At 50.1% G+C, this 115,343-nt stretch carries 112 protein-coding genes and 1 other annotated feature (2 of these 113 only partly in view); of the genes, 61 read left to right on the top strand and 51 right to left on the bottom strand.

The genetic code is table 11. The features are described 5' to 3' along the window. A protein-coding gene (locus tag BJP58_RS19070; RefSeq protein WP_194540173.1) for an SMI1/KNR4 family protein crosses the window boundary here: on the top strand, window positions 1–500 show its 3' portion. The gene continues 373 nt to the left of window position 1, outside the view; only the last 500 of its 873 coding nucleotides appear in the window; its start codon lies beyond the left edge, outside the window; the stop codon is at window positions 498–500. Window positions 501–576: 76 nt separating this feature from the next. On the opposite strand, the gene BJP58_RS19065 is transcribed toward BJP58_RS19070, so the two are convergent. Further along, window positions 577–939, bottom strand: a complete 363-nt coding sequence (locus tag BJP58_RS19065; RefSeq protein WP_194540172.1) for a helix-turn-helix domain-containing protein — start codon at window positions 937–939, stop codon at window positions 577–579. A gap of 328 nt (window positions 940–1,267) precedes the next feature. On the opposite strand from BJP58_RS19065, the gene BJP58_RS19060 reads away from it, so the two are divergent. The 3 genes from BJP58_RS19060 to BJP58_RS19050 all read left to right on the top strand — a co-directional run bounded on the left by BJP58_RS19060 (window position 1,268) and on the right by BJP58_RS19050 (window position 4,879). Beyond that, window positions 1,268–2,008, top strand: coding sequence for a Bax inhibitor-1/YccA family protein (locus BJP58_RS19060; RefSeq protein WP_194540171.1), 741 nt, complete (start codon window positions 1,268–1,270; stop codon window positions 2,006–2,008). A gap of 192 nt (window positions 2,009–2,200) precedes the next feature. Beyond that, window positions 2,201–3,679, top strand: coding sequence for a protein adenylyltransferase SelO (locus BJP58_RS19055; RefSeq protein ID WP_194540170.1), 1,479 nt, complete (start codon window positions 2,201–2,203; stop codon window positions 3,677–3,679). Between the two features lie 210 nt (window positions 3,680–3,889). Further along, window positions 3,890–4,879 (top strand): phosphotransferase family protein, encoded by a 990-nt coding sequence (locus BJP58_RS19050; RefSeq protein WP_194540169.1) that lies wholly within the window; start codon window positions 3,890–3,892, stop codon window positions 4,877–4,879. Window positions 4,880–4,929: 50 nt separating this feature from the next. Here the strand turns inward: BJP58_RS19050 and BJP58_RS19045 are convergent, their stop codons facing one another. Together BJP58_RS19045 and BJP58_RS19040 are read right to left on the bottom strand one after the other, a co-directional pair. Then, entirely contained in the window at window positions 4,930–5,778 is an 849-nt protein-coding gene (locus BJP58_RS19045; RefSeq protein WP_194540168.1) for an SDR family NAD(P)-dependent oxidoreductase, read from the bottom strand. 17 nt (window positions 5,779–5,795) lie between these two features. Continuing rightward, on the bottom strand, window positions 5,796–6,191 hold the full coding sequence (locus BJP58_RS19040; protein ID WP_194540167.1) for a MerR family transcriptional regulator: 396 nt from the start codon (window positions 6,189–6,191) through the stop codon (window positions 5,796–5,798). Between the two features lie 213 nt (window positions 6,192–6,404). Between BJP58_RS19040 and BJP58_RS19035 the strand changes: the two genes are divergently transcribed. Together BJP58_RS19035 and BJP58_RS19030 are read left to right on the top strand one after the other, a co-directional pair. Beyond that, complete coding sequence (locus tag BJP58_RS19035) at window positions 6,405–7,541, top strand: VanZ family protein (protein WP_194540166.1); 1,137 nt, start codon at window positions 6,405–6,407, stop codon at window positions 7,539–7,541. A gap of 128 nt (window positions 7,542–7,669) precedes the next feature. Further along, the gene (locus BJP58_RS19030) at window positions 7,670–8,197 is read left to right on the top strand and encodes a DinB family protein (protein WP_194540165.1); all 528 of its coding nucleotides are present in this window, start codon (window positions 7,670–7,672) and stop codon (window positions 8,195–8,197) included. Window positions 8,198–8,388: 191 nt separating this feature from the next. Here the strand turns inward: BJP58_RS19030 and BJP58_RS19025 are convergent, their stop codons facing one another. From BJP58_RS19025 to BJP58_RS19010, 4 genes are all read right to left on the bottom strand, one after another. After that, complete coding sequence (locus BJP58_RS19025) at window positions 8,389–9,552, bottom strand: glycoside hydrolase family 18 protein (RefSeq protein WP_194540164.1); 1,164 nt, start codon at window positions 9,550–9,552, stop codon at window positions 8,389–8,391. A gap of 6 nt (window positions 9,553–9,558) precedes the next feature. Beyond that, complete coding sequence (locus tag BJP58_RS19020) at window positions 9,559–10,650, bottom strand: acyltransferase (protein ID WP_194540163.1); 1,092 nt, start codon at window positions 10,648–10,650, stop codon at window positions 9,559–9,561. 30 nt (window positions 10,651–10,680) lie between these two features. Next, window positions 10,681–12,033, bottom strand: coding sequence for a glycosyltransferase family 2 protein (locus BJP58_RS19015; RefSeq protein WP_194540162.1), 1,353 nt, complete (start codon window positions 12,031–12,033; stop codon window positions 10,681–10,683). A gap of 488 nt (window positions 12,034–12,521) precedes the next feature. Next, window positions 12,522–13,436, bottom strand: coding sequence for a phosphatidate cytidylyltransferase (locus BJP58_RS19010; RefSeq protein ID WP_194540161.1), 915 nt, complete (start codon window positions 13,434–13,436; stop codon window positions 12,522–12,524). Window positions 13,437–13,542: 106 nt separating this feature from the next. Between BJP58_RS19010 and BJP58_RS19005 the strand changes: the two genes are divergently transcribed. The 6 genes from BJP58_RS19005 (at window position 13,543) to BJP58_RS18980 (ending at window position 17,857) form a co-directional block, all read left to right on the top strand. Then, window positions 13,543–14,079, top strand: coding sequence for a hypothetical protein (locus BJP58_RS19005; RefSeq protein WP_071220582.1), 537 nt, complete (start codon window positions 13,543–13,545; stop codon window positions 14,077–14,079). A gap of 300 nt (window positions 14,080–14,379) precedes the next feature. Further along, window positions 14,380–15,129: a class I SAM-dependent methyltransferase gene (locus tag BJP58_RS19000; protein WP_194540160.1), complete on the top strand. Its 750-nt coding sequence runs from the start codon at window positions 14,380–14,382 to the stop codon at window positions 15,127–15,129. A gap of 79 nt (window positions 15,130–15,208) precedes the next feature. Continuing rightward, complete coding sequence (locus tag BJP58_RS18995) at window positions 15,209–16,156, top strand: helix-turn-helix transcriptional regulator (RefSeq protein WP_194540159.1); 948 nt, start codon at window positions 15,209–15,211, stop codon at window positions 16,154–16,156. Window positions 16,157–16,219: 63 nt separating this feature from the next. Beyond that, entirely contained in the window at window positions 16,220–16,762 is a 543-nt protein-coding gene (locus BJP58_RS18990; protein ID WP_194540158.1) for a DinB family protein, read from the top strand. Continuing rightward, window positions 16,759–17,253, top strand: a complete 495-nt coding sequence (locus tag BJP58_RS18985) for an EVE domain-containing protein (protein WP_233354692.1) — start codon at window positions 16,759–16,761, stop codon at window positions 17,251–17,253. Before BJP58_RS18990 ends, BJP58_RS18985 begins: the two co-directional genes overlap by 4 nt. A gap of 103 nt (window positions 17,254–17,356) precedes the next feature. Next, window positions 17,357–17,857 carry a cupin domain-containing protein gene (locus tag BJP58_RS18980; RefSeq protein ID WP_194540157.1) on the top strand — a complete coding sequence of 167 codons (501 nt, stop codon included), beginning with the start codon at window positions 17,357–17,359 and terminating at the stop codon, window positions 17,855–17,857. A 130-nt stretch (window positions 17,858–17,987) separates the two neighbouring features. Here BJP58_RS18980 and BJP58_RS18975 read toward each other — a convergent pair whose 3' ends face one another. Beyond that, entirely contained in the window at window positions 17,988–18,332 is a 345-nt protein-coding gene (locus BJP58_RS18975; RefSeq protein ID WP_194540156.1) for a DoxX family protein, read from the bottom strand. 115 nt (window positions 18,333–18,447) lie between these two features. Here BJP58_RS18975 and BJP58_RS18970 point away from each other — a divergent pair, with 115 nt between their 5' ends. Continuing rightward, window positions 18,448–19,146, top strand: coding sequence for a Crp/Fnr family transcriptional regulator (locus tag BJP58_RS18970; RefSeq protein ID WP_194540155.1), 699 nt, complete (start codon window positions 18,448–18,450; stop codon window positions 19,144–19,146). A 119-nt stretch (window positions 19,147–19,265) separates the two neighbouring features. After that, the gene (locus tag BJP58_RS18965) at window positions 19,266–20,282 is read left to right on the top strand and encodes an SDR family oxidoreductase (protein WP_194540154.1); all 1,017 of its coding nucleotides are present in this window, start codon (window positions 19,266–19,268) and stop codon (window positions 20,280–20,282) included. Window positions 20,283–20,373: 91 nt separating this feature from the next. On the opposite strand, the gene BJP58_RS18960 is transcribed toward BJP58_RS18965, so the two are convergent. Together BJP58_RS18960 and BJP58_RS18955 are read right to left on the bottom strand one after the other, a co-directional pair. Beyond that, on the bottom strand, window positions 20,374–21,183 hold the full coding sequence (locus tag BJP58_RS18960; protein WP_194540153.1) for an ABC transporter permease subunit: 810 nt from the start codon (window positions 21,181–21,183) through the stop codon (window positions 20,374–20,376). Beyond that, window positions 21,180–22,067, bottom strand: a complete 888-nt coding sequence (locus BJP58_RS18955; RefSeq protein ID WP_194540152.1) for an ABC transporter ATP-binding protein — start codon at window positions 22,065–22,067, stop codon at window positions 21,180–21,182. Before BJP58_RS18955 ends, BJP58_RS18960 begins: the two co-directional genes overlap by 4 nt. A 163-nt stretch (window positions 22,068–22,230) precedes the next feature. On the opposite strand from BJP58_RS18955, the gene BJP58_RS18950 reads away from it, so the two are divergent. Together BJP58_RS18950 and BJP58_RS18945 are read left to right on the top strand one after the other, a co-directional pair. Further along, window positions 22,231–22,824 (top strand): TetR/AcrR family transcriptional regulator, encoded by a 594-nt coding sequence (locus BJP58_RS18950; RefSeq protein ID WP_194540151.1) that lies wholly within the window; start codon window positions 22,231–22,233, stop codon window positions 22,822–22,824. A gap of 265 nt (window positions 22,825–23,089) precedes the next feature. After that, entirely contained in the window at window positions 23,090–23,803 is a 714-nt protein-coding gene (locus BJP58_RS18945; RefSeq protein WP_194540150.1) for a sulfite exporter TauE/SafE family protein, read from the top strand. A 28-nt stretch (window positions 23,804–23,831) separates the two neighbouring features. Here the strand turns inward: BJP58_RS18945 and BJP58_RS18940 are convergent, their stop codons facing one another. From BJP58_RS18940 to BJP58_RS18925, 4 genes are all read right to left on the bottom strand, one after another. Next, window positions 23,832–24,941 carry a glycosyl hydrolase family 8 gene (locus BJP58_RS18940; protein ID WP_194540149.1) on the bottom strand — a complete coding sequence of 370 codons (1,110 nt, stop codon included), beginning with the start codon at window positions 24,939–24,941 and terminating at the stop codon, window positions 23,832–23,834. A 166-nt stretch (window positions 24,942–25,107) separates the two neighbouring features. Next, complete coding sequence (locus BJP58_RS18935) at window positions 25,108–26,403, bottom strand: polysaccharide deacetylase family protein (protein WP_194540148.1); 1,296 nt, start codon at window positions 26,401–26,403, stop codon at window positions 25,108–25,110. Between the two features lie 38 nt (window positions 26,404–26,441). After that, on the bottom strand, window positions 26,442–27,182 hold the full coding sequence (locus BJP58_RS18930; RefSeq protein WP_194540147.1) for a hypothetical protein: 741 nt from the start codon (window positions 27,180–27,182) through the stop codon (window positions 26,442–26,444). A gap of 154 nt (window positions 27,183–27,336) precedes the next feature. After that, on the bottom strand, window positions 27,337–28,323 hold the full coding sequence (locus tag BJP58_RS18925) for a glycerophosphodiester phosphodiesterase family protein (protein ID WP_194540146.1): 987 nt from the start codon (window positions 28,321–28,323) through the stop codon (window positions 27,337–27,339). 192 nt (window positions 28,324–28,515) lie between these two features. Between BJP58_RS18925 and BJP58_RS18920 the strand changes: the two genes are divergently transcribed. Together BJP58_RS18920 and BJP58_RS18915 are read left to right on the top strand one after the other, a co-directional pair. Continuing rightward, window positions 28,516–29,211 (top strand): FHA domain-containing protein, encoded by a 696-nt coding sequence (locus BJP58_RS18920; RefSeq protein WP_233354691.1) that lies wholly within the window; start codon window positions 28,516–28,518, stop codon window positions 29,209–29,211. Window positions 29,212–29,358: 147 nt separating this feature from the next. Continuing rightward, window positions 29,359–31,032, top strand: a complete 1,674-nt coding sequence (locus BJP58_RS18915; RefSeq protein WP_336245424.1) for a glycoside hydrolase family 9 protein — start codon at window positions 29,359–29,361, stop codon at window positions 31,030–31,032. 75 nt (window positions 31,033–31,107) lie between these two features. Here BJP58_RS18915 and BJP58_RS18910 read toward each other — a convergent pair whose 3' ends face one another. Next, a complete protein-coding gene (locus tag BJP58_RS18910; RefSeq protein ID WP_194540145.1) occupies window positions 31,108–31,566 on the bottom strand; it encodes a hypothetical protein in 459 nt (152 codons plus the stop codon). A gap of 372 nt (window positions 31,567–31,938) precedes the next feature. Between BJP58_RS18910 and BJP58_RS18905 the strand changes: the two genes are divergently transcribed. The 5 genes from BJP58_RS18905 to greA all read left to right on the top strand — a co-directional run bounded on the left by BJP58_RS18905 (window position 31,939) and on the right by greA (window position 37,931). After that, window positions 31,939–33,372 (top strand): PTS mannitol transporter subunit IIBC, encoded by a 1,434-nt coding sequence (locus tag BJP58_RS18905; protein WP_194540144.1) that lies wholly within the window; start codon window positions 31,939–31,941, stop codon window positions 33,370–33,372. 74 nt (window positions 33,373–33,446) lie between these two features. After that, the gene (locus tag BJP58_RS18900) at window positions 33,447–35,516 is read left to right on the top strand and encodes a BglG family transcription antiterminator (RefSeq protein WP_194544988.1); all 2,070 of its coding nucleotides are present in this window, start codon (window positions 33,447–33,449) and stop codon (window positions 35,514–35,516) included. Between the two features lie 16 nt (window positions 35,517–35,532). Continuing rightward, a complete protein-coding gene (locus BJP58_RS18895; protein ID WP_071220559.1) occupies window positions 35,533–35,973 on the top strand; it encodes a PTS mannitol transporter subunit IIA in 441 nt (146 codons plus the stop codon). Next, window positions 35,970–37,139 carry a mannitol-1-phosphate 5-dehydrogenase gene (locus BJP58_RS18890; protein WP_194540143.1) on the top strand — a complete coding sequence of 390 codons (1,170 nt, stop codon included), beginning with the start codon at window positions 35,970–35,972 and terminating at the stop codon, window positions 37,137–37,139. The genes BJP58_RS18895 and BJP58_RS18890 overlap by 4 nt, the downstream gene beginning before the upstream one ends. Before the next feature lie 315 nt (window positions 37,140–37,454). After that, complete coding sequence (gene greA / locus BJP58_RS18885) at window positions 37,455–37,931, top strand: transcription elongation factor GreA (protein WP_071220557.1); 477 nt, start codon at window positions 37,455–37,457, stop codon at window positions 37,929–37,931. 122 nt (window positions 37,932–38,053) lie between these two features. On the opposite strand, the gene BJP58_RS18880 is transcribed toward greA, so the two are convergent. Beyond that, window positions 38,054–39,259: an MFS transporter gene (locus BJP58_RS18880; protein WP_194544987.1), complete on the bottom strand. Its 1,206-nt coding sequence runs from the start codon at window positions 39,257–39,259 to the stop codon at window positions 38,054–38,056. A gap of 669 nt (window positions 39,260–39,928) precedes the next feature. Further along, window positions 39,929–40,240, bottom strand: coding sequence for a hypothetical protein (locus tag BJP58_RS18875; protein WP_194540142.1), 312 nt, complete (start codon window positions 40,238–40,240; stop codon window positions 39,929–39,931). 152 nt (window positions 40,241–40,392) lie between these two features. Here BJP58_RS18875 and BJP58_RS18870 point away from each other — a divergent pair, with 152 nt between their 5' ends. The 5 genes from BJP58_RS18870 to BJP58_RS18850 all read left to right on the top strand — a co-directional run bounded on the left by BJP58_RS18870 (window position 40,393) and on the right by BJP58_RS18850 (window position 43,737). Further along, window positions 40,393–40,749 carry a nucleotide excision repair endonuclease gene (locus tag BJP58_RS18870; RefSeq protein ID WP_194540141.1) on the top strand — a complete coding sequence of 119 codons (357 nt, stop codon included), beginning with the start codon at window positions 40,393–40,395 and terminating at the stop codon, window positions 40,747–40,749. Window positions 40,750–41,013: 264 nt separating this feature from the next. Further along, window positions 41,014–41,349, top strand: a complete 336-nt coding sequence (locus BJP58_RS18865) for an ArsR/SmtB family transcription factor (protein ID WP_194540140.1) — start codon at window positions 41,014–41,016, stop codon at window positions 41,347–41,349. A 25-nt stretch (window positions 41,350–41,374) separates the two neighbouring features. Then, a complete protein-coding gene (locus BJP58_RS18860; RefSeq protein ID WP_194540139.1) occupies window positions 41,375–41,884 on the top strand; it encodes an SRPBCC domain-containing protein in 510 nt (169 codons plus the stop codon). 263 nt (window positions 41,885–42,147) lie between these two features. Beyond that, a complete protein-coding gene (locus BJP58_RS18855; RefSeq protein WP_071220550.1) occupies window positions 42,148–43,209 on the top strand; it encodes an LLM class flavin-dependent oxidoreductase in 1,062 nt (353 codons plus the stop codon). A gap of 93 nt (window positions 43,210–43,302) precedes the next feature. Then, a complete protein-coding gene (locus tag BJP58_RS18850) occupies window positions 43,303–43,737 on the top strand; it encodes a hypothetical protein (protein WP_233354690.1) in 435 nt (144 codons plus the stop codon). Between the two features lie 16 nt (window positions 43,738–43,753). On the opposite strand, the gene BJP58_RS18845 is transcribed toward BJP58_RS18850, so the two are convergent. The 3 genes from BJP58_RS18845 to BJP58_RS18835 form a co-directional block, all read right to left on the bottom strand. After that, window positions 43,754–44,497, bottom strand: coding sequence for a zf-HC2 domain-containing protein (locus BJP58_RS18845; protein ID WP_194540138.1), 744 nt, complete (start codon window positions 44,495–44,497; stop codon window positions 43,754–43,756). Then, the gene (locus BJP58_RS18840) at window positions 44,494–44,982 is read right to left on the bottom strand and encodes an RNA polymerase sigma factor (RefSeq protein ID WP_194540137.1); all 489 of its coding nucleotides are present in this window, start codon (window positions 44,980–44,982) and stop codon (window positions 44,494–44,496) included. The genes BJP58_RS18845 and BJP58_RS18840 overlap by 4 nt, the downstream gene beginning before the upstream one ends. An 80-nt stretch (window positions 44,983–45,062) precedes the next feature. After that, a complete protein-coding gene (locus BJP58_RS18835) occupies window positions 45,063–45,761 on the bottom strand; it encodes a Crp/Fnr family transcriptional regulator (protein WP_194540136.1) in 699 nt (232 codons plus the stop codon). A 101-nt stretch (window positions 45,762–45,862) separates the two neighbouring features. On the opposite strand from BJP58_RS18835, the gene BJP58_RS18830 reads away from it, so the two are divergent. From BJP58_RS18830 to BJP58_RS18815, 4 genes are all read left to right on the top strand, one after another. Then, window positions 45,863–46,636: an HAD-IIB family hydrolase gene (locus BJP58_RS18830; RefSeq protein WP_194540135.1), complete on the top strand. Its 774-nt coding sequence runs from the start codon at window positions 45,863–45,865 to the stop codon at window positions 46,634–46,636. A 137-nt stretch (window positions 46,637–46,773) separates the two neighbouring features. Next, window positions 46,774–47,364 (top strand): TetR/AcrR family transcriptional regulator, encoded by a 591-nt coding sequence (locus tag BJP58_RS18825; RefSeq protein ID WP_194540134.1) that lies wholly within the window; start codon window positions 46,774–46,776, stop codon window positions 47,362–47,364. Between the two features lie 93 nt (window positions 47,365–47,457). Further along, complete coding sequence (locus BJP58_RS18820) at window positions 47,458–48,822, top strand: MFS transporter (RefSeq protein WP_194540133.1); 1,365 nt, start codon at window positions 47,458–47,460, stop codon at window positions 48,820–48,822. 42 nt (window positions 48,823–48,864) lie between these two features. Next, a complete protein-coding gene (locus BJP58_RS18815; protein ID WP_113057900.1) occupies window positions 48,865–49,479 on the top strand; it encodes an FMN-dependent NADH-azoreductase in 615 nt (204 codons plus the stop codon). A gap of 147 nt (window positions 49,480–49,626) precedes the next feature. Here BJP58_RS18815 and BJP58_RS18810 read toward each other — a convergent pair whose 3' ends face one another. The 3 genes from BJP58_RS18810 to BJP58_RS18800 all read right to left on the bottom strand — a co-directional run bounded on the left by BJP58_RS18810 (window position 49,627) and on the right by BJP58_RS18800 (window position 52,375). Continuing rightward, window positions 49,627–50,595, bottom strand: a complete 969-nt coding sequence (locus BJP58_RS18810) for a DUF5643 domain-containing protein (protein ID WP_194540132.1) — start codon at window positions 50,593–50,595, stop codon at window positions 49,627–49,629. 69 nt (window positions 50,596–50,664) lie between these two features. Further along, window positions 50,665–51,852: a DUF4179 domain-containing protein gene (locus BJP58_RS18805; protein ID WP_194540131.1), complete on the bottom strand. Its 1,188-nt coding sequence runs from the start codon at window positions 51,850–51,852 to the stop codon at window positions 50,665–50,667. Further along, window positions 51,839–52,375: a sigma-70 family RNA polymerase sigma factor gene (locus BJP58_RS18800; RefSeq protein ID WP_233355148.1), complete on the bottom strand. Its 537-nt coding sequence runs from the start codon at window positions 52,373–52,375 to the stop codon at window positions 51,839–51,841. The genes BJP58_RS18805 and BJP58_RS18800 overlap by 14 nt, the downstream gene beginning before the upstream one ends. 297 nt (window positions 52,376–52,672) lie before the next feature. Between BJP58_RS18800 and BJP58_RS18795 the strand changes: the two genes are divergently transcribed. Next, complete coding sequence (locus BJP58_RS18795) at window positions 52,673–53,158, top strand: DinB family protein (protein WP_194540129.1); 486 nt, start codon at window positions 52,673–52,675, stop codon at window positions 53,156–53,158. Window positions 53,159–53,305: 147 nt separating this feature from the next. Here BJP58_RS18795 and BJP58_RS18790 read toward each other — a convergent pair whose 3' ends face one another. The 4 genes from BJP58_RS18790 to BJP58_RS18775 all read right to left on the bottom strand — a co-directional run bounded on the left by BJP58_RS18790 (window position 53,306) and on the right by BJP58_RS18775 (window position 57,796). Further along, the gene (locus BJP58_RS18790; RefSeq protein WP_194540128.1) at window positions 53,306–55,255 is read right to left on the bottom strand and encodes an FtsX-like permease family protein; all 1,950 of its coding nucleotides are present in this window, start codon (window positions 55,253–55,255) and stop codon (window positions 53,306–53,308) included. Then, on the bottom strand, window positions 55,245–56,006 hold the full coding sequence (locus BJP58_RS18785) for an ABC transporter ATP-binding protein (RefSeq protein WP_009591195.1): 762 nt from the start codon (window positions 56,004–56,006) through the stop codon (window positions 55,245–55,247). The genes BJP58_RS18790 and BJP58_RS18785 overlap by 11 nt, the downstream gene beginning before the upstream one ends. Window positions 56,007–56,105: 99 nt before the next feature. After that, window positions 56,106–57,110 (bottom strand): sensor histidine kinase, encoded by a 1,005-nt coding sequence (locus tag BJP58_RS18780; protein WP_194540127.1) that lies wholly within the window; start codon window positions 57,108–57,110, stop codon window positions 56,106–56,108. Then, window positions 57,107–57,796, bottom strand: a complete 690-nt coding sequence (locus BJP58_RS18775) for a response regulator transcription factor (protein ID WP_194544985.1) — start codon at window positions 57,794–57,796, stop codon at window positions 57,107–57,109. The genes BJP58_RS18780 and BJP58_RS18775 overlap by 4 nt, the downstream gene beginning before the upstream one ends. Window positions 57,797–58,045: 249 nt before the next feature. Between BJP58_RS18775 and BJP58_RS18770 the strand changes: the two genes are divergently transcribed. From BJP58_RS18770 to BJP58_RS33940, 10 genes are all read left to right on the top strand, one after another. Next, on the top strand, window positions 58,046–59,557 hold the full coding sequence (locus BJP58_RS18770; RefSeq protein ID WP_233354689.1) for a copper amine oxidase N-terminal domain-containing protein: 1,512 nt from the start codon (window positions 58,046–58,048) through the stop codon (window positions 59,555–59,557). A 264-nt stretch (window positions 59,558–59,821) separates the two neighbouring features. Then, window positions 59,822–60,775 carry a DMT family transporter gene (locus BJP58_RS18765; protein ID WP_194540125.1) on the top strand — a complete coding sequence of 318 codons (954 nt, stop codon included), beginning with the start codon at window positions 59,822–59,824 and terminating at the stop codon, window positions 60,773–60,775. 131 nt (window positions 60,776–60,906) lie between these two features. Next, entirely contained in the window at window positions 60,907–64,521 is a 3,615-nt protein-coding gene (locus BJP58_RS18760; protein WP_194540124.1) for an LPXTG cell wall anchor domain-containing protein, read from the top strand. Between the two features lie 84 nt (window positions 64,522–64,605). Further along, window positions 64,606–65,250, top strand: a complete 645-nt coding sequence (locus BJP58_RS18755; RefSeq protein WP_194540123.1) for a class D sortase — start codon at window positions 64,606–64,608, stop codon at window positions 65,248–65,250. 136 nt (window positions 65,251–65,386) lie between these two features. Continuing rightward, entirely contained in the window at window positions 65,387–65,629 is a 243-nt protein-coding gene (locus BJP58_RS18750; RefSeq protein ID WP_071220536.1) for a helix-turn-helix domain-containing protein, read from the top strand. Between the two features lie 4 nt (window positions 65,630–65,633). Continuing rightward, window positions 65,634–66,152, top strand: a complete 519-nt coding sequence (def, locus tag BJP58_RS18745; RefSeq protein WP_194540122.1) for a peptide deformylase — start codon at window positions 65,634–65,636, stop codon at window positions 66,150–66,152. Between the two features lie 233 nt (window positions 66,153–66,385). Next, entirely contained in the window at window positions 66,386–67,363 is a 978-nt protein-coding gene (locus tag BJP58_RS18740) for a ring-cleaving dioxygenase (RefSeq protein WP_194540121.1), read from the top strand. A 210-nt stretch (window positions 67,364–67,573) separates the two neighbouring features. Then, complete coding sequence (locus tag BJP58_RS18735) at window positions 67,574–68,053, top strand: GNAT family N-acetyltransferase (protein WP_194540120.1); 480 nt, start codon at window positions 67,574–67,576, stop codon at window positions 68,051–68,053. Further along, entirely contained in the window at window positions 68,053–68,550 is a 498-nt protein-coding gene (locus tag BJP58_RS18730; RefSeq protein ID WP_194540119.1) for a phage tail protein, read from the top strand. The genes BJP58_RS18735 and BJP58_RS18730 overlap by 1 nt, the downstream gene beginning before the upstream one ends. A gap of 351 nt (window positions 68,551–68,901) precedes the next feature. Then, window positions 68,902–69,876 (top strand): hypothetical protein, encoded by a 975-nt coding sequence (locus tag BJP58_RS33940; RefSeq protein ID WP_194540118.1) that lies wholly within the window; start codon window positions 68,902–68,904, stop codon window positions 69,874–69,876. Between the two features lie 67 nt (window positions 69,877–69,943). On the opposite strand, the gene BJP58_RS18720 is transcribed toward BJP58_RS33940, so the two are convergent. Further along, window positions 69,944–70,348, bottom strand: a complete 405-nt coding sequence (locus BJP58_RS18720) for a YybH family protein (RefSeq protein ID WP_194540117.1) — start codon at window positions 70,346–70,348, stop codon at window positions 69,944–69,946. A 129-nt stretch (window positions 70,349–70,477) separates the two neighbouring features. Here BJP58_RS18720 and BJP58_RS18715 point away from each other — a divergent pair, with 129 nt between their 5' ends. Beyond that, entirely contained in the window at window positions 70,478–70,816 is a 339-nt protein-coding gene (locus BJP58_RS18715) for a winged helix-turn-helix transcriptional regulator (RefSeq protein WP_194540116.1), read from the top strand. Window positions 70,817–70,944: 128 nt separating this feature from the next. Further along, window positions 70,945–72,495, top strand: coding sequence for a BCCT family transporter (locus BJP58_RS18710; protein ID WP_194540115.1), 1,551 nt, complete (start codon window positions 70,945–70,947; stop codon window positions 72,493–72,495). 715 nt (window positions 72,496–73,210) lie between these two features. Here BJP58_RS18710 and BJP58_RS18705 read toward each other — a convergent pair. The 4 genes from BJP58_RS18705 to BJP58_RS18690 all read right to left on the bottom strand — a co-directional run bounded on the left by BJP58_RS18705 (window position 73,211) and on the right by BJP58_RS18690 (window position 77,071). Continuing rightward, window positions 73,211–74,221 carry a FecCD family ABC transporter permease gene (locus tag BJP58_RS18705; RefSeq protein WP_194540114.1) on the bottom strand — a complete coding sequence of 337 codons (1,011 nt, stop codon included), beginning with the start codon at window positions 74,219–74,221 and terminating at the stop codon, window positions 73,211–73,213. Continuing rightward, window positions 74,218–75,228 (bottom strand): FecCD family ABC transporter permease, encoded by a 1,011-nt coding sequence (locus BJP58_RS18700; protein WP_071220526.1) that lies wholly within the window; start codon window positions 75,226–75,228, stop codon window positions 74,218–74,220. Before BJP58_RS18700 ends, BJP58_RS18705 begins: the two co-directional genes overlap by 4 nt. 69 nt (window positions 75,229–75,297) lie before the next feature. Next, complete coding sequence (locus BJP58_RS18695; RefSeq protein ID WP_194540113.1) at window positions 75,298–76,275, bottom strand: iron-hydroxamate ABC transporter substrate-binding protein; 978 nt, start codon at window positions 76,273–76,275, stop codon at window positions 75,298–75,300. Next, window positions 76,199–77,071 (bottom strand): ABC transporter ATP-binding protein, encoded by an 873-nt coding sequence (locus tag BJP58_RS18690; protein WP_071220524.1) that lies wholly within the window; start codon window positions 77,069–77,071, stop codon window positions 76,199–76,201. The genes BJP58_RS18695 and BJP58_RS18690 overlap by 77 nt, the downstream gene beginning before the upstream one ends. A gap of 324 nt (window positions 77,072–77,395) precedes the next feature. On the opposite strand from BJP58_RS18690, the gene BJP58_RS18685 reads away from it, so the two are divergent. Next, complete coding sequence (locus BJP58_RS18685) at window positions 77,396–78,445, top strand: NAD(P)/FAD-dependent oxidoreductase (protein ID WP_071220523.1); 1,050 nt, start codon at window positions 77,396–77,398, stop codon at window positions 78,443–78,445. Between the two features lie 81 nt (window positions 78,446–78,526). On the opposite strand, the gene BJP58_RS18680 is transcribed toward BJP58_RS18685, so the two are convergent. Continuing rightward, window positions 78,527–79,138 carry a TetR/AcrR family transcriptional regulator gene (locus BJP58_RS18680; protein WP_194540112.1) on the bottom strand — a complete coding sequence of 204 codons (612 nt, stop codon included), beginning with the start codon at window positions 79,136–79,138 and terminating at the stop codon, window positions 78,527–78,529. A gap of 172 nt (window positions 79,139–79,310) precedes the next feature. Between BJP58_RS18680 and BJP58_RS18675 the strand changes: the two genes are divergently transcribed. From BJP58_RS18675 to BJP58_RS18650, 6 genes are all read left to right on the top strand, one after another. Continuing rightward, window positions 79,311–80,489 (top strand): YhgE/Pip domain-containing protein, encoded by a 1,179-nt coding sequence (locus BJP58_RS18675; RefSeq protein WP_194540111.1) that lies wholly within the window; start codon window positions 79,311–79,313, stop codon window positions 80,487–80,489. Window positions 80,490–80,990: 501 nt separating this feature from the next. After that, on the top strand, window positions 80,991–81,644 hold the full coding sequence (locus BJP58_RS18670; RefSeq protein ID WP_071220520.1) for a response regulator: 654 nt from the start codon (window positions 80,991–80,993) through the stop codon (window positions 81,642–81,644). A gap of 47 nt (window positions 81,645–81,691) precedes the next feature. After that, the gene (locus tag BJP58_RS18665) at window positions 81,692–82,765 is read left to right on the top strand and encodes a sensor histidine kinase (protein WP_194544984.1); all 1,074 of its coding nucleotides are present in this window, start codon (window positions 81,692–81,694) and stop codon (window positions 82,763–82,765) included. 207 nt (window positions 82,766–82,972) lie between these two features. Then, window positions 82,973–83,908, top strand: coding sequence for an ABC transporter ATP-binding protein (locus BJP58_RS18660; protein ID WP_194540110.1), 936 nt, complete (start codon window positions 82,973–82,975; stop codon window positions 83,906–83,908). Window positions 83,909–83,937: 29 nt separating this feature from the next. Then, on the top strand, window positions 83,938–85,056 hold the full coding sequence (locus tag BJP58_RS18655; protein ID WP_194540109.1) for an ABC transporter permease: 1,119 nt from the start codon (window positions 83,938–83,940) through the stop codon (window positions 85,054–85,056). Further along, a complete protein-coding gene (locus BJP58_RS18650; RefSeq protein WP_194540108.1) occupies window positions 85,056–86,207 on the top strand; it encodes an ABC transporter permease in 1,152 nt (383 codons plus the stop codon). The genes BJP58_RS18655 and BJP58_RS18650 overlap by 1 nt, the downstream gene beginning before the upstream one ends. 74 nt (window positions 86,208–86,281) lie before the next feature. Here BJP58_RS18650 and trpS read toward each other — a convergent pair whose 3' ends face one another. Continuing rightward, the gene (trpS, locus tag BJP58_RS18645; RefSeq protein ID WP_194540107.1) at window positions 86,282–87,265 is read right to left on the bottom strand and encodes a tryptophan--tRNA ligase; all 984 of its coding nucleotides are present in this window, start codon (window positions 87,263–87,265) and stop codon (window positions 86,282–86,284) included. Between the two features lie 50 nt (window positions 87,266–87,315). Next, window positions 87,316–87,594 (bottom strand) — a binding site (T-box leader). Window positions 87,595–87,860: 266 nt separating this feature from the next. Here trpS and BJP58_RS18640 point away from each other — a divergent pair. After that, window positions 87,861–89,435, top strand: a complete 1,575-nt coding sequence (locus tag BJP58_RS18640; RefSeq protein ID WP_194540106.1) for a sigma-70 family RNA polymerase sigma factor — start codon at window positions 87,861–87,863, stop codon at window positions 89,433–89,435. Between the two features lie 162 nt (window positions 89,436–89,597). On the opposite strand, the gene BJP58_RS18635 is transcribed toward BJP58_RS18640, so the two are convergent. After that, window positions 89,598–90,362, bottom strand: coding sequence for an SDR family oxidoreductase (locus tag BJP58_RS18635; RefSeq protein ID WP_194540105.1), 765 nt, complete (start codon window positions 90,360–90,362; stop codon window positions 89,598–89,600). A 191-nt stretch (window positions 90,363–90,553) separates the two neighbouring features. Continuing rightward, a complete protein-coding gene (locus tag BJP58_RS18630; protein ID WP_194540104.1) occupies window positions 90,554–91,432 on the bottom strand; it encodes a MerR family transcriptional regulator in 879 nt (292 codons plus the stop codon). 183 nt (window positions 91,433–91,615) lie between these two features. Between BJP58_RS18630 and BJP58_RS33685 the strand changes: the two genes are divergently transcribed. The 4 genes from BJP58_RS33685 to BJP58_RS18615 all read left to right on the top strand — a co-directional run bounded on the left by BJP58_RS33685 (window position 91,616) and on the right by BJP58_RS18615 (window position 93,732). Continuing rightward, the gene (locus tag BJP58_RS33685) at window positions 91,616–91,888 is read left to right on the top strand and encodes an SgcJ/EcaC family oxidoreductase (RefSeq protein WP_233354688.1); all 273 of its coding nucleotides are present in this window, start codon (window positions 91,616–91,618) and stop codon (window positions 91,886–91,888) included. Window positions 91,889–91,900: 12 nt separating this feature from the next. Then, window positions 91,901–92,071: a hypothetical protein gene (locus BJP58_RS33680; RefSeq protein WP_233354687.1), complete on the top strand. Its 171-nt coding sequence runs from the start codon at window positions 91,901–91,903 to the stop codon at window positions 92,069–92,071. Between the two features lie 23 nt (window positions 92,072–92,094). Next, on the top strand, window positions 92,095–92,901 hold the full coding sequence (locus BJP58_RS18620; RefSeq protein ID WP_194540103.1) for a phosphotransferase family protein: 807 nt from the start codon (window positions 92,095–92,097) through the stop codon (window positions 92,899–92,901). A 138-nt stretch (window positions 92,902–93,039) separates the two neighbouring features. After that, window positions 93,040–93,732 carry a hypothetical protein gene (locus tag BJP58_RS18615; RefSeq protein WP_194540102.1) on the top strand — a complete coding sequence of 231 codons (693 nt, stop codon included), beginning with the start codon at window positions 93,040–93,042 and terminating at the stop codon, window positions 93,730–93,732. On the opposite strand, the gene BJP58_RS18610 is transcribed toward BJP58_RS18615, so the two are convergent. The 5 genes from BJP58_RS18610 to BJP58_RS18590 all read right to left on the bottom strand — a co-directional run bounded on the left by BJP58_RS18610 (window position 93,727) and on the right by BJP58_RS18590 (window position 99,396). After that, window positions 93,727–94,815 (bottom strand): DUF418 domain-containing protein, encoded by a 1,089-nt coding sequence (locus BJP58_RS18610; RefSeq protein WP_194540101.1) that lies wholly within the window; start codon window positions 94,813–94,815, stop codon window positions 93,727–93,729. The genes BJP58_RS18615 and BJP58_RS18610 overlap by 6 nt on opposite strands. 3 nt (window positions 94,816–94,818) lie before the next feature. Beyond that, complete coding sequence (locus BJP58_RS18605; RefSeq protein ID WP_194540100.1) at window positions 94,819–96,750, bottom strand: FtsX-like permease family protein; 1,932 nt, start codon at window positions 96,748–96,750, stop codon at window positions 94,819–94,821. Next, window positions 96,725–97,495, bottom strand: a complete 771-nt coding sequence (locus tag BJP58_RS18600; RefSeq protein WP_071220513.1) for an ABC transporter ATP-binding protein — start codon at window positions 97,493–97,495, stop codon at window positions 96,725–96,727. The genes BJP58_RS18605 and BJP58_RS18600 overlap by 26 nt, the downstream gene beginning before the upstream one ends. A 192-nt stretch (window positions 97,496–97,687) precedes the next feature. Beyond that, on the bottom strand, window positions 97,688–98,698 hold the full coding sequence (locus tag BJP58_RS18595) for a sensor histidine kinase (RefSeq protein WP_194540099.1): 1,011 nt from the start codon (window positions 98,696–98,698) through the stop codon (window positions 97,688–97,690). Next, a complete protein-coding gene (locus BJP58_RS18590; RefSeq protein WP_194540098.1) occupies window positions 98,695–99,396 on the bottom strand; it encodes a response regulator transcription factor in 702 nt (233 codons plus the stop codon). The genes BJP58_RS18595 and BJP58_RS18590 overlap by 4 nt, the downstream gene beginning before the upstream one ends. Before the next feature lie 195 nt (window positions 99,397–99,591). Here BJP58_RS18590 and BJP58_RS18585 point away from each other — a divergent pair, with 195 nt between their 5' ends. Then, a complete protein-coding gene (locus BJP58_RS18585; RefSeq protein WP_194540097.1) occupies window positions 99,592–101,007 on the top strand; it encodes a hypothetical protein in 1,416 nt (471 codons plus the stop codon). A gap of 48 nt (window positions 101,008–101,055) precedes the next feature. On the opposite strand, the gene BJP58_RS18580 is transcribed toward BJP58_RS18585, so the two are convergent. The 5 genes from BJP58_RS18580 to BJP58_RS18560 all read right to left on the bottom strand — a co-directional run bounded on the left by BJP58_RS18580 (window position 101,056) and on the right by BJP58_RS18560 (window position 108,609). Next, the gene (locus BJP58_RS18580; RefSeq protein WP_194540096.1) at window positions 101,056–102,261 is read right to left on the bottom strand and encodes a Ger(x)C family spore germination protein; all 1,206 of its coding nucleotides are present in this window, start codon (window positions 102,259–102,261) and stop codon (window positions 101,056–101,058) included. Next, window positions 102,258–103,364, bottom strand: a complete 1,107-nt coding sequence (locus BJP58_RS18575; RefSeq protein WP_194540095.1) for a spore germination protein — start codon at window positions 103,362–103,364, stop codon at window positions 102,258–102,260. The genes BJP58_RS18580 and BJP58_RS18575 overlap by 4 nt, the downstream gene beginning before the upstream one ends. 30 nt (window positions 103,365–103,394) lie before the next feature. Then, a complete protein-coding gene (locus BJP58_RS18570; RefSeq protein ID WP_194540094.1) occupies window positions 103,395–104,870 on the bottom strand; it encodes a spore germination protein in 1,476 nt (491 codons plus the stop codon). A gap of 416 nt (window positions 104,871–105,286) precedes the next feature. Beyond that, window positions 105,287–107,479, bottom strand: a complete 2,193-nt coding sequence (locus tag BJP58_RS18565; RefSeq protein ID WP_194540093.1) for a GH92 family glycosyl hydrolase — start codon at window positions 107,477–107,479, stop codon at window positions 105,287–105,289. A gap of 35 nt (window positions 107,480–107,514) precedes the next feature. Beyond that, window positions 107,515–108,609, bottom strand: coding sequence for a GntR family transcriptional regulator (locus tag BJP58_RS18560; protein WP_194540092.1), 1,095 nt, complete (start codon window positions 108,607–108,609; stop codon window positions 107,515–107,517). Window positions 108,610–108,976: 367 nt separating this feature from the next. On the opposite strand from BJP58_RS18560, the gene BJP58_RS18555 reads away from it, so the two are divergent. Both BJP58_RS18555 and BJP58_RS18550 read left to right on the top strand, forming a co-directional pair. Beyond that, entirely contained in the window at window positions 108,977–109,456 is a 480-nt protein-coding gene (locus BJP58_RS18555) for a MarR family winged helix-turn-helix transcriptional regulator (protein WP_194540091.1), read from the top strand. Window positions 109,457–109,658: 202 nt separating this feature from the next. Continuing rightward, window positions 109,659–110,189, top strand: coding sequence for a cysteine hydrolase family protein (locus BJP58_RS18550; protein ID WP_194540090.1), 531 nt, complete (start codon window positions 109,659–109,661; stop codon window positions 110,187–110,189). Window positions 110,190–110,260: 71 nt separating this feature from the next. On the opposite strand, the gene BJP58_RS18545 is transcribed toward BJP58_RS18550, so the two are convergent. The 3 genes from BJP58_RS18545 to BJP58_RS18535 form a co-directional block, all read right to left on the bottom strand. Then, entirely contained in the window at window positions 110,261–111,064 is an 804-nt protein-coding gene (locus tag BJP58_RS18545; protein ID WP_194540089.1) for an alkaline phosphatase family protein, read from the bottom strand. 101 nt (window positions 111,065–111,165) lie between these two features. Further along, window positions 111,166–112,017, bottom strand: a complete 852-nt coding sequence (locus BJP58_RS18540) for a DMT family transporter (protein ID WP_194540088.1) — start codon at window positions 112,015–112,017, stop codon at window positions 111,166–111,168. Continuing rightward, window positions 112,017–112,790, bottom strand: coding sequence for a DeoR/GlpR family DNA-binding transcription regulator (locus BJP58_RS18535; protein ID WP_194540087.1), 774 nt, complete (start codon window positions 112,788–112,790; stop codon window positions 112,017–112,019). Before BJP58_RS18535 ends, BJP58_RS18540 begins: the two co-directional genes overlap by 1 nt. Before the next feature lie 192 nt (window positions 112,791–112,982). Between BJP58_RS18535 and BJP58_RS18530 the strand changes: the two genes are divergently transcribed. Continuing rightward, on the top strand, window positions 112,983–113,942 hold the full coding sequence (locus tag BJP58_RS18530; protein WP_194544983.1) for a metallophosphoesterase family protein: 960 nt from the start codon (window positions 112,983–112,985) through the stop codon (window positions 113,940–113,942). Between the two features lie 93 nt (window positions 113,943–114,035). Here the strand turns inward: BJP58_RS18530 and BJP58_RS18525 are convergent, their stop codons facing one another. Together BJP58_RS18525 and BJP58_RS18520 are read right to left on the bottom strand one after the other, a co-directional pair. Then, window positions 114,036–114,632 (bottom strand): TetR/AcrR family transcriptional regulator, encoded by a 597-nt coding sequence (locus tag BJP58_RS18525; protein ID WP_194544982.1) that lies wholly within the window; start codon window positions 114,630–114,632, stop codon window positions 114,036–114,038. A gap of 57 nt (window positions 114,633–114,689) precedes the next feature. Continuing rightward, window positions 114,690–115,343: the final stretch of an FAD-dependent oxidoreductase gene (locus BJP58_RS18520; protein WP_194540086.1), read on the bottom strand. Its footprint extends 828 nt past the window's final position; only the last 654 of its 1,482 coding nucleotides appear in the window; its start codon lies beyond the right edge, outside the window; the stop codon is at window positions 114,690–114,692.

Here is a 115,343-nt window from a genome sequence, read left to right as displayed (position 1 = left end):
ATGCGGTGTCTTATACGGACCCCGATGTGCTGAATTTCTGGGATGATGGCGCGCTTGAGGCAGACCAATACGTGTCGGCTCCGCCTACGGATGAATTGATTGAATCCGTGGAGGAAGCACTGGTCTTCAAACTTCCCGCCTCTTATATCCAAGCAATGAAATTACATAATGGCGGGATTCCCCGCAACCGGAAGTTTCCTATCGGAGATGGAGCCCAGGATTATATTGAAATTACAGGTATTTTGGGCATTGGACGAGAGAAGAAAAAATCATTGTGCGGAAGCTTGGGCAGCCGCTATATGATAGAGCATGGCGGATATCCTGAGATTGGTGTGGTCATTTGCGATTGTCCTTCCCAGTCCGAGGTCGTGATGCTGGACTACCGTTCATCCGGAAATGACGGGGAGCCTGAAGTCATCCATGTGGACAAGGCTAATGATTACAAAATAACCCGCCTTGCTGCGAATTTCGAGGCTTTCGTTGGCGGCTTGAAACAATAACATAAGCATAAAATGAATGAAGCATCTCCTACCGTGGGAGATGCTTTTTCTTTGTATATGTAAAGATGGGGGTTGATTAGTTCTCCCGATGATCCAGTGTATCCACGATGTCTTTAAGTACACGAAAGAGCAGCTTGCTTTCAGACAATGTACGAGAATAAAGCAGCGAGCTGATGGATTCTAGGACCTCTGCCTTCTCACTTGCGGTATCCAGACTATCTGTCTCGTGGAACTGGAACATAGCTGCTGACGATACTCCTAATCCCTCGATGATCTTTTCCAGTGTTTCAATGGATATATTTCGTTCCCCGCGTTCTACCGTTCCTATGTAAGAGGCGTTTATCCCAGCCTTTTCTGCTAGTTCCTCCTGGTCATTCCCTGTTTTTTTCTGAGCTGCTTGATTCGTTCGCCTATCATTTTTAGGAGCATCTTTAACCACCTCTATTTCAGATTAAAGAAGTAGTATGGCAACAAACAGAATATAATATTCAATATTTTATTGTAAATAGTGCTTATATACACTAAGAGTATGGATGTTTGCGGGAACAAAAAGGAAGTTCGATGCGTAGCACAAAAAAGACTAATGGTGTGGATTGCAGAAGAAGATCTTCATGATTTTCAGATCTATGGATTTTATCAGCTTCATCAATAGAGTTATTGAATTGATCCCAATTCCAATTCACCCGTGATGCTATATTTTTTGTATCCCAAAATATTCCAACCTATGCTAAAATGGATACAAAAAAGAAAGTTAGGGAGGCATTTAATTGATAGGGCGCAGTGGAAATCCAACACTAAACGAAGAAACATTTGAGAAGAGTGGGTATTACAACGGCCAGGAAACGATGACGATTGGCGGAACGGTGAATAAATCGTTCATGCTGCTCGCGCTGCTGATCGGGGCAGCGGTCATTTCATGGGCTATGTATTTTAACGGGTATGATGTATTCCCGTTCATGATCGGGGGAGCGATAGGCGGCTTTGTTCTGGCACTGATCATCAGCTTTGTGCCGAAGGCAGCCCCTTACTTGGCACCGATCTATGCGATCGTGGAGGGGTTTTTCCTCGGTGCATTATCGGCTCATTATGAATATCTGTATTATGGAATTACATTACAAGCGGCTTTACTGACAATGTGCATATTCCTCGGTATGCTGCTCGCTTATAAAACAGGTCTGATCCGGGCAACCGCAGGCTTCAAAAAGGGTATTATCGCAGCAACCATCGGCGTTGCACTTGTATACCTGTTTAGCTTCGTTCTGGGCATGTTCGGTGTGGCGGTGCCTTACCTGCATGACAGCACCCCGATCGGCATCGGAATTTCGGTTGTCATCATCATTATTGCAGCCCTGAATTTCATACTCGATTTTAACTTTATCGAAGAGGGAGCACAGCAAGGTGCACCCAAATATATGGAATGGTACGGCTCTTTCGGTTTGTTGGTTACACTCGTGTGGTTGTATATCGAAATTATCCGGTTGCTGGCGAAGCTGGCGAATCGGGATTAATATCTGGATGGGTACGGTCAACATCGCTGTCGGGGCATTCTCGACAGCGATTTTTTTTAAGATATCAGAAAGGATATGGCCTTTGAAACAGTCGAATAATAAATTTCCTTCAGTAAACCCTACAAAGAGCGACTTGTGTTTAAATAATAAGTAGATACTGTCATCATCATACTGCTTGAAGAAGGAGATCCCATGACCAATAAGAAAGCCATGATCGATATAGGTTGGAACTTTGAGAACAGTTATGCCAAGCTGCCGGAGTCCTTTTTTACAAAACAAGATCCCACGCCTGTGCGCTCACCGGAGCTGATAATCCTTAATGAGCCGTTGGCGGCATCTCTGGGTTTAAACGCCGAGGGGCTGAAGAGCCCAGAGGGTGCAGCGATGCTCGCAGGCAACGAGATACCCGAGGGGGCATCACCGCTCGCACAGGCTTATGCCGGGCACCAATTCGGTTATTTTACGATGCTGGGCGACGGCCGTGCGATTCTGTTGGGTGAACAAATCACGCCGCAGGATGAGCGTATGGATATTCAGCTTAAAGGCTCGGGCCGGACCCCGTACTCCCGTGGAGGAGATGGTCGGGCGGCTCTGGGTCCGATGCTGCGCGAATATATCATCAGCGAGGCCATGCATGCGCTGGGGATACCGACTACCCGCAGCCTGGCGGTGGTGTCCACCGGCCAGCCTGTCACTCGTGAGAGGGAGCTGCCGGGTGCGATTCTGACCCGCGTGGCCTCGAGTCATGTGAGAGTGGGCACATTTCAATACGTAAGGGGAGCGGGTACAACCGAGGATCTGCGGATTCTGGCAGACTACACCCTGCAGCGGCATTACCCGGAGGCTGACGTTGGTTACGGTGCCAACCGATATCTTGTCCTGCTTCAGGAGGTCATCAAGCGTCAGGCCGCTCTAATCGCCAAGTGGCAGCTCGTCGGATTTATCCATGGGGTGATGAACACCGATAATATGACCCTCAGCGGCGAAACGATTGATTATGGCCCTTGTGCCTTCATGGATAACTTTGACCCGAATACGGTATTCAGCTCCATCGATTCACAAGGCCGCTATGCCTATGTGAACCAGCCGTATATTGCGGCTTGGAATCTCGCAAGATTGGCCGAATCCCTGCTGCCACTGCTACATGAAGAAGAGGAACAGGCCGTCAAGCTGGCCGAGGGTGCGATTGGGAGTTTTACCGATCTGTATCACGAGCAGTGGCTTGCAGGCATGAGAGCCAAGCTGGGGATCTTCCAAGAAGAGGAGGATGACGAATCCCTGATCGAAGACCTCCTTAAGATGATGAAAAATCACCAGGCGGATTATACCAATACCTTTCGTGCGTTAACGTTTGACAAGCTGGAGGATACGCCTCTAAACGGCACCCCCGAATTGGCTTCCTGGTATGAGCGATGGCAGGCGAGACTTGGCAGCCAGCAGGAATCGAAGGAACAATCCCATCAATTAATGCGCAGCAGCAATCCTGCGGTCATTCCCCGGAACCATCGGGTGGAGGAAGCGCTGGAAGCAGCGGAGCAGGAGGGGGACTACAGCGTGATGGAGCAGCTGCTTCATGCGCTGTCCGATCCATATGCGCATTCGCCGGAACAAGCGGAATATGCTATCGTGCCGGAGTTGTCGCGTCCTTACCGAACCTTCTGCGGCACGTAAGAATAGCGGAACGTTCCAATAGCGAGCATGAATCGGGTACTATCACAAAAGCCCTTGGACCGGTGTCCAAGGGCTATTCATCGTATGGCTATTTTATTCGAGACCTTATTCAACATCATAGCAGAGCCGAAAGAAACAGTCTATATTTTTGCCCGGAAATGCCATAGAGTGGGGAAGCCGGCAAAACCAAATGAAATGGAGCGTGGTCTCATGAGTTGGACTTGTCACCTCGATGAAACAGATGTACAGGAGTATGTCGGAAAGGTTTTGGGTACCGGTTATGTTGTGGCGGATGTCACGAGGATGCATGGCGGGGCGCAAAAGGTTGTCTATAAGATCCAGTGTCAAAACGGATTCTCCTGCGTGTTGTATGTGTGGGACTTGACGAAGAATTATTTTCAGGAAGAAATAGGGAACGAAAGTGTGCATGAACGATCCTTTGGCGGGCATTCGTTCGAAATCAATAACAGATGGTTAAAGGAGCATGGTATTTCGACGCCTGCTCTATATAATCTTCACACGGAACGGGAGCGATACCCGTTTGACTATGCATTAGTCGAATATATGGAGGGACAGAAGGCGGAAGCCTACTTTCAGCATCCGGATCAACGGGTTCGGGATGAGGTCTTTGAACGGGTGGGCAACATGATCGCACGCATGCATGCAAATCACAGGCAAAACTATGGTAAGCCTGATCAAAGCTGGAATCAACGGGAGCGATGCCATCTTGTGCAGTTGGAAAACGCTAGGGAACAGCTGTCCTACATCATCCTTCATAACGAGAGTATCCGGAACAATCACGACAGGCTGCTCGCTATATTGCATGAGCTTGAATCCAGGATCGATTCCCGTCGGCGTTATGGCTTTATCCACGGCGAGTTGGGCCCTGACCATATTCTGGTTACAGACCGTTTAGAGCCCTGTCTCATTGATATTGAAGGTGCGCAATACTTTGACATCGAGCATGAGCATACGTTTCTTGAGCTGCGATTCGGGAAGCATTACCCTTACTTCCACCAAACCGGGCTTGATTTGAATCGGATGTTGTTTTACCGTCTGCATCACTATATCTCATTAACCTCGGGCGGCTTGAAGCTGCTTCACCGTGGATTCCCGGATCAGGCATTTGCTTCAAATTTGGCTGATTATCACGCACGCAACACGATCCGTTTCATCGAGGAATGGCAGCAAACCCGTTAACAGGTCCTTCATGAGATGGGTTGAACACCATTAACTCTGCTGCATGGGTTTTAAGAAAGGGCGGTAAACTCCTGCCTATAGATCCGCTCTACCATGCCAAGCACCTCCGTACTTTGGCTCGAGAATTTCAAAGGCGTTACTTTCCCCTTGTTGAGAAAGACTCCCGTCGATTGTGGGGAACTGCCTATCGCTGCTTCATACAGACGTGAAGCTCCCTCACTGGGATGAGAGAAGAACAGGTGGCGGATCGGGATCATAAATTTTGGCATTCCGGCGTTGTTGGTGATGGTTGTTTTATTTGCTCCCGGACAGACACTCCGGATCATAATGCCATCCTTCTGTATGGAATTGGCGATCTCCTGAGTCCACAGCGATAGCGCTAATTTACTTGCAGCGTAAGGTCCAACCAGCTTTTTGAACACGGTAGGGGAAGCCAACGTAGTGTAATCGAACCGTTTGAGATACAGCAGCGCATTGGAGGACGTATTGATTACCGTTTTGAAGCTGCCTCTCGCTAGGAGCTCTTTCATTTCCATCAAGATGATATAAGGCACCACGGAGTTTACTTCAAAATGCATCTCGCGCCCTTGTTTGGAGTAGGATAATTGGCCAAAGGAAACACCTGCGTTATTAAACAGCAGGTCGATATGCTCCTCGTGTTTCTTGATCTGATTCAGCGAGGTTTGGAGATCCGTGAAATCCGACAAATCGGCCGTGTATATTCTCAGCTGCTGCGACATAATGCAGTCTTGTACAAGGGAATCACCGGATGGAAAGGCAGAACGGATCAAAGCGAGGACTTGCCAGCCTTCGGATAACAATCGCTTGGTTAGCTCCAAGCCAATGCCGGAGCTTGCACCCGTGATCAAGGCGACTCGATTATTTCTTTTATGTGTCATGTGTCATTCTCCTATACTTAAGATTCTTCACTGGTCGCCCTATCGGGATTTAGCAGGGACTGATTATGGATCAACTTGTCGTCGATGAACCGCAGAATGCGCTGCAGGTCCGAAATTTGCTCGGTAATTTTCTGACGGTAATTCTGGAGCATGGCGTTCAGCTCCGGAACGGATTGAATATTTTCCTTAAAGGGAAGATGCACATAGGCTTTCATATCCTCCAGTGACATTCCTGTCTTCTTCAGGCATGTGATGAGTTCCATAATTTCGGCATCCTCTATGTGATATACACGATGGCCATTATCTTTCCTTGCGGGAGGAGGAAGGAGACCGATCTTCTCGTAATGGCGAATGGCATCCTCAGTCAAGCCGGTTCGTTTAGATACTTGTTTGATGGAATATGTGTCTCCCATGTTGGCACCTCTTTCTGCAGCAGCGCTTGGTTTGCCCTATTATCGTACAACTTGGTGTTAACACCAAGTCAATATCGATTTTTATTCACAGATCAAATCATTTACGTCTCTGTGCCCTTTGATGAACTGGATTATAAAGTATGGCCAGATCAATCTTTTGGAAATACTTATATAAACACTAAAGACTAGCTGCTTCTAGAAAGGGAGAATGAAATGCAAGCCTATGTAATGCCTGTTTTCATTGCTTTATCCATTTGTTTTGTATTAGCATCCTTTCTGACGCTCCCTTGGGCGGTTTATCAGTATCGTAAACATGGGTACTTTAGCTTTTGGAGAACATTACTTATCTTAAGTTTTATCTTTTATGGATTAAGTGCTTTCTTCTTAGTGATTTTTCCACTCCCCAGCGCTCGGAATAATTGTGCTTCAATGGATCCCGGCACGATTTTTACTCAATATCGCCCTTTTCAATTTATACGGGATATTCAACGCGAAAGCGGATTTCATTGGACGGCCCCTTCGAGTTATATCCATTTGTTAACAACGCGGGCCTTTTATCAAATGTTTTTTAATGTTTTGCTTTTGTTTCCATTAGGTGTGTTTCTGAGGTATTTTTTTAAGGGGAAAGCGAAATGGTTTCATGCTGCTCTTATTGGCTTTGGGGTTTCGCTTTTCTTTGAAATAACCCAACGAACCGCTTTGTTTGGCTTTTATGAATGCCCCTACCGTATATTTGATGTAGATGATTTGTTGACGAATACGGTTGGGACTTTACTTGGCTTTATACTCGCCCCCATGTTTTTGGTGTTAATACCATCGCGGGAAACGCTTAGTGAGCAAAGCCACTTCTTTCACAACCAGAGAAAAGCAACCTTTGGTGCCCAGCTCATGGAGGTTCTTCTAAATATTATGATTGCCAGAGTGATAACCGGCTTTATATTCGGGTTGCTGAAGGGTCCAGGATTACTTGTTGACGAGATCATCTTTGCCATTGTTTTCTTTGTGTTAATGGTCGTTATCCCTGTGATTTGGAAAGGAAATACGGTGGGTTCTAAGATCGTTCGCATGAGATTACTTCCGGAAAAGGGGAATTGGATAGGATGTTTGAGTCGACGTTACGCCATTGTCTATTTGCCTTTATTGTGTTCAGCTTTATCGGAGATATTTTCTAATCATATGGGTGAAGATCTTCTAGCCAACCTTTTTGCAATTGGAGTGGCTTTCCTTACAGGACTGTTATGGTTCTTTATCTTCTGCCATATCGTAATTAGATGGATCAAAAAGGACAAAACTCTTTACTTTAATCGATACAGTCACATAGAGGCTGTTAGAATTACGGGCGAAAAGTGATCAATGTAAAAATAGGATACGAATTCATGTGGAACTAAGAATAAGTCGATTACGTTATTAAATCGAGACGATTCCGGTTTCTATAGGAAGTGGCATGGTGAATACGGAACGGATGGGAGCTGAGGGTTATGAATTTTGATATCAAGGAAGCCGTTGAGATTCTGGAGCGAACCCCCGTCACCTTGGAGCACATGTTATCCGGTTTATCGGATGGGTGGCTTAGGAGCCATGAAGGGGATGGCACCTGGAATGCCATGGAAGTGATTGAGCACCTAATCGAAGGTGAGCGGACCAATTGGATACCGCGGCTGGAGTTTATGCTGCAGGAAGGGGAGGGCAAGCCGTTTCCGCCCTTTGACCGTTACGCTCACTTAAACGAACCTGGAGGGGGATCTATCGATCAAAAGCTGCATGCATTTAAGGTTATCCGTGCTCAAAACCTGGTTAAACTAAAGGATCTAATGGAATCCGGGCCTAATCTCGAACGGACGGGCCTGCACCCGGCATTCGGTGTGGTGAAGTTGAGAGAGCTGCTGTCGACGTGGGTGGTGCACGATTTAACGCATACCTCTCAAATCGTGCGGGTGTTGGCCGAGCGTTACCGAGATGACGTGGGGCCTTGGATCGAGTATCTGGGAATCCTGAAGAGACGATAATATGATTGGCAGGCAAGCTCTTAAAACGACCGTATTAGGCACTCGAGGGAGTCTGATAGAAAATATTAAAAAGCCGATGATCCGCATTCGACTGCGATGATCATCGGCTTTTTGCGGTAGGGGTGTGGTGACGCCAGGCGCATACCCCAGTAAGGATGCTGTCCAGGATAGCTTAGAAAAGGTTTTGAATGTTACCGCTTGTCGTCTTGCTGTCTCTCATTCAAATGCTCCGTCAGATACTTCACGATGCCATCCTCCGCGTCCTGAGAGTACTGCCAGACCATCGCTCCTCCGAGATTCTTACTCTGGATGTAGGCCACCTTCTCCTTCAAGGCTTCTTGATCCTCGTAACTGATGAAGGTATGGCCGTCATAGAGGTAGGCGGCCTTCGCTTTGTTGTCGTAATAACGCGTGAAGCCGTTTTTGTTCAGGTAGGCTTTCTCGATCTGCTTATAATTGAGGTTCACCTTGTCGATGTCGATGGGCGTTCCGGGAGCGAAGAGTCCGTCTTTGGTGCCCTTGGCTTCTTTCACGTTTTTCCAGCCGTACGAATAAGCAGGGACGCCAAGCAGCAGCTTCTGGCTGTCGATATCATGGTCCAGGTACATCGAGATAATTCCATCAATGGAATGCTTGGATTTCCCCTGGCTGTCCACATACAGATTGGAGTTAAAGCCGGTGGTGTCGGACCACTTGCCTGTCAGGTCGTAGGTCATGACGTTGATGTAATCCACGTATTTCTCCACTTTTTTGACCTCGACGTTTTGGAAATACCAGTCCTGGGTTCCGGAGGCAAACGTCAGCAGATATTTCTTGTTCTTGTGAGGCAGCCTGTACAGCTTCTCGCGCAGCTCCTTCATCAGACTGGTGAAATTCTTCGTATCCTCCGGGCGCGCTTTCTGCGTATTCCAGGCATGAAACGCCGGATACTCCCAGTCGATATCCACGCCGTCCAGATCCAGCTCCTTGACCAGGTTGATGATGCTCTCGGTGAAGAGGTACCGGTTGCCGTCCAGCGAAGCGTCGGAGAAGCCGTCTGCGCCGTAACCACCTATAGCCAGGACCATTTGGGTCTTCGGATTCGCCGCTTTCAACTGCTTGATGTTTTCTTTGATCTGGTTGTTGGTTGTGCTGTCTTCATGGAAATAGAGATCCGTTCCCTTAATCTTGGCAAAAGCGATAAACGCGATGTCCACGCCTTTCTCCGATAACTTGATGTGTCGGTAATCCTGCCAGGCTTCCACGTAGACTGCCGTGATTTTCCGGTCCTCCGCGGCGGAGATCTGATAGAAATAGAGACCCATACCGACAAGCAGCACCACAATGAATATTTTCGTATATATCGTTATCCGCATCGTTCTTTAACCTCGCCCGCCGAATAGAATGTAGGTTGCCGTCTTGCTTAGGTTCAGCACCTTGACGGTGATGTAGCTGATGGCGAAGATGATGGAGATATTCACGATCAGACTGAGGGAGGCTTCCAGAAACGTGGCCTCGATCTCGGTTCGGCCGGATAACATCATCTCGACCAGCAGGTGAATCAGATAGATGCTGAAGCTCGCCCGGGAGACCGAGCTGATCAATTTCTGGATTTTATGGTTCACTTGATTGCTGATTCGGGCTTCCTTCTCCTTAAAGAAGATAAACAAACCGACAGCCATGAAGAAGGTGGTGACGGAATAGTTGCCGTAGAACATCTCATCCAGGACACCGCTGCGCAGCGAGACAAAATAGGTGGCCACCGGCGTGATGAAAAACGAGATGATGCCCAGATTGTATAGAATGCTCTTGGTTTTGAGCGGCAGCTCAAAGTGGAAGAGATAGTACCCTAGGATAAAATAGCCGAGGAAGCCCATGAAGAACGGGATGTTCATGATGGGAATGTTGATGTATTGATCCGTTGCACGAAATACGGCATCCGAGATGAAGCGATAGGCGATACTGACGATGAACCAGAGGAGCAGATAATACCGGAGATCCTTCTCGCTGCAGGATTTGATAAATTTGCTCATCAGCGGCACCGTCATGTAGATGGCAATAATGGCGTACAGGAACCACAGATGCACATAATTCCGGTCGGTCAGCAGCCGATACCCGAAGTCAACAACGAACTCATAGGCATTCAGCTTGCTTCGCATCAGATAGTATTGATTGTACAAGCCATAGATGAGCGACCAGGTCAGAAGGGGAATGAGCAGCGGTACGACGCGCTTTGCATAGAACTCCCGGTAGGATGTAATCTTCGTGCGCAGGATCATCGCCCCGCTGATCATGAAGAAGACCGGCACGGCGAAGCGGGATATGGAGTTGAACCCGTTGCTGATCCACCAGGAGGAGGAATGGAAATCATTCGTGCTGGTCAGTACCTCCGCTGTGTAGTGCAGGATGATGACGGCAACAATGGATAGGATTCTTAGGATATCGACATAGATAATTCTTTTATTGGGAACCATGCTGTTTCAGGCAGCCTCCTTCACCATAAGTTAATTCGATCCTGCGGCGATGTTCTGGCTGATGGCGGCCACGCCTTTGCGCTCCACGAAGCCCCAGCCTTCATCATTGTCAAAATATTTGAATGTCCCCGCAATGTTAATGTACAACAGCAAATTTCGGTAGGTTAACAGCTCCGCTTGGCTGAACAAGAACATCTTCATATAATCGGAAAATGTATAGGTACTGCCATATTTACGGCATAAGTACAGGGCGATTATGATCTGTGCCGCATTCAGCAGCACGCTCATCAGCAGGAAGATGATGGCATGCAGGAGGTTTCCGCCAACGATCAGGGTCTGCCCCAGATAAAAAATCGTAGTAAACGCGGAGAGTGTCCCCAGCATAAATCCGTCAATCGCAAAGAACAGGCTCACGCTGACGCTGAATTTTCGGGACAGCCTGGACCAATAGATGAGGATGCAGTCAATAAAGGCCTTTTGCCAGCGGATGCGCTGCTTATAGAAGTTGGGTAGATTCTCCGGACATTCGGTGTAGCATACCGCTTCGGGAGCGTAGACGAGTTTTTTCTTCAACTGATTGGCTTTGATGTACTCGTGGATTTTCAGCGTAATGTCGATATCCTCCCCGACCGTGCTGCGGAAGCCCTCAACATGAACGAGAACGTCTTTATAGAAGGCGCCAAACGCGCCTGAAATCACCACGATGGAATTAAAATACGATTGCGTGAGTTTGCGGACGTAGAAGCCGTGCGTATAATTGATGATCTGGCTCTTGATGAGCCCTCTTCCGCGAAACTTCTCAACGATGGCCCCGTTCTTGTCCCGCGCGGCGCCCTGTACAATTTTGACGGTACCGCCCAGCGCAATGATGTCGTTATCGTGAAAATATTGATTCACATACTTGAGCGAGTCGGCTTCCAGCATGCTGTCCGCATCCAGGGTGATGACGATATCGGAGGCGGCATGATCGATTCCGGCATTCAGCGAATCCGCTTTTCCGCCATTCATCTTATCGATAACGTAAATATGGCGGTAGCGATTCGAGCGATAGAATCCTTTTATCGGCTTGTAGTTCAGCTTGCTGTCGGCCGATCTGGTACTCGGCTCCAAATCCAGAAGCTCGTCTAGGGCGGATAAGGTTCCGTCCTTGGAGCCGTCGTTGATGATCATGATCTCATAGTTGCTGTAGCGCAAGCCCGCCATGGCATCGATGCAATTTCGAATCGTCAGCTCCTCGTTGTAAGCGGGGACGAGCACAGAGATTGATTTTTCGGCGAGATCGGGATTTAGCTTCTTCACCTTGCTGCACAGCAGCGGGATGAAGGTATACAGGGTTTGAAACACGAGAAATACGCCGGCTAATCCATAAAAAAAGTACTGCAAACTCCTCACTCCTCTCTTCTTCGTCTCTCTTTGTGATGAAGACCAGTATGGTGCGCCTACTCTATTGGACTTTAGATTAGGTATGCGCTTTTTCTATAACAAGCAATGTCAAGGGGGAAAATCCAGGTATTAAGGGATAATATAATCCAATTAAAACCTTTCATTCCATATAAACCCATATAACACTCTATGTAATAAACTATCGTAATGGACTCCTAAATGTAAAACCGCTCTATAGAGCAAGAAAACGAATACATAGATGCTTTTCGAGAGCAGTCTCTCTTTTGGTTCCACTTTCTATATTTTAGGCGGATAAAGCGATTTGGCAGGGGGTGCCCATGGATTCTGGAACAAGGATTCAGGGGGATTCGCACTAATAGGATTTCATGCATTGTAAAAAGCCATAACCAAGTTGAGCCTAGCTCGCGTGGTTATGGCTTCTAAAGGTTGTATCGCCCCGTGCTGCACCTGAGGGTTGTCTGACACTTCTACATAAAGTCGTAAAAGTAACGGATGAAATGAAAAAAGATTGGTGAGGTATAGGTCAGGCTGTCGACCCGGCTCAGATAGCTTTTCTTCAAGGCATCGAACCGCCCGTCATCCCCGATTAACAAATCGCGCTTCAGCACCGAAACCGTCAAGCTGCCGAAGAATCCGGCGAGGCTGATCAGCATACCGGACAGAAGGCCAAACGTCGGGCTAAGCGGCGTCAGATAGGGATAGATGAGATAGGAGCTTGCGGTGGTTGCGATAAACGCGCAGGCAAAGCCTTCCCAGGTCAGATTCGGGTTCGAGGTGGGCACGATTCTCCTTCTCCCAAAATAGAGTGAAGCGATTGTGTGCACCACATCGTTTAGCTGCGTTAAGACGACGAGAAACAGCACCAGCCCTGCTCCATACTGAGGCGTGGCGAATTGGAAATAGGCCAGGTGGCTGAGACCGAACACCATGAGCATCAGACCCCATTGGGTGGAGCTGACGCTACGCATAAAGCCGACGGTGCCTTTGTTAATCAACCGCGGAAGCGGCAGCACCAGGAATACATAGATCGGAATAAACACGATAAACATCCCGTACCATTCGATGTAGATCCAATAGAATTGGACGGGTATGGTTAAATACGCCCATAGAAACAAACGACGATCGGCTTTTCGTGTTTTGATCATCGAGAAATATTCTTTGAGCGTAAAGAAGGTTAACACCATAAGGGATAGCAGGGAAACCACAGGATTCAGAAGCGTGGCCAAGCAGAAGATGACCAGCATGCCCCACCAGGTTTTGATGCGAAATCCGACTTCCGTATAGTCGATATTCGGCTGCGTCTTGCTCATCACATAATAGAGCAGCTGGATGACCGACAAGACGGAGAATATTAGAATTAAGGTTAAAAGCGAGCTGTCCATATGCCTATCATCACCAACTTATCACGGGTATCATTCTTGTTCTACTAAAGGAATCATATGTTATTATGAAGGAATAATTCAATACGGATAAGGGGAAATTTCGTAAATGGTAGAGGATCAATCGGTCTTTATATTGCTTACCAATACCGGAACGCTCTTTACGAAAGTCATTCAGGGCTACACGAGGGCGCCTTACAACCATGCTTCGATCTCCTTTAATCGGGAGCTGTCGGAGCTATATAGCTTCGGGAGAAAGAATCCGAACAATCCTCTGAACGGCGGGTTCGTGAAGGAGGATTTGAAGACGGGAACGTTCAGTAAATATCCCAACACGACGTGCGTCATCTATGAGCTTCAGGTATCGGAACGCGACATCGCGAAGATGAAGCGGGTTCTGCAGGCTTTTATCCGAAAGGACAAAAAGTATTTTTATAATATATTGGGCGTCCTGGGCATCGCGCTAAAGGAACCGATCGAATTCAGCAACTCCTACTTTTGTTCGCAATTCGTGGCGGAGATTCTGCAGCGGTCCGGAGTCAGGCTATGGGATAAGCTGCCGGCCTTGGTGACGCCGGACGATTTCCGTCAAAGCGAGCGCCTGCAACTGATCTATGAAGGGAAACTGAGCGAGTATGAGCCTTAGATACAACTGCGCCGGCAGGTTCGGCAACGACAATTACGACTCAGCTTGACAGACGTCCGTTCCAGTCCTGCAATCCCAGAGAACCCCGGTTTGCCTGCCCAGGTGAATGTGGGGTTATCTGTATTGCAAGTGCTCGCACGAGAGTTTCGCCCATCTGGTTAGGCTGTTAGACAATAAATGCTGGCTAATAAGCGAGTGTTGCTATAAAATGGAATTAAAAATGAAATAAGGTTTCATCTAGTGGAACAATAATGTCATTGTCTGGATTTCACTTAGATCTTGGATGGGAGCGTGGTTAGGATGAACAGCAAGGAACGGTTTTCGAGTCGCGTCGATTCGTATACGAAGTATCGCCCGAGTTATCCGCAAGAGGTCATGGATTATTTGTTTGATACGGTAGGATTGGACGGCGAGATCGCCGATATTGGCGCCGGGACGGGGATTTTCTCGAAGCTGCTGCTGAAGCGGGGAAGTTGCGTGACCGCTGTGGAGCCGAATCAGGCGATGCGGGAAGCTGCCGAGTCGGACCTTGAAGGCGAACCCGGCTTTCGAATGGTCTCGGGTTCAGCCGAAGTGACGGGACTGCCTGATCAATCAGTGGATCATATCGTGAGCGCCCAGGCCTTTCATTGGTTTGACCGTGATGCCGCCCAAACGGAGTTCCGGCGGATCCTGAGACCGGGCGGAAAGGTTGCGCTGATATGGAATTCCAGGCTCACGCAGGGAACGCCGTTCCTGGAAGCGTATGAGCAGCTGCTCCTTACCTATGGCACCGATTATCAGGAAGTGGATCAGAAGAACATTTCGCGTGAAACGCTGGCTGCTTTTTTTCGGGGAGGGGACATGAGGGAGGCGAAGTTCTTCAATCGGCAGACATTTGATTACGAGGGATTGTGCGGCCGCTTGCACTCGTCATCTTACGCTCCGCTGCTGGGACATCCGAACCACGATCCAATGATGAACGAACTGCGCGCGATATTTGAACGGAATGAGCAGGCTGGCTGCGTGTTTTTTGATTATGAGACAAAGGTGTACTGGGGAGAGGTGTGAGCTGTCCTTCTTGCTCGGTTTCGCTGTTTGCAGAATAATAGAGCACCGGCTTTAATAATGGAACGGGAGGTACAGCAGCATGAACAAGACAGACCGGATGCTGGCTATCGTGCTTGAGCTGCAGCAGCGAAAGGTTGTTCGGGCCGAAGATTTGGCATCTATATTCGAGACGAGTGTCCGGACCATCTACCGGGATATTCAGGCCCTTAGCGAATCGGGCGTACCCGTGATGGGAGCTCCCGGGCAAGGATACTCATTAATGGAGGGATATTTCCTTCCGCCTGTCATGTTCACGGTGGAAGAGGCTGTGACTCTGCTCATTGGAACGGATTTCGTCGAACAACGCTTTGACCCGGAATATGGTCTGAAGGCTCGGACTTCGAGTAAGAAGATAGAGTCCATTCTGCCGGAGCCTGTCCGCGCAGATGCTTCGCGGGTTCGGAAGACCATGCGGCTGCTCTCACCGGGCAACAGGGTAAGTTTAGGAGAAGAGAAGGATTATGTTGAAATCGTTCGCCGAGCCATCCTGCAGGAGCGTAAGGTCGAATTCAATTATGTGAAAAAAATGCCCGATTCTAACGGCAACAGGAAGAGTTTTCGCTCGGCAGCTCCTTATGGTCTAGCGTTTCTCCAAGGCGCATGGACACTAATTGCATGGTGTGACCTGCGGCAGGGAATCCGCCATTTTAGGCTGTCCCGCATGAAGGAATTGAAGGTCCTTGAGGAGCGTTTTGAGATGCCGCCGAATTTTGACTTGGAAGACTATCGACCTTCGGATGACCGTAACCTGCGGGTGCAAGTTCTGGCAAATCCCGATATTGCGGATCGAGTTAAGGAATCCGACAATTATTACATGGAGACATTAGAAGAATGCGAGGACGGATTGCTTGTGAGCTTCCGCGTTCGCCGGCTGGAGGAGATCCTGCAGTGGGTGCTCGGCTGGGGATCGAATGTCGTCGTCCTTGAGCCGGAATCCTTCCGTGACCGGATCCGCGATGAAGCGGAAAAGATGTTAAAACGCTACTGACATGACGTTGTCAGTAGCGTTTTTGTATATTCGGTACAAAGACGATGTAAGGGAGTGGTTGATATGAATACAACGGAAGCATTGCAGCGGTTTGAAGAGACGGTGCAGGTGTATCTACAGGAGCTGGATGGTTTCAGCATGGAGGAATTAAAGTACAGACAAGCAGAGGACGAGTGGTCGATCGGGCAAATGTATCAGCACTTGATTCAATCCGCGTTATCCATGCATCTGCGAAATATTGAGTTATGTTTAAACCCGATTGAGGATGCAGCAGTCTCTTCAGCGGGAAAAACGGAAGTAGGTATGGCGATATTCGAACAGGGCAGTTTCCCTCCCATCCGTATTCAGGTTCCGCCGTCTCCTCAATATACCCCGGAGCAGCCTGCAACGAAAGAGCAGTTGATTCGAGGTTTGGATACTGTCGTCCAACGAATGAGACAAACCGAGCCAATGCTTGGAGAGGCATCCCTGCAGCATACCGTTCCCCATCCGAGTTTCGGAGGATTGCATGCCCTAGAGTGGTTTTTGCTCATCGAGATGCATTATCGGCATCATGTCCGGCAGCTGGACCGATTGAAACAGACTTTAGAGCAGCAGCATGGATGATGGGATATCAGGACGTGGTTACACGATTAGGAGATCGAACCCGTTATTGGATTGGAGTAGTATCCGAATCGCATGTGAAATTGGGGGTGGAAGGGGGATTTGCCCAGCTATGTCACGGTAAATCGGCTCCGCTGCGGCGTATGCGCAAAGGAGATTGGCTGATCTATTATTCTCCGCGCACCGAGATGAAGTCTGGGGAGGCGCTTCAAGCATTCACCGCAGTCGGCCAGGTTGTGAATGATCAAGTCTATGAGTATCCAATGACGGCATCATTCGTCCCTTGCCGCCGGGATATCCGGTATGTTCCAGGTCAGCAAGTGAAAATAGCCTGCCTATTGGACCAGCTTAGCTTTACGCGAGGGAATCGAAATTGGGGGTATGCCTTTCGTTATGGGCATTTCGAGATCAAACGAGAGGATTTTCTGATGATTGCGGAGGCAATGTTGGGCGGCTCGGACATGATACAAAAAAGAGCGATAAAATCGCTTTGACCATTTGTCATCGTGCCTATTTTTGAACAACTCGGTTTGAAAACGGCTCGCCCCGGGTACTGGTACTACGAGTGCATCAATGAGTAGAAAGGAGCGGATGACCGTGGAGGTACATGTCAGATCATTTTTCGTGAAAGACGATGGAGAGGTTCCCAATAATCCCGATCTGCCGGTCATTGTGTACAATGGAGTATTCGCGGATGACCCGAGCGGCCTGGAGGCTGCCTTTAACCGGCATCATTGGAGCGGGAGCTGGGCAGGTGGCGTATACGATTACCATCATTATCACAGCAACACGCACGAAGTCCTGGGTGTGCGGTCCGGAAGCGCGACCGTCCTGGTGGGCGGTGATGCGGGAGAACGGCTGGAGCTTGCCACAGGCGATGTGATTGTTTTGCCGGCAGGCACTGCACATATGAAACTCACCAGCACCCCTGATTTTGAGGTGATTGGTGCTTATCCCGAAGGGAATACCCCGAATATGAGGGAGCGGAACCCGACGGATCGGGCGCAGGCGATCAACGAAATCCGAAGCGTGCCTGTTCCGGATCTGGATCCTGTCTTTGGAGAGGAAGGGCCACTGCTGCATAAATGGGTGAAATAAAAGAATGAATCGATATATAGGGAAAAGAGGAAGAGGCTTGCACACGTCTGTTTGCAGACAGCATGTGCAGCCTCTTTTTACGGTGCAGATTACAGAAAGTTTTATACGGCTGCTTTCTTATTCGGAGCGACTACTGAAGTAAAAGGGTAACTGACAACATAAGCATGAGCAGAGCATTCAGAGCCATGAACGGTTTATGCCTGGCCCGAATCAGATGGGCATGAATGGCTCCCACCATTAGAACCGTAAATAGAGAAGCAGCGTAGAGCTTGTTCTCTGGAATCCAGAATGCTGATATCATAAAGACAATCCCCGCTGACTCCAGACCGGCAACAACGAACATCCCCCAGAGGGGGTATCGGTATTCGCTCCAGTGCTGCACCATCGAGCCGGTGCGGAGAAATTTGAACGACGCGGAAAGTGCAAACATACCAATCAATACACATTGAAATAAAATTACCCAAAGTGGTTCCATATCATCCACACTCCTTTGTTTTCTCTAGCGGCTCATCCTGTCGAGGATTAGTTTACACGCCACAAAACATTGGAGTATGTAGTCCAGAATACATAGCGAAAGGGCGAAACATGACATGGAGATGATTAAATATCTATCCCGGCTGGATCTGTTTCATGGACTTAGCGAAGAAGAGCTGCTGCAATTGAACCATGTGACGCCACTTGAAATCCGTAACAAAGGAACCGTGGTGGCCTCTCCTCATATGGAGCCGAAGGTACTGTACATCGTAAAATCCGGAAAGGTGCGGCTTTATAAGCTGACGGCAGGAGGGAAGGAGCTGACGCTAGATATTTTGGGCGCGGGGCATCTGTTTGGGGAAATGACATCCTTTCATACGGGATCTGCCATGTTTGCCGTCACGATGGAAGACTCCGTCATTTGTGAAATCGAGAGCCGTCAATTCCGAAAGGTGATCAGCGAACAGCCGGATCTGGCATTCAAGTACATTGAGCTCGTAACTGGCAGGCTCAAAGAGATGGAAGAACTGCTGGAGTATATGGCTTACGGGAGCGTGCGACAACGTCTGCTATTCTTGCTGCACAAGCTGGCCGCCAAATTCTCACCAGATTCGAAGGCTGCAGGGGAATGGGCCCCGCTAGAGATCGAGCTTACCCATCAGGAGCTGGCGACCATGACAGGCAGCATACGAGAAACCGTAACGCCGATACTCAATCAGCTGGTATCTGAAGGCGTATTGCGTAAAGAAGGGGCACGTAAACCTTACTCGATACATAGGAGTCGTTTGGAGGCTGCATTGGCGGTGTGCAAATAACTAACCTGCTGCTGGCCAACCCTTTTTGGAAATTGTAATGGCAACCGTGCCCATGCTATCGTAAAGGTTAGAAGGTCAAGTTGCAGGTCTTCTCATTATTGCTAGCGGAGGTGCAGTTTATGAAAGCGTTGTTTATTGGAGGAACCGGAACGATCAGCTCGGCGATTACGAAGCAGCTGCTGGAACAGGGATGCGAGCTATACCTGCTCAACCGAGGGAACCGAAACGACACATTGCCCGAGGGCGCACATATTTTGCAGGCCGATATTCATGACGAAGACCAAGTGGCGAAACTTATTGAGCCGCTCGATTTTGATATTGTGGCCGACTTTATAGCCTTCGAACCGGCCCATCTGGAGAGAGATTATCGTCTGTTCAACGGAAAAACCAAGCAGTTTATATTCATCAGCTCCGCTTCCGCTTATCAGACGCCACTATCCGATTATCGCATTACGGAAGGCACGCCTTTATCCAATCCATACTGGGCCTATTCCAGAAATAAAATCGCTTGCGAAGATTATCTGATGAAGCAGTATCGGGAACATGGCTTCCCGGTAACTATCGTAAGGCCTAGCCATACGTATGATGAGCGGTCCATTCCACTCGGCGTGCACGGCAGCCAAGGAAGCTGGCAGGTTGTGAAGCGGATGCTGGAGAATAAACCGGTCATTATTCACGGGGATGGGACGTCTCTGTGGACGTTGACGCACAACAGCGATTTTGCAAAAGGATTCATCGGTCTGATGGGCAACATTCATGCCATCGGGGAGTCGGTGCATATTACCTCTGACGAGTCGCTCACCTGGAATCAGATCTACCAAATCATTGCGGATGCCCTGGGCGTACAGCTGAATGCGGTGCACGTGTCTTCGGAATTCTTGGATGCAACCAGCACGCAGGACTTTAGAGGTTCATTGTTGGGGGACAAAGCGAATACCGTTGTGTTTGATAACGCCAAGCTCAAGCGGCTTGTCCCTGAATTCGTGGCAACCACCCGGGCGGATCAAGGAATCAGGCAAACGGTGAACTATATCTTGTCCCATCCAGAACATCAACGGGAAGATGAAGAGTTTGATGTGTGGTGTGACAAGGTTGTTTCGGCGTTGGAGAAGGCGAAGTCGATCATAACGGGGTAGGTGGGTTTTGGAAGAGGACGAATGGAATATATAAGAGAGGGCACCCGATCCGGGTGCCCTCTATGTTTACTTAGCTATCAACCTGAATGGATTACAACGGCAAATCGCGTTTTCGAAATAACACGACAGCCAGGCCGAATGCGATCAGGCCGATGGCGGCAAGCACAAGGGAGGTTACCATGAAATCCCCCGTTCCATTTACGATTTCCCCGGGCTGATATAAGGAGAAGAGGGTAAGGTTGCGCATCCATTCAATCTTATCGCTGAATTTACTGATCAAATCCAGACTGAAGAACCCGAATGTAATCAACCCGGAGATACTCCGTGCCTTCTTCTCGTCATTACACAGCGAGGACACGAGAAAACAGATGCTGGAGATGGCAAAAAAGAGCAGGAACGCCGCTGCGTTCATCTGGATGAATCGGGCGGTATTGAATTCGTAGGAATCCCCCAGCAGCCAAGCGTATCCGGCGAATCCGGCCAATGTCGTGACCGCCAGGATAAGGAAGAGCCCGCTTGTCATAACCATGGCTTGCGTTAGCGCCACTTTCCCTCTTGTTGTCGGGGCCGACAGCAAATAGCCCATCGAGCCTTGATCGACCAATTTGGCCATTAGCTGGGTCGTCAGCTGAACGCAGACGATAGCCAGGATGAGCACCAGAATTAATCCGTAATATTCCCCGGAGATGAAAGCTTCGGCTGTACCGAAGCCATTAAGCCCGAAGGCTTTTCCGACGCCCTCCGGCATCGACGCGACCAGATCGTCGATGGCTCCTGTGTTCTTGGCGATGCTGGGATATAACCAGAACATCAGGAGAATATAAAAAGCGGACCCGAACGCATAATTCATCAAGCTTTTCATATTTACTTTCATCATCTGTTTATATAAGGTGACATTCATTTCGATATCCCCTTCCGATCATAATAATTCATGAAAATATCCTCGAGGTTCTGGGTGAAGACATCGATGCTGCGCACAGGGTATTTGCCCGTCTCTTGGATAAACTGATCGTAATTGCCCTGGACGGCTACGCTCACCCGAGTGCCTTCATAGGATTCGACAAGCAGCCCTGAACTCCGAAAAGCCTCGGCATCGCTTGAATGCACGAAGTTGACCTCGAACAGCTTCCGCTGCATGGATTGCAGTTCGTGAATGTCCTTGACAGCAATAATGACCCCGTCCTTGATAATCGCGGCTCGGTCACAGGTTCTCTCGATTTCCTGAAAGCTGTGGGATGACATCAAGAATGTTGTGCCGCGGGCTTTCTCCTCAAGAACAATCTCAATAAACACCTTCTGCATCAGCGGATCGAGTCCCGAAGTGGGCTCATCCAGAATAATGACCTTCGGACCATGCATGAAGGCGGCGACGATCCCGACCTTTTGTTTCATTCCCTTGGACATTTTATGAATCGGGGTCTGTACATCGAATTGCAGGCGATCGATCAATTGATTCCGCTTGGACAAGTCCCGAATTCCCTGCATATCGGCCATGAAATCCAGAAAGGTCTTTCCGGTCATTCCTTCGATAAAGGAAATTTCACCTGGGAGGTAACCCACGTCCGATTGGAACTTTCCTTGTTCTCTCCAGGTATCCAGCCCATTTACCTTGACGTATCCCTGATCCGGCTTCATAAAACCCATGATGTGCCGGATGGTCGTTGATTTTCCGGCGCCATTCGGCCCTAAAAAACCAAAAACCTCGCCCGGCTCCACCGAAAACGAAACATCGAAGATGCCCCTTCCGTTGGAAAATGTCTTCGTCAAATGCTGAACGGTTAACATACCGCCACCTCCGTAATAATTGGAGAAATGAAATATTATTGATCAGATATTTCATATGTTATAATATACCTAGCTTGTGGCTTCGTCAATGATTTAATGAAATTAATTTACGTATAAATTTCATAAATTACACAATTAATCTTAAGAGTTAGGATGAAGGGAAATGAACGGTTTTGAGAAAAGGGCGAATCTGATCAAAGAGAAGATTATGAGAACCACCTTGGAACTGGTGCGCACCTCGGAGCTAAAGCGAATTCGGATTGCCGACATATCCAAGGCAGCCAAGGTGTCGCAGGTGACGATCTATAATTACTTCGGCAGCAAGGAGGAGCTGCTGCGCGAGGTTTTTCGCAATTATTTTGATAAGGCGATCCGGGATTTTGAGGAATATATGAGCGAAGGCCATTCTTTGAAGGAGAAGATCGAGCACATTATTTTTCTGGAGAAGGAATCCTACAGTGATTTCCCGCCCGCATTGATTAAAGAGTTGTTGATCGATGACGAAGAATTGGCCCGTTATATGGAAGAGCAGTACAGGAACAAAGCCATTCCGCTCACCATCCAGATTATTGAGGAGGGCAAGGCCAGCGGTGAGATTTCACCGGAGGTATCGACGGAACACGTTCTGGCTTTTATCCAGCTGTACATGAATCAATATGAATCGATTCTGGCTATGGCCCAGCAAAGTGATGATATGGACGGCTTCCTGGAGGGAATGGTTCATATGTTCTTCTACGGTGTCTGCGGAAAGGCTTAATCCTCGGTTACCGAATTATTGATACTGGCCAGCAGATATAAGATGCCCATATTGCATATCATCGTGTAAACGTAGTAACAACAACCCTCCAAACCTGGAGGGTTGTTCGCATCTAACCAAGGCACGTGTCTTACATTTGGTGCACAACATGCACAAATTAAGTACCCCGACTTACCCGTGCCGATGATTCCATTATGTTACAATGGTAGGATGGGGTTGCCTCAAATAGGAGTCTCCCGCAATACGTGAAGAAAGCAGGTGCAGCGTGGATATTATACTGTTTGCGGTCATTATTTTCGTGGCGTCCATTCTTCAGACCAGCACCGGATTTGGGTTCTCTATCCTGGCTACGCCGTTTCTGCTGCTCTTATTCCAGCCTAACGAGGCTATTCAGATTAATTTAATTCTTTCTCTTGTCATCTCGGCTGCTCTAATCGCGAGGATACGCAAGGACATCGATTATGGCATCCTCAAGCGATTGGTGATCGGAAGTGCGGCAGGACTCCCTCTCGGCATCGTTATTTTTTCGTTTATCGATATTCGTTATCTGAAGTTAGGCGTTAGTCTGATTATATTGGCATTAACCGTCATGCTGATGCTAAAATTCAGAATCCGTCAGAGCCATGGCAGGGATCTGGCGGTAGGGGGGCTCTCAGGCTCTCTAACGACCAGCATTGGAATGCCGGGTCCGCCCCTGCTGTTATATTTCTCGGGCACCGACACGCAGAAGGCAAAGCTCAGAGGGACGACACTCGCCTTCTATTTGTTCATCTACTCCCTGAGTTTGATCATTCAGGTGATCGTGGCGGGAACGAGCAAGACCGTCTGGGTATCGAGCGGAATTGCGCTTCCCCTGGTGTTCGTCGGGCTGTTGATCGGACAGCGACTATTCATTGTCATTAACCAGAGAGTATTCCAGATATTCACCTATATCATTTTGATCTTTACGGGTGTGTATATGCTCATCGAGAGTCTGTAAAGAGACCAAAGATTGCAGCGACGACGGATTATTTCACGGTTGGTTCTAGCAGCGTCTCCGCGAGCAGAGGAAACAGGTTATCAAAAGCATGCGTATTCCCATCAAACACATACCCTCCCGGATAAGCGGGATCTTGGCCTCGGAGTTGGATCATTCGATCATGCAGCTCCCGAGCCCAAGGGAGGTCATTCGTTTTTGACGCCAGGATAATAGCCAGTCCGTAGACGGCAGGTGACTCATATGCCGCGTCAGGTTTTCTTGTCTTCCGGTTGAAGCGCCCTGCCAGCTGCTGATTCTTCTGGAATTCTCCCTTCAAGAATTGTATGAGCTCCTTCGGCGGATGATCCATCTCCGCCAGATGGATGCCAACGATCAGCTGGTCGATTAGATTGACCGATGCGTCATACTCATATTGACCGGAGCGGATTTGATAGGTTTTGGGATAGAAGATGCCGTCAGAAGGCATGTGGGAGAGCAGGTCCTGATACTGTTTATACTCCTGACGGGACAGGATTCCGTTATTCTGCATTTCGCGCAGTGCCGATATGTCAGCGTAGACCAGGCTTAACACGGCTGCCGATGCATTCCGTTCAAAATCATGATAATCCACGAAATATCCTTGGGTTTGGGCAGGTGCTTGCAATGATGAGCCGATCTCCTTCGCCAATTGAAGGTATTCGTCCCGGTCCCAGAGTTTGTACGCCTTCAGCAGGGCATCGAGGATTCGGAGATCATCGCCTAGGGCATTGGTCGTTACCTCGGATTGACCGTCTGGTCTGAGCTTCCACCGGATATAAGTTTCCTGACCCTTATGGAGGAAGTAGGTTGTAAGAAGCTGGGCGCTATCATCGAACCGGGCTCGATCGCCGGATAAGACAGCATACTGCATCCAAAGTCCGAGCGACTCGGATAACGCTTCTCTACCGGCAACGATGTCCGGGTTCTGGGAAGAAGCGGGCTTGAGATAGGTAGCAATGGTACCGTTATCGTTGGTCATATGCTCTTCAATAAACGCTGCTGTCACGTCGGGGTTCTCCTTGCTATGGATGATAGCGTAGGCGATGAAGACGACGCCGATTAGAGCAAGAAGGGCGATGATCGCAAGAATGGCCTTCTTGCGGGAAATCCGGGTTGTCATAGGTTCACCTCGAACATACTATTCTACGCTTGCGTTCCTAAAGCCTTTAAGAAGACCGAACGAATAAATTTAGCTTCTGAGGCCCCATCGTTCGTTTATCCATAAAAATGCCGTACCCGATGTTTGCAGAACAACGGATACGGCATTCTCTTAAAGGATAGGTTCGCTATTGCAAACTGACGATCGTGAGTCCCTGATCCTGCAGGTGCTTAATAATCTTCGGCAAGGCGTCCACAACCGCCTGCGATTCATGCAGGAGGATGATGGAGCCGGAAGCTTCGATGTGCTGGACATACTCGAGGATTTTATCCTCGTCGCGGGTCAGCCAATCCTCGGGATCCCGGTTCCAGAGCACCATCTTACTGCCTTGCTGTTGGCTTAACGCCTCGGTCCGATCGTCAAAGGCACCGTAGGGCGGACGGAAGAGTACCAGCTTCTCGTCGGTAATATGCTCGATGAGGTCGGACACGCGGGTCAACTCTGCCTGCTGCTGTTCATAGGTAAGGCTTGTCAGCTGGCTATGAGTCATGGAATGGCTGCCGACAGAGTATCCGTTCGCATGGATGGCCCTGACATAGTCGGGATGTTTTTTTACATTGGTGCCAACAAAGAAGAACGTTCCGCCAACCTCGTGTTTTTTTAAGACATTCATAATATCGATAGAGTGCTTGGATGGCCCATCATCAAATGTAAGGGCTACATACCCTTTGGGCAGGCTAAACGAGATGAACTCCTCCAGCTCCAGCTGTGGAATGGAAGCAGAGGGTTTGTTATCCTTCGGTTTACTCTCCTTCGGTCTGCTCTCCGCTGCTTCCTCCTTTGAGGCTGCCACGGGTTTCGCGATGATGGCGCTCCGGTTCTCGGCAAGCAATTGGATAACGGTCTCTGCTTCCGCAGTGGCCGTTACTGCAGAATAAGGCTTAATGTCACCGGGATACGAGTAATTAAATGAACTTAATAATACAACAAAAATCAAGCTCATCATGATGGCGCTTACCAGCTTAAGCGGAAGATGGCGCCGTTTCCTTGCGAAACGATTGGTTTTCAGGTCCCCTTCGGCGGCTGGCATCTCTTCGGGCTGATCCGCTTCGGATCGATGCGTGGAGAGGAAAGGCAGCGTATGCAAGTCATCTGCATGCCGGATCTTCTTGATTGACTCTAATTCGTTCCTGAACGGAACGGAGCAGGCAAATGAAAACCGCTCACTATGTTCACGATATGTACGCGTAATGGAACCTATGTATTGCTGTTTGTTTGCATCCCATGCGGTATGTAAGGATATTCGGTGTTTATGAACCCCATCGAACTCCGTCACGGCTGCTATATTCGCTATGGTCTCGTTATCGGTTAACCATAATGGCTCCGCCGATTCTATTAGGGATAGCTTGATTCGTAGACCGAATGTTTCGGTATCCCTCTCGATCGCCAGCAGCTCTATGATTCTGCCGTAGGATTCTGACATGATGGCCCCCCTTTCTCTAGCTGTTCATGCGGGTAAGATTATTCCGATGGTGTATTGGAAGCCGTGGTTTTCGGTGAGAAGGAGAAGGACATCTTCTCGGTAAAATCATTGATGGTCTGCATCAGCTTGGCTTTATCATCCAGGATATTCTGGTATTGCTCCGCGTACTTCTGGTTGGCAATCTCCAGCTCCCGGACCTTCTCTTCAAGCGAGTTGATCTTGAGCATGTTCTGATATTGGGTGTTGTTAGACTCCTCATAGAGCTTGTTGTACTTGGCGGTCTCGGTTTCGAGCTGATTGGAGAGCTTCTCATACGCCAGGTTCGACGTTAACTGGTATTCCTTGTAATCCTCCAGCAGCTGATCGTAGGCCATCTGTTTGTTCGTCAGCACGTTCTCGAGTTCGCGGATTTCCTTGTTCTTCTCCTGAACCAGCTGATCTCTTTTGATCTGCTCATGCTTATACCGGTTGATCGTCTCGTTCGCGGTAAAGAGCTGATCCTCCAGGCCTCTATTCTTATAGGCCAGCAGCTGCCGTTCCTTCAGCATGTTCTCGATCGAAACAATGACATCAAGGCCGATCTTGTCCTGATTATCCTTGGAGAATAGAGGTTTGTTTCCTTCTGCAGCGGGCAGTTCTGGCTCCGCGGAATAAGCCGCCTCTTCTTCTGCCGTTGCAGCAATATCCTCTTGTTCGGTACTGTTCTTCTCGGGCTGGTTCTGGTTCGAGCGGGCACTCTTAAACCACGCCATTCCTTTTTTCTCTGTTTCCCTGGCCAAAATATCAACTCCTATATATTCAATGATTCTAGTATGAAATTAGGCTAAAAGACCCCTATTAATAATAATCGGTAAAAACGTCCCAAAAACTTTGCCCTACACCCCGTGAAAATAAAAAAAGCCCCGCAGCGGGGCGGAGGGGCTTTCCCTTCGATTATTCATTCTTCTTGATGGTCAGCTCCGGGGCGATAACGTCGACCCGATTCGTCCAAATGCCGCCGCTGTAGCCTTCCGGCAGTCGCTCCAAATCCGATACGGAGTCGAACCCTTCCGACCAGCCGCCATCCCCGGCGACGAGGATGACCCGTGTATTGATGCTGTCCATCCGGTTCAGGAATTTATCCGGCCATCCCCACAGGTAACGGGCGTATTTCTCCGGGATATGCAGCTGGGTGTTGCGGCAGACCGATGGGAGGTAACCGCTCCAGCCGGCTCCGGCGTAGGATGCCAGACAGCTCTTCAGCGTGCCCATCGACATGACGCGTAGGGAGGGGAGCTGTGATTTTAATGCTTGGATCGGTTCGTCATCCCCATATACGGTCAGCTGGCTGAGACGCTTCATCGGCAGTCCGGACAGATACTCTGCCAGGAGTTTTCCCTCTTCGGGGTCGGTGCTTTTGATATGGATCAGGAATGAACCGTCAGGAAATGCCTCTAATACCTCGTCTAACGACGGAATCAGCCCGACTCCTTTTCCCCGAAAAGGATATGTGGCTCCCTGATCGGCGGTGTAACCATACCCGATGTCTATGTTTTTTAGCTGCTCCATGGTATAATCCTTGACCGAGCCCTCCACGTTGGTGCGGCATTCCAGGATCCAGTCGTGGAACACGGCGAACTGTCCGTCCTTGGTTGGCTTGATATCCAACTCGACGATATCGGCGCCTGCTTCGAATGCGGCTTTCATGGACGGGATGGTGTTCTCCAGGTAAGCATGCTCCGGCACATAGATGCGGGAGGCGGTGCAAGTGTCAGCTTGAATGCCTTCCATCGAGAAGGTTTGGCCAAGCCCCCGATGCGCCAGCAGCAGCGGCTCGGCGTCACGGTCTTTGGTGAACAGGGATGTATTATTAACAAACAGAAATACAAACAACACGAGAAAAAACAGTATGATTTTCTTCCATCTTTTTAGTTTTCGCATGATCCAATCCCCCAAAATCGTATACAATATGCAGTAGTAGATTTATATTTATCTCTATCTAAGTTCTCTATATTAAATCCTTCTTCCATAAATCTTAGTGATTTTGGGCGCATACTCAATAGCTGGATCATAACAATTGCATAATAGCGAACTGATAAACACAATGAGCAGCATATAAGAACGGGAGGGAGCATGATGGACAAATCCTCCTTTTTGATGGTGGAGCGGGGGAATCCCTACGAACGTGGGGACGTTATAGCTTTGACCAAACCCATAACGGTGCTTGGCCGCAAGGGCCAGCATTTTGATCCGGATATCGCGTTTGATAATATCTTTGTGTCCCGGCGGCATGCAGCGCTGCTGTATCGAAACGGGAAGTTCAGCATTAAGGATCTGAACAGCAAGCATGGTACCTTCGTCAATCAGGAACGGTTGGCTCCCCATGACGAAATTCCCCTCCAGCATGGAGATACCATTGTACTCGCTGGAGATCTGATCGTGTTGTCCTTCTCCATCCTCAGCATGGATGAGACGATGGACATTACACCGCTTATCAAACAGCTGGCTGCAGTCGAGGCTTCAGGCGGGCTTAGGTTGAATCCGTTCAAGCAGGAGCTGGTATACGGCGAGGATGTGTACGCTTTTTCGGAAAAAGAGTACAAATGCATGGAGCTGCTGATCAACCACCAAGGGCAGTTTGTGTCCAAGGATCAGCTCAAGGCATACGTTTGGCCCGAGCGAAGCTACGGAACGGATGAAGTGCCCGATGTGAGCTCGGAGGAGTTGAATGCACTGATTTATCGGGTCCGTAAGAAGACGAGAGACGTTCTGGACATTGAGAGCATCCGTGGAAAAGGTTATATTTTGCAGACGCAAGCCGATGGCTAAACGTGATTGTGAGAGCTCAAATGAAACAAAGATGAATACACACCAGACAAGCTCTTCCTCATGGGCAGGAAGGGCTTTCTTCATTTTGCATTGCATTTTATAGAGCGGATGAGAGGGGATTGGCAATCGTTATCGAAGTTGTAAAGCGTGGAAGTTTCGAAACGACAATCGGAAAGGGATGAACAGGGGAGCATGAACAATGAGCATGGACAGCATAACAGCATTGCGGTCAACCAGCTAGGCTATCGCAGCCAGGATGCCAAGGTTGCCGTCATTGCCGGTCAGGGTGGACGGTTTCATATCGTCCATGCGTTGAATGGCGAGGTGGTTTGGCAGGGCCATACATCACCCGCCATCGAGGATGTGGCCAGCGGGCAGACGGTAAGCCGGGGGGATTTCACCGCATGGGCAGTGCCCGGCACGTATCGAATTGAGACGGAATATGGGCAAGCGTCGATGCCTTTTGTCATAGCTGACGAGGTATACGAGGATGCGCATCGCGCATTGTTGAAAGCGTTTTATTATTTCCGCTGCGGGACGAAACTGGATGAGCTGCATGCCGGACCCTGGCAACACGGAGCCTGTCATCTTACGCCCGCCATCGTCCATGGAGACGAATCGCGGCAGGTGGATGCCTGGGGAGGATGGCATGATGCCGGTGACTATGGCAAGTATGTCGTTCCCGGTGCCAAAGCGGTAGCCGACCTGCTACTGGCTTTTGAGTTTAATCCAGAGGCGTTCTCGCAGCAGCTGCCACTGCCGGAAAGCGACGGCCGCATGCCGGATGTGCTTCATGAATGCCGGTATGAGCTGGAATGGATGCAGCGTTTGCAGGAGGAGGAATCGGGAGGTGTGTTCCATAAACTCACGACCCTGCGGTTTCCGGCGGGAGATGTTATGCCGGAGGACGATACGGCTCCGCTGTATCTGTCACCGATCTCTGCAACGGCAACCGGTTGTTTTGCCGGAGTCATGGCGATGTCATCGCGGATCTATTCCCCCTATGATGAAGCCTTCGCCGCAAGCTGTCTGCAGGTAGCAGAACGTGCTTGGACATGGCTGGAGGCGCATCCCAACATGCCGGGATTCCGCAATCCGCCAGATATCGCTACAGGTGAATACGGCGACGGCCAGGATGCGGATGAACGGTACTGGGCCGCGGCAGAGTTATACCGCGCAACGGGCGAGGCGCGGTACCATGAGGCTTTTCAAGCATTAGCCAGGCAGGACTCATTCGGGAAATACGAATTGGGTTGGGCGGACATGGGCGGCTATGGAACCTTCGCCTATCTGATGTCGGAGCGGGAAGAGGAGCCCGCACTGGCACGGGAACTGATGGCGGGTCTGCTTCAGCGTGCGGATGAACTTGCCGCTGTCAGTGATCGGGACGGTTATGGGATCTCGCTGCTGCCGGATCAATATATTTGGGGCAGCAATATGGTGGTATTGAATCACGCGATGCTTCTGCTGGTGGCGGGAAGACTGTCAGGTTCCGAAGATTATGATCGGCATGTTCACGAGCATATCCACTATGTGTTCGGGGCTAACGTCACGGGGATGAGTTATGTGACCGGGTATGGGACAAAGCCCATCCTGCACCCCCATCATCGTCCTTCCGAAGGCGATGGCGTGGAGGAGCCGGTGCCGGGCCTCGTCTCCGGCGGACCGAACAAGGGGCTTCACGATGACTATGCGCGTGAGCACTTGGCAGGCAAGGCGCCCGCAGCATCTTTTGCCGATGTGATGGAGAGCTATTCTACCAACGAGGTGGCCATCTATTGGAACTCGCCGGCTGTGTTCGTGTTATCTCATTTTGTATAGAAGAATAAAGGATGCTGAAGCAAAAGAAGCGCCGAGAGATGCTCGACGTTTCTTTTTTGTATCGGCCGTTCATGGCTAGCGTCTTGATCGCCCCTTCACCAGCGGATGCAGCATCGTGGCAACAATGCCTGAGATGATGCCAACCACCGTACCCGTCACGACGCTGCTGATGAAGGCGAAGGCTCTGGTCAGAAAGCTGCCCGCTGTTGCGGGTAGATCCGCCAGATTGCCGCCCAGAGCCGGCGGCGTTTCGAATGTCACATTCCACAAGAGCTGATGGGTAATGCCCAAGAGCAATCCATAGACGGCGCCGATGACCATTAAGGGAACAAAAGGATGTTTAACGCTATGCCGCTTACCAAGAACATAAAGAATCCAGACGATCGGGGGAATAAAGACAAGCAGCCGATTGATGAACCCGTGGGGATCAACCCATTGTAAATCATGGGCAATGACACGGGGTACACCGAGCAAAGCTAACAGCATGATAGTGAACATCGATAGTCCGATGTGGTTTCTTGCTTGTGTGTTCATTTGGTGGGAAAACCTCCATCGTTTAAGTTCGGATTCACAATGTTATCCGTTATGAGGTTTAGTTTACCGAAGGATTGTTGTGAACTTATGACGGAGATGTACGTGACCCGAGAAATTACCACGCTTCGGCTTGAAAGTTTGGAATATTGAGGATCAATGGACAGGCTTGCCCTACGAATGAAACCGCGGTGCGGCGGTATTTTCATAAAAACGACATGATCCTTTTAAAAGTTGTCAACAATATTCTTGACGAAACCCGCTTTTCCTTTCGTTGAGCCTTTTGCCAGGCTGACTTAACATAGAGATGTCAGATGAAAGCGACACACAACTACATTCCGTTTTATTTTCAAATATGACTAGGAGGTCTATACGATGTCCAACGAGACAAATACAAACGCTTCCAAAGGCATTCGCTTAAAGGTACAGCAGCTCGGCCGTCTCCTAAGCGGTATGGTGATGCCGAATATCGGTGCGTTTATTGCTTGGGGTCTGATTACGGCTCTGTTCATCCCGACCGGTTGGTTCCCGAATGAGAATCTGGGAGCGCTGGTTGACCCGATGATCAAGTACCTGCTCCCGCTCTTGATCGGTTACACGGGCGGGCAGATGATCCATGGCAAGCGCGGTGCGGTGATCGGTGCGGTTACCACGGTCGGCGTTATCGTCGGGGCGGAGATTCCGATGTTCCTCGGCGCGATGATCGTCGGTCCGCTGGCTGCATGGGTATTAAAGCAGTTCGACAAGCTGATTGAAGGCAAAATCAAATCCGGCTTCGAAATGTTGGTGAATAACTTCTCGCTCGGGATCATTGGCGGCGCGCTGACATTGGTTGCATACACCGGAATCGGGCCGCTTGTACAAGGGATTACCCAAGCGTTGTCAGCCGGTGTTGACGTATTGGTCAATGCGAATCTGCTGCCGCTGGTCAACATTATCGTTGAGCCTGCAAAAGTATTGTTCCTTAACAATGCGATCAACCACGGGATCTTCAGTCCGATCGCCACAGAGGAGTCGGCGCGGATCGGTCAGTCGGTCCTGTATATGCTGGAGTCGAATCCTGGCCCGGGACTGGGCATTCTTCTCGCCTATTGGTTCTTCGGACGCGGCTCTGCCAAGTCTTCCGCACCGGGGGCAGTTGTCATTCACTTCCTGGGCGGTATTCATGAGATCTACTTCCCGTATATTCTGATGAAGCCGGTTCTGATCTTGGCTGCCATCGCGGGTGGCGTTGCCGGAACATTCACCTTCCAGATTCTTGGTGCCGGTTTGGTGGGCCCAGCGTCGCCGGGCAGCATCATTGCTTACTTCGCCATGGCGCCTAAAGGCGGCTTGATATCGGTCCTGGCCGGTGTTCTTGTTGCAACGATTGTCTCCTTTGCTGTAGCGGCATTACTGCTCAAAACAGGCAAAAAGACCGACGAAGAGCCGAATCTTGAAGAAGCTTCCGCCAAGATGAGAGAAATGAAAACCGGCGGCATGAATGATCAGGTCGCTCCTGCTTCGGCGGCTGTAGCTAATCTGGACAAAGAGAATGTGAACAAAATCGTGTTTGCTTGCGATGCCGGCATGGGCTCCAGTGCGATGGGCGCTTCGGTATTAAGAAAGAAATTGCAGCAGGCGGGCGTCGATATTACGGTTGTGAACTCGGCGGTAAGTGAAATACCCGATGACGCGGATATCGTCATTACCCAGAAGACACTCACCGAGCGGGCCATCGCGAAGAATCCGAACGCGGAGCATATCTCCATCGACAACTTCTTGAAGAGTCCGAGATATGATGAGCTGGTGGAACGACTCAAAGACTAACATAAGCCTAAAACCATATGACACGCTGGCGTAGCAACGCCGGCGTTGTCTTTCATTTCATGAAGAAGGGGGCCATGCGTCTGAGACACATCACTGCCCGCCAACGACAAATCCTTCTGCTCCTGATGAGCAGGAACGAGGGCATGACGGCTGCAGAAATAGCCGCTGAGGTCGGGGTCAGCGTCAGGACGGTTCACCGGGAAATGGAGGAGATTGAGAAGGAATTGCAGGGCACAGGCGTTCTGCTTCATAAAAAGTCGGGCACGGGCATCCGGCTGGAAGAGGAGACGCCTGAGGACATGGCTCAGCTGCGGAAACGCCTGCTTACAGGGAAGCCGGCCGATTATTCCGTGGAGGAGCGCAAAATCCTCATGCTCTGCGCCCTGCTTGAGGCGAATGAACCCGTCAAACTGTTTGCTTTGGCCCATAGTTTAAAGGTCACCGTGCCGACCATCAGTAATGACCTGGATGAGCTGGAGCCATGGATGAAGCGGTTTAACCTTACCCTAATTCGCCGGAGAGGCTATGGTATCGAGATTGAAGGATCGGAAGGCGTAAGGCGGTCGGCGATTTGTCGGCTTGTCGAGGAATATTTGGATTACTCCGATCTTGTCGGGGATGGATATGGGAATCATAACGAGCCGGTGACCGCACGTCTGCTCTCCATGATTGATAAACCAGTGCTGCTGGATGTAGAGAAATGTTTATGGGATATGAACTGGGATTGGACGGAGGGGCTTAGCGAAGGTGCATATACCGCGATGCTCATAGCGTTATCGGTTTCCGTAAACAGGATCAAGCAGGGGCGGAGCATTGAGACAACGGATATTACGGCATATGGTAAATCCTCCTCGTCGGTGGAGGAGGCACAGGATTTTGCGAGTCGTCTAGGCCAAATCTTGAAGATAGATATTCACGATCCTGAAATGAAATATATTGCTCATTTATTCGAATCAGCGAAGGACATGTCCGAGATCAGCGAACTGGCTCACACGGATGTAGAGATGGTGGAAATCGCTCAGCGTCTTATCGAACGGGTTCAGGGGCGCACAGGCATTCCGTTCCAGGAAGACCGCACGCTGCGGGCAGGTCTGGTGGAGCACATCGGGGCTGCCATGAAACGGATTCGGGAAGGGACCCGGATCCGGAATCCCTTGCTGAGCCCGATTCGGAAGGATTATGAGGAGCTGTTCGGAATCGTCCGTCGTTCAGTTGATGACATGAAGCTGGACATGATGGTCCCGGATGAAGAAATCGGGTTTCTGGTTATGCATTTCGGTGCTTCCAGCGAACGGCTGAACCAGCTGGGACATCATCTGAAGGCCATCCTGGTATGTTCCAGCGGTCTTAGCTCCTCTAGGCTTCTCGGGACCCGGCTGAATAAGGAGATGCCGCAGATTGAGGTGCTCGGCAACGTCTCGTGGTATGAAGCGGCCCGGATACCGAAGGAGCAATATGACCTTATTATTTCGACTATTGATCTTCCGCTGCCGAAGGATCGGTATGTGAGATTAAGTCCGCTGCTCACGGCGGATGATAAAGAGGCGCTGCTGCAATTTATCCAGAGCACATCCCTGAAAACGGCTGCGGGCATGGCTGCCAGTAAGCGCATCGAGGAAGAGCGTAAGGTTGCATCATTCGAGCGTCTGCGCATGCAGGCAGCCCTGATGAACGAGATTGTATCGCTACTGGATGGCTTTCATGTGTACCACCTGGATAATCGGCAGGATGATTTGCAGGGCACCTTGAGCGAAGCTTTGACTAAGGTGGTTGAGCGCGGGGCTGTTCGTGATGCGGAGAAGGTGAAGGAGCGTTTGCTTGAGCGCGAACGGATGGGTACCCAGCTCATTCCGGATACGACGCTGGCCTTGTTCCATACGCGCAGCCGCCATATTACCTGGCCGTCGCTAACCTTGTTCCGGCTGACGCATCGAGCGCCGCTGGAGGACGGGGCGGAGGCGGGTGTCATACTGCTGATGCTGGCACCGAAGCAGCTTCCGAAGGAGAGCTTGGAGGTGCTCAGTGAAATTAGCGCCATGCTGCTTCACTCCGAGCTGATTGAGCTGATGGAGCGGGGCAGCGAGGAAGAAATCCGATCCTATTTAGCAGAAGAGCTTCAGCATTTTTTCAATCACAGACCATAGAAAGAAGGAGACCAACATGAGTAACATACTGTCCAAAGATAAAGTCGTACTGAACGCAAAGGCTGATAGCAAGAGCGAAGCCATCCGCATGGCGGGGAATCTGCTAGTGCAGGCAGGCCATGTATCCGAAGATTACGTAGATAAAATGCTGGAACGCGAAGAGATTGCCTCCACTTATATGGGCGGAGGACTCGCGATTCCCCACGGCACCAAAGAGGCTAAAGGCATGGTAATCTCAACGGGACTGTCCATCGTTCGCTTCCCGGAAGGGGTAGATTTCGGAGGAGATGAGCCGGCGTTTATTGTCATTGGTATCGCGGCTGCCGGTGGTGACCACATGGAGATTCTGACGAATGTGGCTATGATCTTCACGGACGATGAGAGCATTGAGAAGGTGATGAACGCTTCCAGCGAAGAGGAGATTCTGGCCATCTTCGAAGGAGGAATGGGCGCATGAAAGCAGTCCATTTTGGAGCAGGGAACATCGGACGCGGTTTTATAGGGCTCTTGCTGTCACAAGCCGGTTACGAGGTTTGTTTTATCGACGTGAACGAAGAGTTGGTGTCGGAGCTGAAAGTGCGCGGGGAGTATCCCGTAACCTTGGCCAGCGAAGGACAGGAGACCACGATCGTTAAAGGCATCACGGCACTCCATAGCGCCTCGGAGCCGGAAGCTGCTGCACGTGCAGTAGCGGAAGCGGATCTCGTGACAACAGCGGTAGGCGTGAACATACTGAAGTTCATCGCCGGTACCATTGCCGAGGGGCTGAAGCTCCGGCTGCAAGCGGAGTCGGCCGCCCCCCTTCATATTATTGCATGCGAGAATGCCATCGGCGGCAGCACGCAGCTGAAAGAGCACGTCTACGGGAAACTTGATGATGAGACGAAGCAGAAGGCTGATCAGCGGGTTGCTTTTCCGGATGCGGCCGTAGACCGGATTGTGCCGCTGCAGCAGCATGAGGACCGTCTGAAGGTCGTGGTGGAGCCGTTCTATGAGTGGGCGGTGGACCGCTCGCAGATGTTTAAGGACTATATCCCTGTGGAGGGCATTCACTATGTGGATCGCCTGGAGCCGTATATTGAACGGAAGCTGTTCACGGTAAATACCGGACACTGCTCAGCAGCGTACGTGGGCTTTCTTAAGGGCTACGAGACGATCCAGGACGCCATGAAGGACGAAGAGGTAGCGAGTCATGTCCGCGCGGTACTGGAGGAGACGGGAGCTGCGCTCGTGCATAAACACGGCTTTAATCCTTCCGAGCATGGAGCGTATATCGATACCATTCTGGAGCGGTTCCGCAATCCGGCGCTGACCGACGAGGTGTCCCGCGTCGGCCGCTCCCCGATCCGGAAGCTGTCCCCGGGCGACCGTCTGGTGTCGCCAGCCATGCTGGCTTTCGAAAGCGGGCTTGCGTACAAGAGCTTGGCGAAATCCATGGCAGCGGCTCTGATGTTCGATGTTCCGGAAGATCCGGAGAGTGTGGAGCTGCAAGCATCCGTCCGGGATATCGGTGCAAGCGACACGGCTTCCCAATATACCGGAATTGCCGGTGAGCATCCGATCATGGGTGAGCTGATGGAGCAGTATGATGCGATGAAGGCTGATATCGAAGCGGGTTCGTAAGGTATTGGCGGTGAATATCATAGCCGACGGATGCATGTGCCGATAGGCGCGGCATTCCATCTATCATGCATAGCCCCTGGTTCTCCTTGCGGAGAAATCAGGGGCTATTATGGTTCTCTTTAGGGTATATAACGATCTTGATTTGTTCAAAATAATCCATCATATATAACTGTCCAAGTGGTTCAATTCGGGTAGCGGCCCGCCAGTGGTTTTAACTACCAAATATTCCATCCATCGATTTTCAGAAAGTTTTCGCTTATTTTCGAAATAAAGAGTACACTAGAAGTAAGAAATTAAAAAGTGGATGTGATGAACATGGCAGAAGAACTGATCTTGACCCAGGAGGGCTATGATAAACTCCAGGAAGAACTTGATGACCTCAAGTATGTGAAACGCAAAGAGTTAGCGGAACGGATCAAGCTCGCGATCAGCTATGGTGACTTGAAGGAGAATAGCGAGTACCATTCGGCCAAGAACGACCAGGCGTTTATGGAAACGCGCATCATCATCCTGGAAAAAACACTCAACAACGCCCGGATTGTCGACGCCAATCAAGTGAGCTCGAAAACGGTGAATGTTGGTTCGAATGTCGTTCTGAACGACATCGAGTTTGCGGAGAAGCTTGAATATCAAGTCGTAGGACCGGCAGAAGCAGACGTATTGAACAATAAAGTCTCCTATGAAAGTCCACTTGGTAAAGCGCTAATGGGCAAAGCAGTAGGCGATCAGGTCAACGTGGATGCGCCGATGGGTATCGTTAAGTACGAGCTGCTGGAGATCAAAGCTCTGTAATCGCAGAAGAATCAACGAAAATATAAATATAAGGCGTAACCGGGGTGCAATGGCCGGTTACGCCTTTTCAACATGGTTCGTGCCTCGTGTGGCAACGAGAGTTTTGTATCTATCGGGACAGACTAAGCATTAACCGTTACGGCCTTGCGTTCATACATATAACAAGCTGCTCCCAGAATGAAGGCGAGTCCCACCAAACCAGCGCCCACCCAAGGCAGGGCCGTTAAGCTTAGATGGGTAATGACCAACCCTCCGATAAAGGCCCCTGCTGCATTTCCGAGATTGCCCGCAGAGTGGGTTGCCGTAGAGGCGAGAGCGGGAGCGGACTGGGCCAGACTCATGACTCGCACCTGCATTCCCGGCATAACGGCGAAAGAGGCAGCTCCCCACAACACGATGGTCAGCACGGCGGTGACCGGGTTATGGATCGTCACGGTGAGGATGGTCAGAATGACAGCTGTCGCAAAATAAACACCCAGAATGGAGGGCAGCAGCTTCCAGTCGGCCAGCCTGCCGCCGATGATATTACCGACGGTTACGCCGATACCGAACAGGATCAGAATCCAGGTGACGCTCGGTTCGGCAAAGCCGGTGATCTTAATCAGCAGCGGCGCGATATAAGTGAAGACGGCGAACAGGCCGGCGTTGCCAAGCGCCCCAATCAGCAGGAAGAGAAGGAGTTGTGGCCTGATAAGGGCTGTAATTTGCTGCGTGATGCTTGACGCTTGTTCCTGCCGTAGCTTCGGAATGAAGATCAGGATGCCGATCAATGCCAACACCCCCATAACGGCAATTGCGGCGAATGAAGCGCGCCAGCCCATCGTCTGGCCGATGAAGGTGCCGATCGGAACTCCGATGATATTGGCTATCGTTAATCCGGCCATCATGACGGATACCGCCCCGGCACGCTTGTCCGGCCGCACGAGGTTCGAAGCAATGACGGCTCCCACGCCGAAGAAAGTACCGTGCGTCAGCGCGGTCAGCATTCGGGCACCCATAAGAACGGCATAGCTCGGAGCAAAGACCGAAATGCCGTTACCCAGAATAAATAGGCCCATGAGCAGCAGGAGCAGCTTTTTTTGCGGTATTTGGTGGGTTAGAACCGTTAGAATAGGGGCTCCTACGGCTACCCCAAGGGCGTACATTGTAATCAGCTGCCCGGCCGATGCAATGCTGACATTCAGGTCATCTGCAACATTCGGGAGTATTCCCATGATGACAAATTCCGTCATGCCAATAGCAAAAGCGCCAACGGTTAAAGACAGTATAGAGATGGGAAAGGGCTCTTTGGCGCTTTGTTTCCCAGTGGCGTGCTGCGATAGTTCCATGGTGTTCAAGTCAACCTTTCTGCTGTGTTTATTAATGGTATATCCCAATCTTCATTATCGGATTTAAAGAGGGACTGTTACATATTATTTAATGTTGCCGGAGGATAATCAAGAACTTTATTTTTTTGGGAAAATGGGAACCCTGAAGAGGAAGCCTCTGTTAAGGGAAGCTTGTCCATGATGCAAGAGCAGCTCGAGAGCGCCGCAGGGGCACTCTCTTGATGAGCAGGTGGATCACCGGGGTCATTGATCGTACCTGCTGACTTCAGCCCTTGATGATGATAAGGGTTAGTAACAGGTAAACGACTCGATCCTTCTTAAATCGAATCCCGAGAAGACCCATCTTCTTCCCGTCCATCGGAAACCGGCGACTGAGGTGCGGCCGACGAAGGTCGGAAAAAACCAGAAGCCAGGCCCAAATCTCGGCCAAATATAGGTGAAGCGAAACAAACATCCTGTGATCGCTCCCGGGTCAACGGCAAAGACACTGGCCAAAGGTTGTTGGGGGATCGTGGTTGGAGGTGGGGATAAGGGTCCTTGCTGTGGTCCCTGAGGTCCTTGCGGCGGCATAAATGCCATATTGGGTTCACTCCTTAATCGGGTTTATATAGGTTGGCAATTGCTCTTGAAGCTGCAAACTAAGGCAAGCATGGATACAGTCCCCAAATTCTAGGTATACAGCAGCGTAATGACAAGCAATTCGAAGAGAACTAAGGGGAGAATGACATTATTATAGTAACCGGGACCGAAGCCGCGCTGGTTTTCGTACCCGGACAGACTCAAGTACAGAACTCCCTTCTCGCAATGCATGATCGTTCCTTCAAAAACATCACCGTCGAGCGTTTCGACACGAACCAGCTGATTCGCATGCTGCCCGCATAGATGGTGAATATGATCGCGAACCGATTTGATGTTGTGCGTCATGTTGGGTTCGGCTTGATATAAGGTTTGTTCCTGGTGTCCGGAATGTTGAATGCTCATATAAAAAAGACCCCCATCGTTATTAGTCATACCTAGTTTCCATCCTATGCGGATGCCCAGAGAAGGGTGATTTTGAATTTCCCGCATGGGCAAATTAGCAGATTAGTGATACGATTTAGATCAATATATGATTGAGGAAGTGAGCGTTAGTCGTGATCAATATAACCATTCCCAAGGTGGACGTTACCATTACCAAGCAGGCTGCTCCGGAGTTGAGCCACATTTACGGATTTACAGATTTTCACCTGATTCCAAGAGATCGGGGCGGGATCTTCATGTTCTACAACAGCAAGGAGGAGCTCCTGTTCGTTGGCAAAGCAAGAAAGCTCAGACCGCGGATCAAGAAGCATTTCGAAGATAGCGTCTCTCCGATCAAGGAGCATCGGGATGAGGTTACAAGAATCGAGGTCTGCGTCATTGAAGACGCCGTTCACAGAGAGATCTATGAGACCTATATCATTAATGAATTCAAGGCCAAATATAATATAGACAAGGTGTTCTTTAAGTAAGGAAGGATAAATGACAAGAAGCAATAGACGTGGTCGAGTAAAAGACCCGCGTTTATTGCTTTTTTTTGTGTTGTGAAAAAAAATCAAAAAATAACTTAAATATTCCTTTACAGGAATATTCCTATCGTGGTATATTGTTATCAGGAAATACGGCACACCAATAAATCAGCAAAAAAAAGAGGTGATGATGGTGACGTGGACAGAGAGAACTGACAATCACCGTACACGCTATAGCAGCGGGTCTGTACCCGTCATCACTACAAGATGGAACTAACAACATTTAACGCTTTGGCCGAACCGAACCGTTTTCGTATTGTGAGTCTCCTGCTGAAGGGTTCTTTAACGGTAGGAGAAATCGCTGAACGTCTTGACATTCGGCAGCCACAAGCCTCCAAGCATCTGAAGGTGCTGCTGGAAGCCGGCTTGGTAGAGGTAAGGGCGGAGGCCAACCGGCGGAGCTACAAGCTGCGGTCGGAGCCGTTTCAGGAATTGGACCATTGGCTTGATAATTACCGGAGCATATGGAACGAGCGCTTTGACAACTTGGATAAATACTTGGAGACACTGCAATCGGAAGGAACAGGTAAGAAACAGGATTAACACCTAATATGAGGAGGAATTTATAATGACAAACCAAATGATTACGCGGGTTGAAGGGCAAGTACTTGTATTGGAACGTGTATTTAATGCACCAAGAGAACTGGTATACAAGGTATTTACGGATGGAGAGCATCTGAAGCAATGGTGGGGGCCTCGCGGATGGGAGGTTACCGTATCCAACATGGATTTCCGTCCAGGCGGCTCGTGGCATTACTGCATGAAGTGTTTGGATAAGAACCAGGGCGATTTCTACGGAATGGAATCCTGGGGCAAATCGGTGTACCAGGAGATCGAAGAGCCGGAGAAAATTGTCCTTATCGATTATTTCTCCGATGCGGAAGGTACCATTGCAGAGGGAATGCCTGCTCCTATTTCTACGATGACCTTTGTGGAGCAGGATGGGAAGACCAAGCTGATCAACCGGGCAGTGTACGATTCTCCGGAGGCTCTTAAAACCGTGCTGGATATGGGGATGGAAGAGGGCGTAACGCAAACCTGGGATCGTCTAGAGGAATACTTGGCAGCCAAACAATAAGTTAGTCTCACTTACAATGTTAAAAGGTATAATGAATGGCCGGAATCCGCGTGGATCCCGGCCATTCTTGTATTATTTATGCATGGAATCCGTTGAATTCGAGTTATCAGTTAACTTGTAACTTGAAAAACCCGAGCTAAAAGTTCAATATAAAGATAATTGAATGATAGATAACGATGTTGACTGCCCGATGGCATGAAACAACGATAACCTTTTTTGCCACGGTTCTGCCTCGCGGCAAAGCATAATAGGAGGAAATTATGATGGAGATTGGGGTTAGCTCGTTCGTAGAGACTTGGCCGGATGTAAAGACAGGCGAAGTGATAAGCCACGCTCAGCGGCTGCGTGAGGTTGTTGAGGAAATCGTCCTGGCTGATCAGGTGGGATTGGATGTATATGGGGTAGGTGAGCATCATCGTAAGGATTATGCGGCATCATCGCCTGCGGTTGTGCTCGCCGCGGCTGCGTCCCAGACGAAGTGGATTCGGCTGACGAGTGCGGTTACGGTGCTGTCCTCCGCTGATCCGGTGCGGGTGTTTCAGGATTTTGCCACCTTGGATGCCATCTCGAACGGGCGTGCCGAGATTATGGCGGGCAGAGGTTCATTCATCGAATCATTCCCGTTATTCGGCTACGATCTGAGCCATTATGATGAGCTGTTCGAGGAGAAGCTGGAGCTGCTGCTCAAAATCCGCGAGTCGGAAAAAGTAACCTGGCAGGGCGGGCATCGCCCTGCGATTCATAACTTAGGCGTCTATCCGCGCCCGGTTCAGAATCCGCTACCGGTATGGATTGGCAGCGGAGGCAATTCGGAATCGGTTGTACGCGCTGGCCTGCTCGGTCTGCCGCTGGTACTGGCGATTATCGGCGGAAGTCCCCTGCAGTTCGCGCCGCTGGTTAAGCTGTATAAAGAGGCGGCCGCTCACGCGGGACATGATGTATCAAAGCTGCCGATCGGCTCGCATTCCCATGGATTTATTGCGGAAGATACGGAGATGGCAGCGGACAAGTTCTTCCCATCTACCCAAGCCAGCATGAATGTATTGGGACGGGAGCGGGGCTGGGGATTCTATGACCGCGCAAGATTCGATGCGGCTCGAAGCTTCGAAGGTGCGCTCTATGTCGGAGACCCGGAGACGGTCGCCCAAAAAATCATTCATCTGCGCAAGCATGTGGGCATTACCCGCTTCATGCTTCACGTGCCCGTGGGAACAATGCCTCACGACGAAGTCATGAGAGCCATTGAACTGCTGGGAACCGAAGTCGCCCCTCGGGTGCGCAAGGAAATCGACCGCTGGGAAGCCGCGGGTGAACCTGCGGAGTAAGCTGGAGCACTTTGATTCATATGGAATGGAATTACACGGAACTTTTTTCGGCCCGCATCGTTTATGACATAAACGGACAAGGCGGTGTACACCTTGCGGGTTGCCAGATATTTTGTGCTGTGGTTCGTATTTATATTGCTATTTACCGGTGCGATCGTAGGCATGGAGTATATCGAAGGATATAAGATTGCAACGACGGAATATTACGGCCTTCGTAATTTGGGGTTCGTGTTGGTGATCATCCCGATCTTACTGTCATCGCTCGTATATCCGGTGATCGTGCTTCCGTTATCGTGGCTAATCGGCAGCATGCGATGGGTTAGAGCTTCACTTCTCCTGTATGCTCTGCTGTATGCCGTGATGTGGGCCGGGGTGGGGGGGGTCCTGTTCTACGAATGCTATGATGCTCGATTCATACAGGAATATGAACTCCATGTCAGTACCGCCGTTATTCTGTTCGGTACGTTCGGCTTGGTCTACGCATGGATCGAGTGGAGATTATTGCGTAGATCCGTTACGACGGTTTAAAGGTCAAGAGACCGCTTCAGGGCCCAGATGGCTGCCCTGGCGGTCTCTTGTTTTCATTCTCATCACTTTTAAACTGCAACTCGACGGACTCGCTTGCCGGAGGCAGCTCCATGCCTTGTTCCCAGATCAGAATTCGGTCGTCGGGCGTTCCCAGGTAGAGGGCCTTGATTTGAACACCATCGCCAAAGCTCTTCTCATAGGCATTCCGCTCTTTAATATCGTTGAAATAGTACATGTTAGAAAGTCCCAGATCCGCGAACTTTTTGGACTTGATAATGGGGCGCTTGGGTGTGATGTACAAATTTCCGTTAGCATCGGAGTGACCGCTAGCCTGATTGACGTTGAAACCGTCGGTCATCTTCACATGATAGACAATGCGTCCATCCTTCAGCTGGCTAATATCGGATACTTGCATAACGCGGGTAGGTACGTTGGTAATGTTCCATTTGAACAGGCCTACATATACCAGGAACAGGAGTCCAACGGCTAGACAAGTGAGCAACAAACCTTTGGTAAACGCGATCCACTTGGTGCGCGACCATTGGGCGGCAACTTGCCGCAATCCGGCTCCCTCATCACGGTTTTGATCAATCGTTTGGGCTGGCAGCGGCATAGGGGAGCTTATGTGGCTTAGCACTTCCCGGCAATCCGGGCAATCGGCCAAATGCTCTTCTACCAGGGCCTTGGTGTCTGCGCTGCACACATGATCATAGTACAAGGGCAGCAAATCCTGAATAATATCACATGAAACTCGGCTCACGGTCGATTCTCCTCCTTGTACAGGCTTTGAATTTTTTGCTTGGCTCGAAAGAAGGTGACTCTTGCCCAGCTTTCGTTTTTTTCGAACAGCTGGCTGATTTCGCCAAAAGACAACTCTCCGAACACCCGCAGCGTGAACACCTCTTTATACGGCTCGTCCATCAAGTGCAGAATCTGGTGGATTCGGAAAGCCTCTGCTTTATCGACGGTTTGCCATTCGATATCCAGACCGCTGCTGTGCTCGACCTGCGAAGCCGGCTCATACCGCTTTTGTTTTTCAAGATAGGAGAAGTATGTATGTTTAGCGATTTGGCAGAGCCAAACGCTTAGTTTGCACGTACCTTGAAACGAATCGATATGCTTCAGCGCTTTGAAAAACGTCTCCTGTGTGAGTTCTTCCGCAACATGCTCATCTCTGCTAAGCGACAGCAGGAACCGATACACGTCTTGAAAGTGCTGATGATAGACCTGGCGCAAATCCGTCACATATTCACCTCCTTGCCTATATGACCGGGTCAGGGCCGATTCGTTACAAGAACTTGAGGGAAAAGTTTCGGCCGGGCGATCTACTCATAGCGGATCCCATTCGATGCCGTCTCCATCGCGTTCCAGTCCAGAATGCGGATGGTCTGTCCGTTTCGCTCCAGGATCCCTTTTTGTACAAAAGCATGCATGACCCTGTTCAAATGCCGGTGTGTGGTACCAAGCAAGCTGGCGATCTCCCCGATATGGTCGGTCTTCAGCTCCATTCCGAAGGAAGGGCTGGATCCCGGCGACATGGTGGACATAAGATAGCTGGCAAACCGGTTCTCGACCGATGCCAACAAATTGACGCGGGAAGCGGTCGTGCACGTCTGGAGTTTGTAGCTCAGGTGATCCAGCAAGGTGGATGTAAAGCGGGCGTTTGTCATTTCATGTTGCTTAATATAGTCAAAGGACAGCCCGATAAAGAGGCATTCGTTAACGGCTTCAATCTGCGATTGGACCGGAACGCTTCGAATCAATTCAATATCCCCGATGATGGAAAAAGGATGGCCAAAGCGCAGAAGAAGCGATTTGCCGGTTTCGATGCTGGAGGTCACTTTAATCTTCCCTTGCACAAGGAACAGAAGGGAATTCATGGCGAAGCCTTCATGCAGGATGATCTCGCCGGGCTCGTATTGCTGCAATGTAAAAGGCACAGGCCTGCTCAGGTCCAGCATGTTCTCGAATTGAAATTGTTCCAGCTTGGCTTTCATCAATGGTGCGTCATGAAGTAGTTTCATGGGTCTTGGGGTTGCTCCTTTCTCTCCTGGACAAATGTCCTTCTCATTATACGATCAACTGCTATGATAAGAGCAATGAGAAGATACAGGAGGGCAAGGGCATGAAATTTGTATTCGATCTGGACGGAACGATCTGTTTTAAAGGGCAGCCGGTTTCGGACGAGTTGTTGAAGGCATTGGAGGAGCTGGTGGCGCAAGGGCATGAGGTTATTTTTGCTTCCGCCCGGCCGATTCGCGACTTACTTCCCGTCCTTCATGAGCGCGTTCATCACTACCCGATGATCGGAGGCAACGGTTCGATGGTGGCGGCAGGGGGAAAGCGGATCTCCACGGCGGGCTTTGACAGCGAGGTGCTTCCGAGCCTTCTTCAGCTGTTAACAACGTATAACGTGAGCTATTTGATCGATGGAGAATGGGACTATGCCTATAGGGGTCCTGCAGATCATCCGATTCTGCTGAATTTAGACCCGCACAAGCTGGCCAAGAACGTGGCGCTCCAGGAGCTGAATTCGGTTGTGAAAATATTGATGCTGACCTCGGACCATATGGCGGAAGTCGAGGAGAGGCTGAGACAACTGGATGTCGTTGTTCACGTGCATGGAGGGGAAAATGTGCTGGATATCAGCCCTAAGGGGATACATAAATGGAGCGGGCTTCAGCAGCTGGGTGTGAAGGAGGGCGAGTATGTTGCCTTCGGCAACGATGCCAACGATATTACGATGTTCCAGCATGCGCTGCACGCGGTAATGATCGGTGATCATCCGCTGCTGGCACCGTATTCCTCGGAACACCTTCCGCTGGATCGCGATATCGAGCATGCGATTGCGGAACGGCTGCAGGCGCTCGGGCGTCAATATGCTACAGCAAGTTTGTAGGTCCTGTAAACTACTTCGGGAAATAGGATTGGCCTATTTTTTGTTAAATGCTTGACAGAGCATACCCGAGTGGAATATGATGGGTTCAATAAATGACAGTGAGTACTGACATTCCTAAGGGGAGAGGGAGAGCCTTCATGGAGCATAGTGACAACCTGAGCACGGATGATAAGCTGCTGCTGGCCGCGATCGACCTCATCTCTCGGAAGGGCTACAACGGGGTAACCACGCTGGAAATCGCTACGGCTGCCGGCTTAAGCGAGAAAACCTTGTTTCGTAAATTCGGGAGCAAGCAGAACCTCTTGGAAACAGCCTTTGAGCGCTATCATTATGGTGAAGAAATGACAAAGCTGTTTGAAGAGAAGCTGATAGGAGATTTAAGCGAAGACTTACTTCTTATCAGCCGGACGTACCATGAGCTGATGATTCGGAATCGGAAGCTGATCACGATCAGCGTGAAGGAGAACGATAACTTACCGGGCCTGCGGGAGATTACCAGCAAACATCCCAAGCAATACATGGATGTATTGACGAAGTATTTTACCGTGATGACCGAGAAGGGCAAAATGATCGCAGGCGATCCGGAGCTGCGGGCCATTTCGTTCATGATGATGAACTTCGGGGCGTTTATGAATGAACTGGACTCGGAGGAACTCTTCTCTTCCGTGACGCTTGATGCCTTTATCGAGGAAAGCGTGCGGATTTTTGCTAGGGCATTAACCCCCTAGTATTTTTTTAAACAGAATGTCAGTAAGTACTGACGGTCATAACTGTTGTATATCGAATTCACGAAAGAAGCCCAACGAGAGGTGGTTCAGGAGATGGAAACACAGAGATTAATGCGCGTTGTGATGTTCACCTTATGTCTGTCCGCGATGAGCGGCTTGATGTTTAACTTCGTGCTGCCGGATATGCGGGAGGAATTCGGCCTGACGACGGCTCAAGTCAGCTGGGTCAGTTCTTCATATTCCTTGATCTATGGCGTCGGAACGGTCCTATATGGGAAGCTCACGGAACGGATTCAACTTCGAAATCTGATTACGATCGGACTGCTCCTGTTCGCGGTCGGATCGCTGGTCGGCCTGTTCTCGCAAGTGTTCTGGATGGTGCTGGTCAGCAGATGTCTGCAGGCCGTCGGAGCCGCGGCGATTCCGGCAACGGCGATGTTAATTCCGATACGCTACATTGCACCCGAGCGAAGGGGATCGGCTATGGCCACGGCATTCGTGGGATTGTCCATCGGCAGTGCGCTGGGTCCCATCGTGTCTTCACTTGTAGCCAGTATTGCAGATTGGCGCTGGTTATTCTCTATTCCGCTGCTGATCTTAATCACGATTCCTTTATATCGAAAATACTTGAAGGAAGAAAAACTTCAGTCCTCCGGCCAATTCGATTGGCTGGGAGGCGGACTGTTAGCGGCGGCGGTTACCTTTCTCCTGCTCGGCGTCACGAACGGATCCTGGTGGCAGCCTCTTCTTGGGCTGCTGGCAATGGGGCTGCTTATCATGCGTATTCGCACGGCTGCCGTACCGTTCGTAGATCCGGGATTATTCCGGAACAAAAACTATACCCTCCGATTAATCGTGATGTTCATCGTTAGCGGCATCGGGTTCTCTCTGCATTTTCTAAGCCCGTTGTTGCTGTCGGAGGTACAGGGGCTCTCGCCGGGGTGGGTAGGTTTTGTCATGGTACCGGCAGCAATCGCGTCGGCCTTGCTGGGTAAAGCAGGCGGAAGGCTTGCGGATGGGAGGGGGAATACGTATCTCTTCCTTGTGGCCGTCGGATTATTGCTGGCATGCTTTGCGCTGCTGTCTACTTTCATTGGAATATCGCCTGTTCTGATCGCGGTCTTCTTGATTCTCGGACATGTGGGACAGACGTTTGTCATGATTGCATTGTCCAATTCCGTTTCGCTCAGCCTGCACAAGGAACAAGCGGGAGTCGGGATGGGACTGATGCAGATGCTGAATTTTATATCGGCAGGCATGGCCTCGGGCGTGTACGGCAAGATGCTGGATATCCAGTCCGGCATCCACTGGAATCCGGCCCACTTCTACACGGAGGGGAACCTCTATAGCAATATCTACCTAGCTTTGGCTGTGCTGCTGATAGCCATCATGCTGTTCTATTATGTTCAGTTCGGTCAAAGAGAGTCCAAGGGGATTGTGTTGGAAAGCCCAAATTAAGCATTTCATGCAACATCATCATACATTATGGAGGAGATTTATATGACAACAACCTTATTTATCAAAGCCAATAACCGCCAAGGGTCTGTAACGGGAAGACTATATGACGCGTTTCTGGAGAGCTATCGGGTGGCCCATCCGAAGGATACCGTAATTGAAGTGGATCTGTATAAGGAGCATATTCCTTATCTGGATGAAGTGATGATTAACGGGAATTTTAAGTCTGCTATGGGCATGGAACTCACACCGGAAGAAAAGGCTATGAGTGATATAGTCACCAAACATCTGGAGCAGTTCATAGCCGCAGACAAGGTGGTGTTTGCGTTCCCGCTATGGAACCTGACCGTCCCGGCTGTTTTGCATTCGTACCTGGACTACATGCACCATCCGCGCAAAACCTTCCAGTACACGGAGCAAGGGTTGGTGGGGCTCTTATCCGATAAAAAGGCGGCCTTATTGAATGCCAGAGGCGGCGTATATGCGGAAGGAGACACGTCGGAGATGGCGGTAAGCTTCGTTAAGAATCACCTGAACGTATTCGGCATTACGAATGTGACTACCCTTGTGATTGAAGGGCATAATCAATTCCGAGACCGGAGTGAGGAGATCATTGAGCAGGGATTGCGGCAAGCTGCAGAGGCGGCTCAAGGGTTTTGACACCACTCAAGGTGAGACCATTAAGTTAAAACTTTTTCAGCTTCTGTGGTCTTTTTTGGACTACAGTCTTAATCAAAATACCCCGCAGGTTGTGTCAGCCTGCGGGGTACTTCTTTTGCATGAGCAGCAGAACTTAAAATGACGGTACTACTTTACGGAAAACGTCATCTCCAGATCTTCAATATAGTGTTTGATAACATTGCCGTCACTGTCTAGTTTGTATGGGCCGGAATTGCCTTCTATAAATTCAGGCTTGTAAGGCTTCAAGGTGATGGATTTTACGTCTTTATCCAATTTTTCCAGAATGAAGTCGTAATACATGTCGTCATTCTTATTGTTCTCGTCCGTGCCTCTTGCGCTTATCATCTCCAGCTTGTTCCCTTGGTCATCCACAAAATCGTAAGAGATGCTTTGATACTCTTCGCGATTTTTCTCATATCCCTTTAAGATCAGCTGCACTCGGGAAGAAGTGGACATAAGTGCCGCCTTCTTGAGCGTCATGGTCATTTTACCCGATGTTTTGGTTACATTCGGCTGCAGCACAACTGGTTTCTCCGCCGATTTTTGGATAGGAATGTTCAATTTAAAAGGTTTTTTGGTTCCTTCCAGATAAACGTTAGCGGTGAGCTTGAACTTGTCTGGCAGAGGCTTAATATTCTTTCCAAGCCAGGAAGCGTCGGATAGCGAGATCTGGATGGCGTCATTGCCCACAGTTCCCCAGCGCAAGTCTGGTCTGTCCGCAAGGGCGTTGCCAAGACTATGGAGAGGCTTGCCGTCAATTAGAACGTCCAAGTTATTGATGGCGCCTTCGGCATAAATCACGTCTTCGAGTTCAGGATCATATTTCCCAGTTATTTCACCGGAAAGCTCTTTTCCGCTCCGTTCAATTATAATTTGAATGTGGTTGCCGTCGTGAATGGCCTTAGTTGCGCTAAGTGTAATTTCCCCTTGAGTCGCGCTAGCAATCACAGCTTGTTTGCTGTTTTCCGTTTTTTGAACTGCCGTTTTGGTGACTGCTGTTTTGGTTGCGGCTGCTTCAGCGTTACCCCAGGCAGCCCCGCCTAACATGGTGGCTGCAAGTGCAGCGGTAGATAGAACTTTATATGCTTTTTTCATAATAATGATCTCCTTGTTTAAATTGTTGTTTTATTTTTTTCTACTATTGCTTGTGATGTACTCCAGCGGTCACTGCTGGCCGTACAGTTTTTTCAGAATGGTCTGATCCACAGGCACCGTGATCTCCAGGTCCTTTAAGTAGGTTTTGACAATCTCACCATGCTTATCGATTTTAAATGGACCGCTTTTCGCCGAAGGATCCTGGTATTCGGGTAGAAACGGCTTTAGCGTGATATAAGCTGGAGCGTCTGCAAAGCGTTCAAACAGCAGCTCATCTCGCTGATGCTTGAGACTGTTATCGTTGAAAGTTCCCATAGCGCCTATCGCACCGAGCACCCGGCCTTGATCATCCGAAACCTCGTATAGCAGGATATTGTTACGGAGGCTTTTTGCTGAGTCTGTCTGCTCGACATTTATTCGAACTACCGTTGTAATCGGCGTAAAGTTAACCTGCTCAAGGGTTAATCTGAGACTACCCCATTCCCTTGTCTCTCCTGAAGAGATTACTAATTGCTCGTTGTTCTTGTGGACCGGAATCTTCATGGCAAATGGTTCTTCAATACCATCAAGCGAGATCCTGACCTCTAACTGAAACTGATCGGGGATAGGAACTTTTCCATCGGTCAAGTAGGAGTAATCAAACAGTTCGTACATTACCACATTCGGATCTGATGTCGGTTTGCCGCTCAAACCCAGCTTACCGGGGTAAGATTTGTCATAAATAGACTGGCCGTTGATAAGCACTTCAACATCGTTTATGGAGCCTCTGACTGATTTGTCATCCATTATGCTATCGGCATTCACTATGTCTCCAGCAAATCCTTCACCTTCCCGTTTGACAGCCATGGACAAACGAATACCGTCATATGAGACCTCAGGGATGCTAAGCGTCACTCCTTCATGGGTGACCTTGGCGTCCGTCATAGCTACCAGGCCACGTTCTTCCGCCGTTTGCAGTCCCAGGTCGTCGGTCAATTTGAAAATGCTGCCGATCACCGGTATTTTCTTGAGCGACTCGGCCATGATCGGCGATACATAAGCGCTGCTGATTACCCCGATGAAGGCGGCCGCGGCTACGGCTCCTACAATTCTGCGCACCTTTTTGGAGCGGCGTTTCTGATCGGTCTCGGTCTGCATGGGAAGTTCAGCCAAGGAAGCATAGACCTCATCCTGCCGGCGTCGGATGATTTCCGGAACCGTGGTGTTCCATTGTTTTCCGGCCTCCCGTAGCTCTTTATTCAGATCAATTGGGTTCATAAGACAGCTTCCCCTCCCGAGTATGCTTTACCCGATCCGCTAGGATCCCGCGCGCTCTGTGAAGGCGTGCTCTAACCGCTCCCTCAGAAATATCCAACACGCTTGAGATCTGTTTGATGGGCAAATCTTGAAAATAAAACAAATGGATCACGATGCGAAGCGATTCGTCCAAGCTCTCCACCGCTTCATGAAGATCGAGCTTGTGACTATCTTCGTAATAATCAGCGGACCTTGTCGCTTCAGGCACTTCAGCCATGGTCACGGTTTTTTCCTGATTCCGAAGCAGCTGATTGCATTCATTGATCAAGATCCGGATCACCCAAGTTTTGAAATACTGTGGTTTTTGCAATGTTGCCAAAGATCTATAAGCTTTCAGCGTCGTTTCTTGAAATGCGTCCGCAATATCTTCATCGCGTCTTACAATGGACTTTGCCAAGCGGTACAGCTCGGGTTCCAGCCTCCGGAAGAGCCGGATAAAAGCTTCACGATCTCCCCGCTGTGCTCTCTTGACTTCCAGTTCCATATCTTGCACGATTTCATCTCCTTTTGAGGGCCCTCTATAAGATTAGATGGATTAGCACACTGAAATGTTATATGAGATTCCAAAAAAATAAAAAAAGCAATTTTATAGGTTTAACGGTAAACCGAATTCTATCGATCAACGAGCGAACAACGATGAGGTAGACGCCTCTGCTGACAGGCTAGTCGAGAAAGAATGATTTTAATCATTTTCTGCGAATCACAGGACTTCAACCTATAGTAAAATTAGTCATGGTTTGTGATGCTGCTCATTATCAGGCTATGAAGGAGTGAATGACCCATGGCGCATGCAAATGATGTTCTAATGAATCAACTGTTAGCGAACGCAAATGATCCCAGCTGGCATATCCCGTTCCAGCAATCCGTGGAACATTTGACCGAGGATGAAGCGTTCTGGACACCTGCCAACGATAGTCACAGCATTGTCGAGATCATACAGCATCTGCTGTATTGGAATGAAACGTGGCAGACGCGGTACCGCGAATCGCGGGTCGATGCCGTTCCTTCTATTGGAGACAACCATAAAAGCTTTATCATTCCGGATAACGCAACCTTCGCCGAGCTAAGAGACCGATTGCTTGAGGTTTTGCTGCAATGGCAGGAGCTGTTGTCAGCGGCCAAGCTGGAGCAGGAAGTGAATGGATTCCCGGTACCGGCCAAGTGGTGGGAGATTGTGGGCAATGCTGCTACGCACAATGCCTATCATATCGGTCAGATTGCGTATATCCGCAAGCTGCAGAAGAGCTGTACCCCCTTAGAATGGTAATCCGCGGTTTTTATCACCCCTGAAGGTGTTCCACGGTTGAAATCTCGTACAGCTTCGTTGCTCCCAGGTTGCTAATGACATCTCCCTGCACACGAAAAATGCATGGATGGTACCCGAATCTTCCCTGGGCCCACCCATGCACCTCGTTTATAACGCTTCTTTAATTACCCGTTTATAGAACATGACCGATAACAACCCGAATATGGAATACAGCGCCGTATACAACAGCATAACCATGACCATGGGCAGCCAGAGCTCGGTTCCGAAGAAGAACCAGCCGGACTTAACGGCGAAGTAACTGTGGGACAACCCGACGACCAGCGGAATGCCGAAGTTGAACAGCTGCTTGATCTGAATCCCCTTCAGCAGGTTTCCTTGCGTGAAGCCCAGCTTCCGGAGAATGGTATAATTCGGCTTCTCCTCTTCACCTTCATCCATCTGCTTAAAGTACAGGATACATCCTGAAGTAATCAGGAAGGTAAGTCCCAGGAATCCTACGATGAACATCATCAAGCCCATATTGCTCTTCTGGTTGAAGACCATTTCCGTCTGAGATAAGTTCCCTGTTCCCTCGCTAATGTCGAGGTTCTTAAAGATTTGATTGGCCTGATCCATAGCGTTTGGATCCACAATATCAATGCCGTGATAGACATTGGACTTCTTCTGGATCTTCGGATCAAGGTCTTGAACCAGCTTATCGAATACGGTCTGGTCCACAATCGCCGTCGGCAGTCCGCCGCTTGCATAATAATAGGATACGTAGGCTTCCTTGTCCAAGCCGATCAGCTTCTGCTTAAGGCTGTGTTTAGGGCTTATGAGCTCAATTTCCCCTGTGGTCTGAATCGCCATAAATTGCTGGATTGCGTCACTGTATCCCGTGAACAGCATCTCCCCGGGGGAAACATCCTTGCCTTCGACGCTGGCATCACTGATTACCGGGATGATCATGGAACTGGAATCGACTTGCCCAGAGACTTCCAGGCTGGCCCCGATAATGTCGGATAGGTCCGCATTCACCTGAATCACGTCCCGTAAGGTCTTCGTAAATTCGATATCCTCATCCGTAAGTGCCTGGATGAAGGCGGCATAATCCTTTTGATCCGCTACCGCAAAATGATTGGGTACACTCTGCTCGGCCGATTTCTCCGCAGAATAATATGAGATATAGCTGAGTGACAATAGTCCGATTGCAAGCGCGGATACGGTCGTAATGATGGTCAGCAGCAGCGCATTCGATTTCATGCGGAACATGATGGAGGAGAGGGATAGCACATCGTTCAGGGACAAGTAACCGCCCTTGCTCTTCCGGATTGCGTTGAATAGAAAGCTAACCGACCCTTTATAGAACAGATAAGTCCCGATGATTACCGATCCCAAGATTAGGATCATGGCCATGAACAGCTCGTTCATGGTGGTGAAATCTCCGCTGAACAGCTTGGTCGATACATAATAACCGAGAAGGATGAGTCCGATGCCGAGCAGTCCGAATAACATTTCGGCGAAGGACATTTTCTTAATTTGGTTCTCGGTTGTGGATACGGCGCGGAAGAGGGACAGAATGCTCTGTCTTTTGATGAATGTATAATTCATGATCATAATCAGAACGTAGATGACGGCAAACACAATCACGGTCTGGATCATCGCCTCGGTGGAGAAGGATAAAGCCGCTTCGGTATCTACGCCGGTCACCTTGAACAGAATCATCAGGATTAAGCGCGAAGCCGCGAAGCCGGCAAAAATACCAATGACCATGGAGCCGAAATACAGGATCAGGTTCTCTGCGCTTAGGATCCGGAATATCTTGCCTTTGGTCAATCCGATGAGCTGAAACAGCCCGATCTCTTTACTGCGCCGTTTAATGAAAATCGTGTTGGCATACAGCAGGAATATCGCTACGATTGCCACGAGCAGCACGGAGGCAGCACCAAGCGCTGCCGCTCCCTTCACAGAGCCTTTCGCTTCATCCATCGCCGGATCATATTGCAGCGTGACAAACGCGAAGTACAGACCCACGCTGAAGATGAGCGCAAATACATACAGATAATAATTCTTGATATTCTTCTTCAAATTCCGGTAGATCAGATAATTAATGTTCATTCTGAACACCGCCTAGCACGCCCTGAGTTTTGATGATGTCATTGAAGAAGGCCTGCCGGGACTGCTCACCCTTGTTCAGCTGGGTATAGATCTGTCCATCCTTAATGAAGACGACCCGGGTGCAATAGCTGGCGGCCACGGGATCATGGGTAACCATGATGATCGTGGAATCGATCTTCTGATTTAATTCGCTTAGCTTGTTCAACAGATCGGAAGCGGACTTCGAGTCCAGCGCGCCCGTCGGCTCATCGGCAAAAATAATGCTGGGATCATGGATAAATGCGCGAGCCGCGGAGGTTCGCTGCTTCTGTCCCCCGGAGATTTGGTTCGGATATTTATCCTTGAGTTCGTAGATGCCAAGCTCGGTCGCGATGCGCTGGAATTTCTGATCCGCTTCTTTTTTCGAGACTTTCTTAATGGAGAGCGGCAGCAGCACGTTTTCCTTGACGGTTAATGTATCCAGCAGGTTGTACTCCTGAAAAATAAAACCCAGATGGTGCTTCCGGAACTCCGCCAGCTCCTTCTCCTTCAGGCCCGTAAACTCCTTACCCTCGATCTTGATGCTGCCGAGGCTCACTTTATCGATCGAGGAGAGCACGTTCAGCAGCGTGGTTTTACCTGAACCCGACGCGCCCATGATGCTGACGAACTCGCCTTTATCCACGCGGATATCGATACCCTTCAGCACTTCCTGTTTATTGAATTTGTTGCCGTAGCTTTTATGAATTTGGTTTGCTTCAAGAATTGCCAATTTCACTCACTCCTTCGTTATCTGTCCTTATCATAAAGGAGTCGCAGCGCCTTTTCCTTCGATTCGCCGAACAAAGTGCAAAAGCATGTGACATTGTTGTCACATGCCGGTAACGCTCACGAAATCATTCCGTTTCGGAAAGATCAAGGTAAAGGTGGTGCCGATGCCGAGCCTTGATTCCACCTGAATGCGAATCAGCAGGGCATCGGCTACTTTTTGCGTCAAATAGAGCCCCATGCCGGTTGCGGCACTGTCCTGATGCGAGGTGGTCGAAGTGAAGCCTTTGTCGAAAATACGGGGCATGTCCTTCGGATCAATGCCGCGTCCGGCATCTTGGATGGCAAGTCTGACATGGTCATCCGTGAGATCGCTCTCGATGAGGATGTCCGAAGCGTTGCTGTATTTGACCGCGTTGGTCAGCAGCTGGCGGATGATAAAGCCCAGCCACTTGGCATCGCTGAGCACTTCCGTTACCTCAAGGGAAACGTCAAATCCGATCCCTTTCTGCATGCACCAGGACTTGAGCGCACGTATTTCCTGGAAGATGATCGGCTCAAGCGCGAATTCCTCGATCAGCAGATCATTCCGGATAAAGGGGATGCGCTTCTGGTGCAGCTGCTGGTCAAGCAGCAGGTGGATGCGAAGCCACTCATACTGGAGCTGAGCCTTTAACGTCTCATCTTTCATGCGCTCGATCATCAATTGCATCGTGGTGAGCGGCGTTTTCACTTCGTGAATCCAGGATAGCAGATCGTCCTTCTCCCCTTGTATCTCCATTAGACGTATGGAGGATTCCTTCTTGAAGCGCTCCGTTTGAAGGGAGAGGATGTCCATGGCAATCGCCTCAAAGGGGTGCTCCGGCTCGCTGATGGCGGCTAAATCGTAGGTGTCATCCCACGCCTGGAGGCTTTTGTAGAACTTGGTTTCCCGGTTGTACCTCACGAACAGGAACACCAGGAAGAACAGCACCGACAGAAACACGATATAAAGGATGGGCAAGAACGGGATCTGGGAGTCCACGGCGGCTATGAACAGGAACAGCAGCTGCAGAAACACGAAGAACAGAATCCAGCTTAGTCGTTCCCGGATGTAGGCGATCATCATGCATGGGCCTCTTCCGTGGCGATATACCCTTGTCCCACCTTGGTTTCAATGTAGGGATCAAGTCCGAGGGGCTCCAGCTTCTTGCGCAGCCGGTTGACGTTGACCGTTAACGTATTATCGCTGACAAAATGCTCGTTGTCCCATAAACTCTTGATCAGATCCTCACGGCTGACGATTTGATTTTTTCGCTCCATGAGGATTTTCAGAATGAACATCTCATTCTTTGTCAGTTCAGCGGTGCCCTGAGGGCTGCTAATGGTATTTTTACCGAATTCGACGGTGGCTCCGCGCCAAGTTCTCAGCTCGGTCCGTTCGGTATTGTAATTGTATACCCGGCGCAGAGTGGCCTGGATTTTGGCAATCAGGACATCAAAGTGGAACGGCTTCTGAATGAAATCGTCGGCTCCAAGCTGCATGGACATCACCATATCGGTCGGATGATCGCGGGAAGACAGGAAGATAATCGGCACGTTCGAGTGGGAGCGAATCATTCGGCACCAATGGAACCCGTCAAACTTCGGCAGCTGGATGTCGATGATGACCAGATCGGGTTGAACCGCTGTAAACTCCTGAAGTACGGCGCTGAAATCCTGTACGCCATAAACGTTATACGACCATTGAGACAGTCGCTCCTGCACTTCATGGAATAGGGTCACATCGTCTTCGATTAACATAATTTTAAACAAGAGATTCACCACGCTTTATAAGGTTGTTCAAAGCCCTTCAGCAAGCTTTCCCGGTGCTAAAAAAGCTGACTATTGCTTGCAAATTACTACAGTTTTCATTCCCAGTGTATAGCAAAATGTCGATATGTGCTATCTGTGGGACCCATCCGCGTGTGCGTATATGACGAGGCTTAAATACCTATTTACAAACATTTCCTACCTTCCCATAATAGAAATGAGCCTATGACCTGGGAGGGGACAAATATCGTTATGTATAAGAAGTTCAAGTGGTTGACTGTACTCATTGCAGCTGTGCTGGTTGTTATGACAGGATGTCAGGCCGTCGGGGGACTGGATATCAACAAGGCGTTGCTTACCAGTCTCGATGTTAAATCCAGCGAATCCAAGGCAAGTATTCGATTCGAGGTGGTGCCATCGGACAAGGCCCTATCGACTGAAGATAAAGAAGCGATTGATCTCATTAATTCGTTATCTCTGAATATGGACCATGCCATCGTGCAGGATAGCAAAACGGTGTCCATTCAGGGCAGTATCCAATATTCGGACAAGAAGATTCCGCTTCATGTGTCCATGGATTCCAAAGGAATGGCGATTCAATTAGAAGGCGCCAAGCAGCCGTTCTATTTATCGATGGATACGACCGTTCCCGGATTGCCTGATACCAGCCAATACGAACAGGCGATTCAGGATGTCGTGAAGAAGGCTGCAGGACTTGTGCTGAAGCATTTTCCAAATCCATCAACAATTGCGGTGAAGTCCGCTCAGGAGAAGGTGAACGGGGAAAGCCTGAACCTGACGCATCTCCACATGGAGCTGACCGGTGAAGAGATCTTGAACATGGTTAAGCCTTTCGCCGAAAGTCTGCTTAAGGATGAAGCCGGCTTGAAGCAAGTGATCGGCGATGCGTATGATGCCATTTATCCGATGATAACCAGCATCGGCGAGGCCTATGGCGAAGACGTAGAACTCCTGCCACAGGAATCCAAGGAGGAGGTCGTCGCATCGCTCTACGAGATCGTGCATGGCGCACTGATCGAATTCACGGAGAACTATGATGAACAGAAGGAACAGTTATTGGAGGAGCTACCGGGATCCGAAACCGTCTTTGGTAAGGATACGGTCCTCAAGCTGGACTACTACTTCGATGAGCAGCTGAATACACGCAAGAATGCGCTGGAGCTGACTGTCGCGCTACCGGCTTCCGAGGACCTGCCATTGAAAGCATTCAAGGTGTATTCCGAAGGTGAGGTCTGGAATATCGGCGGCGCAGTGAAGGCCAATCAGGTGGACACGTCCAAAGGCGTGCTGGACGTTCTGAATGATTCGGTGACACCGGGTCAAGTGCTGCGGAACTTTGAAAAGGACTCCCTTATCTATAATGTGTTGAAGGATGATCTGAAGATCACGCACAAAACGATGTTTCTTAGTCCCGTAAGCGATGAATATGGATATGGTGTAATCAAGAAGAACAATCAGAGCTTCGTTCCGCTTCGTTACTTGACAGACCAATTGGATGCCGAAGTGAAGTGGAGCAAAGGCTCCAAGAAAATTACAGTCATTAATGATCTGACAGGGGAAGAAATCGTATTGACCGTGGGCTCCAAAACAGCCAGCGTCGGCGGTAAAAACGTGACGCTGCAGGAAGCTCCATTCGTTCATACCAACGGATCTACCTTCGTTCCGCTCCGGTTTATGGCAGAAGCGCTCGGTGCGACGCTTCACCTGGAGGGTGATGGCTGGATTTCGATTAAACGTGATTAGCGCTGATTGTTATGGATAACGGGCTGGCCTGGGTATGCCTGTTATGAAACGTATACAAGTTAAAGTATAGCGGGGCTGTTTCCTATCATCTTGGAATGGTGGGAAACAGCCTTTTTGTCATTCCTTCCTTCATCGTATGAACTGTACCGGTACAGTTGCAGTTATTTCAAATCGTAATGGGGTTCTCCCTGCCGTAAGATAAGTAGCAAATGCATCAACCTTCTGGTTGTCCTGCAAAAGAGAAGATGAAGGAGAACACATATTATGAATATACCGCATACAAGCCGTGCCTATGCCGCCGCGTTAGGATATACGGCCATCATTGGTTTTTCGTTTATGTTTGTAAAGCTGGCGCTGATCCATGCTAACCCGCTGGACACGCTGGCACACCGATTCACCATTTCGTTCATTGCCGCATCGCTCGCGCTACTCATAGCCCGTAGAAAGGTCCCGCTGGATCTGAAAAGGCTGCTGACCATCGTGCCGCTGGCGATATTCTATCCGTTCCTGTTCTTTACGCTGCAAACCTTCGGTTTGGTATACACCTCTTCGGCCGAGGCCGGAATCATTCACGCTACGGTACCGATCTTTACGATGCTCTTGGCATCGCTGCTATTAAAGGAACGCTCCAGCTGGGCACAGAAGCTGTTTACCGTGTTGTCGGTGACAGGGATCATCTCTATCTTCGTGTTGAAGGGGGTTTCCTTCGAGGCCTCGAGTACACTTGGGATTGTGCTAATTCTGCTGTCGGCGCTATCCAACGCCATTTACAGCGTGATGGCCCGCAAGCTGACGCAGAAGCAGCCGGTACTGGATATAACGTTCATCATGTCGATGATCGGATTCGTGCTGTTTAACCTGATGTCGGCCGCTCAACATGCTGCGCAGGGGACGCTTGTACATTATTTTGACCCGTTCATGCATCCGTCCTTCGTATGGGCCGTTTTGTATCTTGGCATTCTGTCCTCTCTCGGGACATCGCTACTGTCGAATTATTCCTTATCCAAGATGGAGGCATCCCGCATGGGCATCTTTAACAATCTGGCTACCGTGGTCACGATTTTCGGAGGTGTCGCCTTTTTGAATGAGGAGCTGGCTTATTATCATGTCATCGGCGCAGCACTCGTCATTATCGGGGTGATCGGGACCAGCCTTGCCGGGAGATCTAAGAGCGCTAGTCGTAAAGCGCTTGGGCGGAACAAGTCGAAACCAGCTTAATCTGTTTGTTGTAGAGAAATTGTCGAGTTCCACCATGTATGATTACAGGCTGTAGCATCTGTTCACATTGCCACTTGTCATAATATTCTACTAAAAACAGATGAAATCATACTTAGAGGTGGAGTTAAACTATGAAAAAGAAAGGAAGCATGCTGGCTCTCATTGTCATCTTGATGGTCCAAGGTATATTTGGTACGGGCCTTGGTATGTTTAACGGCCAGAGAGTCAGTGCGGCTGGAGCGGGTAATCCTGCATCGGATCCGGGTAATGGAGTATCCGTTACCAACGCGGTATACGGTTCAGCCGCAGGGCAGAGCATTCTGACAAATGTCACTGTCCAGGATTCGAAGGGGACCGTCATCGACTCGGTCTACAATCCGGATGCGGGTCGGGTAGAGCTTGGCTCCGACGCCATCCTGCTCTACGATTGGGAGCTTGGGGACAATCATAACTATGTGGATGGCTCAACGTTTGAGTTCGACCTGCCCAAGGCATTCAAACTGTACAACAGCATCAACGGGGTTCTTGAGACGGACATCGGGGATGTGGGAACCTTCACCGTATCTGTGGACGGTCATGTTGTGATGACGTTCAACTCTCTGGTGGATAATGCCGAAGTCCGGGGAAAGCTGAAATTCCAGACGGAGCTTAGCCAAGAGGGGATCGGCGGCGGTACTCCGGACGTTGAAATTCCGATTGAGCTTCGGGATGGCGTGAAGCAGATCATTATCCCGGTGAAGCCGGCAAAAGGCAATCTTCTGGGCAAGAACGGCAAGGTTGTCAATGATGGCAGAGGCAAACCTTCCACGATCTTGTGGACGCTTCAAGTCAATACGGTCTTGGAACGGATAGACAAGCCCGTTATAGAGGATTTGATTCCTTCCGGGCTTACGCTGGAAACAGGCTCTGTTAAGATCAACAACCTGACCGTTAATGTGGATGGCAGCACCGCGGTTGGCGCCGAAGCGGCCGTCGGAGAGTTTAGTATCGACACTTCCGATGCTTCAAAATTAGTCGTCACCAAGAGTTCGCCGATGAATTCGGCGTATCAAATCGAGTACTCTACGACGATTGCCGCTGGCGATACAACGGAATTCCTCAATACGGCAACTTTGTCCGATAACGGTCAGCAGAAGGCTTATGCCGAGAATAAACAGACGATTGACCGTGGGGAGTTACTTGCGAAAGAAGTCGTATTGTATGATGAAAACGACCGGACCATCGACTGGTCCATCCTGTACAATTCCCGCGAAACCACCATTCCGGAAGTAGATGCTAGACTTGAAGATCGTTTTAACTCAACGCAAGAGTTGGTAAACGGTTCGCTCCAAGTCAAGGATACACAGACAGGTGCGATTCTCACGGAAGGAACAGATTATGTCCTTACGCCGGTGGTTAACAGCGGAGGGAAAACCGGATTCGATCTGAAGTTTGAAAAAGACATTACCACTGAGCATGAGATTACCTACCAGACCAAGGCAAGTGGGCGTGTTATTAAGGACGAAACTGTAACGAACAGTGTGTACGGAAACGGTGTAACAAGGGAAGCCAAGCAATTGATGCAGAGTAAAGCGCTCATCAAAAGCAACGATGGCTTCGATTACAAGGATAAAACGATCAAATGGCAAATCACGCTCAACCAGGACACTTACAGCATGGACAACGTGATACTGAAGGACATGTTTACGAATGGCGGGCTTGAGCTGACTGGCCCCATCGTTGTAAAGGATGCTGTCGGTACCCTTTGGGATGAGGGTTTGGATTATACGGTGGATGCGAGCACCCCTAACCAGGGCTTTACCGTAGAATTCCTTAAGCCTGTTGACAAGGCGATCATTATCACGTACACAACCAAGTTTGACTATGATCTCCGCCAAAATAAGGATAACGAGAGCTTTTGGAACCGTGCCGATCTATCCTGGGTGGAAGGCAGCAAGCCGTTCTCGACGACTAGAAACGTGAGCCTGAAGCCTAACCCATTGACTGTTGGAAACGGGGATAAATCAGGAGCTTATGATGCCGTTTATAAGGAGATTACCTGGACCATCCAGGGGAACTACAATTTCAATAGTGTTGACAAACCTGTCGTTAAGGACAAGCTGGTTTCACCACAGCAGTACGTCGATGGGTCATTAGAAGTGTATAATCTGAATGTAGACGCTTCAGGGAAAACAAATAGAGGGGTTGTAATCCCATCCACTCAGTATTCGATAACGGAGCCGTCGGAGACGAACGGCAATGAGCTGCAAATTGCCTTTAAGGACAAGATTGACGCTCCGTTCCTGATCACGTTTAAAACCGCGTTGGGTGATCGAATCATAGAGCGGGAATCTATCGCCAACGAAGCGATATTGATGGACGACAATACGCCTGTCTCCAACTGGAATGGTTCAGCTAGAGTTCCGCGGGGCGGAGAGTATGTTGCGAAGACCGGGGTCCAAAACGGCGAAAAGATTGAATGGACGCTGCATATTAATCGGGGTCAGTCCTACGTGGAAGCAGCCAAAGTCAGCGACGAGCCGTCGGGCAACCTGATCTTGGTGGAGGATTCCTTCCGTTTGTACGAGACCAAGGTTGCGGTGGACGGAACGGTCACGAAGACGGACAAACTCGTTAATCCTTCGGATTATAAACTGAAATTCATTTATGGCGATACCGAGAAGTTTGTATTGGAATTCTTGAGCCCGATAGATCGTCCTTACATTCTGGAATACGAGACGCTGATCGACGCTGCCGACCGGGAAGTTGTCAGCAACTCGGCTGGCTTTGAAGGTAAAGGCATTACGGCTGGAATTACAGATAGTAAACAAAGATTCGAAGTTCGCATGTCTTCTGGCTCCGGCAGCGGTTCGGGCGTTCGAGGAAGTCTGGAGGTCTTGAAGGTGGACAGGGCTGATCCGTCGCTTATATTGGAAGGAGCAACGTTTGTTCTCCAAGACACGCAAGGCAAGCGTCCTGAAGTGACGCTTACAACCGATGCAGCTGGAAAGGCTTTGTTTACGAAGCTGCTCTACGGCGATTACATTCTGAAGGAGATTTCGGCTCCTCAAGGATATGTAATTGATCAAGTAACTACAACCATTACGATCGATTCAAGCATTAAACAGACTGGCAACATCAAGCGAATCACCATAACGAACAGCAAGGATAGCGTTACGCCAGGACCGGATCCGGGTAATCCGGATCCAAACCCGGGTAATCCGGATCCAAACCCAGGGAACCCGGATCCAAACCCGGGTAATCCGGATCCAAACCCAGGGAACCCGGATCCAAATCCAGGGAACCCGGATCCAAATCCGGGCAATCCGGATCCAAATCCAGGGAACCCGGATCCAAATCCGGGCAATCCAGATCCAAACCCAGGTACATCACCGGGTGGAACCGAATCACCAGGTGGTAATAACGATAAAGAAACGCCAAACGTTCCTGGGGAAATTGTACGACCTGGAGAAACTGATCCCGTCGTACCGGGCGAAGTTGATCCAGAACCAATACCTGTAGAGGTACCGGAAGAAGATGACACCCTGGTTGGGAACGAGACGGCGAATCCGCAAGATCCTTCTACACCATCCGCCGAGAATGATACAAATCGGAATTCGGTTCAAGAAACTAAGCCGGAAAGCGGCCCGATTGCGATGCTCCCAAAAACAGGAGAGAGCAATCCAGTACCGTTCCAACTCGGAGGACTGGCACTCATGCTTACAGGCTTCATCTTAAGCCGCCGTCTGCGTAACAAACGTCAATAATTTGATGATATCATCCCCTTCTCCCTGCGTGTAACTGGAGAGGGGGATTTAAATTTCAATCGTAATAGGGAAGGAGGGCTCTTCATGCGAAAGCTTTCGGTTGTCTTGATTCTTGTTGGGCTTCTCATATTCTTATATCCGATCCTCCGCGATTGGAATGCAGACCGCCAACAGAGGGATTTACTAAAGCAAGCAGCGCAAATTGAAGCTCAGGCTCAACAGAGTTCCGCTCGAGATAATGTTGCTGTTCATTACAAGGAGCTGTCCCGTATCCTGGACGAGGGAGAGGCAGCGGCCTCAACACAAGAGGAACAAACCGGTTATGAAGAAGGTTCACCTATCGGCATTATCACCATTAGCAAACTAGAGTTAGAGCTTCCTATTCTGGAGGGAGCAACCCAATCGAATATGAAGAATGCAGCTGCTCGCGTTACGGGGACGGCAAGACTCGGAGAAGCCGGTAATGCTGCCATTGCAGCCCACCGGGCCCATAAGACCGGACGTCTATTCAATCGATTGAATGAGCTCACATACGGGGATGAGATCATCATTAAGACGGATGGCCGTGAATTGATTTACCGAGTCAACCAGATTTCCATCGTGGAGCCGACCGATGTATCTGTTCTGGAAGGAGATTCGGATGAGCAGATCATTACACTGATCACTTGCGATCCTCTCTACGAGGCTACACATCGTTTGATTGTTCAGGCTGAACTCGTTTCCGATTAAGTGTCTCTTAAGGATCATTAAGATCTTGGAGAGAACGACTTTCGTTAGCTCCTAAAAATTAGGCTTGAGATATTAGGCAGTACCTAATAAAATAAGGTATGAGCTAATATTTTTCATGGAACGGGAGGGGGACCCTTTGCTCGAATGGATGCTACGTAATGTGATGGCGGAGAGAGGGATATGGTCGGGAGCGGCTTTGGCGCGGCTGATGAAAGAGAAGGCGAATTACAGCTTATCAGCTGCTTCCATTAGTGCATTGCTGACGAACCAGCCCAGGCAGATGAAGGCAGAGACGTTAGATGCCCTTTGCACAACCTTAGAGTGTACTCCAGGTGACTTATGGGTGCATACACCTCCTTCTAGAACTAAGGGGGCTTAAGTGAATGACGGTTAAAGCTATTGTGCCATTCGGTGATCCGATCTTACGAAAGATCGCCCGGCCAGTCGATACCGTAAACGCCAGAGCATTGAAGATTCTGGATGATATGGCAGAGACACTGTATGACAGTGAAGGGCGCGCTGGTCTTGCCGCACCCCAAATCGGTATATTACGAAGGCTTATTGTCATGGACTGCGGAGAAGGGTTGATCGAGCTGATTAATCCGGAAATCGTAGAGATGGACGGGGAACAGATGGGCCCCGAAGCTTGTCTGTCTTATCCGGGGTATTACGGATATGTGAAGAGGGCCAATAAGGTTAAAGTAAAGACACTAAATCGTCAAGGCCAGACGGTGATCCTGGAAGGTGAAGATTATCTGGCCAGATGTATGCAGCACGAGATTGATCACCTGAACGGCATATTATTTGTGGACCATGTTCGGGATGGATGGTTGTATCACGAGGAGACCCATCAACGCATCGAGCTGTTTCCTGTCATTGGATTATCCAATACTGGCGTATAACGGACATGAGGAGACTCTTATAAGGATAGAAATAGAACGGCCGGATGTCTTTATGTCCGACCGTTTTTTTATATCATCATTCACGACCAAAATAAGATATTGAATTTAGAAGGTTGACGGAACAGAGTTCTCGTGATAATATTATCTTAAATTAAAGATGTTTTAAATCGAAATAATAATTTTTGAAGGTCGGGCAAACACTTTCTAAATAGAAGAGACGGAGGAATTTAACCATGAACGGATTAAAAGGAATTCACCACGTAACAGCCATTACGAGCAGTGCCGAGAAGAACTACGAGTTTTTCACCTATGTGCTCGGTATGCGACTTGTGAAGAAAACAGTTAATCAGGACGATATTCAGACATACCACCTGTTTTTCGCGGATGACAAGGGCAATGCCGGCACCGATATGACATTCTTCGACTTTCCGGGCATCCCGCAGGGCAGACACGGTACAGACGAGATTTACAAAACCTCGTTCCGTGTTCCTAACGATGCAGCGCTCGAATATTGGATCAAGCGATTTGACCGGCTGGATGTAAAGCATCAAGGCATTCAAGAATTGTTTGGCAAAAAAACACTCGCCTTTGTTGATTTTGACGATCAGCAGTATCAGCTCATCTCCGATGAGAACAACGAGGGCGTGGCTTCAGGAACTCCTTGGCAGAAGGGACCGATTCCGTTGGAGCATGCGATTACAGGACTCGGCCCGGTGTTTGTACGGGTGTCCAACTTCGATTATTTCAAGGAAATGATGGAGAAAGTGCTCGAATTCAAAGAAATCGGCAAGGAAGGCTCGCTTCATCTGTTTGAGGTTGGTGAAGGCGGCAATGGCGCCCAGGTGGTTGTCGAGTACAACGCCGTGCTTCCAAGAGCTCAGCAGGGCTTCGGCACTGTACACCACGCGGCTTTCCGGGTAGAGGACCGCTCGGTGCTGGAACATTGGATCAAGCGTCTTGACGACTTCCAATTTCATACGTCGGGCTTTGTAGACCGCTATTTCTTCCAGTCCTTGTATGCGCGAGTTGCACCCCAAATTCTGTTTGAGTTTGCAACCGACGGTCCAGGCTTCATGGGTGATGAGCCATATGAAACTCTTGGCGAGAAATTGTCCCTGCCTCCATTCCTGGAGCCAAAGCGCGAACAGATTGAGAGTATGGTTCGTCCAATCGATACCGTGCGCAGCACGAAGGAATTCGTGAAGGAATAATGCAATGAATCTGAAGAAGCAATTCGGCTGTTTAAGACACAGCTGGGTTGCTTTTTTTGTTCCGTAGTAAAGGTGTGTGACAGGCAAAGCACGACATATTCTGGATTATTGTACCTTACTTTCTTTATCCGCATAAACTGAAGTACCGCGATAACCTAGGGGTTATCGACTTTTAGGCAGGGGCAGGTATCGTATAATCCCATGATCAATATGATTGATGCTAACGAGGAAGATACAGCGTTTTTATATGAGCTGTACCGCAGCACACGCCTTAGAGAAGTTTCCTCCTGGGGATGGGGAGAACAGGAAATGGAGGTGTTTCTGCGCATGCAGTTTGATCTCCAGCAGCGCTCCTATGCACTGCAGTTCCCTCAAGCATCGCACCTGATTCTTATGAATAACCAGCTACAGGCTGGGCGAGTCATTGTACATGAAACACCTGCCGAAATTCGCCTGGTCGACATCTCGATTTTGCCTGAATTCGGGAATCAGGGTATAGGAACGGCAGCCCTGGTTCATTTACAGGATATGGCCAGGACAGACTCGAAGTCCATCCGTCTCCATGTTATCAGCTCAAATCCAGCTATAGCATTATATGAACGCATAGGATTCCGGATAAGAGGGGGAGATGATGTTTATGTACACATGGAGTGGAGCGCTTCGACAGAGAGGACAGGAGGTAACATATAATGGCAGATCCGTTCTTAGGTGAAATTCGCTTATTCGCTTTTAATTTTGCTCCCGATGGGTGGGCGTTTTGTGACGGGCAGTTATTGCCGATTGCTCAGAATACAGCCTTGTTTTCTCTGCTGGGGACAACGTACGGGGGGAACGGCACGACCCATTTTGCGCTCCCGGATTTAAGGGGGAGAGTTGCTGTTCATCGAGGCACCAACTTCCCGATAGGAGAGAATGGTGGAGAGGAGTTCCATACCCTAACGGACGCGGAGCTTCCCAGCCATACGCATCAAGCAATGGGAAGCGCCAATCCAGCTAATAGTGTGTTACCTGTGGATCGAACATGGGCGCTCTCTGACAGCTTGACGTATCACGAAGTCACTAATTCATTCATGAGCCCGGGCGCTATTGCTCCTACTGGAGGAAATCAACCGCATAATAACATGCAGCCTTATCTTGTTTTAAATTACTGCATTGCTATAGAAGGGATATTCCCTCCGATTCCATGAAGAACATCCACAAGTAAAATAGGCCGTTTGCTAGTCACCTGACCACCTCTTGTCTGGTCTTGAGTGCATACACTGAGTTGAACGACGGAGGGAGGTAGTGGTCACTTGTTAAGATGTAAAGTTAAACCTGTTCATTCAAGAAGTGCACCCTTACCAAGCAAATATAGTCATAACCGTAATCATTCAAAACGATATTTTCACTGCAAGAAATCCAAGGTAAGGGGAATCCGGCAACGTGGTCTCCGGGGATTTCGGGGAAGGCCAGGAGCGGTCGGACCGATTGGTCCCGTAGGGCCTGTTGGCCCTCAGGGTCCTCAAGGGATTCAGGGTTTATCGGAAGCAGCGGTAGGTTTGATTGGTCCGGCAGGACCACAAGGGCCGCTTGGGCCGCAGGGGGTAGATGGTTCGCTTGCTGTTTATGGGGATGGCTCAGCCGGTGAATTGCTCATAAACAGTGGCCAGGTTGTGGATTTAAGTGTTCCAGGCTCTCTTGCAGCATTGCCTTCTGGAACAAATCTGCAGTTCTCCAGAGTAGAAATTGCGGGGACACTTATCATTCCAAGCGGCATCACGATCCAATCATCGGGGGATCTCGTGATAAGTGGTGTAGTTACGGTTCTTCCCGGTGCAGCAGACTCTGGCAATGGCTCACCAAACGAGGGAATATCCGCTGCTGCTGCAGGACCATATAACGGCGGAATTGGACTCGGATCACTGCAAGCAGCACAGGTCATTCCAACAGCAGCTGGCGGTGGGGCTGGGAGCCGAACTTTGTTAGGCAGTGGCGGAGAAGGCGGAGGTAGTTTGATTTTGGCTGCCCAGGGCCAAGTCGTAATTGCCAATGGGGCCCTGATTACTGCTAACGGAAATCATGGAGTAAACCCACTCTCTGCGGGTAGCGGTATAGTCGGTAGCGGGGGTGGTGCTGGGGGCTTTATATTGATTGCTGCTAAGAATAGCATAACCATTGCGGGAACCCTTGCGGCGGCTGGAGGGAACGGGGCTATCGGTTGGGATGGTAATGGCGGAGATGGCGAAGGTGGCGGCGGAGGCGGAAGTGGTGGTGTTATCCACCTTATATCAACCGTTTCTCCAACAGTTACGGGGACACTCCAGCTGAATGGTGGTATGGGCGGAGTGAATGCAATGGGTGTAACAGGCATTGTTACCGTTGGCGGTGGAGGTGGGGCCAACGGCGGAAACGGTGGTAACGGGGGAGGAACTCCTGTTGCCGGACAACCTGCGGTTGATCCGCAGCCAGGCCAAGTTGGCCAAGTGCTTGTGACCATAACACCTGAGCCAGAAAATTGGTTTGTAGCTAGATAGCATAACATGGCTGGTGATCCCTTGATGAATTACCAGCCCGGTTACTAAGGTAATTGTATAATTACCTTCATTCCATAACATCTGAACCAAACGGATGGTCCACAATGTACAACCAGCTTCCATCAGGCTGCTGTCTCACGATCTCGGAGGTATAACCTTGCAGCACAAGAGATTGGCCATCCGGGTCCACGGTATGCAAGATGAAATGGGCACGCAGCATAGCGATATTTTCAAAAGGGATGCAGTATAGATTGGTGGAGACCATCTTGCCTTGAAGCAGCAGCAGTTCCTCCAGCGTATGGCGGAAGGAATGAATTCCGATCTCCAAGCTTCCATTGCTGTGGACATGAATACTGTTCGGTTCATACAACGCCAGCACTTGATCGATGTCCCCTGAGTTATATGAATCAGCAAATGCGGCATTCATCTCCTCCGGCTTCCAGACTCGGCTTGCGGGAATGGATGGTTTCATTGAATCTCCTCTTTCTGTATGATGATAGCAATAGCCTATCTGAAAATAAAAGCTGTGATAAGTACGCAGAATTTTATGACTTAGTCATCTATTTATGACCAATGACTTAAAGGGGGTTCAGCAATACATATGCCATATCAGGATGAGCGGTATGGGTGCCCGGCTGAAGTAGGCTTGCACATGATTAGTGGAAAGTGGAAGCCTCGAGTACTGTATGAACTGTTTCAGGAAACGCTGCGTTTTGGTGAGCTGCATCGGAGAATACCGGAAGTATCAAGGCATGTGCTTACCGTTCAATTGCGGGAATTAGAGGAGAGGGGCATCGTGAAACGGACGGTGTATCAAGAGGTACCCCCCAAGGTGGAATACTCCATAACGGAGTTCGGTATCCATTTCAAAGCGGTGCTTGAGCAAATGGTCATTCTGGGACAACAGTATATCGATACGAAACAGGTCCCTAACGAATAGGCTTCAAGATCGCTTCCTTTCGAAGTACTACCCATTACTGCACACATTCACCGATTAAGTACATCAATTCTGGTTTAAATACAAATACTGTATAGGAATGGATGACTTAATAGCCTGAGGTGGAGCATATGAAAGGGAGTTTATTGAAGAACATCGTGTTTACGGTTTCGGCCGTTATCATTGCCATTCTTGCTATTCTAGGGGCTGCTATGCCTGGAGCATTTGGTGAAGTGGCAGGGTATTTGTACAGATTTACGACGAATACGTTCGGCTGGTTCTATCTGCTCTCGATCTTTGTGATTATTATCTTTTTGATCTGGGTGGCAGCCAGTAAATACGGAACGATTCGCCTTGGCGGAGATAAGGAGAAGCCCGAGTATCCGTTCTTCACCTGGATTGGAATGCTGTTCTCTGCGGGGTTTGGTGTAGGGCTGGTGTTTTGGGGCGTGGCTGAACCCATGAGCCATTTTTTTAAGACGCCGTTCGGAGGCGTCGAAGCACAAGGTGTGGACGCGGCGCGCGTGGCTATGGGCTATTCTTTTTTTCATTGGGGGATTAGTCAGTGGTCGGTGTTTGCCCTTGTCGGACTTGTGATCGCGTTTCTTCAGTACCGTAAGCAGAAGGATGGGCTGGTGTCGACAGCGCTGGAGCCTGTCACCGGCTCGAAGCCCGCAGTGAAGAATACAATTGATATCCTTGCGGTGATTGCAACGGTCATGGGCATCGCGACTTCCATTGGACTTGGCGTTCTGCAGATGAGCGGTGGTTTGAACACGATTATGGGAGTGAACAATGGTGTCGGGTTGCAGTTAATGATGCTGGGGCTTATTTTTGTCGCTTATATGATCTCATCCACAACGGGATTGGATAAAGGGATTAAATACTTAAGCAACCTGAACCTCGCGTTGGCGCTCATTTTTTTATTGTTTGTGTTTGTTAGTGGTCCCACTGTTTTCATCTTGGAGACCTTTACATTGGCGCTAGGCGATTACATTACGAATTTCGTCTCGTACAGCCTGAGGCTTCAACCCTACGCTGAAGGCACGTGGGTACGGGAATGGACGATCTTTTACTGGGCCTGGGCGATTGCTTGGTCTCCGTATGTGGGAGCTTTCGTGGCGAGGGTGTCCAAGGGAAGAACGATTCGTGAATTCATTGTGGGCGTGATGGTTGTGCCGCCGGTCATTGCCTGTCTATGGATCGCGGTATTCGGCGGGACGGCGATCTGGTTTGATCTGCACGAGAGCACCGGGATTGCTGCAGCCGTTAATGCAGATGTGACATCTGCTCTGTTTCAGCTCTTTAACCAATTACCCTTCTCCATGGTCATGAATGTGCTGGCGATCTTACTCATTCTGACGTTCCTGGTAACATCAGCGGACTCAGCAACTTACATCTTATCCAGCATGACCACCTATGGCAGCCTGAACCCTCCGCACATTGCAAAAATCGTGTGGGGCACGCTCATGGCAGCGATAGCAGGTGTACTGCTGTATGCGGGCGGGCTGGAAGCCTTACAGACGGCTTCATTGATTGCGGCATTGCCGTTTACGGTGCTGCTGCTGCTGTTGGTCATTGCCGTGGTGAAGCTGCTGAGCCGCGAGCCGATTCCGATTCGGAAGGCTGATCTGAAACGGTTCCGCCGTCTGGAGGAGGCGGCCAACCGGGGGAAGAAGTAAAGGGCTGACGCTTAGCCGAACGAGGTTTTTTACTCCCTGTTCGATAAAGAGGGCATCCATGCGGTGCCCTCTTTATTTTGTAAGGAGATACGCTCGGAAAAGACGGCAACCATAGCCGAACCAGTATAAGCATAGGAAAGATATGTGCAGGTAATAGGCATACCACGATGGCAATGTAAGAGATCTGAATAAGCCGTGAATCCAATTGAAACATAGGATGGTTAGGATCACAAAGAGGTATATGTCGAACTGAAGGAGGATTCGTTTCTTGAAGGATCCGGACTTCATGTCGTCACCCGGGGTATAGGATTGCTTTCCATCTACATACGTTCGATCCAGATAGACATACAGCTCGCCGGCAAAATAACCTGTAAGGTACATTCCCACGATAGCGATGTTAATCCAGCCTGCATCTTGTCGAGGCAGCCCAAGGTCGATCAAGAGATCGAATATCCAGAGCATGCATAGTACACTGACCGTCACGAGGATCCATAGAGGAAATGTTGACATCCATCGCTTTGCAGCTGAATCGGTGGCTTTCTTTGATTTTGCCATAATACCTCCCTTTTGTTTTACCAAGCGAATTATCCTTATATTACCTTATTCATGAACTTTATGTATGAAATAAAGCGATTCACCGTATACAAAAAAGCCCCTTTTACACCTGAAAGAGTGCAATAGGGGCTTAGGCATTCAGTTAAAAAAAGAATAACGGTTATTTTTTCTTCAGCAGCAAATATACAAAATACGGCGCGCCGATGATGGCGACCATAATGCCTGCGGCGATGCCGTCGGGATCCACGATATTGCGTCCGATCGTGTCCGCGAGCAGCAGCAGCCAGCCCCCGATCAATACGGCAATCGGAATGTACATCTGATTCCGCGGGCCGACCAGCGCTTTAGCAATGTGTGGGCCCATGAGTCCAATGAATGTAATCCCGCCCGTAACGGATACCGCGGATGCTGCAAGCGCTACGGCAGCCAGAAGCAGCACGATGCGCTCCTTCTCAATAGATACGCCGACGCCGATGCCCACGGGATCGCTTAATCCCAGCAGATTCATGCGCTGCGCTTTGTATAGGGTGAACGGAATCAGGATGATCAGCCAGGGCAGCAGTGCCACAATGAAGGGCCAATCGGTTCCCCATATCCCGCCAGCCAGCCACTTGGCGATAAAATCGACCTTGGTCCGCTCGGCAGACGACGTGAGCATAATCATGACACCCGAGAGTGCCATGGAGAACCCGACACCGGTAAGCACCAATTTAACGGGCTGTAAGCCTTCGCCTTTTCGGAAAGAGAACAGGTAGATGCCCACGGCCGTTAGCACAGCTCCGATAAATGCCGCCAAGGGCAGCATGTAAATAAAGGAGCCGGCTTCGATCGGGAAGAACAGGAAAAATACGGCTACGCCGACCCCGGCCCCCGAGTTAATGCCGATAATACCGGGATCCGCAAGATCATTTCGGGTAATGCTCTGCAGAATGGCACCCGATAAGGCAAGCGCCATTCCGGCCAGCAAAGTAATAAGCATGCGCGGCAGGCGCACATCGAAAATAATGAATTTCTCCTTGAAGCTGCCTTGCCCCAGCAGGGTTGGAATAATCCGGTCATAGCTAACGGATGAATAACCGAGACCCAGACCAACGAGGATAGTAACTACTGTAAGGATCAACAAGACCAGAAATGTAATGCGTTGTTTTCTTATTAACGATGGATGAATCATGACAGTCCCCGCCCTCCTTTGCGTACGATAAACAGGAAGAAGGGCAATCCCATGATGGCGATCAGAGCAGCTACGGGTGTTTCGTAAGGAGCATGCAGCGTTCGTCCAACCGTGTCGGCAAACAGCATGAAGATGGCTCCGACGAGGGCGGACATCGGAATGACATGGCGGTAGTCGGTTCCAACGATCCCGCGTACGATATGGGGAATCATCAGGCCGAGGAAGGCCAGATTTCCCACCAAGGCCACAGAGGTTCCAGCCAGGAGGACAATCACGACAAACAGGATGCCTTTGATAGCGGCAATGTTCTGTCCCAAACCGACGGCGACCTCTTCACTTAGGCTAAGGATGGTCAGCTGTCTTGATAACACGATGGCAATAATAATTCCAATGAGAATAAACGGAAATATCGTCTGCAGCTGTCCCCATGATGTGCCGATCACACCGCCTGCCGTCCACATGGACACATCCTTGGATATTTTAAAATAAATGCCGATTCCTTCAGCGATGGCGTACAGGAATGCGGATACGGCTGAGCCAGCCAGCACCATCTGCAAGGGAGAGAAGCCGCCTTTTCGCATGGCTCCGATACCGAAGACCATCACGGCACCGATCGCTGCTCCGATGAAGCAGGCCACCATAATGCCAAAATAATTCGCAGCCGGCATGAAAGCCAGCGTGAAGGCAAGCGCCGCATTCGCCCCGCTGGTAAGACCGAGCAGGCCGGGATCCGCCAGCGGATTGCGGGTAATGCCCTGCATGATGGCGCCGGAGACCGCAAGCGCGGCTCCGACCAGAATGGCGGCAACCTCACGGGGCAGCCGGATTTCGCGAAGGAGGGATAATTTCTCGCCCTCCATCGAGGTGGTAAGGGCAAACCATACATCCTTGATGCTGGTTTCAGCTGCGCCGAACACCATCGCAACAACAAACATGCCTATAAATACGATGATGCCTGCAATCAATTTGATGGAAATAGGAATGGATCGTTTCGTAGGCATTGTCATGGAATCATCTTTTCATCTTAAAGTTGGAATATTCAATCTACATAAGTCTGAGCAAGTACAGCCTATATGCTAGTTGCCCAAAAAGTGTTCCGTAATGAACTCCAGTTGGTACTCCAGCGTGGTGGCATCATTAAAATAAATCCGGTTTCCGTCTGCTTCGTATACGCGGCCATTCTTCACCGCCGGGATTTGCTTATACGTCTCGGTTTGCTGGAAGGACGTATCGGCATCGGCAAATTTGCTCAGAATAACATAGTCGCCGGCATACTCCGGCAGCACTTCCGCGGAAAGGGCATAGTAACCGTCCTTGAGTGCCATTTCTTTCACTTTTTCCGGCATGTTCAGCTTCATTTCCTGATACAGGATTTCAGTACCGCGGCCCCAGTTATCGCCGTATACATAAAGCTGCTTATCAAAGCTCTCGATAACGGATACGGTGGCGTCTTCTCCAATTTTGGCACGGATGTCCTCACCGGCTTTTTGCGCCCGTTGCTTGAAATCATCGATCCAGGCTTGGGCTTCTTTTTCTTTGTTCACAAGCTTGCCGATTTCAAGATGCTGCGTCAAATAATCGACTTTTCCGTAGGTGAAGGTCACGGTTGGGGCAATCTCTTTCAGCTTATCGACGTTCTTGATAGTGGACAGGCCGATGATGAGGTCGGGGTCCAGCTCGATGATTTTCTCCAGGCTTTCATCCGTGACTTCTTCGGCATCCTTGATTTTGTCCGCAAATGCGGGATTTGCCTTGGACCAGGAATCAACGCCCACCATGTTGACGCCGAGTGCAAGCAGGTCGCCTACGTAGGAGGACAGCACAACCACGCGCTGCGGATTGGCAGGTACTTCGACGGGTCCGTTCTCGGACTCATATGTAATGGTCCCGGATGGAGTTTCGCTTTGTTCCGTTTTCGGTGTTTCGGTCGTTCCTGTATGATTGCTGCTTGTCTCCGCAGGCTTACTGCTGCAAGCGCTAAGAATGAGCAGCAGCGCTATAAACGGGATGAGTAGTTTCTTCGTAGTTGTCGTTTTGCTCCGTTTTGAGTACATCCTCTTTTTCCCCTTTTAATAGATTGTACGTGATACAGATCGGTTTTGCGGTGCGCGGATCGCGGCCGATCTCGGCGTCGATATGGAATACTTTCTTTAATACGTCGTGTGAAATGACGGCTTCCGGATCTCCGGCCTGAATGATATCGCCATCCTTCATCGCGATAATGTAATCAGCGAATCTGGCGGCTTGGTTTAAATCATGCAGGACCATAACAATGGTACGCTCCTGCTCGATGTTAAGTCTCTCCAGCAGTTCCAGGATCTCAAGCTGATGCGCCATGTCCAGATACGTTGTCGGTTCGTCGAGGAAGATCATTTCGGTCTCCTGAGCAAGGGCCATCGCAATCCACACCCGCTGTCTTTGTCCCCCGGATAGAGCATCCACCGAGCGATATTTGTAATCCTGGGTCCCGGTAACCTCCAGCGCCCAGTCAATCACTTCCATATCCTGCTTGGTCAAGCGGCCAAAACCGCGTTGATGAGGATATCGGCCATAGGAGACAAGCTCGCCAACCGTCAATCCGCCCGGTCCTTCCGGAGTTTGGGGCAGAATGGCCAGCTTTTTCGCCAGGAGCTTGGTGTTCATCTTGGCGATTTCTTCTCCATCCAGAATGGCAGCACCGGACTGGTAAGGAATAATGCGGGTAACAGCCTTCAAAAGAGTGGATTTGCCGCAGCCGTTCGGCCCAATGATGGTTGTGATTCTTTTATCGGGAATATCTACGTTAAGACGATTCAATATCAGATTCTCGCCGTAACCGACGCTTATTCGATCTGTACTTAGGCGAATCATCATTTCACCTCCAGAGTAGTTAGCTATCAAACGATAATGATTCTCAATTTCATCCATAAATATAATGTGGGGCCGCGTCGTTGTCAATAAATATCTTAATGGAAATTTTAAATAATATTCATGTTTCATCTGAGTCATATCCATATATAGATTGGCAGAGTATTACATGCCTATATATAGGCGAAATTGTGACAATATGAATTTTTTCTAAATGATTGATTGTAAAACGGTGAAAGGCAACGTATACTAATTGATAATGATAATCATTTACGTTACAAGGTGATCACAAACAGCCTTTTAATCTATAGACCGGGAGTGAAATGCATGAGTGGGAAAGAGATATTTGATGTAACGGTTATTGGTGGAGGACCAGCAGGATTATATTCTGCTTTTTATAGTGGACTGCGCGGCATGAAAACCAAGATTATAGAATATCAACCCATGCTTGGCGGGAAGGTTCACGTCTATCCGGAAAAAATGATATGGGACGTCGGCGGACTGACACCCGTTCCGGGCGCGAAGCTGATCGAACAGATGGTTCAGCAAGGTCTGACGTTTAATCCCGAAGTGCTGTTAAACGAGAAGGTTGAATCGATCGCCCGCAATGAGGAAGGGCTGTTCGAATTACATACGGCGAATTCCGGCGTGCATCTGTCCAAAACGGTCATCGTGGCGGTCGGCGGAGGTATCCTGAATCCGCAGAAACTGGATATTGAAGGAGCCGAGCGGTTTGAGGTGTCGAACCTGAACTACACGGTGAAGTCCCTGCAGCATTTCAAGGGCAAAACGGTGATTGTGTCCGGCGGAGGAAATTCGGCCGTGGATTGGGCGAATGAGCTGGAGCCTGTGGCGAAGAAGGTGTACCTGGCCTATCGAAAAGGCGAATTGTCAGGCCATGAAGCCCAGGTCGATCAGTTGATGAACAGCAAGGCCACTTGCCACCTCAATACATCGATCACGAAGCTTATTGCTTCGGATAATCATGAGGTGATCGAGCGGGTGGAATTGACCAATAATGAGACGGGGGAAGTTTCCTATCTGGCCGTAGACGAAGTGATCATTAACCATGGCTATGAACGGGATATGTCGCTCTTGGAGAACAGCAAGCTCGATATTCATCGGGTGGATGATTACTATATCGCGGGCAACGCAAGCTGCAACTCTTCCATACCGGGGTTGTATGCCGCGGGCGACATCCTGCATTTTGACGGGAAGCTGCACCTGATTGCGGGCGCCTTCCAGGATGCCGCGAACGCGGTGAACAGCGCGAAGCAGTTCATTGAGCCGGATGCCAAAAAGTACGCGATGGTCTCCTCGCATAACGAGGTATTCAAGGAGCGAAACCGCGAATTAGTAAAGCAATTGATCAATTAGCGAAGCAGGCAAAGCGCCTATGTGCCATTAAGCAAAGAAGAGAAGCGAGGGAATTCCCCGCTTCTCTTTTTTTGCATTACCTTACTGTTTTGGGATGATCCCTGAAGTAATCAACGGGCCGTAGTTGATCAGCTGGGTCATCATGATCGCCATTTCTCTTGCGGACTTATTCATGCCGGACTCGATCCAGTGTATGACCAGGCCGATATTGGCGGAGGTCATATACGCAATCAGGTAATCGCTCGGAATGATTTGATTCTCTGCTACGGGCTTTCTGAACGCATGCTTAGCAAACATATGCTCCTTCATGAATTCCCTGAATTGCCGCACGAAGGATATGTCCCCATTCGGGCCGACAACGGCACGGAAGAAGGCGGCATGACGGATGAGCTCCTCAAATATTCGTTCTGACGCCGGATAAGGCTCGCCCTTTTCCGCATAGTCTCTGGAATCCCTGGGGTCAATATGAACGACGATGTCCTTAATCTTCTGGAGCACCTCTTTTTTGAGCTTATCCAGCATATCCGGCACATCCCGATAATGCAGATAGAAGGTACCTCGGTTGATATTGGCGCGATTGGCGATATCGGTGACGGTAATCGCATTTATGCTTTTTTCGTCCATGAGCTCAAACAAGGTCTGCCGCAACAACTGATTCGTCCGAATTTGCCGGCGATCCGTCTTTTTGATCAAGGAATTCCCCTCCAGTACAATTTTGAACACTTAATCAACAGAATGCTTGAACACTGATGAGTAATGAACACTCCGCCGAAAGCTGATGATTGAACAAAAATCTCTCTTCATTATAATTAACGCTGTGATCTTTAATCAACAGTATGTTCATTAATGACGAGGAGTGGTAGATATGGGTTTCTTAAAACAAAACATGCTGTGGATCGGCGCATTGGTTGTCATTCTGGCCCTGTCGGTCTTCGGCGTGGCCATGATGGGATCGATCGCGGGAGCGAAGCCGAAGTCGCTGCCCGTTGCATTGGTCGTCTTGGATCAGCCGGCGGAGTTACCGAACGGCGAACCCCTTGCTGTTGGCGATATGATGAAGGGGATGCTGCAGGGCAGCTCACAGCTGCCCATTCAGTGGAGAATCGTGAATTCGGAAGCGGAGGCACGGGAAGGGCTCGACAGCCAGAAGTATTATGGAGCCCTTGTGCTGCCTGAGGACTTAAGCGCGAGCATCTTGTCGCTGCAATCGCCTGATCCCAAGCCGGCTGTGGTGCAGGTGCTGGTGAACGAGGGGATGAGCACGCAGGCATCCACAGCGGTGAAACAGATGCTCGGGCAAGCGATGAAGATGGCGGGAGGGCAGCTCTCCAACCAGGCATTGACGATGATCAGCACGCAGACGGATATGCTGCCTGTAACAACCGCACAGGCTCTCCTTACCCCGTTTGAGGTTCAGGAGGAGGTTGTACATCCTGTCGGGATTAATCACGCAAGCGGCAATGCGCCGGGCATGCTGGTGCAGATTTTATGGATTGGATGTCTGATCATTAGCGTGTTCATGTTCCAGGCGCTGCAGAAAGCCGTAGCTGACGGCAGCGGCAGGGGAACCTCGATTGTGCTGCAAGGCGCTGCCGGTTTGCTGCTGGCGGGTCTGGCTTCCGGTTTCCTGGTATGGATGGCATCCTCCTGGTATGGCATGGAGTTTACCAACGGGGGCCGCGTTTGGCTGATGCTGTGGCTGGCAGGTTCTGCTTTTTTCCTCCTTCAGTCGACCCTGCTCAACTGGATGGGAATCCCGGCTATGGGCATCTTGGTGCTCCTGATGTTCTTCTCGATGCCGCTTCTTAATATGGCGCCGGAGTTTCTGCCGCAGTCAACACAGGATTGGCTGTACTCGTGGACGCCGCTCCGCTTTGCTGCTTCGGCTCTAAGAGATGTAATGTATTTTGACGGCGTTTCCGCATCTTCCGCGAATGCTGCCGTACTATGGTCTATCGCCGGAGGTTTCCTTGTTCTGCTGCTTGCCTCGGTGCTGAAGAAGGGGAGCCTTTCCGACAAAAGAAAGTCGATGACCGCTTCTTAATAGAGGTTGTTCAAAATGTAGTCTTTTGATAAGAAAACCAATCGAGGCAAATTCAGAGCTGAGCGACCGCGATTCGGAAGTAGGTTTTCTTGCGATATAGAATTTCATCAACTCCGTTGATAACTTATAAATCCTATATCTAACACGAAGGGAGTCAAGAAGGAACTCGGCATCGAATCTTGAATTCAGTCGGGCCTTCCGGTGCTCACGTACCCAAAACGTACGCTCCGCTCCTCAGTCCCTAACTTCATCCAACCTTCTCGGTGCTGAAAATCCGACTTTTTGAACACGCACTAATAGAATAGGCTGGCGAATGGGCAGTGTGGGTTTACCCGCACTGCTTTTTTTGCTACGCTCAAGCAGCTTGGTCCATGTTAGCCGGGAACATGGCAGCAGTGCGTTGGCACCGTGACGGTCCCCCTTGTATTAGGTGAATAAAAATACTATCGTTCTTCAAGATGACGGCCTGTATAATCCTGAATAAGGGAGTGTGAGCGTAAGTTGAAGATTAAAGTGATCATAGCGGACGATAATTCGTTTATCAGGGAAGGTATGAAAATCATTCTGACTACGTTTGATGAGTTCGACGTCGTGGCGACCGTTGAAGACGGCCAGGAAGCGGTGGCCTATTGCGAAGCGCATGAAGTGGATGTGGCGCTGATGGACGTCCGGATGCCGAATCTGAACGGTGTTGAGGCCGCGAAGCAGCTCACGGAGCGTACCAAGACCAAGACGCTGATCTTAACGACCTTCGACGACGATGAATATATTACCGATGCGATCCTGAACGGCGCCAAGGGTTATCTGCTAAAGAATAACGACCCGGAACGGATTCGCGATGCAATCAAAACGGTGTACCACGGCCATCATGTGCTGCAGGACGTCGTACTGGATAAAATCAAATCCGGGCTCTCTCCCGGAAAGCCTGAAAAGGAAGATAAGGCAGACAAGTTCGACCGGAGTCTATTCACCGAAAGGGAACTGGACATTATGGCGCTCATCGCCAAAGGGCTGGCCAACAAGGAAATTTCGAAGAAGCTGTTTATTTCCGAAGGCACGATTGCCAATCACATCACTTCAGTTCTCAGCAAGACAGGTCTTGAGCATCGAACCCAGATTGCGATTTTTTATCTGACGGGGGAAGTGAATAAGTGAGCGAACGCCGAAATTATGCCGAACTGTGGGTCATCGGTTTCAAAAGTATGCTGTTCCTGTATGTGATCAGCCAGTCGTATGCCTCTGATCTTGCGATAACGTCATGGTATATACTGGTCATGCTTCTCTACCTGTCCGTGAATGTATCCGTCTATATTTTCAAGAGTCGCAATACACAGCCATACTTCATGGTACTGGCTATTCTTGTTGTCGTGGCGTCCTCATTCTACATTCATCCGCTGTTCTTCATGCTGCTTCCCGCGAATCTGTATGAGCTGTTGTCTTTATATCTTCGCAGGAGCTGGATGATCCTGATTCTCCTGCTGGTTCCAGCGTTTATAGTGCCTTACGAGCTTGGCTTGACCTATTTCTTTATATCCGTTCTATCCTATATTTATCTCACCATGCTGAGGACTTTTATAAGCCGAGTCACATCCTATCAGGAGCAGAACGAGCAGATGCATCGTGAACTGGATCGGTTGACCCAGCGGCTGAGCGAAAATAATGAGTACATCCGGCAGTTTGAATATATGTTCAAGCTGGAAGAGCGAAATCGGCTGTCCCAGGAAATTCATGACAAGATCGGGCATTCCATGACGGGAGCATTGATTCAGATGGAGGCGGCCAAGCGCTTGATGACAACGAATCCGGACAAGTCCGCCGAGCTGCTGCAGAATGCCATATCCATCTCCAAAGAAGGCATTGAGAGCATCAGGCTGGTTTTGAAGAACGTAAAGCCTCCTACGGAGCAGCTCGGCATCAACCGAATGCGTTTATTCCTAGAGGAGTTCTCCACCCAGCACCCGATCAAGACCGTATTAACGCATGAGGGCAATATGGATGTGATTACACCGCTTCAGTGGAAAATCATTCAGGATAACACCCAGGAAGCGTTAACCAATACGATGAAGTATGCGAATGCAACGGCAGTCTCGTTACATATCGAAGTTCTGGGCACCATGATCAAGGCCAAGGTCAGCGACAACGGCAAGGGCATGCAGAAGGTCATCAAGGGTCTTGGGATCATAGGCATGGAGGAGCGCGCCGCGGTCGTGAATGGTACCGTGATCGTGGATGGCTCCGACGGCTTCTCGGTGACCACTTTAATACCTTATAGCTAAAACCGGTAAGTGCATTTGGCGGATTAGAGATATCGGGTCAAAATGACATTCCCCACAAGGGTGAAGATTTGGATCGTCAACAACATGAAGATTCTCATGGATAAGGATGAACTTGTGCACTATCGCAAGGGCATCCTTTTTTCGTACGATAAATGCAGATCAAGTCCACCGGTTGATGCGTGGATGGAATATGGAGGCGAAAAACGTATGAACGTGCTGGAGATCAAAGGTCTTACGAAGAAGTTTGGGGATTTCATAGCGGTAGATCAGTTGTCGTTGAACATACGGGAAGGCGAGATCTTCGGCTTCCTGGGCGCGAACGGAGCAGGCAAGAGCACAACCATTAATATCATATCGTCGCTCATGCCCATGACCAAGGGAGAGGTTCATGTCCTGGGCAAGAATCTGATGAAGCACAGAAAGTTCGCGAAGCAGCAGATCGGCATGGTTCCGCAAGAGGTCGCGATATATGAGGATTTGACCGCCTATGAGAATGTTCATTTTTTTGCCGGATTGTATGGAATGAGAGGATCGGAGCTTAGGAGCAGGGCCGAAGAGGCGCTTGCCTTCGTCGGACTTAGTGACAAACATAAGATGTACCCGAAGAGCTTCTCCGGAGGCATGAAGAGACGACTGAATATCGCTTGCGCGATTGCCCACAGACCGAAGCTGATCATCATGGATGAGCCGACCGTCGGCATCGATCCCCAATCGAGGAACTATATTCTGAACTCGGTCAGGAAGCTGAATGAGATGGGCAGCACGATCCTGTACACGAGCCATTATATGGAGGAAGTGGAGGAGCTCTGCACCCGGATTGCCATTATCGACCACGGCAAGATCATAGCGGAGGGCACAAAGGCACAGCTGAAGGCCATTATTACGGACCAGAAGGATATCGGGATCGAAGTGCAAACGGCCGCCCATCTTGAAGCGAGCAAGCTGAAAGAGATCGCGGGCGTCAAATCGGTTGAAGTGAAGGAGAATACCGTGCACATCAGCTCCGACGCAGGGGTCAATAACCTGAATAAAATCATTCAGCAATTCATGGCGCAAGGCATTGAAATTCGTTCCGTTCAAGCGTCCGAGCCGAATTTGGAAACGGTGTTCCTGACGTTGACCGGCCGGAGCCTTCGGGATTAGCGGACCAAGGAAGAGGGAGGTGGAAATACATGAACGTACTGAGAATCGCGCTGAAGGAGATGAAGATCGTCCGGGAACCGCGGATGCTGGTGTTTATGCTGGCAACCCCGGTGCTGCTCATTCTGATCCTAGGGACAGCGCTTTCGAATGCTTTTAACGGCAGTACCACGATTGGAGACATCCGGGTGTTATACCATAACGACGGTGCAGAACCCGCGCTTACGGAGCAATGGCAGGTTTTCATGCAGGAGGCGGAACGCTCATCGGGCATGGTCTTTGAGCAAGTCAAGGAAGGCATGGACGGAGGGCAGGAAGTGAAAAACAACCGGTACACCGGTTACGTGGAAATGGACGGCCAAGGTATCCGTTATGATGGAAACAGCCGCAACAGTATGGAGAACGGGATTGTACAGGGGATGCTGTCCGCATTTACCGACCGGTACCGGCTGTCAGCCGAAGCCGCGAAGATCGATCCGGAATATGAGAGCAAGCTGCTTGTTGATGATGGAGGGAGCTATGTGCTGGAGTCTTCCATTCAGGGGGCGAGGCAGCCGGGTTCGCTTGATTATTTTTCGATTGCGGTCACCACGATGATCATCCTGTACAGCGCCTTGACGGCAGGCGGACTCATCGATAGTGAGCGAAAGCGAAACACCGCGCAGCGCCTATTGGCCTCACCGGTGACGAAAGCCGAGATTTTTGCCGGAAAAATAATGGGCACGCTCGCAATCAATGCCGTATTTGTCATCATCGTTGTGCTGATCAGCAAATATATGTTCAATGCCTATTGGGGGGAGAACCCCATCATGGTATTCCTGGTTTTGTTCACCGAGATCCTGTTTGCGCTCAGCCTCGGGCTCGGCATCAGCTACGTGCTGAAGGGAAATGCAGCCGGAGCTGTCATCATGGTCATTATTCAACTGGCTGCGTTCTTTGGCGGAGGATATACGCCGGTTGCAAGCACAACGGGATTCATGAGGGAGGCCGCAACGTATTCTCCCCTGCATTGGTCCAATGAAGCTCTGCTGCAAATCATCTATTCAGGCGATGGGACTGCAGCCGTGCATGCGATAATGCTGAACGTGGGATTTTCCGTCCTGCTATTGGCGGTAGCCATGATTTCGATGCGAAGAAGGGAAGGGCTGTAATGATGAAGGATATGCTCTGGCTCATTCGAAAGACGATATTGACCTCGTTGAAGGATTATAAAAATCTGCTGCTCGTTATCGCGCTTCCTATTGTCGGTATTCTGCTATCCACCTTAATCTACAAGGGTTCTGGAGAGACTTCCGTTAACATTGGCATCGTGAATCACGATATCGAACAGAAGGTCACGCAAGATACGATCGATTTTGTTGCTCATTTGGAGCATACCGAGGCATCAGTCATTAGGGAGTCGGAAGCGGATGACTTGGTTGTGTCGGGTGAACTGGATGCGGTGCTGATTTTCCCCGAGGGGTTTGCGCAGAGCGTAATTCGGGGGGCACCCGAGCCGGTCCGGATCGAGTCGATTAAGGGAGCTCAGGTTACGGGGTATGTCAAAGCGTATCTGAACGCGTACATCCGGAATATCTCCTCCATGGGGGTTATGGCGGGTGGCGATGCCTCCGCATTTAACGAATTATACAGCGGTTATCGGAGTTCAACGTTTCAATTGTCCACGACTACGGTCGCGGATCAATCGGTCAATCATGATATGACCAACCGGACGATTGGTTACTTGGTTGTGTTCATGTTATTCTCCGCCGTGAATCTATCAGCATTAACGATCCGGGATCGAGAGAACCGTACGTACTATAGACTCTTATCGTCGCCTATTACGGCCCGCAGTTACGTCTTCTCGAATGCCATCGTGAACATCGTTCTGATGATGATCCAGATTGCGGCCACCTTGTTTGTCATGACCCGGTTCTTTCATATCGAGCCTGGCCTTCCGCTCTGGCAGATGTTCTTGATTCTGTCGCTGTTCGCTCTGGTCGCGGTCAGTTTATCGCAGGTCATTGTCGCGTTCTCGGACAGCACCATGATGGCGAACGGAATCCAGACGATGGTGATCATGCCGACTTCGCTGCTGGCGGGGTGTGTATTCCCGCTTACCGTGATGCCCGAAGCGATTCAGCGAATCGCCGATTTCCTGCCGCAGTATTGGCTGCTCGATACGTTCGGCAAGCTTCAACAAGGAAGCGCGTTGACCGACATTATGTTGAATGTGGCGATTCTACTGGCCTTTGCCTTGGCCTTATCGCTGATTGCAACCTACAAGTTTGGAAGAAATAGAGATACGCAGAGCTATGTATAAAAAATAAGCAGGGCGCCCCTTAACCTGATTCCTGAAGCAGGATGCAGATATTAAGGGACGCCCTCTCGGTTCTTTCAGAACGTGACCAATCCCATCGCTTTCTTGGCGGCAAGCAGTGTTGGGCCTGCGGTTTCTGAAGCCCGCTTCGCTCCGTCCATCAAAATGCGATCTAGCTCGGAGGAATTCACGATTTGATGGAACCTCTCCTGGATCGGTTGAAGTTTCTCGATGACGACTTCGGCTAATTCCTTCTTGAACGTGCCGTATCCTTGGCCTTCATACCGTTTCTCGATGACGGAGATGGCTTCCTCGGAGAATACCGAATAAATCTCGATCAGATTGCTGACCGCCGGCTTCTGCTCCCAGTCATGCCGGACCTCGCCGTCTGAGTCGGTAACGGCCTTCGAGAATTTCTTGCGGATATCCTCCGGCGTATCCATCATGTGGACACAGCTGTTTTTGTTCGGATTGCTCTTGCTCATCTTCTTGGACGGGTCGTCAAGACCCATGATGCGGGAGCCAATATCCTGAATGATCGGTTCAGGCACCGTAAACGTGCGTCCATACCGGTTGTTGAAGCGTTCGGCCATATCGCGGGTCAGTTCCAAATGCTGCTTCTGGTCGTCGCCGACAGGCACATGCGTTGCCTGATAGAGCAGCACATCGGCAGCCATCAGGACGGGATACGTGAAGAGCGCCGAGCTGACCGTTTCTTGACCTTCCGATTTCTCCTTGAATTGGGTCATCCGCTTTAATTCACCAAAATGCGCCTGCGTCTCCAGCAACCACCCGAGCTCTACATGCGCGGGGACCTGGGATTGCAGAAAGATCGTCGCTTTATCGGGGTCAATGCCTGACGCAATGTACAGAGCGGCAATGTCCCGCGTGCGCTGGTGCAGCTCCATGGGATCCTGATAGACCGTGATCGCATGCAGATCCGGCACGAAGAAATAGGACTCATACTCATGCTGCAGCTTCACATATTGACGGAGCGCACCTCCATATCCGCCAATATTCAAATCCCCGCTCGGCTTGATGCCTGACAATAATCGTTGCATAAAAAACACCTCCTAATGGTTTGCGAACAACACAAAAACACCTCATCCCTCTATGGGACGAAGTGTAACTCCGCGGTACCACCCGAATTCGACTATACTGTCGCTCTTTAGCATGACGTGGAAATGGGGAAAAACACCATTATTATTCCTGCCATATCTCCCAAAGTAACGGTGGAGAGCCGTCAAGGCCTACTGCTCCGGCACAGCCGAAAGGTTCGGGTTGAAGCGAGAAGATCCATTCACTCATTCCGGGGTACCGGGCCTCGCACCATTCGCCGGTTCGCTTGGACCTCAAGAGATAAGCTACTATTTCTTCTCATAGCCGTGTGGTATGTTGTTCTTAAATTCATCTGCGCAGCTCTTTTCGGATGTAAAGAGAGAACAAGATGATTTGAAGAGTATCATCACACAGGTGTTAAGTGAATGTCAAGAGGAATCGGGTGGTCTGAATCGGGCCTGGGAGGCGCCGGCGAAGGCGATGGAGAATTTTCGATATATCATCCATCCGGTGCAGAATTCCTGAAGAGAGGTAACCTTTTTCGTTCAGATCGGCACTTAAGGGATAGAGACACCATGAAGGGAGGTTTTAGTGAACGTGTTCCAGTGGATTGAGGAAGCCCGGCGGGGCAGTGCGGAGGCCCAGGGAAGGTTGGTCCGGCATTTTACCGGCATGGCGCTGGCCGTAGCCTACGATAAATTGCAGGATCCTTATTTGGCGGAAGATGCCGTGCAGGAGGCCTTTACGGAGGCATTTGCGAATCTGCACAAGCTGCAGGATCCCCGGCGCTTTCCCGGATGGTTCAAAGTGATCGTGGAGCGGCAGTGCTACAGAGACCGGCGCCGTAAGCAATTGCAGACGTTACCGCTGCATGAGATGGAATTGCCGGCTGGCGACCAGCGGAGCTTGGAGTTTGTCGTGGAAAAGAGAGAGATGATTCGCCAGCTGCATGCCACGATCGCGGATTTGCCGCCCGGCATGCGGATTGCGGTCCAGCTCTATTATTTTCAAGGCTACAGCTTGCGGGAGATCTCACAATATTTGGATATATCCTTGCCGGCTTTGAAGAAGAGACTCTTTGATGCCCGGCGGAAGCTGAAGAACACGCTGCACGTAGCCGACTTTGTATCGGTGTTCACCGATCTGTATGAGGGAGGAAAACGTATGCTGCATATCGTTAACGGGGATTCGGTAGGGGATAAGCTGAAGCAAGGGAACATTCAAGGAGATATCCTGGTGTGGAGGGAGCTATATTCGTTTGGTCCGGTCTTTACGAAGATGGACGAGCCGGATCATAGGAGAACAAGAGCTCGGTATTTGGAGCAAACGCTCGGGATTCCGGAGAAGGAATATATCGAGACCTGCGAGTTGCAGGAGAGGAAGCTACAGGATTTTCGAAAATATGATGAAATCGTGCTCTGGTTTGAGCATGATCTGTTTGACCAGACCATGCTGGCCTACTTGCTGCATTGGTTTAAGGAACAATCACTGGGAAATACGAAGCTGAGTTTGCTGTGCATTGGCGCCTACCCGGGCGTCGAGCTTTTTCGGGGGCTGGGGCAGCTTAGCACGGAGCAGCTCGAGACTTTATCGGGCACATGGCATGCAATTGGAGAAGAAGAGCTTAGGCTGGGCAGCATGTTGTGGGAATGCTATACCTCGGATGGGCCGGAAAGACATCAGCGCATGCTGGAGGTGGATTCCTCGGCACTGCCTTTTGCGAGAGATGCATTCGAAGCCCATCTGGCACGGCTGCCCTCTGTGAACCATGGACTCGGGATCATCGAGAAGACGACGTTAGAGGCTGTAGCGGGCGGAATCCATAAGCCGTATGAGTTGTTCCGAAAGGTAGGTGATAAGCTCCATACACTCGGAATGGGAGATCTGGAGTTCTGGTATTACCTGGCGAAGATGACGGAGGGCCCGGATTCGTTGCTGGTTATCGATGGTACAGCACCTTTTCCGGACTTCAAGCAGGTCGTCCCGCATTTCCAAGACCGGGTGCTGCAAGTGACGAGTGTGGGGCATGGGGTATTAGCCGGGAAGACCGACTATGCCTGCTCCGGAACGATCGATAAATGGGTAGGAGGCCTGCATGTGCGGGGCAAGGCTCCATCATGGCGCTGGGATCCGGAGCGGAAGTCGGTTGCGCGGATAGCTGAATCCGATTGAACAGCAGATATAGGAAAAAAGCGATCTTGAGCAGAGTGGCGAATCAGATTAACAGCAGATAAACATAAGAGCGATCCTTGCTGGCGTTAACGCCCAACAAGGATCGCTTCTTTTTAACATATCAGAAAGGATAAACCTCGGGGGATCTGCTGCCTGATATCGTTACAGATGAGAACCGCCGGTTGCATCGACCATCTGCCCCGTGACCCAGCGCCCGTCGCTTGATGCGAGAAACGCTACGACATCCGCAATATCCGACGGCTGACCGATTCGGCCAAGCGCGGACATCTCAGCGGCATGCTGCTGCCCTTCCGGCGTATGCAGCCATGCAGCATTCACATCCGTATCCACGATGCCAGGAAGAACCGCATTCACCGTGATCCCGCGTGGACCGAGCAGCTTGGCGAGATGCAAGGTGAACGTATTGACGGCTCCCTTGGTGATGTTGTAAGCCATAATATGCGGGTAGGCGATCCGCGTAACGCCGGAGGAAATGTTGACGATGCGCCCGTCGTCACGCAGGAGCGGCAGGGCCTGCTGCACCAAGAAGAACGGTGCTTTTACATTTACGGCAAGCAGCTCATCGAAGCTTTCCTCGGTCGTCTCTTCAAAGGTCTTGGAGGTTCCGATGCCTGCGTTATTCACCAGAATATCGAAACGGTTGTCCCCCGTTACGCGAAGAAGTTCCTCCTTCAGCGAATGAATCAGCCCTTTTACGCCGTCTACCGATTCAAGTTTGGCACCTAAAGCGATAGCTCGCCCACCCTGATCTTGTATGGTCTGGACAACCTGATCCGCCGCATCCCGGCGGGTTCCGTAATGGACAATGACCAGAGCCCCTTCTTCCGCTAACCGAAGCGCGATTCCTTTGCCGATGCCTCGGCTTGCGCCTGTAACTAATGCGATTTTGTTTTCCAATCGTTTCATGAAATCCCACTCCTCTTGTTCGATTTAAAGCTACTGTACACTCTCCTGTTAAGGGGAGAGTCAAGAGGGAGGTTTAGAATTATTCTAGCGTTTTTCATGAACAAAAAGGACATCCGGGGTTACTGCTTCTGCAAGTACGAGTGGAGACGGGGTCGAGGTTCGTTTCGACAGCCTATCACGGGAAGGAAGAGTTACTCCCCGTTACCTTGCAAGGGGATAAGCAATTCCGCAGGGCGCTTCTTGCCGTAGATATCTTTATCCGAGGTGAGATAGATCTCGCGGATCGGCTCCGATTCCGCCTGAACGAGGCCTTGTGACGAAATCCATGCCCTGAGCTCGGGTACGACGGGGCAGGTGTAGGTGTACGGATCACAACGATGTACAAGAGATGCGGCAGATTTCAGCTGCGGCAGAAAGTCCACGCGAATGCGCCCATTAGCAGGTATGTCCCTAATTATAGGAACTGCGACTTCGATGTCGGCAATGTCGGCATTCCCGCTGCCGTGGTCATGCCAAAGAATGGTTAGCTGCCTGGCCTCCTCTTCTCCATTGGAGACAGCGTATTTCGTAATCTCATCCAGCAAGAGACATAGCTGGCTGCGGGGGACTTGGTCACGAATGAAAGCGGCACGCTGGGAGGGGACTTCCCGGATAATGGGGTCACTTGGATTTCCTGCTTCGGATCGTTCCAAGCGCGTTATCCTGCTGTTGACCTCATCCAACTGCAGCTGGAGGGTCCGCATCGCATGCTGAAGCTCCGTCATTTTATCCGCAAGTTTGTTTTTTACGATATCGCTTCCTATATCCTCTTCCAAAAAAGGCTTGAGCTGTTCCAAGGTAAACCCCTGCTCCTTGTAAGCGGCAATCCGCTTGACGGTCAGAAGCTGCTCCTCGGAATAGTAACGGTATCCGCTTTGTTCATCAGTATGGGCCGGCTTCAATAGGCCCAGCTCATCATAATATCGCAATGTTTTGATGGAAATGCCGCTGACCTTGGCAAAAGCGCTGATCTTCATCATGCCGGCTGCAACCTCCTTTACGATTCGGTCTCTCATGGATAACGATATCATATCTCGCGCTCCTGCTTACGTAAAGAACGCAGTTCGCTGGATCTGAAGGAACAACTCGGTCCCAAGACCGAGTCCGTTTTCATCCCGGGGCGGGAATTCAGTTCGGCCGAATTATCGTACAATATGTTCAAAGAAGATTCGTGATCCCGCTTAAAGAGTAAGAAAGGAAAGGAGATGAGGCTGATGAACGGAACGTACGAGGATCGCCAGGCGATCCAAGCGTTATTCGATTCGCTGTCCAAGGCGTGGGGAGAAGGGAATGGCCGGGCTTATGCGGAATGCTTTACGGATGATGCGGATTACGTCACGTTTAGCGGACAGCACTTGAAAGGCCGCCAAGAGATCGATGAAGTTCATCAGAAGCTGTGGGATGGGGTGCTGCGAGACTCCAAGCTGGTTGCGGGACCAACCTCGACCCAGCTGCGGTTCCTGACCCCGGAGCTTGCGATAGCCTAGGCTACGGGAGCGGTGCAGCTTAGATATCATAAGAAGCCGCCCACCGGCCGCTTTTCCATTAATACCAACGTGCTGATCAAGGTGAACGGGGAATGGAAGATATCCGCATTTCATAACTGCCGGATTCAGAAGCCAGGTTGGATCCAGCGGTTGGTGATGCGTTCGAAATCAAAATCCAGCTGAAGTAGAGAAAGCGGAGGATTGCTTTGAAGAAGGGTTCGCAGATTGGAAAAGGCAGGAGCGCAGAGGTGTATGAATGGGGAGAGTCTCAGGCATTAAAGCTGTATTATGAAGGGTATCGGCCGGAATGGGTGACGTATGAGGCGGAGATGGGCCGCATCGTTGCCGAAGCGGGCGTGCCTGCTCCTGCCGTCTTTGACATGATGGATATCGAGGGACGAACAGGGCTGGTGTACGAACGGGTTACAGGACCGTCGATGCTGCATCAGGTTCAATCGTCACCGCTTCAGCTATTGAAGTGCGCCCGTGAGATGGCACGGCTCCAGCATGCGATGCATGGCTGCACAACAACCTTGCTGCCGTCGCAAAAAGAAAGGCTGGAGCATGCAATTCTTGATGCAAGCGGCATCCTGCAAGGAAAGGCCCAGGCTATATGCAAGGTACTGGATTCATTTCCGGAAGGCGATTCGATCTGCCATGGCGACTTTCACCCGGACAATGTGATTGTCACCGAGAACGGATGCCGGGCGATCGACTGGAACAATGCCCATGTAGGTAACCCGCTATGCGACGTCGCCAGGACATCGCTGATGTTCCAATCGCCGTTTAACCCGGACGATCAACCGGGCATCCTGCTGCTTCCGCTCCGGATGGCCCGCATGCTGTGGAATAAAGTATATCTGAACGAGTACTGCCGCTTATCCTGTGCGAAGCTGGAGGATATCGACCGGTGGATGCTGCCCGTAGCGGCAGCCAGGCTGAGAGAGGATGTCCCTGGAGAAAGAGAATGGCTGCTGGGTCTAATTGATGATCGGCTGCGTGCATATGCTTGATGGAGATCAGGGCTTCTAAGAACCTATCAGGCTCCTTGAAACGGGGAAAGTCGCCGGACAATCTCAAACTTCTAGTTTCATTACGGAACGGGAAGTATAAGGATAAGTAGACGACGAAGCAGAAGGTGGGAATCCCTCATGAGCAAATGGAAGGAACGTACGCAAGTTAGCCGTTATGCAGGCATCAGCATTTTATTGGGCGGAGCGCTGTTTGTTATTGCTACACTTATGCACCCTCCTGCGACCGATCCCTGGACGGGTCATCATGTGATTTCGATGATTCCGGACATGCTAACCTATTGGCAATGGGATCACAGCCTGATGCTGGCGGCTGTATTATTATGGCTTGGAGGACTGTCTCTCGGGGAGACTATGGCCGGTAGACGCCCGGCTGCAATGATGGCTGCCCGCTTGTTCAATGCGGCAATTACGATATGGGTGCTCGTGCTCGCGATGGAATTAACCGTTCTCCCAGTGCTGGCCAAGGAGTGGGGTTCGGTGCAAGACCCAGGGACGGCCGCCTTGGGTGTCGGGTTATTTGCGTTCGGTATTATGGCCGGGGATTTTGCCATGATGCTAGCCTGGATCGGAATAAGCCTGCTTAGCATTGCACTGCTCTCGCTCTCTGAAGAAACTGTGAAACCGGTCATGGCATGGATAGGCATAGCAGCAGGGTTGTGGGGAGCGATTGGCATACCTGCAGCACTGCTGCTTCCAAAACTCAGCGTTATCATCTATCCGATCACCTCAGGTCCGGTGTTTATATGGACACTGATATTTGGCGTTTACATGGTAATAGGGCGAAAAACAAAAAAAGCAGGAGACCTATAGGTTTCCTGCTTTTTTGCGAATCGGCACGATCGTCCAATAGGTGCCGCATCTCCACAACCATTCGAGGGGTCCGTATTGGAACCAACGCATCCACAGATTGCTGGCTATGATCTGACAGACCACAATCCCAAGGGAAACGAGTGTAGATACGACATAAGTCGTCGGTGTGGTGTTCAGTATGAAGCGCTGAATACCTACCAGAAAGACGGTTTGTCCGATGTAGTTGGTAAGCGCCATCCGGCCGTATGCCTGTAACGGATACAGTATCCTTGCGCCTAAACGGGTGCGCCCCAGCAATAAGAGCGAGCTTAGATAAAATGCAGACACGATAGGACCCGTTGCCACCCCGATATGTGCCAGAGTTAAGGCTGCCTGCATGGTCGATGACGGCGATTCGCCTTCTATCATGAATAGAAACGGGGGCATCGGCTCGGGAGGTGCTGCCCACCACATGGCCCCGATCGCAATGACGGTTCCGAGTAATGACAGCAGCCACACCATGCGCAGCTTACTCCATCGTATTCCCTTGCTGGTTGCTTCGTGTAATCGGTATTGGCCCGCGGCTAGCCCTAACAGGATCAGAAACGGAATGGTAAGCAGCTTGACTCCCATGACGGCCGCAACCGTAAACCCGACCACTCCAATACCTAGATTAACTCTCCTTGGCGCCCAATAGAGGGGAAGCGCTAGCAGGCCGACAATCGCATAATGAAATAATGCCTCCCCCGATTGATAATGCTGATGTATGAACCCGATTAGCACCAAGATCGCTAACCGGCGGATATACAGCCGAAGCCTTGGCTTTCCTCCCGCAACAGCGCTTCGGGATAGGAACATGTAGAACCCCAGCCCGAACAGGAACGTGAAGATCGTGTAGAATCGGGCCTCCACGAAAAAGGTAAGCACGCGCTGCAGCCAAAAATCCGCTGAAGTTTCCGGCGTGGCGATGAGCCAAAGCGCCAATACGTTAACAAACGGCAGACCAAGCAGCGCAAAACCCCTGAACTGGTCTAAAAAGTGCAATCGCCCCTTTCCAGTGGCAGGCTGGCGTTTCATCACGGTCTCATTTTTTACAGGAGCCATTAGTTACACCATCATCCTATTTACAGACTTGATATAACGGGCTCTGGCGATCAGGAAATAAATCATTTGAGCGGCCAAGAATGCCGATGAAGCCGCCAATACAGGACCACTTACGAAAGGAGAATCCAGGTATGCAAGAACCGGGCCGAGCACGACTAAGGACTGCAGGGCTGCAACCAGAATGGGGATAAAGAACAGCACAGCAATCTGAATCGTCGCGGAGATGTTCATCTCACGGGCGCTGAGTCCGATCTTGGACAGGGACCGGTACATCGCCTGGTCAGCTGAAAGCTCCGTATGCAGCTTGAAATACAGGAAGCTGGCGGATGAGATCGAGAAGATTAAGGCGACAAACACCCCGATAAAGCTGAATAACGAAAATCCTTGTTTATTGACGTAATAGTTCGCCGCCCTGGAATCGATAAATCCTTCACTGATTGTACTTCTGTTCCATTCCGACAACTCAAGGCCGAACTTGGTTTCAGGATCATCCTTCTGAGGGAGCCCTTGCGAATCGGGAAGAATAAACGGATACGTATAACTCACACTGATTTCATCTGCTTTGTTCCCGCCCCTTAGTTCTTCAAACATGGTGTCCGTAACGACAAGCAATCTGCCGCTGTATACCAAAGCCGCAATCCGGTCTGTGCGGTTCTTCAAGATGAAAGAGTAGGGCTGACCGGATAATTCGATATCCGCTTCCGTTAGCTTCCCTTGACTCTTCTTCGCTGCATTCGGCGTTTCCGCCAGTAAGGCTTCATTCTCGCCGAATGTCCCGGCCGGCTTGGTATTTATCAAAGCAGCCAAACGGTCGTATTGGGATTGCGGGATGATGTGTAAGGAGTCCTCTCCATTCGCTGACAAGCGATAATAGATGGTTTCGACCTCCGCCCGTTTATACTCCAGCCCTTCTGTCTGCAGATGATTTTCAATCAGGGCCAACTCATCCTGCACTTTAGTCTCGTCGGCGATATAGCTGTAGCTGTAACTAAGCGCATACGGGTTATCTACATACACCGATTTGATCGATTGCTGCATAGCCAGTACGAAACCGGTGCTCATGGAAGCCAGTGCAACCACAACCGTGACCAGAAACAGCATGCGGGCATTATCCTTAATCTTGTAACTCATTTCGGAAATCCATAGCAGGTTTGTTCCTTTCCAGGTGGCCCTGCGATTTCGCTGCAGCATACGGACAATCCACACGGATAGCTGGGAGTAGAAGAAATACGTGCCTATAATGCCGGTTACCGCGGCAATGATCAGTGCCACAGGATCTAACTCTTTGACGCGAAGGACGGTGAAGCCGATGGTAAGCAGCACCACGCCCAAGAGGGCCAGGAACAGATTGGCTCTCGGTTCGGTTTTCGGTTTGCTGGTGCCTTTGAGAAGCTCCAGGACTTGATTCTTCCGGATAAATAACAAGGTGAAGAGCGAAATGACGAGAAACAGCGCAGCGAACGCACCGGCGGTAAGCAGCATCGCTTTAACCGGCCAATAGAACGGCAGCTCGTCCATATCGATGACTTTGGTGCTGATGAGCAGGAATACTTTGGATAACAGCATTCCGCTGGCGATGCCCGTTACGATGGCAATGGCGCCAATCAGAATGTTCTCCAGGAAGATCAGCCAATTGATCTGTTTGGCTTCAGCTCCGAGGATGGTCAGAATGCCGAACTCCCGGTTCCGCGACTTCAGAAAGACGCTGATCGAATACAGCACGAATAAGAACGCAAACACGTAGACGATGACCGTGGCGATTGTCATTCCCGTACGCGTCATCGTGCCCATAGGCGAATTCTCAATGGCCGGATGATAGATGAATACCGCATACGTAAAAAAGATCATGACCATGAACGAGCTGCTGAGCAGGTAAGCGAAATATTGACGTGCGTTACGCCGGACGTTGTTAAACGCGAATTGAGGAAAGCTCACTTGTATTCCCTCCCCAGAACGATAGCGTATCGATGATTTTTTGGAAAAAGGCCTGCCGGTTCTCTCCGCGGTGAATTTCGGCGGCCAACTTGCCGTCTTTAATAAAAACGATGCGGTTGCAATAGCTTGCGGCGAGAGGATCATGCGTAACCAGCATTAATGTGGTGCGATCCCGCTCGTTAATCTCGGCTAACGACTCCATCACGATCCGTGAGGAGTTGGAATCGAGTGCGCCTGTAGGCTCATCCGCAAGCAGTAACAGCGGCGCGCTGATGATAGCCCTGGCAATCGCGGTGCGCTGTCGTTGACCTCCCGAAATCTCGTACACGCGTTTATTCAGAATTTCGCGGATGCCAAGCCGTGAAGCGGTTTGCTGCAGCAGCGACTCCATGTCCTTGAGCGGACGGCGGTCCAGCGTAAGCGGAAGCACGATGTTCTCGGCAACGGTTAACGTATCGAGCAGGTTGAAATCTTGAAACACAAAGCCGAGCTGTCTGCGGCGGAAGTGGGCAAGCTCGCTTTTTTTCATGGTGTAAGGATTTTTGCCCCCGATCTTGACCTCGCCCGAGCTTGGACGATCGATGGTGGATACCATGTTCAGCAGGGTGGTTTTGCCGCTGCCTGAAGGGCCCATGATGCCGACGAATTCTCCTTCTTTGATAGTGAGATGAATATCGGTAAGAGCTTGTGTCGCCACTTTGCCCGCATATACTTTGTTTAATGCTTTTACTTCAAGAATATCCATAAACCCAGAAGCTCCTTTCTGTATACCTTATTAGTGTAGCCTAACTCTATCGTATACTGACCTGGCCCTGCTATGGATTTAGGTGAAACGGAGCTTACAACTACCATAAGGTTATGTTCGTATATTTTGTTCGTATCTAAAGGTTATGGGCGTGAGGTTTGTGGTCATTCCTCCAGTACAAAGAAGACACACCTAAGTTCCAGATGTGTCTTGGTTTTCGGCTCTGCGCATCGTCAAAGTAACGGTGGTTCCCTCGCCCAACTTAGATTCCAACTCAACGGAGTGATCCAGCTTATGAGTGATTTCACGGACAAGATACAGGCCCATGCCGGTGGATTCATGATATTGCCGACCGCGCTCTCCGGTAAAGTAGGGATGGAACACCCGGTTGATGTCCTCCGGTGCTATGCCGATTCCCTCATCGCGGATATGGAGTTTGATGTGTTTCCCCGCTGCTTCTGCGGTTAATTGAATCTTCTTGCCGGGGCTGCCCGAGTAGTTCACGGCGTTCGTCAGTATCTGACCCAGCATAAAACGAAACCATTTGGCATCCGTATAGACGGAGATCCGATCATCGATTTGGAACACCGGCGTAATCCCCTTGCGAATGAACAGCTTGCGGTTCTCGACCACGGATTCGCTTACCGCAGCACGGAGCCCGATGGCTTCTACAGCAAAATCCTGCTCGAACCGGTCCAGGCGCGCGGTGTACAGCACCATTTCGAGGCCTTTGCGAATACGATCAAGCTCTCCCCGAATATGCTCGGCGGGTGCCTCTTCGACTTCATCGAGCGTCAACTGAATAACCGACAGCGGGGTCTTCATCTGATGTACCCAGCGGTTGACGAAAGCGAGATGCTGGTCGGTTTGGCTTTGATGGCGATGCAGCTGTTGGCGGTATAAGCGCTCATAATGGCCGATCCGCTCGTGTATCGCTTCCGGCAGTGGCGCTTCGCCCAGGGGAGGGCTTAAGAATTCCTTCTCCGAAAGCTTCTCAGAAGAAAGCTCCCGATACATCGTGCGATGGGAAAGATACCGGTAAGCAAGATAGAGAAGCAGCACGACACTGCTTAACAGCACACCGTATAGTACGACAGTAAAGGGCCTGCCTTCACCGGTAAGCCAGTACAGCAGGGGGACAAGCAGCATTTGAACGGTAAAAAACAGCATGAGCGGGAGATGCTCCCGCAAGAAAAGTTTCATGGGGTCTCCCTGCCCGTCATGAACCGGTAGCCTGCTCCCCGGACGGTTTCGATAAGATCTCCGGCGCCCAGCTCACGAAGCTTGCGACGAACCCTTGTAATATAAACATTTAACGTATTGTCATCAATGAAGTGCTGATCCTCCCACATCAGGTCCAGCAGCCGCTCGCGGCTGACCACACGGCCCTCTTTTTCCATCAGCATCGTCAGCAGGGCTGCTTCCTTTTGGGTAAGCTCGGCTGATTCGTCTCCATAGGTCACAACGAATCGCTCGGGATAGATGATAAGACCGGCGCTTTCGATGGTATGCTCATCCTCCTGGCCGGAGGCATAGGCACCGACCGCACGGCGCAGGTGGCTGCGGATTTTCGCCAGAACAAGCTCCATGTCAAACGGCTTCGTAATATAATCGTCCGCCCCGTTGTCCAAGGCCATAATCTGATCCATGCCGCTGTCTCGGGCCGAGATGAAGATGATCGGGCAGTGCGATTGGGTACGGATTTGCCTGCACCAATAGAATCCGTCGAATTTCGGCAGATTGACATCCAGCAGAACAAGATCCGGCTTCGTATCCGCAAAAATGTCCATCACGCGGCTGAAGTCTTCGGTGATCCGTACGTTGAAATCATATTTGGAAATAGTCGATCTTAATTTATCCGCGATTCGTTCATCGTCTTCCACAATCAGGATGGTATACACGGTTCCAGCTCCTTTGAACTCCTAAACTACATTATGTACTTACTATACCGAATTGGAGAGGGCGTTGGAAATCCAGAGGTTCATGTTTCTGAACGGAAGGTAACCAATTGTACGATCCCAAATTAACCTTTGCCCAGGCCCATGCATAAGATGTAGTCACATCAAACCTGCTGCCTGGGAAAGGGCGTGATTCATATGGGGATTCATTTAACCGCGATTCACTGGGTGTATCTGGCGTTTATCGTCCTGATCATGACGCTGTTGATTCGGCGGCGCGATACGGCGCTTGTTTGTATTACCGGAATATTTGCGCTTGGCCTTCTGGCAACGGAAACGCTGAGCGGCTCGGTCTCCGGTGTGTTTGATTCATTCATCTATGCGACCAAAGAGCTGATGGGCACCATCATGATTATATCCATCATCGTGGCGATGAGCCGGGTCTTGATCAAGACGGGGATCAACGAGACGATGGTGGCTCCGTTAACCCGCTTTCTGCGTACTCCCGCGATGGCTTACTGGGGCATCGGAATCATTATGATGGTAACGTCCTTTTTCTTCTGGCCGTCACCAGCAGTTGCGTTAATTGGTGCGGTCTTGCTCCCTGTGGCTATCCGTGTGGGTTTGCCGGCTCTCGGTGCGGCGGTGGCAATGAATCTGTTCGGGCACGGCATTGCGTTATCGGGAGACTATATTATCCAGGGGGCGCCCAAATTAACCGCGGATGCGGCTGGATTGCCTGTATCCAGTGTCATGGCTGCCAGTGTGCCGCTCGTGATCGTGATGGGACTTGTAACAACCGTGGCGGCATTCTGGATGATGCGCAGAGATCAGCGGAACGGCAGCTGGAGAGATGGACTGGTAACCATTAAAAACACGGGAGACACGCTCACCACGCGTACCGAAGAGGATGAGGCTGTTGCGGCCATATCCCCGGCTATGAAAAAATGGTTGGCTATCGTCATTCTGCTGTTGTTCGCAGCAGATGTTGTCGTCATGTTCATCCTAAAGCTGCAGGGCGGAGATGCAACGGCCTTGGTCGGCGGCACAGCCGTCCTGATCCTCAGTGTCATTGCCCTGGTCGCTCATCGTAACCGGGGATTGGAGAAGGTCACCTCTTATTTGATCGAGGGATTCATGTTTGGATTCAAGGTATTCGGTCCTGTCATTCCTATCGCGGCGTTCTTCTATTTGGGGGATGCGGCATTTACCGATTTATTCGGTAAAGTGCTTCCGGAAGCATCCCATGGCATCGTGAACGACCTGGGGGTTGCCCTCGCGAATGCGGTGCCGCTGAACGGCGCGGTAGGTTCGGTAACGTTGACGATCACCGGTGCCATTACGGGTCTGGACGGTTCGGGTTTCTCCGGTATCTCGTTAGCCGGATCGATCGCGCAGCTGTTCGCTACGGCTATCGGTTCAGGTGCGGCTACACTGACAGCGCTTGGGCAGGTTGCCGCCATCTGGGTAGGCGGCGGCACGCTCATTCCGTGGGCGTTGATTCCGGCTGCAGCCATCTGCGGAGTCAGCCCATTCGAGCTGGCAAGGCGAAATTTGAAGCCGGTGCTGCTGGGTCTGGCTGCTACTACAGTCGTAGCGATGTTTCTGGTGTAATCAACAGCGAGAACTTAAAGAGCGCTGACCGTCATTGTCAGCGCTCGTTTAATCTGTTGAGGAACCGAAGTCCGTGATTCGCATGTTTACTTCATACGTAATGGGGATATGACTGAAGGTTTCATCCCAATTCTCCTGCACCTTCTTCCACACTTTCGGATGTTTGATGCGGATTTCATTGCCAAAACCCCCAACGTCCACATGATAGACATGCTGCATTTTGTTCAGGACCTGTTTGATCTGTTTACGGGCCTCTTCTTCAAACTGCTGCTCCATCTCTGAGATGTATCCACCCGATGAGGGAATTTCCGGAAAGCTCCAATCCTCGATTAGTCTGCCTTCTGCATTAACCTTGATATGAAATGAAATGTCGTCTCCCTGAACCTTTGGTATGATGGTGCTGTGGGATTTCTTGGGTTCAAAGGTTACGGTATGGCCGGTCTTCGGCGCATACGTCTTCAGCGCGCCTCCCATCACGTCTGCCGTAATCCAAGACAAGCCTTCCAGATCATATTGGCTTAATTCCCCGATCCATTTCTTGGTCTTGCCTTTGAAAATGGCGGCTCCTGAGAATTTATGCTCGCTTTGAGCGGTAACGACATTTTGTAACAGGAAGCTTTCCCCGGATTGCATGGCGCTGTCAAGCTTAATGAGTGTCACGGGCGGGATGATTTTGTTGGAACGATAACGGTTATCCACGAGTCCCATCAAGTAAAAAGCAGGGATCTCCCCGGGTTCAGTGGAGCTTAACGCTTCAAGCGCGCTTCGGTGGCTGACCACCACTAGGCAGCTGGGGCGGATGTCATTATCGCGGAGAATAAAGTCAAATACCTGTTCCAGGCTGTACCTTTTGGCTAATTCGCTAGAAACGACGATAACCTTCAGATGGTGGCCGATAAGCGGCCGGTCTCTACGTAATGCAAATTGGCGAAAGATTTGAATGATGGAGTCGCCCGTCAGCTGTTCGTTCAGGTAGGCCTTGCTTGGCGATGAAGAACTGGAACCTCCTTGCTTTTCGTTCTTTCCCGTAATTGGGGGTACGATCTGAACCGTTGCCGTCAGTACTTTCTTCTTCGGATAGGATGCCCCTTGTTTATTGATATCTCGTTCGAATCTGGATTCATTCGCTGCATCGAGTCCCAATCCAACATAGACGCTGACATCCTCAATTTCGTTGCTGCTCCAGCAGCCGGTAGTCAGAAACAGCAGGATGCTGGCCGTCCATAGTGACGTAAATCGTAAATACCTGTTCATTTCGGCTTCACACCTTTCTTACGGGCAATGCTGATCAGAAGCAAGAGTAATGGTAAAGCGCCAAATAAGTAGATAGAGGCATTGCCTACCACATCTCCCAGCTTGAATGTTTCCGATACGTCCTTCGGAATCATCGCGATGAGGAAGATGACAGGAAGCAGGATAAAGAGAAAGGGCCGTATTTTCGTCTTAAGCAGCTGGGACCATCCTAACGAGGCTGCGTAATGCGTTATCGCAAAGGTCGAGAATATTTGCATGATCCAGATGACAAGCAGCAGGGACTCAAAACGTTCGAATATCAGTCCCTGCATTTCAAAACTCCGCATTAAGTCCAGTGTCGGCCATGTTCTTGTTTCAACTCCGTTTATGGACAGCCCGCCAATAACCATAATGACGGTGATTAAATAGATAACCAGGGGAACCGTAATGCCAACGAGCATGGCTTTGGTGCCTTTTTTTGGAGACTTCATAAACGCCATGGCAACAAACATGATCTCGTAACCCGTAAAAGATAGCAAAGATGGCTTTAACCCCCGAATCACGGGCATAAACCCTGAGCCGAGTACCGGCCTTAAGTTTTTGATATCAAAAATATTGCTGCTCAACAGAATCGCTATGAGGAAAAAAACCAGCGTAATCGGTAGAATGATCTCGCAGATTCTGGCGATGCTGTTGATCCCCCCGGTGGTCAAATACAGGCCGATCCACATAAAGGTCATCACGATGGCCCAGACGGGTGTGCCTTCCAGCAGATATAACCCCGTTACCTCCGCCATAATCCGGATCTCAAAAGCGGCGATGATAATGAAATAACCAATAAACAGCAGGCCTAGAACAAAAGCCAGCCATTTCCCGGTGATCTCAGGTACAAATTGAAACCATGTTTTCCCTTGAAATCTTCGGCATAACGACACAACGATCATTCCTGCCAACAGGATGATCAAACCGGAGATGAGAATCGAGATCCACACATCCGGCGTTTTGGCAGCCTCTACCGTCGTTCTGGGAAGTGTCAGAATACCGGCACCCAGCATGTAGTTAATGATCATGACGGCAGCTTGAGACGTGGTGATCTGGTCATGGGTGTTATTTGAGCTGCTCATGGTCCTCGCCTCATTTCGTGCTTAGGATGATTAATTTCTGCGGTCAGGGTCGTTCGGTTTTAACATTCGAGGTCGTTTCTTCATCACTTTCAGCGGGAACCGAATGAGGAAGTCCTTCAAGTCACTGATGCCGTAAGGCACCATTGGACTTGCATAAGGTACGCCGAAGCTCTTCAGTATGACCAAATGACTGCAGAGAAGAAGGAAGAACATCACGACACCATACAGTCCAAGCACTGCCGCAAAGAACATCGCGGTAAACCGAAGAACGCGCAATGTAATGCCGGCACTGTATACTGGGATCGTGAAGGAAGAGATGGCGGTTACGGCCACGACAATAACGAGAAACGGACTGACGATACCGGCTTGTACGGCAGCATCGCCAATAATCAGACCGCCTACGATGCCCATCGCAGGCCCGATGGGTTTCGGGAGCCGAATCCCGGCCTCCCGCAATATTTCAATGGCGATTTCCATGATGAGCGCTTCGATGATTGAGGGAAAGGGCACGCCTTGCCTGGTTTCAATGATCGTTAGCGCCAGCTTGGTTGGAATCAGCCCGGGATGAAAAGAAATAAACGAAATGTAGAGTGCCGGAGCCAGAAGTGCCAGCAGGGCGGAGAGAAAACGCAATAAGCGGACAAAGGATCCCGAGATCCATCTCTCGTAGTAATCCTCCGGCGACTGCAGCAGCATGCTGAACGTGACAGGGACGATTAGCGCATACGGCGTGCCATCAAGCAGGATAGCTACCCGCCCTTCCAGTAAAGCCCCGATCACCCTGTCGGGTCTTTCCGTGTTCTGCACTTGCTGAAAAGGACTCATGACATTTTCCTCAATCAATTGCTCGATGTATCCTGACTCGAGAGGGTCATCAATTTCGAGTTTCTGAATTCGCGTAACGACCTCCTCGACTAGCTTCGGGTCGGCAATATCCTTCATATAGGCAATGATCAGATCCTTTTTCACGCGGTTCCCAACCTCAAATCGGGTGAGCAGAAGGCTTTCGTTTTTTCCGTGAAGCCGCAGTAATCCTGTATTGTCGGCCAATCTCTCGGTAAACCCGACACGCGGGCCTCGAAGAAGTGCTTCGGATAGAGGTTCCTCCAGATTTCGGCTCTTCCCCTTGGCAGAACCAACCAGGAAGGCGCCTTGCATTCCATCTACCAATAAACCGGTTGTGCCCACAAGAACAGATTGTACGAGTTCCAGTAATCTAGCGGTATGTTTAATTTCGCTTACAGGGAGCATCTGGCTGCTGATATAGGATTTGATCGTATCGCTTGAACGATTGAACTGTTCCTGCTCCGCTTCTGGAATTCCCACCAACATGAGGGGCCTTATAAGATGGGTGTCCATAAGATCGTTGTTCATCAATCCGTCGACAAAAACGATGGCTGCCCGCGTTCCCGTTCCCCGGATCGTAAATTCTCTGATTTCCACGTCCCCGTTGTTACCGATTGCTTTACGGACGGATGTTAAATCCGCATCGTAAAGCCCCGTCAAGAGAGCCTGTGGCGAAACGCTATCCTCTCTCTCGGGGGAGAGGGCTTGTTCGGTTTGAGGGCGTAACTCGAATTAATAGATTTGCGAAACCAATGGGTTAACGCCAGCATGAGGAAGGGTACCAGTACGAGTAGTAAAGCTTGAACCCAAATCGTCCACTTCGGAATATAGGATACAATTACTGACCACAATGAAAGTCACCCCGCAATTTTTTAGCAATAGATCATAGTGTGAATCAAGTGTATTGTTACCCGAGGTGATCTTGAAAATTCCTGTTATTTGAATATCAGGAAGAATACCCTGCGCCGTTGAAGTTATATAACCAATTGCTGAAAAACGGGATAACAAAAAGGGGCATCCCCAGGCCGCTGTCCTGATGGGGATACCCCTTACATATATGAACTAAGCTGTGATCGCTACTTCTTCGATATCGAGAACGGGAGCTCATCAGAGCTGTAAGCACGGTAGCTTGGAGCCAGCCCGAGACGGAAATCGAGGGACTTGCCTGCCAGAATATCCTCATGCGTAATGTACAGTTTGGTGTAATCCTGTCCTTCCAATTGAACGCTGGCCACGAAGTTGGACTGCGGATTGTTGTTGTCGGTATGAATCGACATCTGTTTGCCGTTTGGCAGCTCAATACTCACGCTGTCGAACAACGGGATGCCGAGCACATATTCATTACTGCCCGGACATACCGGATAGAAGCCCATGGAGCTAAACACATACCATCCGGACATGCTGCCGTTATCCTCGTCTCCCGGGAAACCGTCAAAGCCGCTGTTGAACAGGTTCGACATCAGCTGTTTGAGGACGACCTGGGATGATGCGGGCTGCCCGACATAGTTGAACAGATAAGGAATATGGAAGCTTGGCTGATTGGATATCGCCAGCTGGCCATAGTCGATGGCAGCCATCTCACTCATCTCATGAATTTCAAAGCCGTAGCCCCGTACGTCGAAGTCCGGTGCTTTGTTGCACAATTCGGTGATTTTATCGAAAAAACGTTTCTCCGAACCATACGCCTCGATCAAGCCTTGGAAATCCTGGAATACGGCAAAGCTGGTCTGCCAGGCGCTTCCCTCGGCATAATCAAGCCCCCAGCTCGTATCGTTGAAATCCGGACGGAATTGGCCGTCCTGATCCTTGGCCCGCATAAACCCGGTTTCTGCATCGAAAATATTTCTGTAGTTGAGCGCGCTTTGTCTGTATTGGTTTGCAACATCCGATCGGCCCAAGACATCGGCCACGCGGCTGATGCAGTAGTCGCTGTATGCGTAATCCAGCGTGTGGTTCACGCTCTCGTGATAGCTGCTTGGAACATAACCGTACTTGATGTAATCCAGCGTTCCTTGCCGTCCATAACAATTCTGTCCGCTCTGCGTGGTGGCTGCGGTCAGCATGGCTTCCAGCAGTTCCGGCAGCAGGTGCTGAGCCAGTCCCTTAGCCGCCGCATCCGCAATGACGGCGTCAATAAGCGTGCCTGGCATCAGCCCGCGCTCATCCGGGGACAGCCATTTTGGCAGGAAGCCGGTCTCGCGGTAGGAATTCAGGAAACCTTCCAGCATTTCCTCATATTCCTTGGGCGCGATGATGGAATAGAGCGGATATACGGTTTTGTAAGTATCCCAGAAGCCGTTATTGGTATAGAGAATGCCCTTTTTGACGGATCGGGCCGTTGTATCGTAATGTACCGGCTCCATGTTGGCATCCAGCTCATAAAACTTCTGCGGGAACAGGAACATGCGGTACAGGCAAGTATAGAAGGTGCGCATATATTCTTCGTTCGAGTGAGTGACCCGGACTTTGTTAAGGTAATGATTCCAGGCTTGTGCAGCCAGTTCCTTCTGCTCATCCAGGGATATGTCAAGCTCGCGCGCAAGGTTAAGCTCTGCTTGCTCCAGGCTAATAAACGACGTCGCCAGTTTAACATCCAGCACGTCTCTTTCACAGTCTATGAAACGAATAACGACGTGCTGGTCGACACCGCCAAAAGCAACCGCAGGGAAGAACTTGCCTTCTTCGTTGTAATAACCTGTTGTAGCAAGATCTATGTCCTTGCTAAAGCTTATGGCTACGTACATACGGAACCCGTCATCGTGACAGCCTGCGAAGTTGCTGACATAGCCAGTTAATTTGCGCTGGGCTGCATCCAGTCGGAACTCGCTTATGTTATTAACATTCAGGACAAAGCCTGCCTGCTGCCCGGAATTGTACTTCATACGCATTGCCGCACCGTAGGTGCTGGGAACCAGCTCCGTGGTGATGTTATAACGCTGCTGCTTCACTCTGAGATAGTGGGGTTTGAATGTCGCTTCTTCAGGCCGGTAGGAGCTTTGACAGGTGAAGACGGACCCTCTGATTTTGTCGTCCGCAATCGGAGTCATCAGGAAGTGGGCGAAATCGCCCATCCATGGACTTGGCTGGTGTGTCAGGCGAATGCCTTGGAAGACGCGGTCATTAGGGTTGAAGAACCAGCTTCCTTCGTTTTTGGTCTGGACGACATAATGGTTCATACCGAAAGGTACACCCGTATAAGGAAGCGCATTCCCGTTGGAATAGGTGTATTGGTTGTTGGTGCCTTGCCTTGTATCGATATAGTTCAGCATGTAAAAGTCTCCTTTGGTTTTTAGAAATAGGCGTGTTACAGCTTCTTCACGGTCTGTCGTTCAATGAGACGAACGGGAACCACGGTATTCTCATGCGGGTGATCCTGGGGATTCTCGATCAGGGTGATAAGGCACTGTGCAGCCTGATACCCCATCTGTCCGAAATCCTGGGATATGGTGGTCAGCTTGGGTTCAACGAAGCCCGCGAGATGAATGTTGTCAAAGCCCACGATGGAGAAATCATCCGGTACCGACAGGCCCAGCTCTTTGGCAATCTGAATGATCTCGATCGCGATGAGGTCATTCTCGGCAACAATACCCGTAATTCCTTGCGTCACAACGGCTTGAATAAACTGAATATAGTATTCTCTGCCGTTGTCGTTGTCATGGGTTAAGTACCGGTCGGTCAAGTCATTGACGCTGTAATCGATCAGTTTGTAATCATACAAAGCTTTCAAATAGCCGAAATACCGCTCCCGGATCGAGGAAGAGTTCTCTACCTTCAAGGAGGAGATAAAGGCGATCTTCTTATGATTATTCTCGATCAGATGTTTGGAGGCCTGATACCCGCCACCGAAGTTGTCGGAGACAACCGAACGGAACGGAATCCCTTCAATGCATTTATCCATCGTCACCAGCGGGTACTGTGCCAGGTGATACTGATACAGAATGCCAAGATCCGAGATGCTGCTTATCGGGTAGAGAATCAGCCCCGAATTGGCGCTTTGAAGCGCGGCTTCCAGCAGCTTCCGCTGTCCGACAATCGTATTGGACTGAATGTTCAAAGTGTAGTCGGTCGTTGCGAGATATTCGTTGATGCCTTTTTCGTAATCACCAAGTCCCGGGTTATGAGCGAATGGCAGAATCAGCAGGATCTCCTTATTCGTCTTGCTCAGGTGCCTTTGAGGGGCTTTGTCTGTGCTCACGAAGCTTCCCTTACCTTGGATCCGGTAGATCAGCTTGGCATTCTCCAGCTCGGTCAGCGCCCTCTTCGAGGTGATCCGGCTGACGTTGTATTCCTTCGAAATCTCGGCTTCGGTTGGAAGCTGATCTCCAGCCTGGAGCTCTCCGGATTCAATCTTGGCCGTTAAAGCATTTACGATATGTTGATATAGTGGAATTTGTTCCATAGCGGATCCACTCCCTGAATTTGATATATCATTTTGTGGCGTTTATGTCAAAGTCTAATGATACATTTAATAAAAAGTTACAGTTGTTATGTTTGAATGCACAAAAGGAATACACTGCTCGGGTGCATATAGTTTAAAGATTCTATGTCCATAGTATCGTGTCCATGGATATATTTCAAGATTAGACGCTTCCAACGCCAATAAATTGGAGAGAATAAATTGGTATATATAACAAACGGATAAAGATGTTAATTGTTATATCAAATATTCATAACTGGTTATCGCCTTGCCTGCGGGCGTTGATTTGACAGCCTATCACTTGAGTGATAAATTGACTGTGATTAGGGTAGGGAGGTGAATGGAGTCAATGAAACAATTGGGATTTCATCAGGAGAACCGATTAGCTATGCTGTCCTGGATTCGGATCACCCGTTTTCAACAGATCGGCAATCACCTCTCGAATGAGTTCTTACAGCCGTTCTGCATCACGGTTGCCCAATTCGACGTTTTGATCCAGGTCTTCGCGCACCAACCTTTATCACAGCAGGAGCTGGCCGAATATCTTTCCATTAGCGGCGGCGGTGTCTCCCATATGGTAAAACGGCTGGAGAAGCTGGATCTGATTGTCCGCAAGCAGGATTGGAAGGTAAAGTATATCTCGCTAACGGATAAGGGACAGGCCCTGCTGGAAGAAATTATTCCGCTGCTGTCGGATTTCCAAACCTCTATGTTCGACGTTCTGGATGAACAGGAGTTACAGCAGCTTTACAAGACGATGAGGAAGCTTCATCAGCATAATGGAAAGAAAAAGTCGGCACACCCGAGGGTTATCGTCGAGGAGGAGTAGCTGAAGGTTGCCTTGGCTGCTAGTTATCGGCTTTACGAAGGGAGCCAAAGAAGACGCAGGGGAGTCCTAAGAGAGGGATTCCTTTTTTGTGCGAAATGAGTTCATTTTTTAATGAGAGATCTAAATTTTTATATACATCATAAGAACGTTCGTTCTATAATGAAATCGATGAGTACATGAATCGTACAGGAGGGTGTTGTAGTTGAAGAAGAGTGCGCTTTTGGTCATTGATGTACAGAATGAGATGTTTCAAGTGAATGATCCGGTGTTTGAAGGGGATCGATTGCTCCACAATCTCAAGCAGCTGATCGCAAAAGCCAGAAGCGGCGGCATTCCTATCCTCTACATACAACATAATGACGAAGGTTTGATGGCAGGGTCGGAGGCGTGGAAGATTAACCGTGAGATTGCGCCTGCGATGTCGGATACGATCATTCAGAAGACCAGACCGGATTCATTCTATAACACCTCACTTGAAGAGAAACTGAAGCAGCAAGGCATAGAACATGTGATTCTTGCAGGTATGCAGAGTGAGTTATGCGTAGACACCACGTGCAGGAGAGCGTCCAGTTTGGGCTATGATGTCACGCTGGTATCCGATGCACACAGCACCTGGAACAATTCGGTGTTAACCGCGCAGCAGATCATAGATCATGTGAACGCTACCCTGAGATGGTTTGCCGACGTGAAGACAACAGAAGAAATCCTCATTACGAAAGAAGCCGGCGTGTAATCGCCGGCTTTTATATATGGAATAAATGATCATTTATTAGGACGGGCTTCCGCCATAATTCGAATTTCTGGTTAAAATATTCCTTCGGGCACCTTGCCTTCCCAGCAATCCGGTGTGTGCAGCCCCAGCACATGACCGATGACGGCGGCCGTGTCCATGATGCTGATCGGAGCGTCGAGAAGGCCGGGTTTTACGCCCGGACCCGTAATCCCCCAGGTGATGGTCATATCCATCGGATGGTCACTGCCATGGTCATTAGGATGAGCGCCTCCGCCGCCATGGTCCGTAACCGTGATGATCCACGTATCTTCCAGCAGCTGCTGATCATCCAGTGCCTCGATTATCATGTCTACGTACTTATCCGTAACGGCAATCTGCTCCAGCTGCTTATCAGTACCGAATCCGTACTTGTGGCCCGCGCCGTCGGGGTGATCCAACTGAATGAACATCAGTTTGAAATCGGGCTGCTGATGAATATAATCGACGATGGCTTCCGTCAGCTCGGGATCGGGTTTGGATTCCATATGAACATTGATCGTATTCTCAATGATTCCTGTGTTGATCGGTTCCCAGCAGCTGAACGCGGACAGAGGAGCATCCGGCCATTGCTGGCGGGCCAGCTTGAATAGTGACGAATAGGGGAAGTCATCCGGAATTTGCCCGTGGATCGCCCGGTCATTATCAAGACCGTGTTGGGCCGGGCTTACGCCATATAACAACGAGCCCCAACATTCAGCACTGATGCTGGGAAATACGGTCTGCGCATCGTACGAGTAGGCTCCAGCTTGCAGCAGGGCGTGAAGATGCGGTGCATCCGCTTCTTGAACGAACCTGCCTGCTCCATCAATTCCAAGAATAATGACGCGTTTAGCCATCGATAACACCTCCTTGGTAAGAACCATTTGATCTTTATGCATAGAAGCTGAATAAAACAATATGCATCATGTGTACAGGATTGCTGCAGCAATGACTGTTGCTACCCCCATGATGCAATGGTGATGATACCCAGCGTGATGAGCACGGATGTAATGATTCGCCGCCAGCCTTGCTGCTCACGCAGAACGATGATGCCGAGCAGAGTGCCGAATACCGTGCTGATTTCACGAACCGGCGCGATGTGTGCAAGCGGAGTAAGCCGCATGGCGAACAGGAATAGCAAGTACGATCCCGGTGCCAGGATGGAGCCCAACAGAATCGTGCGCCAGTTCACCGTCCATTCCTGTTTCAGCCCTCTGGACAGTATCACGGGAACGATGAGAGCGATGAAATAACTGATATTGGATAATTGAATCAGGGCGATCGGAGAGACCCCTGCGTCCAGAACAGCCTTGTCGGTCAGGGTATATCCGGAAATGCATAGTCCAACCAGGCAAGCATAGATTAAGGCCTTGGGGTTCAGGCTGGAAGGGCCTCTGAATTTCAAACCCGATACAGCAAACAACGAAAAGATAATGATGCTAAGGCCCATATAACCCGCTGCACTTAGATGCTCATGGAACAACACGAGGCTGCACAGCGAGGTCAGCATGGCCCCAAGCCCTCGCATAAACGGGTATACCTGGGACATATCGCCATGGGTATAGGCTTTGGAGAGCAGCGTAATATAGAAGCCCTGAATGGTCATAGACAGCAGCATAAGTCCGTAAATGTGCGGTTCCAGCTTTAGCCCTGACATCTCCATGAGAAATGAAGGCATCAGGAGGATTAAGGTGACAGAATGGATGCACCACAGAAACACCGATTTATGAATGCTTCGCTTCGTGAACAGATTCCAGAGGGCATGGGTAAGACCGGAAGACAGCACCAACAGCAGGGATAGCAGCTCCATCAGAAATGTCCGATAAGGACTTCAATGCTGCGGGCGGACAGATTATCCACCCATTCCTGCGAACAGCCCGGATCCGTGATAACCATGGAGATGTCCTCCAGTTTGGCGAGCTTCGAGAACGTGGTTACCCCGAGCTTGGTGTGATCGGCAAGAACGATGCCTTCCTCCGAACGCTCCAGCATTTTTCGCGATATGTAGGCTTCATCCAAATTGTAATCGGTAATGCCATCGGTTAAGGAGATACCGCCGACCGAGATAAATGCTTTATTGACCTTGAACTGTTCCAGCAGCATTTCAGTGAGAGGACCTGTTGCCGCCTGCTTGGTCCGGTCCATATCCCCGCCGATATAAATAATCTTTCCCTGAAAAATCTCCATAGCCAGATTCAGGACAGGCAGCGAATGGGTGATGACCGTCACATCGGACCGGTCCTTAAGATAACGGATGACTTCAATCGTGGTTGTTCCGTTATCCAGCAGAATGGTCTCCCCTTCCTTGACTAGGGAGGCGGCGAGTTTACCGATCGCGGCCTTTTCCTCTGCGCATGTCTGGGAACGGCTGGTGAAGGACGGTTCAATATGCCCGGAACGAGATTTGACGGCGCCGCCGTAAACTTTGCGCAGCTGGCCTTCTTTCTCTAACCGGTCCAAATCGCGGCGGATCGTTTCCGCGGATACCTCCAGCTGCTCCGCAAGGGCGTGGACTCTCACCTTGCCCTCCAGCTCCAATTGATTTAAGATCTTCCCCCTGCGTTCCTCATAGGTTACAGACATAAAATTCATTCACCTCAATATTGTATATGACTGATGTTGACCGAAGATGTGGATTTGATTTTATATTAGGTTGGTTAAACCGTCTTGTCAACAAAAAAACATTGACTTTTCATCGCTATCCCCACTAATATACACATAAAACCACATAAATTCATTGAAAAACCACATGTCCATGTAAAGGAGACGTTTATGTTGAAGCCAACTCTTCGATTCGGAGACGATCATACCTTCAAGATTGTGCAGTTCACAGATATTCATTGGAAGAATGGGGAGCCGGAGGATCAGATGAGCCGGCGCTGCATGGAAACGGTATTGGACCTGGAGCAGCCTGATCTGGTGGTATTTACGGGCGATCTCATTTATTCGGGGGAAGCCGATCCCGGCTGGAAAAAGTGCCAGGATCCAGTGCAGGCCTTCAAGGATGTTGTCAAGACGGTGGAGTCACGCGGAATTCGCTGGGCCTTCGTATTCGGGAATCATGATACGGAGGGGGATATCACACGTGAAGAGCTTATGGATGCAGCCCTGCAGCACACCTACAACTGTGCAGAGCACGGCTCGCCGGAAATTCATGGCGTAGGGAATTATACGCTTCCTTTATACGGCAGCAATGGGGAAGAGACAGCGGCCGTCTTGTACTTCTTCGATTCAGGGAGAGAGTCCGAACATCCTGCAGTTCCGGGGTACGATTGGATTCGGCGCGATCAGATCCGCTGGTATGAGATGGCGTCCTTGGCTTACAGCGCCAAGCATCAAGGGAATCCGCTGCCGTCATTGGCTTTTTTCCATATCCCTCTGCCGGAGTATCGTGAGGTGTGGGAGCGGAAGACGTGTTACGGCAGCAAGTTTGAAAGGGTATGCTGTCCGGAGTTGAATACCGGTCTGTTCGCGGCCATGCTGGAGCGGGGCGATGTGATGGGCACGTTCGCCGGACATGATCATATCAATGATTACTGGGGGGAGCTGCACGGCATCCGTCTTTGTTACGGCAGAGCTACCGGTTATGGTACATATGGCCGGGAAGGCATGCTCCGTGGTGCGAGGGTTATTCGCCTGCATGAAGGACAGCGGCAGTTCGACACTTGGATTAGGCTGAGCGACGGCTCGCAGATTCGGGAACAGGAGAAGCATGAACCCGAGACGCCCCTCTGATATACGACAATAGTCAAAAACACACCTCTTATGAAATGTACGGAAAAGATCCGGTGGTTTCATGGGAGGTGTGTTTGGTTTGCGTTATTATCCTTATCCGTTCCTAAGCAGTCGCAGCAGCAGCTCCGCCTTAGGGGGCGTATAGCTTGGGTCCTCTTGGGACTTCAGCGTCATTAATCCCGATAGCACGGATAAATAACAGGCTACGAGCTCTCTCAGATCGCCAGCCGCAATCTCCCCTGCATCCTGCCCTGCTTCGAACAGCGGCATAAGCTGGTCAACAAAGGCATGGATGGAATAGCTCTCGATAATCCGCTTGGCCTCTTCGGGCACGCCATCCGAGGTACGTGCTTGCTGAATCAGCATAAAGTGCGTATTATCATCCTCTTGGAGAATCATGGAGGTTAGCAATGTGATTTTCTCAAGAGGGGTACCGGGCACGTTATAGATTTCGGAGAGCGCTAGCCGTGCCTCCTCCATCGACCATTGAACGAGCGTGATGAACAACTCGTCTTTGGATTTAAAATAATGATAGAGAAGACCGTGGCTGACCCCGGCTTCACTGGCGATCATGCTCATCTTGGTTCCGAAAATACCTCTTCTGGAAAATACTTTGATGGCAGCTCGCATGATTTGTTCTTTTCGTTCGTCGCGTATTTGATGCAGTTGTTCTTCGTTTAACGGGGCCATTGCGTCCATCCCTCATCATGGAATTCTCTTGCTGATATCAACAATAACGCATTTGATTTATTCGGGCAATCCCATGGATAAGGGCAGAAATTCGTTATTAAAGACCGGGATGATCCGCGCGAGTAGTTCTTCCAGGGGCAAGTTTGTCTCCTGTAATACTTGATGAAGCCAAGCTTTACCTTTACCCGATGGGTCTGCATTCACGAGTGCGGTGATATATTCGGCATTAAACAAATCCTGAGGTGAGGCGAAGAGACCAGTTACCATCATATACTGTTCGAATACGGCCATATCGTTATGATCATAAGCCAGCTCCTGGCATATATCGAACAGCCTCTGGGCAAAAGAGAAGCCTTGGGCGGACAGGTGGCCCTCGTATGTCACGCCCGGCCATCTGAGATCTGCGGCTGCGCTAAGCCACCATGCAGGCTCAATGGCGGATTGAATCTTTAGGAGGGCGAAGCGTTCGAATCCCTCCTCAAGCAGAACTCCATTCTGCATCGATTGCAAGCATTGGTCCAGCGTATCTGCCTGGATGGCGGCCACCGTCATGCCCTGGCCGAATATCGGATCGAAGCTGCAGAAAGCATCACCGAGCACCAGCAGACCGGAAGGCCAATCCTCCATCTGCTCGAAATGCTGTCTAAGGCATTCCTCGATCCGGTAGCCGCGCGGGTTTGAGACCGGTTCAAGCTGCTGAAACAAATCTCC

It is taken from the genome of Paenibacillus sp. JZ16 (assembly GCF_015326965.1).
Taxonomy (GTDB): Bacteria; Bacillota; Bacilli; order Paenibacillales; family Paenibacillaceae; genus Paenibacillus_AQ.
Note: the sequence above shows the minus strand (reverse complement) of the source record. Positions and strands in the feature narration are given on the sequence as shown.

Coding starts and splice junctions, on each gene's coding strand:
- BJP58_RS18705 (WP_194540114.1), bottom strand. CDS start 74,221: ATGATTCATCCATCGTTAATAAGAAAACAACGCATTACATTTCTGGTC.
- BJP58_RS18855 (WP_071220550.1), top strand. CDS start 42,148: ATGGAGATTGGGGTTAGCTCGTTCGTAGAGACTTGGCCGGATGTAAAG.
- BJP58_RS18790 (WP_194540128.1), bottom strand. CDS start 55,255: ATGAACATTAATTATCTGATCTACCGGAATTTGAAGAAGAATATCAAG.
- BJP58_RS18950 (WP_194540151.1), top strand. CDS start 22,231: ATGAACGGTTTTGAGAAAAGGGCGAATCTGATCAAAGAGAAGATTATG.
- BJP58_RS18675 (WP_194540111.1), top strand. CDS start 79,311: ATGGGTTTCTTAAAACAAAACATGCTGTGGATCGGCGCATTGGTTGTC.
- BJP58_RS18865 (WP_194540140.1), top strand. CDS start 41,014: ATGGAACTAACAACATTTAACGCTTTGGCCGAACCGAACCGTTTTCGT.
- BJP58_RS18895 (WP_071220559.1), top strand. CDS start 35,533: ATGAGTAACATACTGTCCAAAGATAAAGTCGTACTGAACGCAAAGGCT.
- BJP58_RS18920 (WP_233354691.1), top strand. CDS start 28,516: ATGATGGACAAATCCTCCTTTTTGATGGTGGAGCGGGGGAATCCCTAC.
- BJP58_RS19055 (WP_194540170.1), top strand. CDS start 2,201: ATGACCAATAAGAAAGCCATGATCGATATAGGTTGGAACTTTGAGAAC.
- BJP58_RS18900 (WP_194544988.1), top strand. CDS start 33,447: ATGCGTCTGAGACACATCACTGCCCGCCAACGACAAATCCTTCTGCTC.
- BJP58_RS18985 (WP_233354692.1), top strand. CDS start 16,759: ATGATGGGATATCAGGACGTGGTTACACGATTAGGAGATCGAACCCGT.
- BJP58_RS18810 (WP_194540132.1), bottom strand. CDS start 50,595: ATGAAAAAAGCATATAAAGTTCTATCTACCGCTGCACTTGCAGCCACC.
- BJP58_RS18955 (WP_194540152.1), bottom strand. CDS start 22,067: ATGTTAACCGTTCAGCATTTGACGAAGACATTTTCCAACGGAAGGGGC.
- BJP58_RS18585 (WP_194540097.1), top strand. CDS start 99,592: ATGGGGATTCATTTAACCGCGATTCACTGGGTGTATCTGGCGTTTATC.
- BJP58_RS18835 (WP_194540136.1), bottom strand. CDS start 45,761: ATGAAACTACTTCATGACGCACCATTGATGAAAGCCAAGCTGGAACAA.
- BJP58_RS19025 (WP_194540164.1), bottom strand. CDS start 9,552: ATGCGGATAACGATATATACGAAAATATTCATTGTGGTGCTGCTTGTC.
- BJP58_RS19020 (WP_194540163.1), bottom strand. CDS start 10,650: ATGGTTCCCAATAAAAGAATTATCTATGTCGATATCCTAAGAATCCTA.
- BJP58_RS18700 (WP_071220526.1), bottom strand. CDS start 75,228: ATGACAATGCCTACGAAACGATCCATTCCTATTTCCATCAAATTGATT.
- BJP58_RS18905 (WP_194540144.1), top strand. CDS start 31,939: ATGTCCAACGAGACAAATACAAACGCTTCCAAAGGCATTCGCTTAAAG.
- BJP58_RS18935 (WP_194540148.1), bottom strand. CDS start 26,403: ATGTCAGAATCCTACGGCAGAATCATAGAGCTGCTGGCGATCGAGAGG.
- BJP58_RS18795 (WP_194540129.1), top strand. CDS start 52,673: ATGGCGCATGCAAATGATGTTCTAATGAATCAACTGTTAGCGAACGCA.
- BJP58_RS18730 (WP_194540119.1), top strand. CDS start 68,053: ATGGCAGATCCGTTCTTAGGTGAAATTCGCTTATTCGCTTTTAATTTT.
- BJP58_RS18875 (WP_194540142.1), bottom strand. CDS start 40,240: ATGAGCATTCAACATTCCGGACACCAGGAACAAACCTTATATCAAGCC.
- BJP58_RS18720 (WP_194540117.1), bottom strand. CDS start 70,348: ATGAAACCATCCATTCCCGCAAGCCGAGTCTGGAAGCCGGAGGAGATG.
- BJP58_RS18760 (WP_194540124.1), top strand. CDS start 60,907: ATGAAAAAGAAAGGAAGCATGCTGGCTCTCATTGTCATCTTGATGGTC.
- BJP58_RS18975 (WP_194540156.1), bottom strand. CDS start 18,332: ATGGAACCACTTTGGGTAATTTTATTTCAATGTGTATTGATTGGTATG.
- BJP58_RS18665 (WP_194544984.1), top strand. CDS start 81,692: ATGCTGTTCCTGTATGTGATCAGCCAGTCGTATGCCTCTGATCTTGCG.
- BJP58_RS18635 (WP_194540105.1), bottom strand. CDS start 90,362: ATGAAACGATTGGAAAACAAAATCGCATTAGTTACAGGCGCAAGCCGA.
- BJP58_RS33685 (WP_233354688.1), top strand. CDS start 91,616: ATGAACGGAACGTACGAGGATCGCCAGGCGATCCAAGCGTTATTCGAT.
- BJP58_RS18685 (WP_071220523.1), top strand. CDS start 77,396: ATGAGTGGGAAAGAGATATTTGATGTAACGGTTATTGGTGGAGGACCA.
- BJP58_RS18555 (WP_194540091.1), top strand. CDS start 108,977: ATGAAACAATTGGGATTTCATCAGGAGAACCGATTAGCTATGCTGTCC.
- BJP58_RS18540 (WP_194540088.1), bottom strand. CDS start 112,017: ATGGAGCTGCTATCCCTGCTGTTGGTGCTGTCTTCCGGTCTTACCCAT.
- BJP58_RS18740 (WP_194540121.1), top strand. CDS start 66,386: ATGAACGGATTAAAAGGAATTCACCACGTAACAGCCATTACGAGCAGT.
- BJP58_RS18660 (WP_194540110.1), top strand. CDS start 82,973: ATGAACGTGCTGGAGATCAAAGGTCTTACGAAGAAGTTTGGGGATTTC.
- BJP58_RS18925 (WP_194540146.1), bottom strand. CDS start 28,323: ATGCGAAAACTAAAAAGATGGAAGAAAATCATACTGTTTTTTCTCGTG.
- BJP58_RS18970 (WP_194540155.1), top strand. CDS start 18,448: ATGGAGATGATTAAATATCTATCCCGGCTGGATCTGTTTCATGGACTT.
- BJP58_RS18580 (WP_194540096.1), bottom strand. CDS start 102,261: ATGAACAGGTATTTACGATTTACGTCACTATGGACGGCCAGCATCCTG.
- BJP58_RS19000 (WP_194540160.1), top strand. CDS start 14,380: ATGAACAGCAAGGAACGGTTTTCGAGTCGCGTCGATTCGTATACGAAG.
- BJP58_RS18535 (WP_194540087.1), bottom strand. CDS start 112,790: ATGTCTGTAACCTATGAGGAACGCAGGGGGAAGATCTTAAATCAATTG.
- BJP58_RS18860 (WP_194540139.1), top strand. CDS start 41,375: ATGACAAACCAAATGATTACGCGGGTTGAAGGGCAAGTACTTGTATTG.
- BJP58_RS18575 (WP_194540095.1), bottom strand. CDS start 103,364: ATGAGCAGCTCAAATAACACCCATGACCAGATCACCACGTCTCAAGCT.
- BJP58_RS18995 (WP_194540159.1), top strand. CDS start 15,209: ATGAACAAGACAGACCGGATGCTGGCTATCGTGCTTGAGCTGCAGCAG.
- BJP58_RS18815 (WP_113057900.1), top strand. CDS start 48,865: ATGACAACAACCTTATTTATCAAAGCCAATAACCGCCAAGGGTCTGTA.
- BJP58_RS19030 (WP_194540165.1), top strand. CDS start 7,670: ATGAATTTTGATATCAAGGAAGCCGTTGAGATTCTGGAGCGAACCCCC.
- BJP58_RS18595 (WP_194540099.1), bottom strand. CDS start 98,698: ATGAAACTTTTCTTGCGGGAGCATCTCCCGCTCATGCTGTTTTTTACC.
- BJP58_RS18650 (WP_194540108.1), top strand. CDS start 85,056: ATGATGAAGGATATGCTCTGGCTCATTCGAAAGACGATATTGACCTCG.
- BJP58_RS18600 (WP_071220513.1), bottom strand. CDS start 97,495: ATGGATATTCTTGAAGTAAAAGCATTAAACAAAGTATATGCGGGCAAA.
- trpS (WP_194540107.1), bottom strand. CDS start 87,265: ATGCAACGATTATTGTCAGGCATCAAGCCGAGCGGGGATTTGAATATT.
- BJP58_RS18825 (WP_194540134.1), top strand. CDS start 46,774: ATGGAGCATAGTGACAACCTGAGCACGGATGATAAGCTGCTGCTGGCC.
- BJP58_RS18780 (WP_194540127.1), bottom strand. CDS start 57,110: ATGATGATCGCCTACATCCGGGAACGACTAAGCTGGATTCTGTTCTTC.
- BJP58_RS18755 (WP_194540123.1), top strand. CDS start 64,606: ATGCGAAAGCTTTCGGTTGTCTTGATTCTTGTTGGGCTTCTCATATTC.
- BJP58_RS19035 (WP_194540166.1), top strand. CDS start 6,405: ATGCAAGCCTATGTAATGCCTGTTTTCATTGCTTTATCCATTTGTTTT.
- BJP58_RS19050 (WP_194540169.1), top strand. CDS start 3,890: ATGAGTTGGACTTGTCACCTCGATGAAACAGATGTACAGGAGTATGTC.
- greA (WP_071220557.1), top strand. CDS start 37,455: ATGGCAGAAGAACTGATCTTGACCCAGGAGGGCTATGATAAACTCCAG.
- BJP58_RS18710 (WP_194540115.1), top strand. CDS start 70,945: ATGAAAGGGAGTTTATTGAAGAACATCGTGTTTACGGTTTCGGCCGTT.
- BJP58_RS18770 (WP_233354689.1), top strand. CDS start 58,046: ATGTATAAGAAGTTCAAGTGGTTGACTGTACTCATTGCAGCTGTGCTG.
- BJP58_RS18965 (WP_194540154.1), top strand. CDS start 19,266: ATGAAAGCGTTGTTTATTGGAGGAACCGGAACGATCAGCTCGGCGATT.
- BJP58_RS18655 (WP_194540109.1), top strand. CDS start 83,938: ATGAACGTACTGAGAATCGCGCTGAAGGAGATGAAGATCGTCCGGGAA.
- BJP58_RS19045 (WP_194540168.1), bottom strand. CDS start 5,778: ATGACACATAAAAGAAATAATCGAGTCGCCTTGATCACGGGTGCAAGC.
- BJP58_RS18940 (WP_194540149.1), bottom strand. CDS start 24,941: ATGACAACCCGGATTTCCCGCAAGAAGGCCATTCTTGCGATCATCGCC.
- def (WP_194540122.1), top strand. CDS start 65,634: ATGACGGTTAAAGCTATTGTGCCATTCGGTGATCCGATCTTACGAAAG.
- BJP58_RS18735 (WP_194540120.1), top strand. CDS start 67,574: ATGATTGATGCTAACGAGGAAGATACAGCGTTTTTATATGAGCTGTAC.
- BJP58_RS18695 (WP_194540113.1), bottom strand. CDS start 76,275: ATGTACTCAAAACGGAGCAAAACGACAACTACGAAGAAACTACTCATC.
- BJP58_RS18765 (WP_194540125.1), top strand. CDS start 59,822: ATGAATATACCGCATACAAGCCGTGCCTATGCCGCCGCGTTAGGATAT.
- BJP58_RS18615 (WP_194540102.1), top strand. CDS start 93,040: ATGAGCAAATGGAAGGAACGTACGCAAGTTAGCCGTTATGCAGGCATC.
- BJP58_RS18525 (WP_194544982.1), bottom strand. CDS start 114,632: ATGGCCCCGTTAAACGAAGAACAACTGCATCAAATACGCGACGAACGA.
- BJP58_RS18960 (WP_194540153.1), bottom strand. CDS start 21,183: ATGAATGTCACCTTATATAAACAGATGATGAAAGTAAATATGAAAAGC.
- BJP58_RS19040 (WP_194540167.1), bottom strand. CDS start 6,191: ATGGGAGACACATATTCCATCAAACAAGTATCTAAACGAACCGGCTTG.
- BJP58_RS18990 (WP_194540158.1), top strand. CDS start 16,220: ATGAATACAACGGAAGCATTGCAGCGGTTTGAAGAGACGGTGCAGGTG.
- BJP58_RS18560 (WP_194540092.1), bottom strand. CDS start 108,609: ATGGAACAAATTCCACTATATCAACATATCGTAAATGCTTTAACGGCC.
- BJP58_RS18690 (WP_071220524.1), bottom strand. CDS start 77,071: ATGATTCGCCTAAGTACAGATCGAATAAGCGTCGGTTACGGCGAGAAT.
- BJP58_RS18830 (WP_194540135.1), top strand. CDS start 45,863: ATGAAATTTGTATTCGATCTGGACGGAACGATCTGTTTTAAAGGGCAG.
- BJP58_RS18820 (WP_194540133.1), top strand. CDS start 47,458: ATGGAAACACAGAGATTAATGCGCGTTGTGATGTTCACCTTATGTCTG.
- BJP58_RS18910 (WP_194540145.1), bottom strand. CDS start 31,566: ATGAACACACAAGCAAGAAACCACATCGGACTATCGATGTTCACTATC.
- BJP58_RS18890 (WP_194540143.1), top strand. CDS start 35,970: ATGAAAGCAGTCCATTTTGGAGCAGGGAACATCGGACGCGGTTTTATA.
- BJP58_RS18545 (WP_194540089.1), bottom strand. CDS start 111,064: ATGGCTAAACGCGTCATTATTCTTGGAATTGATGGAGCAGGCAGGTTC.
- BJP58_RS18610 (WP_194540101.1), bottom strand. CDS start 94,815: ATGGCTCCTGTAAAAAATGAGACCGTGATGAAACGCCAGCCTGCCACT.
- BJP58_RS19005 (WP_071220582.1), top strand. CDS start 13,543: ATGGTAGAGGATCAATCGGTCTTTATATTGCTTACCAATACCGGAACG.
- BJP58_RS19010 (WP_194540161.1), bottom strand. CDS start 13,436: ATGGACAGCTCGCTTTTAACCTTAATTCTAATATTCTCCGTCTTGTCG.
- BJP58_RS18800 (WP_233355148.1), bottom strand. CDS start 52,375: ATGGAACTGGAAGTCAAGAGAGCACAGCGGGGAGATCGTGAAGCTTTT.
- BJP58_RS18805 (WP_194540131.1), bottom strand. CDS start 51,852: ATGAACCCAATTGATCTGAATAAAGAGCTACGGGAGGCCGGAAAACAA.
- BJP58_RS18715 (WP_194540116.1), top strand. CDS start 70,478: ATGCCATATCAGGATGAGCGGTATGGGTGCCCGGCTGAAGTAGGCTTG.
- BJP58_RS18565 (WP_194540093.1), bottom strand. CDS start 107,479: ATGCTGAACTATATCGATACAAGGCAAGGCACCAACAACCAATACACC.
- BJP58_RS18880 (WP_194544987.1), bottom strand. CDS start 39,259: ATGGAACTATCGCAGCACGCCACTGGGAAACAAAGCGCCAAAGAGCCC.
- BJP58_RS18630 (WP_194540104.1), bottom strand. CDS start 91,432: ATGATATCGTTATCCATGAGAGACCGAATCGTAAAGGAGGTTGCAGCC.